Annotated in this window: 129 protein-coding genes and 1 other RNA gene (1 of these 130 cut by a window edge); 109 read left to right on the forward strand and 21 right to left on the reverse strand. The window is 40.2% G+C overall.

What is annotated here, in order from left to right:
- Window positions 1-303: 303 nt before the first annotated feature.
- Window positions 304-1,581 (forward strand): Glu/Leu/Phe/Val family dehydrogenase, encoded by a 1,278-nt coding sequence (locus FGG79_RS00865; protein WP_138775715.1) that lies wholly within the window; start codon window positions 304-306, stop codon window positions 1,579-1,581.
- Window positions 1,582-1,884: 303 nt separating this feature from the next.
- Window positions 1,885-2,850, forward strand: a complete 966-nt coding sequence (locus FGG79_RS00870) for a YpdA family putative bacillithiol disulfide reductase (RefSeq protein ID WP_138775717.1) — start codon at window positions 1,885-1,887, stop codon at window positions 2,848-2,850.
- 69 nt (window positions 2,851-2,919) lie between these two features.
- On the opposite strand, the gene FGG79_RS00875 is transcribed toward FGG79_RS00870, so the two are convergent.
- Entirely contained in the window at window positions 2,920-3,894 is a 975-nt protein-coding gene (locus FGG79_RS00875; RefSeq protein ID WP_138775719.1) for an asparaginase, read from the reverse strand.
- An 89-nt stretch (window positions 3,895-3,983) separates the two neighbouring features.
- Here FGG79_RS00875 and prsW point away from each other — a divergent pair, with 89 nt between their 5' ends.
- The gene (gene prsW, locus FGG79_RS00880) at window positions 3,984-4,667 is read left to right on the forward strand and encodes a glutamic-type intramembrane protease PrsW (protein WP_138775721.1); all 684 of its coding nucleotides are present in this window, start codon (window positions 3,984-3,986) and stop codon (window positions 4,665-4,667) included.
- A 70-nt stretch (window positions 4,668-4,737) separates the two neighbouring features.
- On the opposite strand, the gene FGG79_RS00885 is transcribed toward prsW, so the two are convergent.
- On the reverse strand, window positions 4,738-5,082 hold the full coding sequence (locus FGG79_RS00885; RefSeq protein WP_138775723.1) for a hypothetical protein: 345 nt from the start codon (window positions 5,080-5,082) through the stop codon (window positions 4,738-4,740).
- Window positions 5,083-5,423: 341 nt separating this feature from the next.
- Between FGG79_RS00885 and sleB the strand changes: the two genes are divergently transcribed.
- From sleB to fni, 8 genes are all read left to right on the forward strand, one after another.
- The gene (sleB, locus tag FGG79_RS00890) at window positions 5,424-6,224 is read left to right on the forward strand and encodes a spore cortex-lytic enzyme (RefSeq protein WP_240794229.1); all 801 of its coding nucleotides are present in this window, start codon (window positions 5,424-5,426) and stop codon (window positions 6,222-6,224) included.
- A 14-nt stretch (window positions 6,225-6,238) separates the two neighbouring features.
- Window positions 6,239-7,585: a germination protein YpeB gene (gene ypeB / locus FGG79_RS00895; RefSeq protein WP_138777497.1), complete on the forward strand. Its 1,347-nt coding sequence runs from the start codon at window positions 6,239-6,241 to the stop codon at window positions 7,583-7,585.
- A 165-nt stretch (window positions 7,586-7,750) separates the two neighbouring features.
- Entirely contained in the window at window positions 7,751-8,398 is a 648-nt protein-coding gene (locus FGG79_RS00900; protein ID WP_138775725.1) for a flagellar brake protein, read from the forward strand.
- A 52-nt stretch (window positions 8,399-8,450) separates the two neighbouring features.
- Window positions 8,451-8,639 carry a YpfB family protein gene (locus FGG79_RS00905; protein ID WP_138777499.1) on the forward strand — a complete coding sequence of 63 codons (189 nt, stop codon included), beginning with the start codon at window positions 8,451-8,453 and terminating at the stop codon, window positions 8,637-8,639.
- Between the two features lie 260 nt (window positions 8,640-8,899).
- Complete coding sequence (cmk, locus tag FGG79_RS00910; protein ID WP_481747246.1) at window positions 8,900-9,568, forward strand: (d)CMP kinase; 669 nt, start codon at window positions 8,900-8,902, stop codon at window positions 9,566-9,568.
- A gap of 1 nt (window position 9,569) precedes the next feature.
- Entirely contained in the window at window positions 9,570-10,151 is a 582-nt protein-coding gene (locus FGG79_RS00915) for a lysophospholipid acyltransferase family protein (RefSeq protein ID WP_138775729.1), read from the forward strand.
- Between the two features lie 119 nt (window positions 10,152-10,270).
- Entirely contained in the window at window positions 10,271-11,404 is a 1,134-nt protein-coding gene (gene rpsA / locus FGG79_RS00920) for a 30S ribosomal protein S1 (RefSeq protein ID WP_138775731.1), read from the forward strand.
- 12 nt (window positions 11,405-11,416) lie between these two features.
- Window positions 11,417-12,466, forward strand: a complete 1,050-nt coding sequence (gene fni / locus FGG79_RS00925) for a type 2 isopentenyl-diphosphate Delta-isomerase (protein ID WP_138775733.1) — start codon at window positions 11,417-11,419, stop codon at window positions 12,464-12,466.
- Window positions 12,467-12,514: 48 nt separating this feature from the next.
- Here the strand turns inward: fni and FGG79_RS00930 are convergent, their stop codons facing one another.
- Window positions 12,515-12,637 (reverse strand): YpzI family protein, encoded by a 123-nt coding sequence (locus tag FGG79_RS00930; RefSeq protein WP_138775735.1) that lies wholly within the window; start codon window positions 12,635-12,637, stop codon window positions 12,515-12,517.
- 52 nt (window positions 12,638-12,689) lie between these two features.
- Here FGG79_RS00930 and FGG79_RS22370 point away from each other — a divergent pair, with 52 nt between their 5' ends.
- From FGG79_RS22370 to FGG79_RS01090, 32 genes are all read left to right on the forward strand, one after another.
- The gene (locus FGG79_RS22370) at window positions 12,690-13,358 is read left to right on the forward strand and encodes a YphA family membrane protein (RefSeq protein WP_481747247.1); all 669 of its coding nucleotides are present in this window, start codon (window positions 12,690-12,692) and stop codon (window positions 13,356-13,358) included.
- Window positions 13,355-14,251, forward strand: a complete 897-nt coding sequence (locus FGG79_RS00940; protein ID WP_138775739.1) for a YIEGIA family protein — start codon at window positions 13,355-13,357, stop codon at window positions 14,249-14,251. Before FGG79_RS22370 ends, FGG79_RS00940 begins: the two co-directional genes overlap by 4 nt.
- Window positions 14,248-14,439 (forward strand): capping complex subunit for YIEGIA, encoded by a 192-nt coding sequence (locus FGG79_RS00945; protein WP_138775741.1) that lies wholly within the window; start codon window positions 14,248-14,250, stop codon window positions 14,437-14,439. Before FGG79_RS00940 ends, FGG79_RS00945 begins: the two co-directional genes overlap by 4 nt.
- Before the next feature lie 173 nt (window positions 14,440-14,612).
- Entirely contained in the window at window positions 14,613-15,923 is a 1,311-nt protein-coding gene (gene der / locus FGG79_RS00950) for a ribosome biogenesis GTPase Der (protein ID WP_138775743.1), read from the forward strand.
- A 17-nt stretch (window positions 15,924-15,940) separates the two neighbouring features.
- Window positions 15,941-16,987, forward strand: coding sequence for an NAD(P)H-dependent glycerol-3-phosphate dehydrogenase (locus FGG79_RS00955; protein ID WP_138775745.1), 1,047 nt, complete (start codon window positions 15,941-15,943; stop codon window positions 16,985-16,987).
- A 357-nt stretch (window positions 16,988-17,344) separates the two neighbouring features.
- Entirely contained in the window at window positions 17,345-17,533 is a 189-nt protein-coding gene (locus tag FGG79_RS00960; RefSeq protein WP_138777501.1) for a DUF2768 domain-containing protein, read from the forward strand.
- A gap of 29 nt (window positions 17,534-17,562) precedes the next feature.
- On the forward strand, window positions 17,563-18,273 hold the full coding sequence (locus FGG79_RS00965; RefSeq protein WP_171050736.1) for a hypothetical protein: 711 nt from the start codon (window positions 17,563-17,565) through the stop codon (window positions 18,271-18,273).
- A gap of 251 nt (window positions 18,274-18,524) precedes the next feature.
- On the forward strand, window positions 18,525-20,003 hold the full coding sequence (gene spoIVA, locus FGG79_RS00970; protein WP_138775747.1) for a stage IV sporulation protein A: 1,479 nt from the start codon (window positions 18,525-18,527) through the stop codon (window positions 20,001-20,003).
- Between the two features lie 711 nt (window positions 20,004-20,714).
- Complete coding sequence (locus tag FGG79_RS00975; protein WP_169213765.1) at window positions 20,715-20,987, forward strand: HU family DNA-binding protein; 273 nt, start codon at window positions 20,715-20,717, stop codon at window positions 20,985-20,987.
- A gap of 232 nt (window positions 20,988-21,219) precedes the next feature.
- Complete coding sequence (gene folE / locus FGG79_RS00980; RefSeq protein WP_138775749.1) at window positions 21,220-21,786, forward strand: GTP cyclohydrolase I FolE; 567 nt, start codon at window positions 21,220-21,222, stop codon at window positions 21,784-21,786.
- 12 nt (window positions 21,787-21,798) lie between these two features.
- The gene (gene mtrB / locus FGG79_RS00985; protein WP_034758340.1) at window positions 21,799-22,020 is read left to right on the forward strand and encodes a trp RNA-binding attenuation protein MtrB; all 222 of its coding nucleotides are present in this window, start codon (window positions 21,799-21,801) and stop codon (window positions 22,018-22,020) included.
- A gap of 196 nt (window positions 22,021-22,216) precedes the next feature.
- A complete protein-coding gene (locus FGG79_RS00990) occupies window positions 22,217-23,050 on the forward strand; it encodes a heptaprenyl diphosphate synthase component 1 (protein ID WP_138775751.1) in 834 nt (277 codons plus the stop codon).
- A 6-nt stretch (window positions 23,051-23,056) separates the two neighbouring features.
- Entirely contained in the window at window positions 23,057-23,758 is a 702-nt protein-coding gene (locus FGG79_RS00995) for a demethylmenaquinone methyltransferase (protein ID WP_138775753.1), read from the forward strand.
- A 27-nt stretch (window positions 23,759-23,785) separates the two neighbouring features.
- Window positions 23,786-24,748: a heptaprenyl diphosphate synthase component II gene (hepT, locus tag FGG79_RS01000; protein WP_138775755.1), complete on the forward strand. Its 963-nt coding sequence runs from the start codon at window positions 23,786-23,788 to the stop codon at window positions 24,746-24,748.
- A 103-nt stretch (window positions 24,749-24,851) separates the two neighbouring features.
- Complete coding sequence (ndk, locus tag FGG79_RS01005; protein WP_138775758.1) at window positions 24,852-25,298, forward strand: nucleoside-diphosphate kinase; 447 nt, start codon at window positions 24,852-24,854, stop codon at window positions 25,296-25,298.
- A 181-nt stretch (window positions 25,299-25,479) separates the two neighbouring features.
- A complete protein-coding gene (locus FGG79_RS01010) occupies window positions 25,480-26,253 on the forward strand; it encodes a CheR family methyltransferase (protein ID WP_138775760.1) in 774 nt (257 codons plus the stop codon).
- 217 nt (window positions 26,254-26,470) lie between these two features.
- The gene (gene aroC / locus FGG79_RS01015; protein WP_138775762.1) at window positions 26,471-27,643 is read left to right on the forward strand and encodes a chorismate synthase; all 1,173 of its coding nucleotides are present in this window, start codon (window positions 26,471-26,473) and stop codon (window positions 27,641-27,643) included.
- Between the two features lie 4 nt (window positions 27,644-27,647).
- On the forward strand, window positions 27,648-28,730 hold the full coding sequence (aroB, locus tag FGG79_RS01020; protein WP_138775764.1) for a 3-dehydroquinate synthase: 1,083 nt from the start codon (window positions 27,648-27,650) through the stop codon (window positions 28,728-28,730).
- Window positions 28,731-28,787: 57 nt separating this feature from the next.
- A complete protein-coding gene (aroH, locus tag FGG79_RS01025; protein WP_138775766.1) occupies window positions 28,788-29,153 on the forward strand; it encodes a chorismate mutase in 366 nt (121 codons plus the stop codon).
- Between the two features lie 53 nt (window positions 29,154-29,206).
- Window positions 29,207-30,298 (forward strand): histidinol-phosphate transaminase, encoded by a 1,092-nt coding sequence (gene hisC, locus FGG79_RS01030; protein WP_138775768.1) that lies wholly within the window; start codon window positions 29,207-29,209, stop codon window positions 30,296-30,298.
- A 61-nt stretch (window positions 30,299-30,359) separates the two neighbouring features.
- Complete coding sequence (locus FGG79_RS01035; RefSeq protein ID WP_138775770.1) at window positions 30,360-31,463, forward strand: prephenate dehydrogenase; 1,104 nt, start codon at window positions 30,360-30,362, stop codon at window positions 31,461-31,463.
- Window positions 31,464-31,474: 11 nt separating this feature from the next.
- On the forward strand, window positions 31,475-32,767 hold the full coding sequence (gene aroA / locus FGG79_RS01040) for a 3-phosphoshikimate 1-carboxyvinyltransferase (RefSeq protein WP_138775772.1): 1,293 nt from the start codon (window positions 31,475-31,477) through the stop codon (window positions 32,765-32,767).
- Between the two features lie 127 nt (window positions 32,768-32,894).
- Window positions 32,895-33,794, forward strand: coding sequence for a hypothetical protein (locus FGG79_RS01045; RefSeq protein ID WP_138775775.1), 900 nt, complete (start codon window positions 32,895-32,897; stop codon window positions 33,792-33,794).
- A gap of 34 nt (window positions 33,795-33,828) precedes the next feature.
- A complete protein-coding gene (locus FGG79_RS01050) occupies window positions 33,829-35,088 on the forward strand; it encodes a tetratricopeptide repeat protein (protein WP_138775777.1) in 1,260 nt (419 codons plus the stop codon).
- Between the two features lie 135 nt (window positions 35,089-35,223).
- The gene (locus FGG79_RS01055) at window positions 35,224-35,763 is read left to right on the forward strand and encodes a ReoY family proteolytic degradation factor (protein WP_138775779.1); all 540 of its coding nucleotides are present in this window, start codon (window positions 35,224-35,226) and stop codon (window positions 35,761-35,763) included.
- 269 nt (window positions 35,764-36,032) lie between these two features.
- Window positions 36,033-36,497, forward strand: a complete 465-nt coding sequence (locus FGG79_RS01060) for a YpiF family protein (RefSeq protein WP_138775781.1) — start codon at window positions 36,033-36,035, stop codon at window positions 36,495-36,497.
- A 140-nt stretch (window positions 36,498-36,637) separates the two neighbouring features.
- Window positions 36,638-37,147 (forward strand): QcrA and Rieske domain-containing protein, encoded by a 510-nt coding sequence (locus FGG79_RS01065; RefSeq protein ID WP_138775783.1) that lies wholly within the window; start codon window positions 36,638-36,640, stop codon window positions 37,145-37,147.
- A gap of 13 nt (window positions 37,148-37,160) precedes the next feature.
- Window positions 37,161-37,835: a menaquinol-cytochrome c reductase cytochrome b subunit gene (gene qcrB / locus FGG79_RS01070; protein WP_138775785.1), complete on the forward strand. Its 675-nt coding sequence runs from the start codon at window positions 37,161-37,163 to the stop codon at window positions 37,833-37,835.
- A gap of 43 nt (window positions 37,836-37,878) precedes the next feature.
- Window positions 37,879-38,649 (forward strand): menaquinol-cytochrome c reductase cytochrome b/c subunit, encoded by a 771-nt coding sequence (locus FGG79_RS01075; protein ID WP_138775787.1) that lies wholly within the window; start codon window positions 37,879-37,881, stop codon window positions 38,647-38,649.
- Between the two features lie 63 nt (window positions 38,650-38,712).
- Window positions 38,713-39,312, forward strand: a complete 600-nt coding sequence (gene lhaT / locus FGG79_RS01080) for a lipoprotein heptaprenylglyceryl N-acetyltransferase LhaT (RefSeq protein ID WP_138775789.1) — start codon at window positions 38,713-38,715, stop codon at window positions 39,310-39,312.
- Window positions 39,313-39,375: 63 nt separating this feature from the next.
- Window positions 39,376-40,167 (forward strand): sporulation protein YpjB, encoded by a 792-nt coding sequence (gene ypjB, locus FGG79_RS01085; RefSeq protein ID WP_138775791.1) that lies wholly within the window; start codon window positions 39,376-39,378, stop codon window positions 40,165-40,167.
- A gap of 59 nt (window positions 40,168-40,226) precedes the next feature.
- Window positions 40,227-40,907 carry a zinc metallopeptidase gene (locus FGG79_RS01090; protein ID WP_138775793.1) on the forward strand — a complete coding sequence of 227 codons (681 nt, stop codon included), beginning with the start codon at window positions 40,227-40,229 and terminating at the stop codon, window positions 40,905-40,907.
- Window positions 40,908-40,968: 61 nt separating this feature from the next.
- Here FGG79_RS01090 and FGG79_RS01095 read toward each other — a convergent pair whose 3' ends face one another.
- Window positions 40,969-41,838 (reverse strand): YitT family protein, encoded by an 870-nt coding sequence (locus FGG79_RS01095; RefSeq protein ID WP_481747248.1) that lies wholly within the window; start codon window positions 41,836-41,838, stop codon window positions 40,969-40,971.
- Between the two features lie 161 nt (window positions 41,839-41,999).
- Between FGG79_RS01095 and FGG79_RS01100 the strand changes: the two genes are divergently transcribed.
- From FGG79_RS01100 to FGG79_RS22375, 19 genes are all read left to right on the forward strand, one after another.
- Entirely contained in the window at window positions 42,000-42,353 is a 354-nt protein-coding gene (locus FGG79_RS01100) for a nucleotide pyrophosphohydrolase (protein WP_138775797.1), read from the forward strand.
- Window positions 42,340-43,110, forward strand: coding sequence for a 4-hydroxy-tetrahydrodipicolinate reductase (gene dapB / locus FGG79_RS01105; protein ID WP_138775799.1), 771 nt, complete (start codon window positions 42,340-42,342; stop codon window positions 43,108-43,110). The genes FGG79_RS01100 and dapB overlap by 14 nt, the downstream gene beginning before the upstream one ends.
- An 11-nt stretch (window positions 43,111-43,121) precedes the next feature.
- The gene (gene mgsA / locus FGG79_RS01110; protein WP_138775801.1) at window positions 43,122-43,529 is read left to right on the forward strand and encodes a methylglyoxal synthase; all 408 of its coding nucleotides are present in this window, start codon (window positions 43,122-43,124) and stop codon (window positions 43,527-43,529) included.
- Between the two features lies 1 nt (window position 43,530).
- Entirely contained in the window at window positions 43,531-44,232 is a 702-nt protein-coding gene (gene bshB1 / locus FGG79_RS01115; RefSeq protein ID WP_138775803.1) for a bacillithiol biosynthesis deacetylase BshB1, read from the forward strand.
- 4 nt (window positions 44,233-44,236) lie between these two features.
- A complete protein-coding gene (gene bshA / locus FGG79_RS01120; protein ID WP_138775805.1) occupies window positions 44,237-45,361 on the forward strand; it encodes an N-acetyl-alpha-D-glucosaminyl L-malate synthase BshA in 1,125 nt (374 codons plus the stop codon).
- Window positions 45,361-46,599, forward strand: a complete 1,239-nt coding sequence (locus FGG79_RS01125) for a CCA tRNA nucleotidyltransferase (protein WP_240794170.1) — start codon at window positions 45,361-45,363, stop codon at window positions 46,597-46,599. The genes bshA and FGG79_RS01125 overlap by 1 nt, the downstream gene beginning before the upstream one ends.
- Complete coding sequence (locus FGG79_RS01130; protein WP_138775807.1) at window positions 46,584-47,567, forward strand: biotin--[acetyl-CoA-carboxylase] ligase; 984 nt, start codon at window positions 46,584-46,586, stop codon at window positions 47,565-47,567. The genes FGG79_RS01125 and FGG79_RS01130 overlap by 16 nt, the downstream gene beginning before the upstream one ends.
- 275 nt (window positions 47,568-47,842) lie before the next feature.
- The gene (gene panB, locus FGG79_RS01135; protein ID WP_138775809.1) at window positions 47,843-48,682 is read left to right on the forward strand and encodes a 3-methyl-2-oxobutanoate hydroxymethyltransferase; all 840 of its coding nucleotides are present in this window, start codon (window positions 47,843-47,845) and stop codon (window positions 48,680-48,682) included.
- Window positions 48,679-49,548, forward strand: a complete 870-nt coding sequence (gene panC, locus FGG79_RS01140; RefSeq protein WP_138775811.1) for a pantoate--beta-alanine ligase — start codon at window positions 48,679-48,681, stop codon at window positions 49,546-49,548. Before panB ends, panC begins: the two co-directional genes overlap by 4 nt.
- Window positions 49,541-49,924 carry an aspartate 1-decarboxylase gene (gene panD, locus FGG79_RS01145; RefSeq protein WP_138775813.1) on the forward strand — a complete coding sequence of 128 codons (384 nt, stop codon included), beginning with the start codon at window positions 49,541-49,543 and terminating at the stop codon, window positions 49,922-49,924. Before panC ends, panD begins: the two co-directional genes overlap by 8 nt.
- Window positions 49,925-50,041: 117 nt before the next feature.
- The gene (gene dinG, locus FGG79_RS01150) at window positions 50,042-52,843 is read left to right on the forward strand and encodes an ATP-dependent DNA helicase DinG (protein WP_138777508.1); all 2,802 of its coding nucleotides are present in this window, start codon (window positions 50,042-50,044) and stop codon (window positions 52,841-52,843) included.
- Between the two features lie 77 nt (window positions 52,844-52,920).
- Window positions 52,921-53,757, forward strand: coding sequence for a hypothetical protein (locus FGG79_RS01155; protein ID WP_138775815.1), 837 nt, complete (start codon window positions 52,921-52,923; stop codon window positions 53,755-53,757).
- 171 nt (window positions 53,758-53,928) lie between these two features.
- A complete protein-coding gene (locus tag FGG79_RS01160) occupies window positions 53,929-54,099 on the forward strand; it encodes a YpmA family protein (protein ID WP_082051082.1) in 171 nt (56 codons plus the stop codon).
- Window positions 54,100-54,111: 12 nt separating this feature from the next.
- On the forward strand, window positions 54,112-54,588 hold the full coding sequence (locus tag FGG79_RS01165; protein ID WP_138775817.1) for a cell wall elongation regulator TseB-like domain-containing protein: 477 nt from the start codon (window positions 54,112-54,114) through the stop codon (window positions 54,586-54,588).
- A gap of 17 nt (window positions 54,589-54,605) precedes the next feature.
- The gene (locus FGG79_RS01170; RefSeq protein WP_138775819.1) at window positions 54,606-55,796 is read left to right on the forward strand and encodes a pyridoxal phosphate-dependent aminotransferase; all 1,191 of its coding nucleotides are present in this window, start codon (window positions 54,606-54,608) and stop codon (window positions 55,794-55,796) included.
- Between the two features lie 147 nt (window positions 55,797-55,943).
- Entirely contained in the window at window positions 55,944-57,236 is a 1,293-nt protein-coding gene (gene asnS / locus FGG79_RS01175; protein ID WP_171050737.1) for an asparagine--tRNA ligase, read from the forward strand.
- 147 nt (window positions 57,237-57,383) lie between these two features.
- Window positions 57,384-58,094 (forward strand): DnaD domain-containing protein, encoded by a 711-nt coding sequence (locus FGG79_RS01180; RefSeq protein ID WP_138775822.1) that lies wholly within the window; start codon window positions 57,384-57,386, stop codon window positions 58,092-58,094.
- Window positions 58,095-58,189: 95 nt separating this feature from the next.
- Window positions 58,190-58,846, forward strand: a complete 657-nt coding sequence (gene nth / locus FGG79_RS01185; RefSeq protein WP_138775824.1) for an endonuclease III — start codon at window positions 58,190-58,192, stop codon at window positions 58,844-58,846.
- Window positions 58,843-58,962: a YpoC family protein gene (locus FGG79_RS22375; protein WP_481747249.1), complete on the forward strand. Its 120-nt coding sequence runs from the start codon at window positions 58,843-58,845 to the stop codon at window positions 58,960-58,962. Before nth ends, FGG79_RS22375 begins: the two co-directional genes overlap by 4 nt.
- Before the next feature lie 33 nt (window positions 58,963-58,995).
- Here FGG79_RS22375 and FGG79_RS01190 read toward each other — a convergent pair whose 3' ends face one another.
- Window positions 58,996-61,752, reverse strand: coding sequence for a transglycosylase domain-containing protein (locus tag FGG79_RS01190; protein WP_138775825.1), 2,757 nt, complete (start codon window positions 61,750-61,752; stop codon window positions 58,996-58,998).
- 103 nt (window positions 61,753-61,855) lie between these two features.
- Window positions 61,856-62,464: a Holliday junction resolvase RecU gene (gene recU / locus FGG79_RS01195; RefSeq protein ID WP_138775827.1), complete on the reverse strand. Its 609-nt coding sequence runs from the start codon at window positions 62,462-62,464 to the stop codon at window positions 61,856-61,858.
- 113 nt (window positions 62,465-62,577) lie between these two features.
- Here recU and FGG79_RS01200 point away from each other — a divergent pair, with 113 nt between their 5' ends.
- From FGG79_RS01200 to FGG79_RS01210, 3 genes are all read left to right on the forward strand, one after another.
- Window positions 62,578-63,612 (forward strand): DUF2515 family protein, encoded by a 1,035-nt coding sequence (locus tag FGG79_RS01200; protein ID WP_138775828.1) that lies wholly within the window; start codon window positions 62,578-62,580, stop codon window positions 63,610-63,612.
- Window positions 63,613-63,977: 365 nt separating this feature from the next.
- Window positions 63,978-64,232 carry a hypothetical protein gene (locus FGG79_RS01205; RefSeq protein ID WP_138775830.1) on the forward strand — a complete coding sequence of 85 codons (255 nt, stop codon included), beginning with the start codon at window positions 63,978-63,980 and terminating at the stop codon, window positions 64,230-64,232.
- A gap of 69 nt (window positions 64,233-64,301) precedes the next feature.
- Window positions 64,302-64,658 (forward strand): YppE family protein, encoded by a 357-nt coding sequence (locus tag FGG79_RS01210; RefSeq protein ID WP_138775832.1) that lies wholly within the window; start codon window positions 64,302-64,304, stop codon window positions 64,656-64,658.
- A 26-nt stretch (window positions 64,659-64,684) separates the two neighbouring features.
- On the opposite strand, the gene yppF is transcribed toward FGG79_RS01210, so the two are convergent.
- Window positions 64,685-64,867 (reverse strand): YppF family protein, encoded by a 183-nt coding sequence (gene yppF, locus FGG79_RS01215; protein WP_171050738.1) that lies wholly within the window; start codon window positions 64,865-64,867, stop codon window positions 64,685-64,687.
- Between the two features lie 212 nt (window positions 64,868-65,079).
- Here yppF and FGG79_RS01220 point away from each other — a divergent pair, with 212 nt between their 5' ends.
- A complete protein-coding gene (locus FGG79_RS01220; protein ID WP_240794171.1) occupies window positions 65,080-65,580 on the forward strand; it encodes a YppG family protein in 501 nt (166 codons plus the stop codon).
- Between the two features lie 116 nt (window positions 65,581-65,696).
- Here the strand turns inward: FGG79_RS01220 and FGG79_RS01225 are convergent, their stop codons facing one another.
- Complete coding sequence (locus tag FGG79_RS01225; protein ID WP_138775836.1) at window positions 65,697-66,149, reverse strand: Hsp20/alpha crystallin family protein; 453 nt, start codon at window positions 66,147-66,149, stop codon at window positions 65,697-65,699.
- A gap of 171 nt (window positions 66,150-66,320) precedes the next feature.
- Between FGG79_RS01225 and FGG79_RS01230 the strand changes: the two genes are divergently transcribed.
- The 11 genes from FGG79_RS01230 to FGG79_RS01275 all read left to right on the forward strand — a co-directional run bounded on the left by FGG79_RS01230 (window position 66,321) and on the right by FGG79_RS01275 (window position 78,289).
- Window positions 66,321-68,585: a DEAD/DEAH box helicase gene (locus FGG79_RS01230; protein WP_138775838.1), complete on the forward strand. Its 2,265-nt coding sequence runs from the start codon at window positions 66,321-66,323 to the stop codon at window positions 68,583-68,585.
- 20 nt (window positions 68,586-68,605) lie between these two features.
- Complete coding sequence (locus FGG79_RS01235) at window positions 68,606-69,889, forward strand: ribonuclease H-like domain-containing protein (RefSeq protein WP_138775840.1); 1,284 nt, start codon at window positions 68,606-68,608, stop codon at window positions 69,887-69,889.
- A gap of 336 nt (window positions 69,890-70,225) precedes the next feature.
- Complete coding sequence (locus FGG79_RS01240; RefSeq protein ID WP_138775842.1) at window positions 70,226-70,555, forward strand: CotD family spore coat protein; 330 nt, start codon at window positions 70,226-70,228, stop codon at window positions 70,553-70,555.
- 263 nt (window positions 70,556-70,818) lie between these two features.
- Entirely contained in the window at window positions 70,819-71,376 is a 558-nt protein-coding gene (locus FGG79_RS01245) for an SLOG family protein (RefSeq protein ID WP_138775844.1), read from the forward strand.
- A gap of 116 nt (window positions 71,377-71,492) precedes the next feature.
- Window positions 71,493-71,801, forward strand: coding sequence for a cell division regulator GpsB (gene gpsB, locus FGG79_RS01250; RefSeq protein ID WP_138775846.1), 309 nt, complete (start codon window positions 71,493-71,495; stop codon window positions 71,799-71,801).
- Between the two features lie 60 nt (window positions 71,802-71,861).
- An RNA gene (gene rnpB, locus FGG79_RS01255) (RNase P RNA component class B) lies at window positions 71,862-72,247 on the forward strand.
- A 152-nt stretch (window positions 72,248-72,399) separates the two neighbouring features.
- Window positions 72,400-73,539 carry a THUMP domain-containing class I SAM-dependent RNA methyltransferase gene (locus FGG79_RS01260; protein ID WP_138775848.1) on the forward strand — a complete coding sequence of 380 codons (1,140 nt, stop codon included), beginning with the start codon at window positions 72,400-72,402 and terminating at the stop codon, window positions 73,537-73,539.
- A gap of 93 nt (window positions 73,540-73,632) precedes the next feature.
- The gene (locus FGG79_RS21570; RefSeq protein WP_171050739.1) at window positions 73,633-73,806 is read left to right on the forward strand and encodes a hypothetical protein; all 174 of its coding nucleotides are present in this window, start codon (window positions 73,633-73,635) and stop codon (window positions 73,804-73,806) included.
- 291 nt (window positions 73,807-74,097) lie between these two features.
- Window positions 74,098-76,023: an ATP-dependent DNA helicase gene (locus FGG79_RS01265; RefSeq protein WP_138775850.1), complete on the forward strand. Its 1,926-nt coding sequence runs from the start codon at window positions 74,098-74,100 to the stop codon at window positions 76,021-76,023.
- A 262-nt stretch (window positions 76,024-76,285) separates the two neighbouring features.
- Complete coding sequence (locus FGG79_RS01270; RefSeq protein ID WP_138775852.1) at window positions 76,286-77,800, forward strand: carboxypeptidase M32; 1,515 nt, start codon at window positions 76,286-76,288, stop codon at window positions 77,798-77,800.
- Window positions 77,801-77,821: 21 nt separating this feature from the next.
- Window positions 77,822-78,289, forward strand: coding sequence for a GyrI-like domain-containing protein (locus tag FGG79_RS01275; protein ID WP_138775853.1), 468 nt, complete (start codon window positions 77,822-77,824; stop codon window positions 78,287-78,289).
- 457 nt (window positions 78,290-78,746) lie between these two features.
- Here FGG79_RS01275 and FGG79_RS01280 read toward each other — a convergent pair whose 3' ends face one another.
- Genes FGG79_RS01280 through FGG79_RS01290 form a run of 3 tightly spaced genes read right to left on the reverse strand, consistent with a single transcriptional unit; the run spans window position 78,747 to window position 81,040 of the window.
- The gene (locus tag FGG79_RS01280; RefSeq protein WP_138775855.1) at window positions 78,747-80,393 is read right to left on the reverse strand and encodes a b(o/a)3-type cytochrome-c oxidase subunit 1; all 1,647 of its coding nucleotides are present in this window, start codon (window positions 80,391-80,393) and stop codon (window positions 78,747-78,749) included.
- Complete coding sequence (locus FGG79_RS01285) at window positions 80,394-80,870, reverse strand: cytochrome c oxidase subunit II (protein WP_138775857.1); 477 nt, start codon at window positions 80,868-80,870, stop codon at window positions 80,394-80,396.
- A 20-nt stretch (window positions 80,871-80,890) separates the two neighbouring features.
- Window positions 80,891-81,040 (reverse strand): cytochrome c oxidase subunit 2A, encoded by a 150-nt coding sequence (locus tag FGG79_RS01290; RefSeq protein ID WP_138775859.1) that lies wholly within the window; start codon window positions 81,038-81,040, stop codon window positions 80,891-80,893.
- 208 nt (window positions 81,041-81,248) lie between these two features.
- On the opposite strand from FGG79_RS01290, the gene FGG79_RS22235 reads away from it, so the two are divergent.
- Both FGG79_RS22235 and FGG79_RS01295 read left to right on the forward strand, forming a co-directional pair.
- A complete protein-coding gene (locus FGG79_RS22235; protein ID WP_276607943.1) occupies window positions 81,249-81,383 on the forward strand; it encodes a hypothetical protein in 135 nt (44 codons plus the stop codon).
- A gap of 75 nt (window positions 81,384-81,458) precedes the next feature.
- The gene (locus FGG79_RS01295) at window positions 81,459-82,229 is read left to right on the forward strand and encodes an SDR family NAD(P)-dependent oxidoreductase (protein ID WP_138775861.1); all 771 of its coding nucleotides are present in this window, start codon (window positions 81,459-81,461) and stop codon (window positions 82,227-82,229) included.
- Window positions 82,230-82,293: 64 nt separating this feature from the next.
- Here the strand turns inward: FGG79_RS01295 and FGG79_RS01300 are convergent, their stop codons facing one another.
- Window positions 82,294-82,743 carry a chemotaxis protein CheX gene (locus FGG79_RS01300; RefSeq protein WP_138775863.1) on the reverse strand — a complete coding sequence of 150 codons (450 nt, stop codon included), beginning with the start codon at window positions 82,741-82,743 and terminating at the stop codon, window positions 82,294-82,296.
- 190 nt (window positions 82,744-82,933) lie between these two features.
- Between FGG79_RS01300 and FGG79_RS01305 the strand changes: the two genes are divergently transcribed.
- From FGG79_RS01305 to FGG79_RS01345, 9 genes are all read left to right on the forward strand, one after another.
- The gene (locus FGG79_RS01305; RefSeq protein ID WP_138775865.1) at window positions 82,934-84,004 is read left to right on the forward strand and encodes a type III polyketide synthase; all 1,071 of its coding nucleotides are present in this window, start codon (window positions 82,934-82,936) and stop codon (window positions 84,002-84,004) included.
- Window positions 84,004-84,570 carry an isoprenylcysteine carboxyl methyltransferase family protein gene (locus tag FGG79_RS01310; RefSeq protein ID WP_138775867.1) on the forward strand — a complete coding sequence of 189 codons (567 nt, stop codon included), beginning with the start codon at window positions 84,004-84,006 and terminating at the stop codon, window positions 84,568-84,570. The genes FGG79_RS01305 and FGG79_RS01310 overlap by 1 nt, the downstream gene beginning before the upstream one ends.
- A 95-nt stretch (window positions 84,571-84,665) precedes the next feature.
- On the forward strand, window positions 84,666-84,836 hold the full coding sequence (locus FGG79_RS01315) for a hypothetical protein (RefSeq protein ID WP_171050740.1): 171 nt from the start codon (window positions 84,666-84,668) through the stop codon (window positions 84,834-84,836).
- 181 nt (window positions 84,837-85,017) lie between these two features.
- Entirely contained in the window at window positions 85,018-88,635 is a 3,618-nt protein-coding gene (locus FGG79_RS01320; protein WP_138775871.1) for a dynamin family protein, read from the forward strand.
- Between the two features lie 21 nt (window positions 88,636-88,656).
- Complete coding sequence (locus FGG79_RS01325; RefSeq protein WP_138775872.1) at window positions 88,657-88,839, forward strand: hypothetical protein; 183 nt, start codon at window positions 88,657-88,659, stop codon at window positions 88,837-88,839.
- Window positions 88,836-89,663, forward strand: coding sequence for a sulfurtransferase (locus tag FGG79_RS01330; protein WP_138775874.1), 828 nt, complete (start codon window positions 88,836-88,838; stop codon window positions 89,661-89,663). Before FGG79_RS01325 ends, FGG79_RS01330 begins: the two co-directional genes overlap by 4 nt.
- 104 nt (window positions 89,664-89,767) lie before the next feature.
- Window positions 89,768-90,667: a 5'-3' exonuclease gene (locus tag FGG79_RS01335; RefSeq protein WP_138775876.1), complete on the forward strand. Its 900-nt coding sequence runs from the start codon at window positions 89,768-89,770 to the stop codon at window positions 90,665-90,667.
- Window positions 90,668-90,787: 120 nt separating this feature from the next.
- Window positions 90,788-91,276, forward strand: coding sequence for a divergent PAP2 family protein (locus FGG79_RS01340; protein WP_138775878.1), 489 nt, complete (start codon window positions 90,788-90,790; stop codon window positions 91,274-91,276).
- Between the two features lie 38 nt (window positions 91,277-91,314).
- Window positions 91,315-91,581: a DUF6123 family protein gene (locus tag FGG79_RS01345; RefSeq protein WP_138775880.1), complete on the forward strand. Its 267-nt coding sequence runs from the start codon at window positions 91,315-91,317 to the stop codon at window positions 91,579-91,581.
- A gap of 103 nt (window positions 91,582-91,684) precedes the next feature.
- Here the strand turns inward: FGG79_RS01345 and FGG79_RS01350 are convergent, their stop codons facing one another.
- The 3 genes from FGG79_RS01350 to FGG79_RS01360 form a co-directional block, all read right to left on the reverse strand.
- Window positions 91,685-92,587, reverse strand: coding sequence for a DMT family transporter (locus FGG79_RS01350; RefSeq protein WP_138777512.1), 903 nt, complete (start codon window positions 92,585-92,587; stop codon window positions 91,685-91,687).
- Between the two features lie 23 nt (window positions 92,588-92,610).
- Window positions 92,611-92,997 (reverse strand): reverse transcriptase-like protein, encoded by a 387-nt coding sequence (locus FGG79_RS01355; protein WP_138775882.1) that lies wholly within the window; start codon window positions 92,995-92,997, stop codon window positions 92,611-92,613.
- Between the two features lie 169 nt (window positions 92,998-93,166).
- Entirely contained in the window at window positions 93,167-93,847 is a 681-nt protein-coding gene (locus tag FGG79_RS01360; RefSeq protein ID WP_138775884.1) for a queuosine precursor transporter, read from the reverse strand.
- Between the two features lie 98 nt (window positions 93,848-93,945).
- On the opposite strand from FGG79_RS01360, the gene FGG79_RS01365 reads away from it, so the two are divergent.
- Window positions 93,946-94,602 carry a reverse transcriptase-like protein gene (locus tag FGG79_RS01365; protein ID WP_138775886.1) on the forward strand — a complete coding sequence of 219 codons (657 nt, stop codon included), beginning with the start codon at window positions 93,946-93,948 and terminating at the stop codon, window positions 94,600-94,602.
- A gap of 66 nt (window positions 94,603-94,668) precedes the next feature.
- Complete coding sequence (locus tag FGG79_RS01370; protein WP_138775888.1) at window positions 94,669-94,845, forward strand: zinc-finger domain-containing protein; 177 nt, start codon at window positions 94,669-94,671, stop codon at window positions 94,843-94,845.
- A gap of 139 nt (window positions 94,846-94,984) precedes the next feature.
- On the opposite strand, the gene cspD is transcribed toward FGG79_RS01370, so the two are convergent.
- A complete protein-coding gene (cspD, locus tag FGG79_RS01375; RefSeq protein WP_138775890.1) occupies window positions 94,985-95,185 on the reverse strand; it encodes a cold-shock protein CspD in 201 nt (66 codons plus the stop codon).
- Between the two features lie 383 nt (window positions 95,186-95,568).
- Between cspD and mntR the strand changes: the two genes are divergently transcribed.
- The gene (mntR, locus tag FGG79_RS01380; protein WP_138775892.1) at window positions 95,569-95,985 is read left to right on the forward strand and encodes a transcriptional regulator MntR; all 417 of its coding nucleotides are present in this window, start codon (window positions 95,569-95,571) and stop codon (window positions 95,983-95,985) included.
- A gap of 128 nt (window positions 95,986-96,113) precedes the next feature.
- Here mntR and FGG79_RS01385 read toward each other — a convergent pair whose 3' ends face one another.
- A complete protein-coding gene (locus FGG79_RS01385) occupies window positions 96,114-96,332 on the reverse strand; it encodes a DUF3892 domain-containing protein (protein WP_138775894.1) in 219 nt (72 codons plus the stop codon).
- 204 nt (window positions 96,333-96,536) lie between these two features.
- On the opposite strand from FGG79_RS01385, the gene FGG79_RS01390 reads away from it, so the two are divergent.
- Entirely contained in the window at window positions 96,537-97,211 is a 675-nt protein-coding gene (locus FGG79_RS01390; protein WP_138775896.1) for a class I SAM-dependent methyltransferase, read from the forward strand.
- Between the two features lie 44 nt (window positions 97,212-97,255).
- Here FGG79_RS01390 and FGG79_RS01395 read toward each other — a convergent pair whose 3' ends face one another.
- Together FGG79_RS01395 and FGG79_RS01400 are read right to left on the reverse strand one after the other, a co-directional pair.
- Entirely contained in the window at window positions 97,256-97,438 is a 183-nt protein-coding gene (locus FGG79_RS01395; RefSeq protein ID WP_138775898.1) for a hypothetical protein, read from the reverse strand.
- Between the two features lies 1 nt (window position 97,439).
- A complete protein-coding gene (locus tag FGG79_RS01400) occupies window positions 97,440-98,570 on the reverse strand; it encodes an MGDG synthase family glycosyltransferase (protein WP_138775900.1) in 1,131 nt (376 codons plus the stop codon).
- A gap of 198 nt (window positions 98,571-98,768) precedes the next feature.
- Here FGG79_RS01400 and FGG79_RS01405 point away from each other — a divergent pair, with 198 nt between their 5' ends.
- The 12 genes from FGG79_RS01405 to FGG79_RS01460 all read left to right on the forward strand — a co-directional run bounded on the left by FGG79_RS01405 (window position 98,769) and on the right by FGG79_RS01460 (window position 110,235).
- The gene (locus FGG79_RS01405) at window positions 98,769-100,460 is read left to right on the forward strand and encodes a formate--tetrahydrofolate ligase (protein WP_276607944.1); all 1,692 of its coding nucleotides are present in this window, start codon (window positions 98,769-98,771) and stop codon (window positions 100,458-100,460) included.
- Between the two features lie 27 nt (window positions 100,461-100,487).
- Complete coding sequence (locus FGG79_RS01410) at window positions 100,488-100,985, forward strand: hypothetical protein (protein ID WP_138775902.1); 498 nt, start codon at window positions 100,488-100,490, stop codon at window positions 100,983-100,985.
- A gap of 43 nt (window positions 100,986-101,028) precedes the next feature.
- Complete coding sequence (locus tag FGG79_RS01415; RefSeq protein WP_138775904.1) at window positions 101,029-101,886, forward strand: DegV family protein; 858 nt, start codon at window positions 101,029-101,031, stop codon at window positions 101,884-101,886.
- Between the two features lie 99 nt (window positions 101,887-101,985).
- Window positions 101,986-102,627, forward strand: coding sequence for an HD domain-containing protein (locus tag FGG79_RS01420; protein ID WP_138775906.1), 642 nt, complete (start codon window positions 101,986-101,988; stop codon window positions 102,625-102,627).
- Window positions 102,627-104,513 carry an ABC-F family ATP-binding cassette domain-containing protein gene (locus FGG79_RS01425; RefSeq protein WP_138775908.1) on the forward strand — a complete coding sequence of 629 codons (1,887 nt, stop codon included), beginning with the start codon at window positions 102,627-102,629 and terminating at the stop codon, window positions 104,511-104,513. Before FGG79_RS01420 ends, FGG79_RS01425 begins: the two co-directional genes overlap by 1 nt.
- Window positions 104,514-104,593: 80 nt before the next feature.
- Window positions 104,594-105,721: a conserved virulence factor C family protein gene (locus FGG79_RS01430; protein WP_138775910.1), complete on the forward strand. Its 1,128-nt coding sequence runs from the start codon at window positions 104,594-104,596 to the stop codon at window positions 105,719-105,721.
- Between the two features lie 23 nt (window positions 105,722-105,744).
- Window positions 105,745-106,179, forward strand: a complete 435-nt coding sequence (locus FGG79_RS01435) for a BrxA/BrxB family bacilliredoxin (protein WP_138775912.1) — start codon at window positions 105,745-105,747, stop codon at window positions 106,177-106,179.
- Between the two features lie 162 nt (window positions 106,180-106,341).
- The gene (locus tag FGG79_RS01440; RefSeq protein WP_138775914.1) at window positions 106,342-107,118 is read left to right on the forward strand and encodes a class I SAM-dependent methyltransferase; all 777 of its coding nucleotides are present in this window, start codon (window positions 106,342-106,344) and stop codon (window positions 107,116-107,118) included.
- A 280-nt stretch (window positions 107,119-107,398) separates the two neighbouring features.
- Window positions 107,399-107,992: a YpjP family protein gene (locus FGG79_RS01445; protein WP_138775916.1), complete on the forward strand. Its 594-nt coding sequence runs from the start codon at window positions 107,399-107,401 to the stop codon at window positions 107,990-107,992.
- Window positions 107,993-108,246: 254 nt separating this feature from the next.
- Window positions 108,247-108,936, forward strand: a complete 690-nt coding sequence (locus tag FGG79_RS01450) for an anthrax toxin lethal factor-related metalloendopeptidase (protein ID WP_138775918.1) — start codon at window positions 108,247-108,249, stop codon at window positions 108,934-108,936.
- Between the two features lie 22 nt (window positions 108,937-108,958).
- The gene (locus tag FGG79_RS01455; RefSeq protein ID WP_138775920.1) at window positions 108,959-109,753 is read left to right on the forward strand and encodes a thymidylate synthase; all 795 of its coding nucleotides are present in this window, start codon (window positions 108,959-108,961) and stop codon (window positions 109,751-109,753) included.
- Entirely contained in the window at window positions 109,750-110,235 is a 486-nt protein-coding gene (locus tag FGG79_RS01460; protein ID WP_138775921.1) for a dihydrofolate reductase, read from the forward strand. The genes FGG79_RS01455 and FGG79_RS01460 overlap by 4 nt, the downstream gene beginning before the upstream one ends.
- A gap of 69 nt (window positions 110,236-110,304) precedes the next feature.
- Here the strand turns inward: FGG79_RS01460 and trhA are convergent, their stop codons facing one another.
- Complete coding sequence (gene trhA / locus FGG79_RS01465; protein ID WP_138775923.1) at window positions 110,305-110,943, reverse strand: PAQR family membrane homeostasis protein TrhA; 639 nt, start codon at window positions 110,941-110,943, stop codon at window positions 110,305-110,307.
- A 193-nt stretch (window positions 110,944-111,136) separates the two neighbouring features.
- Between trhA and FGG79_RS01470 the strand changes: the two genes are divergently transcribed.
- From FGG79_RS01470 to FGG79_RS01480, 3 genes are all read left to right on the forward strand, one after another.
- The gene (locus FGG79_RS01470; protein WP_138775925.1) at window positions 111,137-111,790 is read left to right on the forward strand and encodes an SOS response-associated peptidase; all 654 of its coding nucleotides are present in this window, start codon (window positions 111,137-111,139) and stop codon (window positions 111,788-111,790) included.
- Between the two features lie 84 nt (window positions 111,791-111,874).
- Complete coding sequence (locus FGG79_RS01475; protein WP_240794172.1) at window positions 111,875-112,147, forward strand: DUF2535 family protein; 273 nt, start codon at window positions 111,875-111,877, stop codon at window positions 112,145-112,147.
- Window positions 112,148-112,346: 199 nt separating this feature from the next.
- Complete coding sequence (locus FGG79_RS01480) at window positions 112,347-113,189, forward strand: DegV family protein (RefSeq protein WP_138775927.1); 843 nt, start codon at window positions 112,347-112,349, stop codon at window positions 113,187-113,189.
- Between the two features lie 64 nt (window positions 113,190-113,253).
- Here the strand turns inward: FGG79_RS01480 and FGG79_RS01485 are convergent, their stop codons facing one another.
- The gene (locus FGG79_RS01485; RefSeq protein WP_138775929.1) at window positions 113,254-113,736 is read right to left on the reverse strand and encodes a PCYCGC motif-containing (lipo)protein; all 483 of its coding nucleotides are present in this window, start codon (window positions 113,734-113,736) and stop codon (window positions 113,254-113,256) included.
- A gap of 225 nt (window positions 113,737-113,961) precedes the next feature.
- Here FGG79_RS01485 and FGG79_RS01490 point away from each other — a divergent pair, with 225 nt between their 5' ends.
- Together FGG79_RS01490 and FGG79_RS01495 are read left to right on the forward strand one after the other, a co-directional pair.
- Complete coding sequence (locus tag FGG79_RS01490) at window positions 113,962-114,939, forward strand: nucleoside hydrolase (RefSeq protein WP_138775931.1); 978 nt, start codon at window positions 113,962-113,964, stop codon at window positions 114,937-114,939.
- Window positions 114,940-115,049: 110 nt separating this feature from the next.
- Window positions 115,050-115,343, forward strand: the 5' portion of a protein-coding gene (locus tag FGG79_RS01495; RefSeq protein ID WP_240794173.1) for an SGNH/GDSL hydrolase family protein. Its footprint extends 537 nt past the window's final position; 294 of the gene's 831 nt are visible here — the first part of the coding sequence; its start codon is at window positions 115,050-115,052; its stop codon lies beyond the right edge, outside the window.

The following is a 115,343-nucleotide window of genomic DNA, read 5'->3' on the forward strand; positions in this document are numbered from 1 at the left end:
AGTTGGATACCATTTGATTTCCACTTTCTGAGACTCAATAATATTTGGAGAGCTCCGGCGGCTAGCCCCTCGAGGTCATAAGCTAAATGGTCCAAGAAGGCAAAGACCGCCTTCATGGTCCATTGATCTTATGCTTGTCGGGGCTGAACGAGCCACCTACGCTTTTCGGTTTTGATAGCGTTTTCAAATAAATGTTCAATTTTTTATTTTCCTTCTTTGCAAGAAGAAATCAAACGTGTATACTATGTCATGAATGGGACTAGGTTCCGTTAAACAGTGAAGTATACTGGGAGGTTTACATATATGGTAGCCGAAAAGGGGAAAGAAAATCATCAAGCATCAGATAAGCATGATGTGCTGAAATCTACACAAACGGTTATTCAACTTGCTCTTGATAAATTGGGGTATTCTGAAGAAGTATTTGAATTATTAAAAGAACCTATACGAATGTTAACAGTTAAAATACCGGTCCGTATGGACGATGGAAAAGTAAAGGTGTTCACGGGTTACCGTGCTCAGCATAATGATGCAGTAGGACCAACAAAGGGCGGGATACGTTTTCACCCGAATGTTTCTGAAAAAGAAGTGAAAGCTCTTTCGATTTGGATGAGTTTGAAATGTGGAATTGTGGATCTCCCATATGGTGGTGGAAAAGGGGGGATCATCTGTGATCCCCGTGACATGTCATTTAGGGAATTAGAGCGTTTAAGTCGAGGATATGTTCGTGCCATCAGTCAAATAGTCGGGCCATCTAAGGATATCCCTGCACCAGATGTTTTCACAAATTCTCAAATCATGGCGTGGATGATGGATGAATACAGTAGAATTGATGAATATAATTCTCCGGGGTTCATTACTGGAAAACCATTGGTACTGGGGGGGTCTCATGGGCGTGAGACGGCTACAGCCAAAGGAGTAACAATATGTATTCATGAAGCGGCTAAGAAAAAGGGGATTGAGCTGGTTGGAGCTCGTGTTGTCGTTCAGGGCTTCGGGAATGCAGGTAGTTTCCTTGCGAAGTTCATGCATGATGCAGGAGCAAAGGTCATCGGGATTTCAGATGCATATGGCGGACTTCATGACGAAAACGGTCTGGATATCGACTACTTACTGGATCGACGGGATAGTTTCGGGACGGTTACGAAATTGTTTACGAATACGATTACAAATGAAGAGTTATTAGAACTCGATTGTGACATACTTGTCCCCGCCGCTATAGAAAATCAGATTACAGAGAAGAATGCCCATAATATCAGGGCAAGCATCGTGGTTGAAGCTGCTAACGGTCCAACTACATTAGATGCGACGAGGATCTTAACAGAAAGAGGCATCCTGCTTGTCCCTGATGTTTTGGCTTCATCAGGTGGTGTAACGGTTTCTTACTTTGAGTGGGTACAAAATAATCAGGGATATTATTGGACAGAAGAAGAAGTAGAAGAGAAGCTTGAAAAGATACTTGTTAGCTCCTTTAATAATGTATATGAAACATCACAAACTAGAAGAGTGGATATGAGGCTAGCCGCCTATATGGTAGGAGTTAGAAAAATGGCTGAAGCATGTCGATTCAGAGGCTGGATTTAAATAATGCTGAAGAGGATGAGGTGAATACACCTCATCCTCTTTCTATTTATCTCTGTTCGTAAAGGATATACCAACACGCGCTCATGGAAAAAGCAACCAAGTTTACGAAAGATGCCTTTCTAATGAAGATTAATTCGGTACTGATAAGCAATAATATTGAAGGCAGGAATCGGAAATCCGAGTGCTTCCTTTTGACCTGGTCGCAATCTTATTCCATAATAATTGAGTAGAGAATATTGATAAATCTGAAGCGTATAAACGTAAACCACCATTCAGATAGAGAAATTGAAGGAGTGTCTGAATTTGAAGATTGAAGAATGCATCATTGTAGGCGGAGGACCTTGTGGGTTATCTGCAGCTATTAGTTTAAAAGAAAAAGGAATCGACCCTTTGATTATTGAAAAGGGGAATATTGTGAATGCGATCTATCATTACCCTACTCACCAAACCTTCTTTTCATCGAGTGAGAAGCTTGAGATAGGTGACGTCCCATTCGTTATTGAAGAACATAAGCCAAAAAGGAATCAAGCGCTTGTGTATTACCGAGAAGTGGCTAAAAGAAAGAACGTAAGGATCAATCGATTTGAGACCGTTCATACCGTCGTGAAAAAGGATGAAAGCTTTAAGGTGTCCACTTCAAAGGGCGTATACGAAAGTAAATCGATAGTCATTGCAACTGGCTATTATGATCATCCGAACTATATGGAAATACCAGGAGAGAAATTGCAGAAGGTGTTCCACTATTTTAAAGAGGCACATCCGTTTTTCGATACCGATGTGGTTGTGATCGGAGGAAAGAACTCAGCAGTCGATGCAGCACTTGAATTGAATAAAGCTGGAGCAAGAGTCACTGTTTTATACCGAGGAAGTGAATATTCTAAGAGTGTTAAACCTTGGATTCTCCCGAATTTTGATGCACTGGTGAGAAATGGGGAAGTAACAATGGAATTCCATGCATGTGTCGATGAAATTACGGAAGAATCTCTCATCTACAATGTAAACGGCGAGAAGAAAGAAATCAAAAATGATTTTGTGTTTGCCATGACCGGTTATCATCCGGATCATAGTTTTCTTACCAAGATGGGAATCGACATTGATGAAGAAACCGGTCGCCCTGCGCACCACCCAGAAACGATGGAAACGAATATAGCCGGTGTATATATTGCGGGTGTTATTGCAGCTGGAAACAATGCAAATGAAATCTTTATTGAAAATGGCCGTCTGCACGGTGGACTAATCGCCGAGTCCATTACGAAAAAAGATAATTAATGAATAAAGAGGCTCAGCTGAGAGCCTCTTTATTTTGGTTTGTTTGATATTGAAATTAAAGGGGGGAATCTAATTTTTGAAGATCGATTCCAATTCTTTAATGTCACCTGTTTGGGAAAGGGCAACCATTAATTTAATCCTGGCCTTTTGCCCATTCAGGCCATTGGAGAAAATAACCCCCTTTTCTTTCAACTGTTTTCCGCCACCGGAATATCCATAAATATCCTGTACGATACCATTGAAACATCTAGAAACCAACACAACAGGAATATTTGCTTCTAATAGCCCGTTAATACCTTGCACAGTGGCGGGAGGGAGATTTCCTTGTCCCAATGCTTCGATGACTACTCCGTCGTATTGCAGGTCTTTTATGACTTTCAATAGTCCTGAATCCATTCCTGCGTAAGCTTTAATCAACGTCACCCTCTTTGATATGTCACAAACCTGGTAGTATTCAGTAGATGTAGGCTGGTGATGAAAGAGCACGCCTCTTTTTGTCACGATCCCAATCGGTCCATATTGTGGACTTTGAAAGGTAGATACATTGCTCGTATGTGTTTTTGTCACATTCTTAGCGGAATGGATTTCATCATTCAAGACAACTAATACACCTTTGTTCCTTGATTTTTCATCAGCTGCCACCCGCACAGAAGAAATTAGATTATATAATCCGTCCGCCCCTATTTCATTGCTTGAGCGCATCGCACCTGTGACGACCACAGAGATAGGGAGGGAGAGGGTCAGATCCAAGAAATAAGCAGTTTCTTCAAGTGTATCCGTACCATGAGTGATGACTACACCGTCGAAAGCTTTTTCCTGATATTTGTTTTCAATTAGCTCTTTAAGTTGTTGCATATGTTTAGGAGTGATATGGGGCGATGGTAGATGAAAAGCTTCTTCGACCATCAGGTTTGCTATGTTTGAGACGATGGATGTTTGTACAGAGAGTGGATTCTCTTTCCCAGGTGTTACTGCTCCTGTATGTTCATCTTCCATCATTGAAATCGTGCCGCCTGTATGTATGACTAATATATCTTTCTTCATCGAACATTCCTCCAACCAGATAAATTCTTATTTCCAATCCTACACTAACATGATACGATTAAGAAAACCGAAAGAAAAGAGGACTTTTTATGCTGGTGATTTTATCAGCGGGTATAGCACCAGGATTAGCATTGTTAAGTTACTTTTATTTACGTGATCAATACGAGGCGGAACCCATTACTTTAGTGTTCAAGACATTTATGTATGGGGCTCTTATAACATTTCCGATTATGTTCTTACAATACGTTCTGGAAGTTGAAGGCATCATTGGCTCAAATTGGTCTACGGCCTTTATTTCTTCCGGTTTCCTCGAAGAATTCTTTAAATGGTTCATTTTAATGTTTGCGATTTTCCAACATGTTGATTTTAACGAACCTTATGATGGAATCATTTATGGTGCTAGTGTTTCACTTGGGTTCGCAACTGTTGAAAATATTTTATATTTGGTCGCTAATGGTGTGGAGCACGCATTTGGAAGAGCCATTCTCCCAGTTTCCAGTCATGCCCTGTTCGGTGTCATAATGGGATATTATTTAGGAAAGGCCAAGTTCTCTTCTAAGGAAGAAAGGCGGAAGTGGCTGTTTCTTGCAGTTTCAGTTCCTTTCATGTTACATGGAACCTACAATTATATTTTTTTAGCTGAGAAAAACTGGGTCTATTATATGGTTCCATTTATGCTTTTCCTATGGTGGTTAGGCCTAAAGAAAGTAAAAAGTGCGCACCAACTTACCGAAAAGAAGTACAATACTGAATTGGAAAATGAAATCATTTAAAAACGCTCCTGATGGGAGCGTCTTTTTTTTATTGGATAAACCTCCCACGATCAGGCGGTTCCTTTGAATTTCACTTGTAGGTGGCTGCGAGGTCGGTTTTGGGCGCTTCTTTAAGCTTCACTTCATCAATCTTATTCACGAACATTTGAAATACTTTTCTTTTTTCATCCAAATCACGTATGTATTCTTTCAGTTCACTATACTTTTCTTCAAATGGTTTGTGATACATTTGTCTGATATTTTCAATAATCTCTTCATTGACAGTGGACTGAATGACTTGTTTTGTAATTCCGTATTTATAGGAATATACTTTAAGTTCTTTCTTCACCTCTTCATAATCATTATTGATTTGATCCAACACCTCTGAAATGTCCACTTTCCATTCATCTAAAGATTTTGCTAAATAATCTTCCATTTTGAACCTCCCATTTTAGTGTGAATTTAGATGTAGCTCTCCTTCCCATTATAACCCTGCTTGTTTACATCCCTTTTGCTTGCACATTACAGTGTCTTATCAAAAGGATTCCACGTCCTTTAAATTAGGATAAATGTGTGAAAAACTCCAACAATAAATCAGAGTATGAGTTAAACAGGTGATCTTCACTTAAGGAGAGTTCTTTTTACGTTTTCATATTTTTATGACTCCACTTGTATAAAATGGGAGCCACTACAAAAACTAGGCTTAATGTTAATTGAAGATATGGAGGTTGAAGTATGATGAATAGTCGTTTCAAATTGGTTTCTTCTTCAGTCGTCATGGTGCTTATGTGTTCTCTCTTTATGATTTCGTCTGAAGGGGAGAAAGTAGGCGCATTTACTAATCAAGTGATCCAACATGGCGCAACTGGCGAAGATGTCATAGAACTTCAATCCAGACTTCAATACATCGGTTATTACAACGGTGATATTGATGGGGTGTTTGGATGGGGGACTTACTGGGCTCTGAGAAACTTTCAATATGAGTTCGGTCTTCCTATTGATGGACTGGCTGGAACCGAAACAAAAGATAAGCTCGTGAAGGCATCAAAGTATAATAAACAATTTGTGAAGGAACAAATTAAAAAAGGCAACAAATTCAGTCATTATGGCGGAACAGAAATTAGTAAGCAAAAAGGTACTGAAGGTGATGGGAAAGGGAATGCTGCTACAGAGAACAAATCGACACCTTCTAAACCAACAGCAGTGAATACACCAAATGGGTTTTCTCAAAACGATATACAATTGATGGCAAATGCAGTATATGGCGAATCTCGTGGTGAGCCGTATGAAGGTCAAGTGGCAGTGGCGGCCGTTATTTTAAATCGAATTGACAGCTCTTCCTTCCCCAATACAGCGGCAGGGGTCATTTTTGAACCAGGTGCCTTTACAGCCGTCGCTGACGGGCAAATATGGTTAACACCAAATGACCAGGCGAAAGAAGCAGTACTTGATGCAATAAACGGTTGGGATCCATCATCAAGCGCACTATATTACTTTAACCCTGCAACGGCAACAAGTAAGTGGATATGGTCACGCCCACAAATTAAGAAAATTGGAAAGCACATATTCTGTAATTAAAGAGGTGAATGGAATTGCTACGTGTCATACTAATTACTGTACTCGTTCTTGGTGTTGCGGGAACTGCATTTTGGGGGTACCAGGAGCATCAAGAGAAAAATGCGATATTAATAAATGCTGAGAACAACTATCAGAGGGCATTTCATGAATTAACTTATCAAGTGGATCTGCTACATGATAAGATCGGTGCCACCCTTGCGATGAATTCAAGAAAATCATTATCTCCTGCTCTTGCCGATGTTTGGAGATTGACTTCACAAGCACACAGTGATGTAGGGCAGCTACCTTTAACTCTGCTGCCGTTTAATAAAACAGAAGAATTTCTGAGTAATATTGGAGATTTCAGCTACCGGGTAGCGGTAAGGGATCTAGATAAAAATCCATTATCAGAAAAAGAGTATAAGTCACTAGAAAACTTGTATAAACAAAGTGCCGATATTCAAAATCAATTAAGGAAGGTTCAACATCTAGTCATGGAGAATAATTTAAGATGGATGGATGTGGAACTTGCCTTGGCATCAGGGGACGAACAGACTGATAACACGATTATCGATGGCTTTAAAACCGTTGAAAAGAATGTGACAGGATACGATGAAGCAAGTTTTGGTACAACGACTTCTGTAAATAGCGAGAGGAAAAATCAAAACTTTAAAAAGTTAAAAGGGAAAGAAATCTCTAAAGAGGAAGCCGTACGGATTTTGCGTAAATATTCCGGTATCCCGAAATCGAAGGATGCTAAAGTATCAAAAAGTGGAAAAGGATCAGATTATAAATTTTTTAGTGTCTCGATTGGTAATGGGAATACAGAAGCAAGTATGGATGTAACACAAAAAGGCGGATATCCCATCTGGTATATCAATAATCGTAAGATCAAAGAAATAAAAATTAGTCTAAATAAAGCAGCAGGAAAAGCTACTGACTTCTTAGAGGAAAATGAATTTAAAAATCTAGAGCTGTTTGAAAGTGCACAATATGACAATATCGGCATTTTCACATACGTTACAGTACTGGATGGAGTGCGGATTTATCCCGATTCAGTCAAAATTAAAGTAGCATTGGACAATGGACAAATTGTAGGTTTCGCTGCTGAAGAGTACTTAAAGAATAATCACGAAAGAGAAATACCGAAAGCTACGATTACAAAGGCACAGGCTCAAGAAACAACAAATCCCAACTTAAAAATAATGGAAGAGCGTCAATCTGTTATCGTGAATGACTTGAACGAAGAAGTACTGTGCTACGAATTCTTAGGAATGTTAGGTAAAGATACCTATCGAATATTCATCAATGCAAACACCGGAGAAGAAGAAAAAGTGGAAAGACTTAAAAAAGCAGAGCCTATTTATGAAGAAGTTGTATAATGATTTTGAGGGACGGACCTCCACAAGTTGGAGGTCCGTCCCTCTTCTCTTTTACAACGGGGGTGTAAGCTAATTCAGATCAGAGTTTATAAAAAAGGTGTGGAAAGGTGAAGTTTGTCATGCCATAATATAGATACATAATATTGGAAGTGGGAGTTTTGGACTATGATAAAAGCAGGCACCGTATTGCAATTGGAACCTATACATAATGATACATTTGATAAATATAGATGCCGGGTTGTTGAATTGGGGGATGAAGGGATTTACATTGACTACCCCATCCACACAAAAACAGAGAAAACCATTTTTCTTATCGATGGAACCCAGCTTAAAGCAAGCTTTATCATAAACGAACAGACTGTCATGATGTTTGAAACAGAGGTAATGGGACGCAAATTATCCAAAATACCTATGATTTACCTTCACTATCCCGGGGAAGAAGGACTAGTCAAAATTCAAAGAAGACAATTTGTTCGAGTAGAAGCTAATACAAATATTTCATTAAAAATAAACGGTGAGTTTCATCCAACTATCACAGAGGACCTCAGTGCAGGTGGCTGTGCAGTCAAGGTGAAAAAGAGAATGGGCCTCCACGGAGGGATGAAAATATCCACAATCATTGTCCTTCCCATGCAAACAGGCGAGTGTCAGTATGTAGAAATCGAGGGTAAGGTGATACGGGTATTTGAGAAAGATCAGAATGAAGTAGCAAGCATCGAGTTCGTTCACTTAACAGAAAGTCAGCGACAGCTTATATTACGATACTGCTTTGAAAGGCAGCTGGACTTAAGAAAAAAAGGCTTACTTGAATAAAATCCCATAATTGACCCATACTTTTTCTAAGGATAGAAAAAGGGTGAGATCATTGAAGTCTATTGAACGTATCTTAATTAAACTGGCCATTATTCACTTTATATTATTAATTGCCGTCCAATTTGTGTTTCATGAACTAAATGTTCTTCCAGAGCTTCATAAGATCGTATTTTATGAAGGTGTGGAGAAAATGGAATATAGTGAAATCGTAGAAACCATTTCAGGTAGAGCAGGAGATTGATGCCTGCTCTCTTTTTCGTTTGTGGAATTTTTGAAGAATAATGATTAATTAATGGTAGATGTTATTTTGAGAAAACAATTGCTACCCACTTCTTATAAACGCAAAAGTGTCACGGGACAGGAATCTTCCATGTAGTCCTTGAACTTACATGAATAGAAAAGCTGAAGAGAACAACCTCAAGGAAAGAATCTTTAAACGAGAAGTGAGATTTATGTTAAAATAGGTAAGAAAATTATTAGGAATTTAAGTAGGTGGATGAATTGAAAAAATTAAGAATTGCAATCGATGGTCCTGCAGCTGCAGGGAAAAGCACAGTAGCGAAAATAGTAGCAGGGAAATTATCTTATCTTTATATTGATACTGGGGCGATGTACCGCTCTTTAACGTATAAAGCTTTGAACCACAACGTAGACTTGCATAACGAGGGTGAGTTGACGAATTTATTATCACACACAACGATTGAACTAGAGCCTTCTGAAGAAGGACAGTTGGTTTTCCTGGATGGGGATAATGTCACGGATGAAATCCGCCAATCCTCTGTGACCAACTCGGTATCGCATGTAGCGGTCCATTCCCGGGTCAGGGAAGAAATGGTGCACAGACAGCAACAGTTGGCGAAAGAAGGCGCTGTTGTGATGGATGGAAGAGATATCGGTACCCATGTAATCCCTGATGCTGAGATCAAGGTATTCTTACTTGCCAGTGTTGAAGAGAGAGCGCAAAGAAGACATGAAGAAAATATTTCAAAGGGATTTCCGACTGATCTGGATCAATTAAAGGAAGAAATTGCCCTCCGAGACAAGATTGATTCCGAGAGAGAAGTTGCACCTCTGAAAAAAGCTGAAGATGCAACAGAAATAGATACAACTTCTTTATCTATTTCAGAAGTGGTGGATGTAATCATGTTGTTAGTAGAAAGGAAAGGTTAAAGTGAACACATATACCTTTGTAAGAGGTCTCGTTAAGTCGATCCTATCACCTTTGTATCGGATTGAGGTGAAAGGGCTGGAACATTTCCCAGAAGATGGAGGAGTCTTGCTGTGTACCAACCATATTGATAACCTGGATCCCCCTGTTGTAGGGATCTCAGCACCAAGACCAGTATCTTTCATGGCGAAAGAAGAGCTCTTCAACTTACCTGTGTTAGGGAAATTACTGCCTGATTTACGAGCATTCCCCGTTAAAAGAGGAATGAGTGACAGGGAAGCCCTCCGTAAAGGATTACAAGTTCTTAAACAGGGAGATGTTTTAGGATTGTTTCCAGAGGGTACTAGAAGTAAAACGGGAAAAATAGGTAAGGGGTTAGCGGGTGCCGGCTTCTTTGCCCTACGCTCCGACGCTTATGTTGTACCTTGCGCCATAATCGGACCATACAAGCCATTTAAGAAATTGAAGGTTGTATTTGGCCCGCCGATTCAAATGGATGGAATCCGTGAACAAAAATTAAATGCGGAGAAAACAACTGAAATTATTATGCAGCATATTGAAAATCTGATTCATGAGCATGAATAATATAAGGTTTCCCGCTTGACAAAAAGTAGTATTTATTAGAAGTTAGTAGAAAGAATATTTTAAATTGCGAAGTCTCACAATTATCAAAATCTTTGTAGTCATGGATTAAGGAGGAGTACATAATGGAAGACATGAATGGAATTGAAGTGAAAAACCTTGAAATTGGTGAAAAAGTAAAAGGGACAGTCACTAAGGTCGAAGAGAAACAAGTCTTAGTTGACGTTCAAGATAGCAAAGTGGATGGCATCATTCCAATTAGTGAACTCTCAAGCCTTCATATTGAAAAAGCTTCTGATGTAGTCAATGAAGGGGATGTACTTGAGTTAATCGTGACAAAAGTTGAAGAAGAACTTCTGGTTCTTTCAAAGCGTAAAGTGGATGCTGAAAAAGCGTGGGAAGAAATGAAAATCCGCTTTGAAAATGGTGACATATTTGAAGCGGAAGTAAAAGACGTTGTTAAAGGTGGTCTTGTAGTAGATCTTGGTGTGAGAGGGTTTGTTCCTGCATCATTGGTTGAAGATTACTATGTCGAGGATTTCTCGGACTATAAGGATAAAACCTTAACCTTTAAAATTGTCGAGCTCGATCAAGAGAAAAATCGACTAATTCTGTCCCACCGGGCTGTAGTAGAGGCAGAAAAGCAGGAACAAAAGAAACAGCTTCTCACTGATATTGAATCAGGTGCTGTCCTTGAAGGAACTGTGCAGCGTATTACAGATTTCGGTGCATTTGTAGATATTGGTGGAGTAGATGGGCTTGTTCACATCTCGCAACTATCCCATGAACATGTTGAAAAGCCTTCTGATGTCGTAACAGAGGGACAAAAAGTTCAAGTGAAAGTGTTAAGCGTCGACCGTGACAATGAACGTATTTCTTTATCTATTAAAGAAACACTTCCTGGACCTTGGAGTGATATCTCTGAGAAAGCTCCTAAAGGCACTATATTGGACGGGGTTGTAAAACGACTTGTATCATATGGAGCGTTTGTAGAGGTATTACCTGGTGTTGAAGGGCTTGTTCATATTTCCCAAATATCACACCAACATATCGGTACTCCACACGAAGTCCTTCAAGAGAATCAGAATGTTAAGGTAAAGGTGCTCGATGTTAACGAAAATGAGCAGCGTTTATCTTTAAGCATCAAGGCCCTTGAAGAAAAAGAGGCAGAAGTAACGGATTATGAAATGCCTGAAGAAAGCACTGGATTCCAATTAGGTGATTTGATTGGAGACAAATTAAAAGATCTTAAGTAATGGTGATGAATTGTGACGAGAGCTCAAAGAAAGCAAGACCATATTAATTACGCTATATCAACCGGTCAACAACGAAAAACGGGTTTTGATGAAGTGGCTTTTGTCCACCAAAGCTTACCGAATATAGCGGTAGATGAGATACATCTATCAACTGAAATTGGCGAACTTACTTGGAGTTCGCCAATTTTCATCAATGCTATGACAGGTGGCGGTGGGGAGTCTACTTCGAAAATCAATGAAGAGTTATCGATTCTTGCCAGAGAAACTGGACTGGCAATTGCAGTGGGCTCTCAGATGTCTGCTCTTAAAGACCCTTCCGAGCGAAAAACATATGAAATTGTTCGTGACCTTAATCCGAATGGTATGATTTTTGGGAATTTAGGGAGTGAGGCATCGGTCCAACAAGCAAGAGATGCAGTAGAAATGATTGAAGCCAATGCATTGCAAATCCATTTGAATGTGATACAGGAATTGACAATGCCTGAAGGGGATCGTGACTTTAGGGGGGCAATAGAAAGAATCGAGCTTATTGCAGAGAATCTTTCTGTCCCTGTCATTGTGAAAGAAACGGGCTTTGGTATTAGTAAAGAGGCTGTCTCATCTATGGCAAACTCAACGATCTCGGCTATTGATGTAGGAGGATTTGGCGGTACGAATTTCTCAAAAATTGAAAATCAACGTAGGAAACGAATGTTGGATTTCTTCGATGATTGGGGAATTCCTACTGCCGTTTCCATTGCTGAATGCCATACCACTTCATCTAAACCGATTCTTGCTTCAGGAGGCATCCAGAATAGCTTGGATATCGTTAAATCCCTTGGTCTTGGGGCATCTGCCGTCGGAATGGCGGGAGTGATCCTTAAGCAACTAGTTGAAACGGGGCTTCAAGATACTATTCAAGAAGTGAATCAAATTCATACGGATATTCAGTTCTTAATGTGTGCTCTTGGCTGTAAAAGGATAGAAGAACTCCACCGTGTACCACTTGTTTTATCAGGAGATGTGTATCATTGGCTTGACGCAAGAGGGTTGAAACCTGACCGATACAGTAAAAGAACATGAGTTAATAAAAAAGACGCAATCTCAAATGAGAATGCGTCTTTTTTGGTTCTATTTATTCGTTTCTTCTGTTCCCTTCAGGCTTGTAGCTCCGTTGTAATGTAAGCCTTGATCTCTATCAGACTCCACTCGTTTACTTTGTTTAAGCTTCTTTTCTTGACGGTCCTTTCCCATTTGAAACACCTCCCTTTCTTATTTTTTCTTTGAAAAGTTGTTTCATACATGAATGAGATACATAAAGATTTTCCATAATGTAGATAATAGGAGGGAGAGGTTATCTGTGGATGGGATTTTGTTTTTATGGTTGATTTGGGGGTGTTGGATTTATGCGACATTTTTATTGAGTAAGACACACCCCTATCGCTTCCTTTCGTCTTTTGTGTGTTTACTGCTCATTTGTGTGTTTCCATATGGCATAAAGATAGGCTCGTTAGAAGTTAGCGCCACTGTTTTCGTTTTTGCACTTATTTGTATCCTTTACATACGAAACTTGAGATTAAGGGAAAAATTGTACATGCTTGTTGTCGTTCTAACGATGGGAATGTTTTATGCAGGCATTGGGCTAGTGGCTATTTATGATCCTGTACTCGTGTTTATTGATCAAAATCTGATTATTTCTTTATCCTTTGTGATGATGAGCATTCTTTTTTATGGGCACTCTTCCCATTTCATTCTCCGTTTATTGTCCATTGCAGGAAGCAGTATAATTGGAGAGTTTTTACTCGGCATTCCATTGAATAAGATTGGATTTGTCTATATCTTAGGGGGTCCTGTATATCTGGATACCCTGGCAATTTCCTTCGGGGGCCTCATCGTCTTAAAGACGCTTGGAGAAATGAATCAGGTCTTTAACATCAAGGCACTGACAAATAAAGGGGAAATGAAAAATCTATGAATGTGTATGTATATCCGGTAATCTTCGGAGTCGTAGTTGGGACATTAACTAGAATCTTTATGTTACGTACAGACTATCGCCAATATCCTACTTATTTGCATGGGAAGATTATTCATATAGCTCTAGGATTCATTGCAGCGGGCTTGGGGACGATCGCGATACCTGCACTGCTAGAAGAGAACTTTACGGCCATTACCTTTTTGACCGTAGCCGCTTCTCAATTTCGGGATGTTCGGAATATGGAGAGAAATACTTTGACCGAATTAGATGCATATGAACTAGTACCAAGAGGGGCTACCTACATTGAGGGGATAGCTGTCGCCTTTGAAAGCCGAAATTATTTGGTTATTTTCACATCACTGCTCGCAACAATCGCGTATATTGTGTTTAATATTTATGTCGCACTGCTAATTAGCGGGATATGTATGCTGATTGCTCATAAATTGATGGCTGGGGGCAGGCTGAAGGATATCGTTGACATTGAATATGTGAAGCCCCACTTTGATGGAGCTGGGCTTTATGTAGATAATATTTATATTATGAATATCGGTTTGAAAGTTAGACAGGAAGAGATTCTAAGATATGGGATGGGCTTCATTCTTTCGCCGAAATCTTTTGACTCTAGATCTACTCTAGCCAATCTTGGCCAGCGCCAAGCCATTCTTCACGATATGTCGACTTCACTGGGGATTTTCAAGGATTCAGGTACACCTGCATTGACACCGCTTGCTAAGAGGGATTTGGACGATGGAAGGATCGGTGTATTTGTCCTTCCGCAGAGAAAGGATGTAGAGAAAGCGATTGCCATCCTGGGGCAAGTTCCGACTTTGGAAAATGCGATAAGGATGCCGTCTGAATCGAAAGCGAATCAGGAAGGGAGTAAATTAGAATGAGCACCACAATCGAGAAGTTTATACTAGCCACCGTGACAACCACTCCTGAGAAGGTACCCAGTGGTACCAGCGTATTCTATTGCAAAACAGATGAAGAATTACAAAAGATTTGTGCAAACCTTGAAGCTATTCTGGATGGCATTGCCCACGAAATAGATGACGGTCTATTCATCATTGTAAAACATTGATTGCTAGTTTATTCTTTTATTGATAAAATAGTAAAGTTAGGGGACTGTCCCATAAGGAAACAATACCTTAAGGGTCAGTCCTTATTATGCATAGTTCCAAATAAATATGACTGTAAAGGTTAAAAAGAGGAAATGTAAGAATAGGACAACTTCTTACAGAAAGGGTGAATAACGTGACAAAACCAGTAGTAGCAATCGTAGGACGTCCAAACGTTGGGAAGTCCACGATCTTTAATAGAATAGTTGGTGAAAGAATATCCATAGTTGAAGATGTTCCTGGTGTAACAAGAGACCGTATATATAGTTCTGCTGAGTGGCTGACGCATGAATTTAATATCATTGATACAGGTGGAATTGAACTTGGGAATGAACCATTCCTCGATCAAATCAGGCAGCAGGCGGAAATTGCCATAGACGAAGCCGACGTTATTGTTTTCTTGACGAACGGTCGTGAAGGAGTAACCGCAGCGGATGAAATTGTAGCCAAAATTCTATATCGTTCAAAAAAGCCGGTTGTACTCGGTATCAATAAAATCGATAATCCTGAAATGAGAGAAATGATTTATGACTTTTACTCATTAGGATTTGGGGAACCATATCCGATTTCAGGTTCACATGGACTTGGGCTTGGAGACCTTCTTGATGACGTAGTCAAGAACTTCAAACAAGAAGAAGAAGAGGATTATGCTGAAGATGTGATTAAATTCTCATTAATTGGGCGTCCAAATGTAGGGAAATCTTCTTTAGTCAATGCATTGTTGGGTGAGGACCGTGTGATCGTAAGCGACGTGGCAGGAACGACAAGAGATGCCGTTGATTCGTCCTATTCGTTTGATGGTCAGGAATATGTCATCATTGACACTGCAGGTATGAGAAAAAGAGGTAAAGTATACGAAACCACTGAAAAATACAGTGTGCTACGAGCTCTTAGAGCCATTGAGCGTTCGGATGTTGTCCTTTCCGTCATTGATGGTGAAGAAGGGATTATAGAGCAAGATAAGAAAATCGCAGGGTATGCCCATGAAGCTGGTAGAGCAGTTGTACTTGTCGTCAATAAATGGGACGTTGTAGATAAAGATGAGAAAACGATGATCAAATGGGAAAAGAACATCCGTGATCATTTCCAATTCCTTGACTACGCACCTATCGTCTTTCTTTCTGCGAAAACAAAGAAACGCATTCATACTTTACTGCCTATGATTAATACAGCAAGCGAAAATCACTCGATGCGCGTACAATCAAGCGTATTGAATGAAGTCGTCATGGATGCTGTTGCAATGAATCCTACACCGACGGATAATGGTAAGAGACTAAGAATTTACTACGCAACTCAAGTGGCTGTAAAGCCGCCAACATTCGTTGTATTTGTTAATGATCCTGAATTAATGCACTTCTCTTATGAACGATTCCTGGAAAATAGGATTCGTGATGCATTTGGATTTGAAGGAACTCCTATTCGTATTATTGCCCGTGCAAGAAAATAATAAGGTGGGTGTAAAACATGAAACATTCGAAAAAAGTAACGGTGGTTGGCGCAGGTAGCTGGGGTACGGCGCTTGCGATGGTCCTGGCTGATAATGGATTGGAAGTAAGGTTGTGGGGTCATAAGAAAGAACAAATCGATGAAATCAATACGCAGCATACGAATGAGAAGTATTTGAAAGAAATCCAGCTCCCAGAATCGATTAAAGGATATCATGATCTTGGACAATCATTAGAAGGTGTTGATACCATTATCTTGGCCGTTCCGACGAAAGCGATTCGCGGGGTGCTGGGACAAATTCAAGAGGCTCAACATTCCTCGTTGACTGTGGTTCATGTTAGTAAGGGAATTGAACCTGATTCCTTACTAAGGATTTCGGAACTGATTGAGGATGAAATGGCTCCTGAAAATCTACATACAGTAGTAGTATTGTCTGGACCGAGTCATGCAGAAGAAGTGAGTTTAAGACATCCAACGACTGTGACTGTATCCTCTAAGGATATGAAGGCTGCTGAAGAGATTCAGGATCTATTCATGAACATGAATTTCCGCGTGTATACGAACCCTGATATGCTCGGGGTGGAGATTGGTGGGGCTTTAAAGAATATCATTGCCCTTGCTGCCGGTATAACAGATGGTTTGGGATACGGTGATAACGCCAAAGCCGCTCTTATCACAAGAGGACTTGCAGAAATGGCACGTTTAGGAACAAAGATGGGAGCTAACCCCTTGACGTTTTCAGGTTTAACTGGGATTGGTGATTTAATCGTTACTTGTACAAGTGTTCACTCGAGAAACTGGAGAGCCGGAAACATGCTTGGGAAGGGCCATAACCTTGATGAGGTCCTCGACAACATGGGGATGGTAGTAGAAGGTGTGAGAACCACCAAAGCGGGTCACCAGCTTGCTGAAAAATATGAAGTGAATATGCCTATTACGAATGCCCTTTACGATGTTCTATTTAATAAAGTAGAAGCGAAAGAAGCGGTAGATCATTTGATGGGTCGTGTGAAAACAAACGAAATGGAAGACCTTGTGAATATTCTCGGAGAACGTTTAACATAGTCACAAAGGGGATAGGGGAGTCTTGCCTCATAAATTCTAGGGGAAATGATGAATAAATCTTGGAATAATAGGCATTCGAGGATGCGAACCAAGATCCTCGTGCATACACTGTCATGAATATATACAGCTTTGCCTATGGATGGGTAGGTCTCCCTTATTTAGAGCGCCTCTTAGTGTTTTGACATCATCTCCATGATGCCAAAACACATGAGGGGCTCTTTTTTTCGGGAGAGAGAACTAGGATGTCTCTTCGTAAAGCTTTGTAACAGAATCGTGAACAACCATTCTTTTCTATTCCTATTTAAAGCTCTTATGATATAATACATTCGATAACAGGAGGGATGTAGTTTGGATTCGATGATGAAGATGTGGATTTCGTTTGCGTCGATGGGATTCATGTTTTTTGCCATATTAGCAATCTATTTTAGCAGATATAAGATCAAGCAAAAATTCTTGCGATTTATTACAGCTTTCATGGCTTACATACTGATGATCGCAGGCGGACTTATGATGATTTATATAGTATTCAGCGGACCAGCCAACTAGGAACCGCCCGATTGAAAGGACGTTTTAGATTGAAGCGCTTATATATAATAGCATTTTCTCTCATATTCACAATGAGTATTCTTTCTGGTTGTATGTATCCTGAGGAAAAGCTGAGTCAAAATCAAATTCCTTATGAAACCCAGGTAAAAGCGGTACAAGAGGCTGTGGAAACGTATCAGAAGGATAATAGTGGACTTCTTCCGATTAAGACCAGAGACCAGGATACCCCTATCTATCAGAAGTATCCAATCGACTTTCGGAAACTTGCGCCAAGGTATTTGCCTGAAATACCAGGAAATGCTTTTGAAAACGGTGGAGTTTTTCAATATGTTCTCGTGGATGTTGAAGAAGAACCGACCGTCAAAATATTTGATTTACGGATAGCAGAACAAATAAGGGAACTAAAAATCAGGATACAAGCTCATGACTACCCTCCGTTTAATGAGGAAGTAGCTAACAATGTGTATTCATTGAATTATAAAGAGCTTGGCTATGATGATGAAGTATATGTGAATAGTCCTTATTCAACTAAAAACCTTCCCCTCGTTATTAATGGGGACGGAGACATTTTTGTGGATTACTCTATGGACCTATTTGAGAAGCTTAAATCTGGGGATAATGAATTTAAAAAAGGGGACGATATCCGGAATCTACTCGTGGAAGCCTCATTCTTCGTTCCCGCATATTCTCTCCCTTATACTGTTGATGAAAATAACGAACCCGTCTTTATGACAAAATAGGCATAACCCTTTTCTTACAAAATATATTGTAAGGGAAGGGTTATTATTTTTATATCATCCTTTATAGGGGAAATTCATCAAAACAAATGCTCATAAGTGCTCAGACATAATAAATTTTTCACTTTTAATCATAAGGAGGGAAAAAAAGCATATTAATAGTCATAAGTCATTGGGACAACATCATAAATATAGAATGTGAGACAGAATACACGGATGAAACATCCCTGGAATATAAGATGGGAGGGAATCTCTTGGAAAGAGTCGATCTATTTAAGGACATTGCCGAAAGAACAGGCGGAGATATCTATTTAGGTGTGGTAGGAGCAGTAAGAACAGGAAAATCAACATTTATCAAGAAGTTCATGGAACTGGTTGTCCTTCCTAACATCGCAAGTGAATCAGAACGGGCTAGAGCGCAAGATGAGTTACCCCAAAGTGCGGCAGGTAGGACCATCATGACGACTGAACCGAAGTTTGTACCGAACCAAGCGATCTCCGTTCATGTGGATGAAGGACTTGAAGTGAATGTGAGATTGGTAGATTGTGTAGGGTATACAGTCCCGGGTGCTAAGGGATACGAAGATGAAAATGGACCTAGGATGATCAATACACCTTGGTATGAAGAGCCCATACCATTTCATGAAGCTGCTGAAATTGGGACTCGTAAAGTAATCCAGGAGCACTCCACTATAGGAGTGGTCGTGACGACAGATGGCTCTATCGGGGAAATCGGCCGAGGAGATTACATTGAAGCTGAAGAAAGAGTCATTGAGGAGCTGAAAGAGGTAGGTAAACCATTTATCATGGTTATCAACTCTGCAAGGCCTCATGCTCCTGAGACAGAAGACCTAAGAGTGAAGCTGCAAGATAAGTATGACATTCCTGTTCTTGCTATGAGCGTAGAGAGTATGAGAGACTCGGATGTTCTCAGTGTGCTTAGAGAAGCGTTATTTGAATTCCCGGTACTCGAAGTGAATGTCAATCTTCCGAGCTGGGTAATGGTTCTCAAGGAAGAGCACTGGTTGAGACAGAACTACCAGGAAGCAGTGAAGGAAACGGTGAAGGATATTAAACGATTGCGTGATGTCGATCGTGTTGTTCATCACTTCAGTGAATTCGATCATATCGAGCGTGCGGGACTTGCTGGAATTGACATGGGTCAAGGAATTGCCGAAATTGACTTGTACGCACCGGATGAACTTTATGATGAAGTTTTGAAGGAAATTGTTGGGGTGGAAATTCGTGGGAAAGATCATCTCCTCGAATTAATGCAGGATTTTGCACATGCGAAAGCAGAATATGATCAAATTTCCGACGCGTTACGAATGGTGAAGCAGACTGGATATGGGATTGCTGCTCCTTCCTTAAATGATATGAGTCTAGATGAACCGGAAATCATCAGACAAGGATCCAGATTCGGGGTCAGCTTGAAAGCTGTTGCACCATCCATACACATGATAAAAGTGGATGTGCAGTCCAAATTCGAACCAATCATCGGTACAGAAAAACAAAGCGAAGAACTAGTGCGCTACTTAATGCAGGATTTCGAAGATGACCCGCTATCCATCTGGAACTCGGATATCTTCGGCAGAAGCTTAAGTTCCATTGTACGAGAGGGAATCCAGGCGAAGCTATCGTTAATGCCGGAAAATGCCCGATATAAATTGAAAGATACGTTGGAAAGAATCATCAATGAAGGATCAGGTGGATTAATCGCCATTATTCTATAAGCAACTTTGACCTTCCTTGGAGGGTCTTTTTTTTATTGCATGCCGCTAAACTGCAGCGGAAATAAACAGCGGTGTATTAATAGGTACAAATCATATAATTTATCCAGATATTGTTCACTTTTCGATTGATGAGATTTAGTTATGCCCCAACCTTAATTATTTTTTCAATGAAAAATCTTAATATCGTGAAACAATGTTATCACATTGTATATTTATTAATTGAGACGTAGAATTAAGAGGGCATAATAAAATAAATAACGGATAAACCCTTTGTATGAAAGGGTTTATCCGTTATTTATATCTCTCCGTACCATCAAACAGGATATACATTTCAGATGAAACAGAGGGTGACGATGTTTAAGGAGATACAAGGTTGGGAAGTAAAAGAGAGAACAATTGTTGAGGGTATAAGTTGCAGTCATCGATGAGAAGTGATAGGTTGGATAGACGGCAAGGATAAAGGGATTGATGGTGTTTCTATTACATTTGTGTTTCAAATAAGAAAAGATTCCCATTATTTCTTGATTTGTTCTTGCTAAGGTGAATCTATTGTGATAATCTTTTAACAGAATTGTTGTTGAATATTGATTCAGCAACGTTTTCAAGCGTTTTTTCTACACTTTATGTATAGAATTCGCTAAAGTTGTTTACTAATGATATTAAAGTAAATGAATCATGACTGAGACATTTCCTTGGGAGGAGGTGAATGGCATGAACAAGACAGAACTAATCAATGCTGTTGCAGAAGCTGCTGAGCTATCTAAGAAGGACGCTACAAAAGCGGTTGACGCTGTTTTCGATACAATTCAAGATTCACTTGCAAACGGTGATAAAGTACAATTAATCGGATTCGGTAACTTCGAAGTACGTGAGCGCGCAGCCCGTAAAGGTCGCAACCCACAAACAGGTGAAGAGATCGAAATCTCAGCTAGCAAAGTACCTGCTTTCAAACCAGGTAAAGCGCTTAAAGAAGCTGTAAAATAATTACATACTTTGAGCGTAATAATGAAAGGTCGCATATTTATGCGGCCTTTTTTTTATTCTCTTTTTAGTATGGATGGATCATCATAAAAAATATGTGTGGAAAATCATTCTCTTCAAGACGTTTTTATATTATTATAAAACTTCTAAAGCACTAGTCTTTGATGACATTATAGGCTTGTGCTAATATTAACAATGTTACTATTTCTTTAAGTTACTATAGGGGGACAACATAATGGCACAAGTCAATCATGGCCAAATAGAAGAAGCGATTCGATTAATATTAGAAGCAATTGGAGAGAATCCTAATAGAGAAGGTTTATTAGATACGCCAAAGCGAGTGGCGAAAATGTATGCAGAAGTATTTTCGGGAATCGATCATGACCCGAAAGAATACTTTGAAACGATATTTACTGAGGATCATGAAGAATTGGTACTTGTAAAGGATATTCCTTTCTATTCCATGTGCGAGCATCATCTTGTCCCTTTTTACGGAAGAGCACATGTTGCGTACATCCCGAAAGACGGTAGAGTGGCTGGTTTAAGTAAACTGGCAAGAGCGGTTGAATCCGTTGCGAAGCGGCCTCAGCTTCAAGAAAGAATCACCTCTACCGTGGCGGATACAATGATGGAGACACTTGAACCACATGGTGTGATGGTTGTAGTTGAAGCAGAGCATATGTGCATGACCATGAGAGGTGTAAAGAAGCCTGGTTCAAGTACAGTGACAACAGCTGTGAGAGGTTCGTTTAAAGAAGACCCTCAAGCACGTAGCGAAGTTCTTACTTTTATTAAGAATTAGGAGGGATCAAGGATGAATTCAAATGATTATATCGTCATTAAAGCAATTGAAGATGGTGTGAATGTGATTGGGCTTACCAGGGGGACAGACACCCGTTTTCATCATTCAGAGAAGCTTGATAAAGGTGAAGTCATGATTGCGCAGTTCACTGATCATACCTCTGCGATTAAAGTAAGAGGAAAGGCAACCATCGTCACCAGCTACGGTGAAGTGGAAAGTGATAACAAGAAATAATACTCTATCCGGCTTTCACTGTGTAGAGAAGATAAAGGTGGGACGGACTAAGAAGTAACGCTTCGTGGTCGTCCCCTTTGTTATAGTCAGCTTTCTGTAGGGTAAGAGTGGTTCCCTATTGCTGTGGATTTTATGGTATAATATCTAATGCTGAAATTTTTAGACTGATACATAGTAGAAATGGGGATTAAAGGGTATGAAATTCATTGATTGTAACCATCAAGCGAATATCATTCATCAATACATAGAAGAGCAGTTACATCACTCTTACCTTAAGGAGTATATCGATCAACCGTATATTGATCGTGACCGAATTTATTTCCTGCTCCTGCCTTTTGCAAGTGAAGGCCGGACCATGAATGAAGAAGTGGTACAGTGGATTTCGACTGCCATGTTATTGCAGATAGCCCTTGATACCCATGAAAAGGTTACAATCTCTGAGCGTGACTCCTTGAAAGAAAGGCAGCTGACGGTTCTGGCTGGAGTGTACTTTAGTAGCCTTTATTACAAAATTCTCGCAAACACAGATGATGTAGACCTGATTGCACATTTAGCAAAAGCCATCAAAGAAGTGAATGAAAGTAAAATTTCCATTTACAAGGATGAGCATAAAAACCTTGATGACCTCATTAAAAGGGTGAAAAAAAGAGAGTCAGCGATCGTGTCCGAATTTTATCATTTTTTTGAAGATGACATATGGATCGAAATCGTTGGGGAGTCGCTGCTTTACAAGAAACTTCTTCAAGAAAAGGTATGCCTGGAACATTCAAGGGATACAAGTTTTATTAAGGCGCTTTCCGCTTTAATGAATAACAGAGAAAACGGTGGGGCAGATATGCAGTTACCGAAAGAACACTCCAATCGCCTTATATCCCAACTGGACGAATTAATTGGGGAGACGAAGAGATCGATCCAAGCTCATTTAGACAACATAGAACCTGTCACACCCTATTTTAAAAAGATGATTGTACAATTGTTTCCCTATGCTGAGCCTGAACCAATGACCAAACTATATGCGGAAGAAGGGTAAAACGAAATGCAGCAGTCCAAAGAACAAAGAGTCCATGGAGTATTTGAAAAGATTTATTCGAACTATGACAAGATGAATTCGGTAATTAGTTTCCAACAGCATAAAAAGTGGAGAAAAGAAACGATGAAACATATGGACGTAAAGAGAGGGACAGAGGCTCTCGACGTATGCTGTGGAACCGCGGATTGGACATTGGCAATAGGTGAAGAAGTTGGTGAAACAGGGAAGGTAGTAGGCCTTGATTTCAGCCAGAATATGCTCTCAATCGGCGAAGATAAAGTAAATAGTTCCCATTTGAATAACATTGAACTTATTCATGGGAATGCAATGGAGCTGCCTTTTGACGATGATTCATTTGATTATGTAACGATTGGGTTCGGCTTGCGAAATGTCCCGGACTATCTCCATGTTCTTAAAGAAATGTATAGGGTCGTTAAGCCTGGAGGTATGGTTGTTTGTCTTGAAACCTCCCAACCTACTATGTTTGGATTCAAACAGCTTTATTTCATGTATTTTCGCTTCGTTATGCCTGTGTTCGGAAAGGTATTTGCAAAGAGCTTTACCGAATATTCATGGCTACAGGAATCTGCAAGAGATTTCCCGGGGATGAAGGAGCTTGCAACGATGTTTAAAGATGCAGGCTTTAAAGATATACATGTAAAGCCCTATAGTGGCGGGGTTGCCGCTATGCATTCGGGGAGAAAGTAAGAAATTCGTAAATTAGGTGGAAAAACTATGAAGCTAAACAGGATGTATTCGTTTCTTAAAACGGATATAGATGAAATTGAAAAGGAATTGGAAGTGGCGATAGAGTCCGAGTCCCAGCTTTTACAAGAAGCGTCCCTTCATCTTCTGCAGGCTGGTGGCAAGAGAATCCGTCCTGTTTTTGTCTTATTGTCAGCTAAGTTTGGACAATATGACATCAATATTGTGAAGAATGTGGCTGTAGCGCTTGAGTTAATGCACATGGCTTCCCTAGTACATGATGATGTCATTGATGATGCGGAATTAAGAAGGGGAAAGCCGACGATTAAAGCTCAATGGGATAACCGGATCGCCATGTATACCGGGGACTATATCTTTGCAAGGGCTCTGGAGTACATGACTCAAATCAAGGTACCAGAAGCACACCAAATTCTATCTCACACGCTTGTTGAACTTTGCAAGGGAGAAATCGCACAGATCGAAGATAAATATCAATTTGACCAGAATTTGCGAAATTATCTTTTACGAATTAAAAGGAAAACAGCCCTGCTTATCGCGGTAAGTTGCCAGTTGGGGGCCATTTCATCAGGTGCTCCGGAAGAAATCCATAGACGATTATACCGTTTTGGTTATAATGTGGGAATGAGCTTTCAGATTACAGACGATATATTGGACCTTACAGCGAGTGAAGAAGAATTAGGGAAGCCTGCTGGAAGTGATTTATGGCAAGGGAATATCACCCTTCCAATTTTATATGCAATGGAGAATCCGACTCTAAAATCGAAAATTGAAAAAGTATCCGAGTATACTTCCCGTGATGAGATGAAAGAAATCATTGCGTCCATCCGTGGAACAGATGCCATAGAGCGCTCTCATCAGCTGAGTGGAATGTATTTAGACAGAGCACTGAAAGATTTAGAGCACCTGCCATACAATCGGGTGAAGAAAACCTTGAAAAATATTGCAAACTATATCGGCAAGAGAAAATATTAAGAAAATTTAAAATGGAAACGTTGCCAAAACCCCCAATCAGTGTTACTATTTTCGTGGGATGTCCTTAGGACTTCTATACATACATAATTTAGGAGTGGGGAATATGGAAAAGACGTTTTTAATGGTAAAGCCTGACGGCGTACAAAGAGGGTTAATCGGTGACATCGTATCACGTTTTGAAAAAAAGGGCTTCCAATTAGTTGGAGCAAAGCTTATGAGCATTTCAGATGACCTGGCTAAAGAGCATTATGGCGAGCATAAAGAAAGACCATTCTTTGGAGAGCTTGTTGATTTCATTACTTCTGGACCTGTCTTTGCAATGGTTTGGCAAGGTGAAAATGTTATCACAACAGCTCGTGGAATGATGGGCGCAACAAATCCTAAGGATGCTGCTCTTGGCACGATCCGCGGTGATTTCGGACTTACTGTCGGAAAGAATATTATTCACGGTTCTGACTCTGCTGAAAGCGCTGTTAGAGAAATTGGGTTATTCTTTAAAGAGGAAGAGCTAGTGGAATATTCTAAGTTAATGAATGAGTGGGTTTACTAATATACTACTAACTATAATAGGGATAGCAAATATCCTTTTAACAGATTTTATTGTACAGAAGCAAGTCGTTTTAGGACGACTTGCTTTTTTTCTATGGATTTTGCTTTAAGTTTTTGTTGGAATGTTCGATATAGTAAATATAGCCTTATACATTAAGGTAGCAAAGAGAGTGTGGATCCTAATGTCAAATGATTATAGTGAATTTATTCTAGGGATAAAACGGAAGACGGGCATCGATTTAGCACTATACAAAGAAGCCCAAATGAAGCGCAGGCTGACCGCATTATACGAAAAGAAGAGATACGGAAGTTTTCAAGAGTTCTTTAGTGCGTTAAATCGGGATGAAAAAGAAATGGAAGAATTTCTTGATAGAATGACGATTAATGTTTCAGAATTTTTTCGTAATTATAAACGATGGGAAATTCTTGAGACTAAAATCTTACCGAGAATATTAAATGAGAATAAATCTCTCAAACTCTGGAGTGCAGCATGTTCTACTGGGGAGGAACCTTATACCCTTTCCATGATGATGTCCAAGTATACCCCTCAAATAAAAGCATCGATAACGGCCACGGACATTGATAAAAATGCCCTTCAACGAGCAATGAATGGTGTCTATCCAGAACGTTCATTGAATGAAGTCCCACCTGGGATGAAAGAGGTATTTTTCACCCAAGAAGGTGCCCTGTATAAATTGAAAGACGAAGTGAAGAAAGCAGTAACATTTAAACAGCAAAACTTATTGTCTGATCCCTTCGAAGGGATGTATGACCTGATTGTTTGCAGAAACGTTTTAATTTATTTTACAGAAGATGCAAAAAATCTTTTATACAAAAAATTTCATGCTTCATTAAAGCCAGGTGGCGTTCTTTTTGTAGGCAGTACAGAACAAATCTTCAATCCTTCACAATACGGTTTTGAAACAGAAGACACATTTTTCTACAAAAAAATGTAAAAACTACGATGTCAATCTTCATATTTTTGGACGCATGCTTCATTCCCTAAGGGTGATGAACACTCTGCGAATTCCAAATATGGCAGATTTACATCGTTTTTTCTTTATGAAGGAACTGATTATTAGAAAATTAATTAAACTTTAAGACTAGGAAAGAATATAAATTATATGTTATATTGGTACATAATTCTTTAACGAGTTGAAGGGGGAAAGCAAAATGAGATACTTAACATCTGGAGAATCACATGGACCACAATTAACGACCATCATTGAAGGGCTTCCGGCAGGCATGCCATTAGAAGCGGAAGATATCAATGATAACTTGGCGAGAAGACAAAAAGGATATGGTCGTGGTAGAAGAATGCAAATTGAGAAAGACCGTGCCTCTATTGTAGGTGGAGTGAGACATGGAGAGACCCTTGGATCACCCCTCGGGCTGGTAGTGGAGAATAAGGACTGGACCCACTGGACGAAAGTGATGGGGATCGAACCCCTTGAAGAGGGACAGGAAGAGGAAGTAAAGAGAAAGATTTCAAGACCGAGGCCTGGTCACGCTGATCTTGTTGGTGGAATGAAATATGGACATAGAGATTTAAGAAATGTATTGGAAAGGTCTTCAGCTAGAGAGACGACTGTCAGAGTGGCAGCAGGAGCCGTTGCGAAGAAACTATTGAAGTTATTAGGGATCGACGTAGTCGGTCATGTTCTTGAAATTGGCGGAATCAAATCAGAGAAAGTTGATTATGATTCCATCGATGATTTGAGGGATATTACAGAGGCATCTCCTGTCCGTTGTCTGGATGAAGAAGCGGCACAGAAAATGATGAACTTAATCGATGAAGCGAAGCAAAATGGGGATTCAATCGGTGGGGTTGTCGAGGTCATCGTCGAGGGCATGCCGTCTGGAATCGGAAGTTATGTTCATTACGACCGTAAGCTGGATGCGAAAATTGCCATGGCAGTTATGAGTATAAATGCATTCAAAGGTGTCGAATTTGGATTGGGCTTTGAGATGGCTAGAAAACCGGGAAGTGAAGTCCATGATGAAATTGGGTGGAGTGAAGAACGAGGGTACTACCGTGAAACGAATCGTTTAGGTGGCTTTGAAGGTGGCATGACCACAGGGATGCCAATCCGAGTCAAAGGGGTCATGAAGCCGATTCCTACTCTATATAAACCCCTACAGAGTGTGGATATCGAAACCAAGGAACCGTTTAAGGCGAGTATCGAAAGATCAGATAGCTGTGCGGTGCCTGCTGCAAGCGTGGTCGCAGAAGCAGTAGTCGCCTGGGAGCTTGCTTCAGCCATCGTGGAACAATTCAATAGTGACCAATTTGATAAACTTTCTGAAGAGATCAATAGACAACGTCAAGAATCTAAGGAGTATTAATGAAATGAAACAGGTAACCATTCAAACTGCTTCCAAAACGTATGAGGTGAAAATTGGAGTAGAGATGACGAATGAGATAGTTTCTTTTATTAAGGAGTCTTTTCCAGGTGTTTCTAAGCTTTGGCTGATTGCGGATGAAGAGGTATACAAGATGCATGGTAAGGTATTAACAGATCTGTTACAGGATTCATATGACGTAACCACCTTTAAGGCTCCTCAAGGTGAAAAGGCGAAAAGCTTTGCTGCGTATGAAGATGCTATCACCCATGGAATGAAAAACCATGTTGACCGCGGGTCTCTAGTGATTGCTTTCGGGGGAGGAGCCATAGGAGACCTTGCCGGATTCGTCGCATCTACGTACATGAGAGGAATCCCTTTCATCAGTGTACCGACAACGATACTCGCTCATGACAGTGCCGTTGGTGGGAAAGTAGCAATCAATCACCCGCTTGGGAAAAATATGGTAGGCCAGTTTTATCAGCCGGAAGCTGTATTTTTTGATCTGGATTACTTTACGACTTTACCAAAAACGGAAGTGCTATCCGGTTTCTCAGAAGTGATAAAACATGCCCTTTTATCTGATACCCACTTCTTAGATGAACTGATGCATTCCTTCCGTACGGCGAATCATCTTGATACGAATTTCTTAATGGATTGCATTCTAAAAGGAATTCGAGTTAAAGGAGAAATCGTTTCCAAGGATGAAAGGGAGTCCAATATTCGGGCATTCTTAAACTTTGGTCATACGTATGGTCACGCTGTTGAGAGTGCAAGCGGCTATGGAAATCGGACTCATGGTGAATCGGTCATGATCGGAATGGTTTATGCATTGTTTCTTAGTGAACAATACTGCAATCTTTCGTTTAACCTGAAATCATTCATTGAATGGATTACCTCTCTTGGTTATAATCTGAACGTTCCGCCAAGCATCAGCTTTGAAACATTATACGAAGGTATGAAACATGATAAGAAATCACAAAATGGGCATCCTGTCTTTGTATTATTAAAGGAGATTGGTGAACCAGCCATGGTGAACGTAAACCATGAAGACTTAAAACGAGCGGACGAATTTATTCGTCAGTTATAAATCCGCCCTGTGATTCAAGGAAGAATGATGAAAAATAGAAAAAGGGAGAGTGGAAGAATGATCAGGGGAATTCGAGGTGCCACTACAGCAGATCGTGATAATGAAAAGGAAATTCTCCTTTCAACTGAAAGTCTCTTAAGGGAAATGATTATACATAATACAATAAAGGCAGAAAATGTCGCATCTGTATTTATTTCTGCTACAAGCGACATATCAGGCGTATTTCCTGCTAAAGCATTGAGAAGCTTTGAAGAATGGAAATATGTCCCGGTGATGTGTATGCAAGAATTGGACGTCCCACACGGATTGCCCCTCTGCATCAGAGTAATGATCCACTATAATACATCTACACCTCAGAAGGATATTCAACATATCTATATGAAAAATGCAGTAAGCTTGCGTCCTGACTTGAAAAAGGATTAGCTTCTATTTGAGGAAGAGACTGAAATATGAAATTGACTGAAAGGAAGTTAAACATGAAGTGGAAATCTCAAATTCAAAATCTTAAAGCATATCAGCCTGGTAAAACGATGGATGATGTGAAAGAGCAATTCAACCTAGAGAAAGTTGTGAAACTTGCATCAAATGAAAACCCATTTGGCTGTTCTAAAAACGTAGAAGCATTTCTTAAAACGAACGCACTTTCTCACGCGATTTATCCTGACGGCTATGCGAAGGAATTACGCATGAAGGTGGCTGAACATCTATCTGTAGACACCCGGCAATTACTGTTTGGAAATGGGTCAGACGAAGTGATTGAGATTATCGCAAGGGCTTTATTAGATGGAGACAAAAGCACCGTAATGGCAACGCCGACCTTCCCTCAATATAAACACAATGCGATAGTTGAAGGCGCAGAAATAAGAGAAGTGCCTCTTGATCCTGCTGGTAGACATCAATTGTCCAAAATGCTCGAAGAAATTGATGATACCACTTCCATCGTTTGGCTTTGCTCACCTAATAATCCCACTGGGGAATATATCAGGAAGAAGGAGCTTATATCCTTTTTAGATTGTGTTCCTTCACATGTCCTTGTTGTACTCGATGAGGCGTATTATGAATATGTAGTGGCAGAGGATTATTACGATTCCTTGGAATTATTGAAATCATATCCTCAATTATTAATCACTCGTACATTTTCCAAGGCATACGGTCTAGCCGGTTTTCGAGTGGGGTTTGGGATTGGGAATCAAGACGTGATCGGAAAGTTAGAGCCCATCCGTGAACCGTTTAATAATAATACGTTAGCTCAAGGGGCTGCTGCTGCTGCGATAGATGACCAGGTCTTTATAGAGCAATGCAGGGACCATAATCGGAACGGTCTTGAACAATATTACCGTTTCTGTAAAAACAATAGCCTGGACTATATTCCTTCACAAGCAAACTTTATATTAATCGATTTCGGAGTGAGCGGAGATGATGTATTTCAATACCTCATGAGTAAGGGTTTCATTGTAAGGTCCGGAGAAGCTTTAGGGTATCCTCATTCCGTCAGAGTAACGGTAGGGTCTCATGAACAAAATGAAGAGGTCATTGAGAATATGAAGGAATTTTTAGCCCTAAAGTAGGAATGTCGGAGAGGGCTTGGTCCTTTCCGACTTTTTTTCAAATCAAATGAGGTGGACAACTATGAACGGAACGGTGCTTGTCATTGGGATGGGGTTAATTGGAGGATCCCTGGCCATGGTAATTAAAAATGAACATCCAAATGCTAAAATCATCGGACATGATGTCAATCAAAAAGAGCTAAGGCTTGCAAAATCTCTAGGCATTATCGATGAAATGTCAATATCCTTACAGGAGGCTGCTGAACAAGCGGATCTGATTATCATCTCCACTCCTGTTTTTCAAACAGAAACGATCATCGAACAATTTCAAGGATTTGTTCTTAAAGAGACGGTAATAATCACTGATACTGGAAGCACAAAGGAACAAATCATGAAATCCTCCGAAATGTTAACGGAAAGAGGGTTTCAATTTATTGGTGGACACCCTATGGCAGGGTCACATAAAAGTGGAGTAGCAGCTGCTAAAGAAATTTTATTCGAAAATGCCTTTTACATGCTCACTCCAGGTCCTAACTCCTCTGAGGAAAACGTGAGAAAGCTTAAGGACTGGCTGAGAGGTTCTCATGCGAAATTCTTGATTGTAGAACCAAAAGAGCATGATGAATTGACTGGGATGATTAGTCATTTCCCTCATATTGTTGCGGCTTCCCTCGTTCATCAGGCGCGAATATCCTCTGAGGAACATCCGTATTTGCGTAGGCTGGCAGCAGGAGGATTTCGGGATATCACACGGATTGCTTCATCCAATCCAACTATGTGGAAGGACATCACTCTTCAAAACAGAAGGGTGCTGCTTTCTCTTCTGGAAGATTGGAAGATAGAGATGGAAGAGGTAATGACGATCATTGAAACAAGTGATACACAGAAAATTTTCGACTATTTTCATGAAGCTAAAACATTTCGAGATGATTTACCGATTCTAGAAAAAGGAGCAATCCCTTCATTCTATGATCTTTTTGTTGATGTCCCTGATTACCCTGGTGTGATTTCTGAAGTGACCGGTTATCTTGCACAGGAGGAAATCAGTTTGACGAATATCAGGATTATGGAGACGAGAGAAGATATTTATGGAGTCTTAGTGATTAGTTTTCAAACATCTGAAGACCGTGCGAGAGCTGTTAATTGTTTAAACGAACATACTAGTTATGAATTATTCTTAGGATGAGGGTGGTAAGGATGGAAGGAAAAAAAAGACTGATAAACCCAAAGAAAAGCTTAACGGGTGAACTTCACGTACCTGGAGATAAATCGATTTCACATCGATCTATTATGTTTGGATCCATTGCTGATGGCAAAACGGTCATACATAATTTCCTTATGGGAGAGGATTGTTTAAGCACCATTTCCTGTTTTCGTAAATTAGGTGTTGAAATTGACGTGTCGGACGAGGAAGTAATCGTGCATGGAAAAGGATGGGATCACCTCAAAGAGCCAAAGGATATTCTGGATGTGGGGAACTCGGGAACCACAACTCGACTAATCATGGGGATTTTAGCAGGTAGACCTTTCCATTCGGTTCTAATAGGTGATGACTCGATTGGGAAACGTCCGATGAAAAGGGTGACAGAACCATTGAAACATTTCGGAACGTTAATAGATGGGCGTACTGAAGGTAATTTCACTCCATTATCCATCAGGGGAGGTAACCTAAAGGGGATTCGCTATTCATTACCTGTAGCGAGTGCACAGGTGAAATCAGCTCTTATATTGGCAGGGCTTCAAGCGGAAGGAACGACAGAAATTGTAGAACCTGAACGAACAAGAAATCATACAGAAAAGATGATTGTCGAGTTTGGCGGTACGGTTGAAAGAGACGGAGAAACGATAAAGGTGAAAGGTGGTCAATCCCTGAGAGGAACAGAAATATATGTTCCAGGAGATATTTCCTCTGCAGCATTCTTTATGGTGGCCGCTGCAATCGTTCCTGGTAGCCGTGTTGTATTAAAGAATGTTGGGCTGAATGAAACACGGATAGGCATCGTGGAAGTCATGAAGAAAATGGGCGCGTCTGTAGAAGTGGTCGAACACTCCAAAGAAGGGGAACCGATTGGTGACATTCTGGTGGAATCGTCTGACCTAACAGGTATTGAAATCGGTGGAGATCTCATTCCGTCACTAATTGATGAAATCCCTGTTATCGCCTTATTAGCAACCCAAGCAAGTGGAAAGACGGTCATCAAGGATGCAGAGGAGTTAAAAGTGAAGGAAACCAATCGTATAGATGCGGTCGTAAATGAGCTTTGCAAGCTTGGAGCCGCTATAAAAGGAACAGAAGACGGGATGATCATCGATGGTAAAACGCCTTTGCATGGTGGCGAAGTCCATTCCTGGGGCGACCATCGGATTGGCATGATGCTAGCCGTAGCATCTTTACTGACAGATTCTGATGTATACCTTAATGGATCGGAAGCTGTGAATATTTCGTATCCAAATTTCTTTGATCATGTTAATCAACTGTTATTAAATTGATTCAGTTCTCTCAATTTGGCGGTGATGGGGCTCTTGAGTGCTCTTTCATCGCTCCTTTTTATTTGAACAACCTGCATGGATTCTTCTTTTCTTTCATAGCTTGTCTATAAAGGGAGGGGATGACAGATTGAGCACATATATCATTGATAACGCGAATTGGGTAAAAGATACAAAAATCATTCAAACTTCATTAATGGTGAAAGACAATAAGGTGTCAGCGATCAGGGACAGTTTCACTTATTACCGCTACATGAAAATGGATGTTTCACCTTTTATGATGACGCCTGGCCATGTGATGTGTGACCTGGAAGTGCCCAAGGGGAGCGATTTCAACTCAATTAAGAGCTATTATCTGAATGAATTTATTCATAAAGGATGTACGACGATTTTAACGGCCTTTTCGATAAAGTATGAATATGAGTTTCTGAAAGAACTCAGTGAACGGAAAACCTCATTGTTAAACTGTCCACTTGACTACACAATAGGATTGAAAACACATGCAAAGCTTCTGACTCCATCGATCATACGATTATGTAAGCGGCACAAAGTTCCTGTCATATGGGTTCCTATTGACGAGATGGAATCGTTTAGGGATGTTCGCTGGGGGTGGATCAAAGGATTATTATATGATTACCCTATTACTTTTGTCCCCTTTTTTTCGACAAGTATAGACAATAAAACCAAATTGAAGCATCTTAAAATATGGCAAAATTCGATGGAAATCGAGAAAATACCTCATCTTTCATATGAGATTCCTCAAAAAGCACCCCTACCTTTAGATATACTGAAGAAAATTGGAATATATCCTTTTAGAGGGAATTTTTTGGTGGGTGGAGAATTAAGTTATAACCTCTATTTGAAATCAGATATCGAAAAGGATACAGAGCCCTTATCATTTCTTTATGAACATCATGTGCTAAAATGTACTATGAACAGAGGTAAATATCATTACGTAAATAATGAAGGATATTTTTATCCTGGAGCGGGTGAAGAACTAATCATCCAGACACCGGGTTATTTTATTTAAATGAATACAAGTTTTTTGTAGAAAGGATTTGACCATGTCATACGCGGAACAAATGTTATCTTCTTTAGAAGAAGGGAAATTAGAAGAAGCGAAGAAACAGTATAATCAAGTATTAAAATTTGGAAGTCATGAAGAGAAATATAGCCTTGCTGAAGAATTGCATCATTTGGGATTCTTGGAAGAAGCAAAAGAACTGTATGAGAATCTCCTTCAGTATTATCCCGGTGAGGGAGAGCTTCTTATAGAGCTTGGAGAAGTATTGGTGGAGATGGACAATGAAGAAGAAGCCATCGACAAACTTGCCGAAATAGATGAGGAAGACCCGTCTTATCCACGAGCTTTGCTTCTATTAGCAGACCTTTACCAAATGCAGGGCTTATTTGAAGTAAGTGAACAAAAGCTGTTACAGGCTAAGAAACTCCTGCCGGATGAGCCAGTCATTGATTTCGGACTGGGGGAATTATATTCTGAAACAGGAAGATTCCTTGAAGCGATCAGGCATTATCAGACACTCATTAGGAAAGGGACAACTGAGCTTGGCGGTACAAATGTTCATCAGAGGTTGGCAGAAGCTTTCAGTGTGGGAGGTGCCTTTGAAGAAGCCTTGACACACTACGAGAAAGCGCTGGAAGAACACCTTGAAATCAACACTTTGTTCGGATATGCATTTACTGCGTACCAAGCCGGTTTCTACGAAAAGGCCATTGAAAAGTTTGAATCGGTCAAGGAACTCGACCCTGAATATCACTCCGTTTATCTACTATTGGCTCAATCGTACGAACGTGAAGAAAGGCTAAAGGAAAGCCTGGAAACCGTACAAGAGGGAGTAAAGCAGGATGAATTCAACAAGGAGCTGAATTTATTCGGAGGGAAAATATCCTTGAAACTTGGAATGGAATTAGACGCCGAAGCCTTTCTAAGAGAAGCATTGGCGCTTGATCCGGGTTATTTAGAGGCAGCTCTTGTTATCAATAAATATTTCTTCACACAAGACCGGTTTGATGATGTGTTGGAAATTGCCCAGATGGTTACAGTAGAAGGGGAAGAAGAGCCTCAGATTAATTGGGATCTTGCGAAGGCTTATGAAGGGCTTGAACAATATAATCATGCATTAAAACAATACCGCATTGCATATACTTATTTTAAGAATCATCAAGAGTTTTTACTAGAGTACGGACAATTTTTAGTAGAGGAAGGACTCAGGGGTGAAGCAGTAGAAGTATATAAACACCTGATTGAAATGGATCCTTCAAATGACGAATGGCAGGATTTGATTGAAAGATTGCAAGACTGATCGAGATCAGTGGGGCAAGGGATGCGGATGTTATTGGAAAGCACATGAAGTGCACCTTAAGTGACGAATGCTTCTGAACTTTAGGCTAAGAAAACGGACCTTATAAAAAAAGGATTCTGCAGAGGAGGGAAAACCATGACCACCCCTGTTTCTGTCAACGAGAAGAAAGAATTTATTCGCTGGTTTTTGAACCGATATCAATTAAAAAGAAGAGAATGTGTGTGGATTTTAAATTATCTGATGAGTCATGATCAATTAATGAAAAAGGTTCATTTTGTTGAAGAATCTCAATACTGTCCCAGAGGTTTGGTGATGTCCGCACACTGTGTTGAAGATGTTCCGTTCCGCTTTTACAAAGAAAACATCATGACAACTGATGCAGAAAAGTCATTCCATGATATTCGTTTGAATAAAGATGAAGACATCTATATTCAGCTTAACTTCAGCAAGGCGAATTCAAGTTATCAATTTGCAGCTGTATTGGAAGAAAACCCCTTCATGCCTAAGTATTTATTAATCAATGAGAAAGACAGAGTTGTAGCGGAACAATTCCTGAAAGAGAGCCTTCAATCATTCCAACGGGACCGTTTGTTAAAGGAAATCGATGAAGCGCTGGATACAGGGGACAAAACGACCTTCAAAAAATTGACTAAAGAATTGAATAGCTTAACCTGAAAAATCGAATGAAGAGAACATCTCTTCATTCGATTTTTTTATGGCTTTTTGAGATAGGAAGAATAGAAATGGAGCATACTAATAGCGAGTCTCCTCCAGAAGCTCAACTTACGTACCATGAAAGCGAGTTCCAATCAAGAACCACTTGCTTATGTAAACGTAACAAAAATTACGAAAACAGCCATTTAAAAAGTGAAATCCCTTTTTAAAAAAGGATGTAAAGTGATATGATGGGAAGTGAAAAATGAAATAAAAAGTGAGGGTATTAAATGATTTGGAATGTTAAAGATATTGAAGTATTTGAAGCGGAAAAAGCATACATAGATACGGCTGTCATACCGGTTGTTCCTGTGGATTTCGGGAAAGATATAAGGGTCTCTGCGGCTCAATCAGAATTTATCAATCTACTCACCTTGCATCTTGAAAGGCAGTTCAAGGGCAGGATGATGATGACGCCGACATTTACATATAGACTGTCTGAGTCGAGAGAGGATGGGGCAAGCATGCTGTCTCGGTGGGCGGAAGAATTAAGTGAAAGCGGAGTCAAACATATCTTCTACTTAACATCAGACAGCGGATGGAAACAGGTAGAGGAAATGCTGGGTGATCGCTTGATCTGGGTTCCGTCCATTCCGCTTGAAAATTTGGATGATCAGTACAAGCATTCGATTATGGAAGATCAGGTGAAACAACTGTTAAATGTGATTGTACAAAAATGGCAAAAAAATTCATAAAAACTTCACATTGTTTCCATCTTTTAGATTAGACAGTTATTGACCTTGTATAGAGTTTAATATATCATAGTTATGTCCTAGTTTTATATTTGTGCGAAATATGTCCGACGGACTTACCTTACGATAGAGGGGGGAAAAGGATGAGCAAACATCGTGTATCTAGACGTCAATTCCTTAACTATACACTTACGGGTGTAGGCGGTTTCATGGCGGCAGGAATGTTAATGCCGATGGTTCGCTTTGCAGTTGATCCGGTGTTGAAAACCGAAGCTGCTGGAGATTTTAGAGCGACGAAGCAAAAGGTATCAGAACTAACGAATGAACCAGTACGTGTCGATTTCTCTTATGAGCAAAAAGATGCGTGGTACACATCAGAAGTGACACAAACTGCATGGGTTTATAAAAACAAAGAGGGCAAGGTCATTGCACTTTCACCAGTTTGTAAACACCTTGGTTGTACTGTTAACTGGAATGGGAATCCAGATCATAAAGAAATGTTCTATTGCCCATGTCATGGTGGAATGTATCACAAAAACGGTAAAAATGTACCGGGTACACCACCGACAGCACCGTTGGATTCATATCCAACTAAAGAAAAAGACGGGATTTTATATCTTGGAAAACCAGAACCAAATAAATTTGTTAAGTAAGGGGGCGTAATCTGTGCTGAACAAAATCTATGATTGGGTTGACGAGCGTTTAGACATTACGCCTATGTGGCGCGATATCGCGGATCACGAAGTACCTGAACATGTAAACCCTGCGCATCACTTTTCCGCGTTTGTTTACTGTTTCGGCGGGCTGACATTCTTCGTAACCGTAATTCAAATTTTATCTGGAATGTTCTTAACAATGTACTATGTTCCAGATATTAAGAACGCTTGGGAATCTGTGTATTATCTGCAAAATGAAGTTGCTTTTGGACAAATTGTCCGCGGGATGCATCACTGGGGAGCTAGCTTGGTTATCGTAATGATGTTTTTACATACTCTGCGCGTATTCTTCCAAGGTGCATACAAAAAACCTCGTGAATTGAACTGGGTTGTTGGAGTTCTTATTTTCTTCGTTATGTTAGGGCTTGGATTCACTGGTTACTTACTACCGTGGGATATGAAAGCGCTATTCGCAACGAAAGTTGGCCTTGAAATTGCTGGAGCGACTCCATTTATTGGAGATCAAGTGAAAATGCTATTAGCAGGAGATGCTCATATTGTCGGAGCTCAAACTCTTACTCGTTTCTTCGCTATTCACGTCTTCTTCTTGCCAGCTGCTCTACTTGGATTAATGGGAGCTCACTTCTTGATGATCCGTAAGCAAGGTATTTCTGGACCACTATAAGAAACAATGTAATTTATTAACCTAATAAAAGGAGGGGGACACTATGCATCGAGGAAAAGGGATGAAGTTTGTAGGGGACTCCCGTGTTCCTGCAGACAGAAAGCCGAATATACCGAAAGACTATTCGGAGTTCCCTGGTAAAACAGAAGCTTTCTGGCCAAACTTCTTATTAAAAGAGTGGCTGGTTGGAGCTGTTTTCCTAATCGGTTATCTATGCTTGACGATTGCTCATCCATCGCCGCTTGAGCGGATTGCCGATCCGACGGATACCGGATATATTCCATTACCTGACTGGTATTTCTTATTCTTATACCAATTACTTAAGTACACTTATGCATCGGGACCTTACAATGTCATTGGAGCGTTTGTTATTCCTGGAATCGCATTTGGGGCACTTTTACTTGCACCATTCATTGATGTGGGACCTGAACGTCGTCCAACAAAACGTCCTTTTGCAGTAGGATTCATGTTATTGGCATTAGCAGCTACTTACTTCTTAACTTGGGAGTCAGTTGCCACTCACGATTGGGCAGCCGCTGAAGAACAAGGTAAGATCCGTGCTGAAGTTGATATCGATAAAGAATCTGAAGGGTATAAAATCTTTTCTGATCAGAAAAATGGTTGTATTAACTGTCATGGTGAAAATCTGCAAGGTGGAGCAGGTCCATCCTTAGTCGGAACTGGACTGGCACCTGAAGAAATTGCTAAAATTGCAAAAAATGGTAAACCACCAGGTATGCCTGCAGGTTTATTTAAAGGGACAGATGAAGAGTTGAAAAAACTATCTGAATTTATCTCTGGTTTAGAAGAGTAATTAGAAAAAAGGGCCGGCTTATGTTGGCTCTTTTTTTCTACTTGAAAGCGAGAGGATGAACAAATGCTCTGGATCATGACCACCTTGAGAAATAGAACATTTTTATGGCTGCTTCTTATCATTAACGCACTTGGTACACTGTATGGATACATATGGTATATTCCTCAACTACGAAATACTCCCATGCAATTTTTATTATTTGTTCCTGATAGCCCCACTGCGAGTCTGTTTTTTTGTTTTGTACTCGTTGCATTTTTACTCAATCGAAATTGGCCTTTATTTGAAGTGCTGGCTATTATCACTTTATTTAAATATGGTGTTTGGGCAGTGATTATGAATCTTTTGACATTATGGGTGTCCGGTGATTTGCCATGGGAAGGGTATATGCTGATGGCGTCACATGGGGCAATGGCCATTCAAGGTATCCTATACTCATCTTTTTACAGGGTTAAAATGTGGCATATCGTTGTAGGTGCCATTTGGACCATACATAATGATATCATCGACTATGTATATATGCAGTTTCCGGTTTACTCCAAATTGTATATGTATATCCAACATATTGGCTATTTCACTTTCTGGCTCAGTATTGTGTCCATCGCCATCGCCTATTACTTTACTCAAAAAACGAACCGTTCTCGTATCCACTACAACTTCGAATGATTTCTTGGTCTACTCTTGTCCACCCTTTCATAAACTTTACTAGTAGTTTTAGGGGGGACAAGTATGAAATTTATCCAATTCATTGTCACGCTTTTCTTTTTTCTCATTTTATTACCTCACCCATTAAATGCAGTAGAGTCTACGTCTCCGGTGAACGATCTAGATGAAATTGCCGATCAGGCCTTGCAAATGACCAAAGCTGGAAAATATGAAGAAGCGAAACATCTATTGGCATATTTTTCAGATGAGTTTGTATCTTTAAATGTCCAACGATCATTTTCAATGGATGAGCTTAGGATTCTCACCATCTCACATAATCACGCATTGGAAAGCATCAATCAAACCTCTTCTGACTTAGAGCAGAAAGTGAATGCCGTTACAAAGTTCCGCCTTGTGATGGATGCTCTGAACAGTCAATATCAGCCTTTGTGGGTTGAAATGGAGGATCCGATAATGGATGCCCTTAATGGAGTGAAGACGGCAGCGGAAAATGGGAACGTTGAAGACTATCACGCAACGTTGAATGTGTTCTTATCAAAATATAACATCATTCAACCTAGTATTAAATTAGATATCCCGGTTGAACGGGCTCAATCATTAGACGCAAGGATTTCTTACTTGGATCATTATCGACAGGATGTGCTGGAAAATACGGAAACGATGAGTGAACTTGCGTCATTGGAAACCGATCTTCAAAAATTATTCGAAAACATGACAGAAGATGAAGCGGATCCTTCTCTATGGTGGGTGATTATTTCAACAGGCAGTATCATCGTTTCTACATTATCTTATGTAGGCTGGAGAAAATATAAGGGATACGGCGAAACGAAAAAATCAGAACGCCAAAAAAATTGACAGCGAGCTTTTGTCACTATAAAATTTAGGTATCTAAACATCTGGAGGTTATTGCGATAATGGCAGGATTTTTGATTTACTTTTTACTCATTGCTTTGATTCCAATTGGAGCTCAAATGCGCGTAAAGAGTACCTTTAAGAAATATTCCAAGGTAGCCACCACATCTGGGATGACTGGAAGGGAAATGGCAAGAAGAATATTGGATGAAAACGGTTTGTCCAACGTGAAAGTAGTGGAAGGCAGAGGATTTCTGAGTGACCATTACAACCCGGTTACTAAAACAGTCGCGCTGTCTCCTGATAACTATCACGGACATTCTGTAGCTGGTGCTGCTGTAGCGGCCCACGAGGTTGGACATGCGATTCAAGATGCTGAAAGCTATGCATTTTTGAGATTCCGTCATGCCCTGGTTCCTGTAGCCAACATCGGTTCTAATATGTCTTGGGTTTTCTTGATGATCGGTATGTTTGCACACTTAACAGGAATGTTCTTGATTGGAATCATCTTGTTGGCAGCGGGAGTTGTGTTCCAATTAATCACACTGCCAGTTGAGTTTAATGCTTCTTCACGTGCTATGAATCAAATCGTATCTCTTGGATTGATTCGCAATGAAGAAGAACGGCATGCCCGGAAAGTATTGAATGCCGCAGCAATGACATATGTTGCAGCAGCGGCTGTAGCGGTCATCGAATTAATAAGACTTATATTGATTTTCACCGGAATGAATGGTGACGATTAACTCTATATAAAGAAGCAGCTGGACTCATTCTTTGAGTCCAGCTGCTTTTTTGACTATCTATTTAGTCTTGTAAAGGATTTTTATCCGCATCCAATGTAAATCCTTCTCCCAGTACATCGTGTACGACAGTGACGGAAACGAATGCATGAGGATCGACACTTGTGATGATATTTTTGAGTCTGACGATTTCATTTTTACCTACTACACAGTATAGGACTTCACGTTCTTGTTTCGTAAATGAACCGTGTCCTCTCAAAACGGTTACGCCACGGTCCATTTTCTCATTAATGACACTGGCAATTTCTTCATGACTTTCCGAGATGATCATCGCACCTCTGGCTGAATAAGCACCCTCCTGCATGAAGTCGATGACCCTTGCCGCCACAAATACCGCTACCAGTGTGTACATCGCTTCCCGGTACTCTAGGTAAGCGATGAGAGATGCCCCGATGACCACGGCATCAAACATGAACATCGTCTTTCCCATGCTCCATCCTATGTACTTATGGGCGAGTCTTGCGATGATATCTACGCCGCCTGTCGTTCCTCCATATCTGAAAATAATACCAAGTCCAATTCCAATGAAGACCCCGGCAAATAAAGCTGCAAGAAATAAATCGCCTTCGAGGTTGATGGTCATTTGGAATCTTTGGAAAATCCAAAGAAAGACGGAAAGAGCAACAGTTCCTATGATCGTATAGTAAAAGGCTTTCTTTCCTAGAAGCTTCCATCCTAAGAAGAATAAAGGTATATTTAAGGCAAGGTTGGAGTAGGACGGGTCGATATCAAATAAGAAATAAAGAATAAGTGTGATTCCAGTAAACCCGCCTTCAGCCAGTTTATTTTGCATATTAAAATGGACAAGACCAAATGCGAATATTGCCGAACCTAATAAAATAAATAATATATTTTTAAATCGTAATCCAAGCATCAGCGATTCCCTCCTTTATCGTATTATCTCGTTGACAGAGACATTATATAAGAAGAAAATCAAACTGGCAATGAAGAGTTTACAAAACAAACGTAATATTTGTAAATCGGTCAGGATTTAGCTAACATGATAGGAGATAATGAAGGAGTGAGGCTTCTTAAATGGATCATAATAAAACAATGGATCAATTACAAAAGGAAGTAGACCAATACATAAGTCAATTTAAAGAAGGATATTTCAGTCCATTAGCTATGGTGGCCAGACTTTCTGAAGAACTCGGTGAACTGGCGCGGGAAGTGAATCATTACTATGGAGAAAAGCCTAAAAAGACTACAGAAAAGGAAAAAACGATTGAAGAGGAGCTGGGAGATTTACTTTTTGTCGTCATCTGTTTGGCAAACTCCCTGGATATCAGCCTGGAAGAAGCTCACAATCGTGTCATGCATAAATTTAACACAAGAGATAAAGATCGCTGGACAAGAATAGAAGGTAGGGATGAAGATGAAGGAAATTAACGTTACCATAGCAGGACCAAGGGGAAGAATGGGGAAAGAAGCCGTTCAGTTAGTAAAGGATACGGAGTATTTTAAGCTTATTAGTGTAATCGACCACAAGAAGGAGATAGACATAGATGTTCCTGTTTATGCTAATATCGAAGAGTGCTTTCAGGAACAAACACCACATGTGTTGATTGACTTAACGACTCCGGAAATAGGGTATCACCATACGAAAACCGCGCTCGAATACGGTGTTAGACCCGTTGTGGGAACAACAGGTTTTTCTTCTGAAGAATTATCAGAACTGAAAGAATTAGCCGAATCAAAATCGTTAGGTTGTATTATTGCACCGAACTTTGCAATTGGTGCTGTATTGATGATGAAATTCTCTCAAATGGCGGCAAAATATTTTGATGATGTAGAAATCATTGAATTACATCATGATCAGAAATTGGATGCACCTTCAGGAACTGCTGTTAAAACGGCTGAAATGATAAGAGAAGTAAGGGAAGCCAAGCAGCAGGGACACCCTGATGAGAAAGAAACGTATCCGGGTGCCAGGGGAGCGAATGTGGATGGGATGCATATCCATAGCGTTCGACTACCGGGATTAATTGCACATCAACAGGTGATGTTAGGGGCGGAAGGACAGACATTGACGATTCGCCATGATTCCTTTAACCGGGGAAGTTTCATGTCAGGAGTAAAGGTTTCCGTTGATACGGTCATGAAGCTCGACACATTGGTGTATGGATTGGAAAATATTTTAGACTAAGGGTGAGTGTTATGAATATTGCACTGATAGCTCATGATAAGAAAAAAGATGATCTGATTCGCTTTGTATTAGCATACAAGTCAATAATAGAGAAACACTCCCTCTTTGCCACCGGTACAACGGGAAAAAGAATCGGGGAAGAAACGGGTTTATCCGTCCATCGATTCCGCTCCGGCCCATTAGGTGGGGACCAGGAAATAGGTTCATATATTGCAAATAACAAGATGGATCTAATTTTGTTTTTCAGAGATCCTCTAACCGCACAACCTCATGAACCTGATGTATCTGCTTTGATCAGGCTGTGTGATGTGTATGCTGTTCCGTTAGCAACGAATATGGGCACTGCTGAAGTCCTTGTGAGAGGACTGGAAAGAGGGGATATCGAATGGAGAAGTGTCATAAAGGATAAGGAGGAGTAGCGTGGAGCAACAAGTAGATATTCTTGCATTCGGGGCTCATTCAGACGATGTCGAAATCGGTATGGGAGGAACCCTCGCGAAATATGCGTCTGAAGGAAAGAAGATTGTGATCTGCGATATTACAGAGGCAGAGCTATCTTCAAATGGGACCGTTCCCCTACGAAAAGAAGAAGCTTTGAAGGCAGCTTACCTTCTAGGGGCGTATAAGCGTGAAACCCTTGATGTTCCTGATCGTGGCATATACATATCGGAAGAAAACATTGAGAAAGTGGTAAACGTAATCAGAAAATATAAACCGAAAGCGATATTCGCTCCCTTTGAACAGGATCGTCACCCAGATCATGGAAATGCCTCCCGGTTGATAAAAGAAGCCTTTTTTTCAGCAGGAATTCGAAAATACAAATCAAGCATTCCTGCTCATAAAGCGGGCCATCTCTACTTCTATATGATCAATGGATTTCACAAACCTCAATTTGTAGTTGATATTGAACCATATATGAAAACGAAGCTTAGAAGTTTAGAGGCATATAGTAGCCAATTTATCCAAGGCCCGGACGGAGTGTCGACTCCGTTAACAGAAGGATATGTAGAATCAGTAGAGGCAAGGGAGCGAATGGTGGGGAAAGAAGCCGGATTGCGATATGCGGAAGGTTTCTTCTCGTATAATTCCCTTATATTGCATCACGATTTGTTAGGAGAGTAACGGTATGAAATTAAAAATAGGAATAACCTGTTACCCGACTGTCGGTGGCTCCGGTGTCGTAGCAACAGAGCTTGGAAAGTTATTAGCAGAAAAAGGACATGAAATACACTTTATTACGTCCAGCATCCCATTTAGATTGAACAAAATGTATCATAATATTTATTTTCATCAAGTGGAAGTAAGTCAATATTCAGTATTTCAATATCCCCCTTACGACCTTGCGTTAGCGAATAAAATGGCTGAAGTAACGGAACGTGAGAACCTGGATATCCTCCATGTTCATTATGCAATTCCTCATGCAGTATGTGCTATTCTGGGTAAACAAATGTCTGGGAAAGATGTAAAGATTGTCACTACTTTACATGGAACAGACATTACCGTCCTTGGTTATGACCCATCCTTAACCGGTGCGATCCGTTTCGGAATAGAAAAATCAGACATGGTGACAGCGGTATCATCCGCTCTGGTGAAGCAAACATATGATTTGATTCAGCCGGATAAAGAAATAAAGACGGTTTATAACTTTATTGACGAGAGAGTGTATAAGGCAGTCGATTCCCGTCACTTAAGAACAGAATATGGAATCAAAGAAAATGAAAAGGTCATCATTCATGTATCAAACTTCCGTGGAGTGAAAAGAGTTACAGACGTTGTCGCTGCCTTTCATCTAATTCAAAGTGAAATTCCGGCGAAACTGCTCCTTGTAGGGGACGGTCCAGAAATGACGGTGATTTGCAAACAGGTAAGAGAACTGGGATTAGAAGATCGCGTCTTATTCCTAGGCAAACAGGATAATCTGGAGGAACTCTATTCTATCAGTGATATCAAGCTGCTTCTTTCAGAGAAAGAGAGCTTTGGTCTAGTGGCCCTTGAAGCGATGGCCTGCGGAGTTCCAAGCATTGGAACGAATGTAGGGGGAATTCCTGAAGTAATCGAGGATGGATATAACGGCTTTATTTGTGAGGTTGGAAATATTAATGGAGTCGCTCGCAGGTCCCTTCAATTACTAAAGGATGAGGAACTTCACAAGAAGTTATCGGAAAATGCCCTTCATACAGCTCGTACTAAATTCCACTCCAGTAAAATCGTCGAAGAATATGAGCGAATTTATAAAGAGGTATTAAAATAATGAAATCAGAGGATAAAGCTCTGAATAAAGCAGGTGGTAAAATGTTGCCTGAAAATTTTCAACAAGCTGTTCCCATCTTAAAAAAGATCGAGAGTGCAGGCTTCCTTGCCTATTTCGTTGGTGGGTCTGTGAGGGATTTCATTCTCAAGAGACCGATCAATGACGTAGACATTGCGACATCTGCCTTTCCTCAAGAAATCAAAGAGATTTTCCCGAAAACTGTTGATGTGGGAATTGAACATGGGACGATTCTTGTACTACATGAAGGAAGGGGTTATGAAATTACTACCTTCCGCACTGAATCGGCCTATGCTGATTTCAGACGTCCTGATAAAGTGGAATTTATCCGTTCACTGGATGGAGACCTGACTCGACGGGATTTCACCATGAATAGCATGGCCATGAACCTGGAGGGGGAAGTATATGATCCCTTCAATGGTCAAGGGGATATACATAATAGATTGATACGAACGGTCGGTTCACCGAATTTAAGATTTACTGAAGATGCCCTACGCATGATGAGGGGAGTCCGATTTGTCAGTCAATTAGGATTCAAGCTGGATTCGACTACATGTGCTGCCTTAACAGAGCACTCGAGCCTCCTTGGCCATATTGCAGTTGAAAGAAAGACGATGGAGTTCGAGAAAATAGTGTCAGGTGATTGGAAACATGAAGCGTTGAAGCTTCTTGTTACGACGAACCTCTATAAGGAACTCCCTTATTTAGATCAGCAAAAAGAAGCGCTGTTGGAAGTGGCAAAACTTCCTCAATTAGGCAAGTTAAATAAGGAACAAACATGGTTACTTTTATTGGTATATATGGAGACTGTGAATCCAAAGCGATTTTTAAAAGGGTGGAGACTTCCTAGCAAAATGATCAAGGAACGTTGTAAAGAGCTTGAAATCTTCAAAGAAAGAAGGAAATTTGGATGGTCAAAGCCTTTACTCTATCAAGCTGGTTTAGAATCGGCTATGAATGTCGAAAAAGTAAATGAGTGTGTTGAATCTATTGCAGATTCTTCCGAAGAACATGTGAAGGAAGAGTTTCGTATGTTGGCCATCTCATCAAGGAAAGAGCTTGATGTAACCGGAAACGACTTAATGGACTGGACAACCCAAAAGGGAGGTCCGTGGATGAAGGAATTGTTGTCGGAGATTGAATTGGCAGTTATCAACGAAAAAATCACGAACGAAAAAGATGAGATAAGGAGGTGGCTGGAAAGATGCAATCGACTATAAGAAAGAAAGTTCTTCAAGCTCTATCCGAATCAGATCAAGAATTTCTTTCGGGACAGGCCCTGGCTGACATTGCCGGGTGTTCGAGAACGGCCATTTGGAAGCATATCGAAGAGCTTCGCAAAGAAGGATTTGTGCTTGAAGCCGTAAGAAAAAAAGGGTATCGGATAATTGAAACTCCTGATGGCGTTTCTGAAAGTAATATTCGTTTAGGACTACAGACGAAAACCCTGGGTACTGTGATACATTACGAAGAGTCTGTTCAGACCACCCAAAAGATTGCTCATATGCTGGCAAGTGATGGGGCTGTTGAAGGTACGTTGGTCATTGCAGATGAACAGACAGCCGGTAGAGGCAGAATGATGAGAGAGTGGCACTCATCGAAAGGGACAGGAGTTTGGATGAGCTTGATTTTAAAACCGCTTCTTCCTCCTCAAAAGGCTCCGCAGTTTACACTGATTACAGCCGTAGCAGTCGTGCAAGCGATTGAGGAAGCATCAGACTTGCATCCACAGATCAAATGGCCGAATGATATACTCATCGATGGTAAGAAAGTGACGGGGATCCTGACGGAACTTCAAGCTGAATCGGATAAAATCAATTCGATTATTATCGGAATCGGTATGAACGTCAATCAAACCAAGGAACATTTCCCTGATGAAATTCAAGAGATTGCTACATCACTTTCCATTGAGCAAGGTGAACCCTTATCAAGGTCCTTCGTTGTTCAGAAGGTATTAGAGCGAATTGAAGCACTTTACTCGCTCTATATGAAAGAAGGATTTACTCCGATCAAGCTTTTATGGGAAAGTTACGCCATTAGCATCGGGAAGAAGATCCGGGCAAGAACCATCAATGGAACAATTGAAGGAAGGGCTTTAGGCATCACAGAAGAAGGAGTACTGAAGATAGAAGATGCTACAGGAGTTGTTCATCAGATATACTCGGCGGATATAGAAGTGAATGTATAAGTAAGGACGGGATGGATACGAAACTAGTACTTCCATCTCGTTTTTTTATGGTATAATTTCATTGGGCAGTATCTTAGGAACTGCACCTTATTTACATTCTAATCACCATTAATACAATTTCTGCCTTGATCCATTTTGGACGGGGACAGAGGGTCGAAACAATGATATTAAACACTTATGATCCTTCTGTCATTTTTTCAGGAGGTTTTTTTTCGTTAATATGAAAGTGCTTTCATTCCGTTTCGTCACCTCTGACTGAAAAGAAGGAGGATATTATGAAACAAACAACAGATTTTCTCAAGATGAAAAGTGAAAGAAACAAGATTTCCATGCTGACAGCATACGATTTCCCTAGTGCTAAAATAGCCCAGGAAGCGGGAATCGACGTCATTCTGGTCGGTGATAGCCTGGGGATGGTTGTATTAGGTTATGACTCGACGGTACCGGTCACTGTAGAAGATATGATTCATCATACGAAAGCAGTAAGAAGAGGGGCCAATGACACGTTTATAGTAACAGATATGCCGTTTATGTCCTACCATCTATCGAGAGAAGACACCCTTAAAACAGCTGCTGAGATTCTTCAACAGGGAGGAGCTCACGCTGTGAAGGTTGAAGGAGGGGCACACGTCATCGACCGCATACAGTCCCTGACAAGTGCAGGAATACCAGTCATGGCTCATTTGGGGTTAACTCCTCAGTCTGTTGGTGTTCTTGGAGGATATAAAGTTCAGGGGAAAACTGCTGAAACAGCCAAAAAATTGATTGATGATGCACGAAAATGTGAAAAGGCAGGCGCTTTTGCATTGGTGCTCGAATGTGTACCTAAGCAAATTGCCAAAGAAATTTCTGAAGCTCTGACGATTCCGACGATCGGCATCGGAGCAGGTAGAGATACCGATGGTCAAGTACTTGTCTTCCATGATCTTGTAACATATGGTGTTGATCGTGTACCAAAGTTTGTAAAACAGTACTGTAATGTATCAGAAGCCATGCATAACAGCATAAAGAATTATATAGAAGAAGTAAAAGGTGAGAGCTTTCCAAACGATGATCACTCCTTTACCATGCGGGACGAAGAACTTGATGCCCTTTATGGCGGGCTGAACAAATGAAAGTGATAACAAGAATAGGCGAATTGCAAAAAAATATAGATCATGTAAAAAAAACGGGGGCATCAATTGGATTTGTTCCTACGATGGGTTACCTGCATGAAGGGCACCTTACCCTTGTGAAAGAAGCTCGAAACGACAGTGATATTGTCGTGATGAGTATCTTTGTGAATCCCCTTCAATTCGGACCGGATGAAGACTTTGACCGCTACCCACGTGATGTGGAACGAGATACTGCCTTAGCAAATGGTGCCGGAGTGGATATTCTCTTTATTCCTGAAGTTGAAGAAATGTATAGTGGACAGCAGTCAATTACACTGACTGTCAAAGAGCGAGTTGAGGTAATGTGCGGACGGAAGCGGGAAGGTCACTTTGACGGCGTCGTCACTGTTTTGACCAAATTGTTTCACCTCGTCCAACCAAACAGAGCTTATTTCGGACAGAAGGATGCCCAGCAAGTGGCAGTAGTGGAGGGACTTGTAAGTGATTATTTCTTTCCAGTAGACATCGTACGGGTTTCCACCGTTCGTGAAGGGGATGGATTAGCGAAAAGTTCAAGAAATGTCTATCTATCTGATAAGGAAAGAAAAGAGGCTCCAGCCCTCTACCGGAGTCTGGAAGAAGTGAAGAAAAAGATTGAAGAAGGAGAACGAAAACCTTCAACTATTATTTCTCTGATCACTACGTATATTCAAGAGAATACTTCAGGGAATATTGATTATGTGGAAGTGTATTCCTACCCGAAGCTTATGGAATTAGATCTTCTGGAAGGCGAAATCATCATAGCGCTGGCAGTTCAATTTCAACAAGCCAGATTAATAGATAATAGTATCATCAGTGTAGAAACAGAGGAGGATTCAAATGTTTAGAACGATGATGAGTGGTAAGATTCATAGAGCGACTGTAACAGAAGCGAATCTCGATTATGTGGGAAGCATTACAATCGATCAGGATATTTTAGATTCAGTCGGGATGATGGCGAATGAAAAGGTTCAGATTGTAAACAACAACAATGGAGCCCGACTGGAGACCTATATCATACCAGGTGAAAGGGGAAGCGGAGTCATCTGTTTGAACGGAGCGGCAGCAAGACTCGTGCAAAAAGGCGATATTGTTATCATCATATCGTATAAACTGATCCCAGAGGAAATGGTCCATGCCCATATCCCGAAAGTGGCAATTATGGGAGGAAACAACCGCATCATCGACATGATTGGAACAGAACCGGAAGCGACGATCTTATAAATAATAATGGGCAAGTCTTCTAATTTGGGAATAGAAGACTTGCTTTTTTGTTTATGGTACACTTATTTAGAAATAATAAGAGTAAGATGTAGGATTCATATAAAGGCAGTGAATAAAATGTACCCATTTAAACTGGTTGTCGTCGATTTAGAGACAACAGGAAACTCTCCTAAAAAAGGAGAGAAAATCATTCAATTATCCGCGGTTATTATAGAAGGTGGAAAGATTATTGAGCAATTCACCTCATTTGTATCACCTGGAAAACCCATTCCTGCATTTATTGAGGAGTTAACTGGAATCAATGATGAAATGGTCAAGGATGCTCCATCCTTTCATGAAATTGCACCGAAAATACTTGAATTATTGAATCATGGTGTTTTTGTTGCCCATAACGTTCAATTTGATCTATCATTTCTTCAAGCAGAATTAGAAGAAGCAGGCTATAACCATTTTACAGGACCGGCCTTTGATACAGTAGAATTAGCTAAAGTGGTATTGCCATCGGCGGATAGCTTTAAGTTAACTGAACTATCCAATTCATTGGATTTAAGCCATGTCAGGCCTCATCAAGCAGATAGTGATGCTTATGTTACCGCTGAAATTCTTCTCTATTTTATCGAAGAATTATCAAAGCTTCCTTTGGTCACTCTAGAGAAGCTTTGCAATCTTTCAAACCATCTGAAGAGTGATCTCACTTTGCTGTTTGACAATATTGTGAGTGAGAAACAAAAACATGTTGAGGACCTTTCACACGAGTTAGAGGTGTATCGTGGGATTGCCCTCAGAAAGAAGACTCACTCATTGAATGACGTTGAACCCGTTGATGAATTCATGATGGTTGAATCCAAAATAGAAGAACATCTATCACAACATGTGCCTTTCTATGAAAAGAGAGAACAGCAAATGGAGATGATGGAGGAAATTGGGCAAGCCTTTCAGGAATCCAAGCATGTTGTCATTGAAGCTGGAACAGGAGTCGGGAAGTCACTTGGCTATCTGTGGCCGTCAGTCATGTTTGCCAAGAGTGCCCGTGAAAAAGTGGTCATCAGTACTTACACAATTCAATTACAAGAGCAATTGCTTCATAAAGAAATAAAGGTATTGGAAAAAATTAGCCCTGTCCCGTTCAAAACGGTGCTGTTAAAAGGGAAAAATCATTACATAAATTTGTTTAAGTTTGAACAATCCCTCAGGGAAAAAGAGTCTCAATACGATGTGGTCCTCACAAAGATGCAAATTCTTGTATGGCTGACACGAACAGAGTCCGGTGATATGGATGAGCTTAACCTCACTTCAGGAGGACAATTGTTCTGGAATCGCCTAAAGCATGATGGATGGCATTTGACCCATACGAAAGATCCCTGGATCGGGAAAGATTTCTACCTTTCTGCAAGGAAAAAGGCTCAAGAAGCAGACATCATTATCACAAATCATTCTATGTTGTTAATGGATATTGTGAAAGAAAGCAGCATGCTCCCTAATTATGACTATTTAGTGATCGATGAGGCTCATCACCTTGAAAAATCAGCAAGGCAGCATCTTGGCGTCGTGATGGATTATTTGTCTATTAAATTTAGTACATCACAGTTAGGAATATTGGATCAAAAACAATTGTTTTATCGACTCCAACAGCTATTGTCCAGTCATTCAGTGGAAATGAAAGCTCATTCATTTGAAATGGATGCTCGAATTGGTCAGTTCTATATGGATTTGGAAGAAGCCATGAACGTATTGACCAGTGTCTTCTATAAAAAGGCTAAAAAGAGAACCGGGATACAAAAAATCCAGCTTAGGATTACCGATGAAATGAAAAAAAGTAGCTATTGGCAGCCGGTCATCATGTCTATGGAACGGGTTATTTCGGGCATGAAGTACGTCGAAAATGAGTTTCAAAAAGTACTTGATACCATCAAGGAAAAGAATATCAAGCTCCTTGATAAAGAAAAGGCATTAGTTGAAGAATTCTACAGCTTTTTAGTAGATTGGTCAGAATTGAGAATGAATTTTCAGACGGTCTTTATTCGAGATAAGAAGAATCATGTTCTCTGGCTTGACGGAGATACACGATCATTACCCAACAGTCTTTCTATACAGGCACAGCCCATTACCGTCGACGGCAATCTCAAGGACGAAATCTTCGCAAAGAAAAAAAGTGTGGTACTGACATCTGCAACTCTGACAGTCAGTGGTTCCTTTAATTATTTCATGAATGAAGTAGGACTTGGTGGAATGGGGGTCAAGCAGCTCCAACTTACCTCACCCTTTGACTACAAAGAGGTTTCTAGGTTGTTTGTACCAACGGATGTACCTGAAATCCAACAGGTTCATAACGATGAATATATTGAAGCAATCAGCTCCCATTTAATTGGTGTAGCTCAAGCGACGAAAGGGAGAATGCTCATATTGTTCACTTCTTACGATATGTTAAGAAAAACGTATGAGCTCATGAAGGAAAGTGGCTTATTAGAGGAATATGTTTTAATGGCCCAAGGGATCACCTCAGGAAGTCGCACCCGCTTAACGAAAAACTTTCAGCGATTCGATAAGGCGATTCTTTTTGGTACGAGTAGTTTTTGGGAAGGCGTGGATATTCCGGGAGAAGATTTATCCTGTCTTGCTATGGTCAGGCTCCCATTTTCCCCACCTGACGAGCCTGTCAATCAAGCCAAATCGGATATCCTAAAGGCTGAAGGGAAGAACCCGTTTTCCGCGCACTCCTTACCTGAAGCGATCATTCGTTTTAAACAAGGAGTGGGCAGGCTGATCAGAAGGAGCAGTGATCGTGGAATCGTCATTGTGTATGATCGTAGAATCATGACAACAAGATACGGGAACGCTTTCTTAAAGTCGATTCCTTCAATGGAAGTAAAAGAAGGCGATTTGTTTGATTTGGTTTCTTGGATTGAAGACTGGCTCTAAATCGCTTTTACCTTCAGTGATAAAATCTACTCTTTGACACAACCTAAAGAGTAGATGAAATTACTGGAGGATTAAAAATGAGAGTCATTCTAACGGTCATGCTGCTTTTTCTCCTGGCCCATTCAGCTGCATATGGGATGAAGGTGCCCCAAGTGGATTTACATGTGTCCACAGAGGAATATGCGATTAGTTTTCTTCCTGTACTAAAAGGAGAAGTGGCGGTGCTTCATTTGGCATCTGGTGAAAATTATTTAATTAATACAGGACCTTTAGAGGAGCGAAAGCAGCTCTACTACTATTTGAATCAACTTCATATTAACAGCATAAAGGGTATGGTCATCACTGAAAAAAGTGAAGTACATGAGAAAATGATCTCTGAACTGATGAAAAAATTCAGTGTGAATGAAATAATTGTAGGGGAATCTCTCGCTCCATTTATTTCTAAACAACTTGTCCAACACGTCCATACTGTTCAACAGGACCAGACTTATGCATTTTCGAAAGAATTGATCATGAACGTTCTGCATGAAGGCAGTGACAAAGGAGAGGGGATGGACTTCTCCATCACCTTCTTTCATCATCGTTTCCTCTGGCTCAGTTCACAATCAATACATGCAGAAGATGCATTATTGACCAAGCCGTTACAAACCGTCAATATCGTTAAAATTCCACTTCATTCGAAAGCAGAAAGTATGTCTCATCAACTGCTGGAGCATATTGATCCACAGACGGCTATCTTGTACCGTTCTAAGGAAAGGCTCCTTAATGGTGAAATGCTTGAAGCCATCAACGAAGCATGGGTCGATTTGTATTTAACTGGTCAACATGGTTTGATTGCAGTAAAATTTAATAAGAGAAACTATGAAGTCCTAACATTTGATCATAAGGATGGAGTGTTTAATGAAAGAGGATAAATGACATTCAGGCTGATCTTTCTTCAGCCTGTGTGATGGTAGATTCCGTTTAGTTTTTATGATAACCTCTACCATATTGGTTCTTAATGTTGTTATAATGTGTGTATAGTTTTTTACTCTTTCTGTGGTGAAATTGATTGCCCCTATGAGTATCATAAAAGGAGGAACAACATGGAAAGCCGAATTGAGATACTTTCCACCGTTCGTATTGAATATACGGATAACTTATATAAAGTGGTTGATACACTGAATAGAACTTTGAAAAAAGATGATTATATGTTTGGTTTAGCATTAGATCCGGAAGATCAAAATCAAGCAGTATTAACAATTTATCGTACATAAAGAGTGATTGAAATGAAAAAATGGCTATTGATTATCGCGTTAGGGTTCCTCGTCATTGGCACTGGAGTCTCAATACTACTGTACCAGGTGTCTCGAAATCCCCTGGATCGTCAGGCAGAGAAGGCTCTTAGTCGAGTTGAAAATGAAACGACTATCGTGGAAGTTCAAAACACTAGCTTCTACAATGGCTCAAAGTCCTATGTCGTTGTGACAGGCAAGAATGAGCAAAATGAAAAGATGGTTGCGTGGGTACCGAATAAAAATGGGAAAATAATTGAGAAAAAATGGGCAGATGGCCTTTCAAAAGATCAAGCACTTAATAAACTAAGAGATGAAAAACAACCGAAAGAAGTGTTATCTTTGCGTTTGGGGTATGAATCTGTAGGTCCTGTCTGGGAAATTACTTACTTAGATAACCAAGATAATTTAAATTATTTCTATCTGTTGTTTTCAACTGGAGAATGGTGGAGGAAAATTGAAAATTTATGATCAGGAGGAATATGTCAATGGAATTTACATTAGCTGACAGGGTAAGTGCATTAACACCATCAACGACTTTAGCTATTACGGCCAAAGCAAAGGAAATGAAATCACAAGGCATTGATGTCATTGGTTTAGGTGCTGGTGAACCGGATTTTAATACACCTGAACACATCATCAAAGCGGCTTACGACTCGATGAAGGAAGGTCACACGAAATACACTCCTTCTGGGGGTATGGCCACATTAAAAGAAGCCATCATTCAGAAATTCAAACATGACCAAAACCTTACCTATGCAGCCTCTGAGGTCATTGTCACAAGTGGAGCAAAGCATGCCCTTTATACATTATTCCAGGTCATCTTAAACGAGGGAGATGAGGTCATCATCCCCACACCTTATTGGGTTAGCTATCCAGAACAGGTGAAACTTGCAGGTGGTACGCCTGTGATTGTGGAAGGTAAAGAAGAAAACGAGTACAAAATTACTCCAAAGCAGTTAGAAGAGACGATTACATCGAAAACGAAAGCAGTCATTCTTAACACACCGAGCAATCCGACCGGCATGCTATACTCTCCCCAAGAGTTACAAGCGATCGGAGAAGTTTGCTTAAAGAATGAAATATTGATTGTATCAGATGAAATCTATGAAAAGCTTGTATACGATGGAAACACTCATTCATCCATTGCAGAATTGTCTCCTCTTCTGAAGGAACAAACTATTGTAATCAACGGAGTGTCTAAATCCCATTCCATGACAGGGTGGAGAATTGGATATGCGGCAGGTAATGAGAAAATTATTAAAGCGATGACCAATCTTGCCAGTCATTCTACTTCGAATCCAACGACTACTTCCCAATATGGGGCCGTTGCAGCCTACTTTGGGGATCAGCAACCTGTTGAGGATATGAGACAGGCATTTGAAGAACGCCTAACGATTGTTTTTGATAAACTAAACAATATTCCAGGTTTCCATTGCTTGAAGCCGCAAGGTGCTTTCTATTTATTCCCGAATGTTTCGGAAGCTGCAAAGAACACTGGCTACAATAATGTTGACGAATTTACCAAAGCACTATTGGAAGAAGCGAAGGTAGCCGTAATTCCGGGTTCAGGTTTTGGATCGAATGACAATATCCGTCTTTCATATGCGACAAGTCTGGATGCACTTGAAGAGGCAATTGAACGCATGAATGAATTCGTTGTGAATAAAAGTAAATAATCATATGAGGTTTGCAGATCGAGATAAAACGGTCTGCTTTTTCCTTAAACTCATCTCGTTTTGCTCTATCTATTGCGGCGGGATAATGGTAAATGTATAATAAATAACGATACATAAGCGTCTTAGTTTTTTTGGAGGGAAAAAATCGTGAAAACTACTATATCTCAAGTAAGTAAGTTCGTTGGCGAAGAAGTAACCATCGGTGCATGGCTTGCCAACAAACGTTCAAGTGGAAAAATTGCTTTTCTTCAGCTTCGTGACGGGACAGGATTCATTCAAGGTGTTGTCGTAAAAAGTGAAGTAGAAGAAGAAATGTTTCAAAAAGCAAAATCATTAACACAAGAAACATCTCTATATGTAACAGGAACAGTCTCAGAAGATTCACGTTCGCCATTTGGATTTGAACTGCAAGTGAAGAGCGTTGACGTGATTCATGAAGCTGTCGATTATCCTATCACGCCAAAAGAACATGGAACAGAATTCTTGATGGATCATCGTCATCTTTGGCTACGATCCCGTAAACAACACGCTGTGATGAAAGTGCGTAACGAAATCATTCGTGCAACATATGAATTCTTTAATCAAGAAGGGTTCGTTAAGGTGGATCCACCAATTCTTACTGGAAGTGCACCTGAAGGAACGACAGAGTTATTTGCCACTAAATATTTTGAAGAAGATGCCTATCTTTCACAAAGTGGTCAGCTGTACATGGAAGCAGCGGCTATGGCATTAGGAAAAGTATTCTCATTTGGTCCAACATTCAGAGCAGAAAAATCAAAAACACGTCGACATTTAATCGAATTCTGGATGATCGAGCCTGAAATGGCATTCTATGATTTTAAAGATAATCTGGAAGTCCAGGAGCAATATGTTTCGTATATTGTTCAGTCAGTATTGGACAATTGTAAGCTTGAATTAGACAGACTTGGAAGAGATACTTCTAAATTAGAGCAGATCAAAGCGCCATTCCCTCGTATCACCTATGATGATGCACTAAAATTATTACACGAAAAAGGCTTTGATGACATAGAGTGGGGAGATGACTTTGGGGCTCCGCATGAGACAGCCATTGCAGAAAGCTATGACAAGCCGGTATTCATCACTCATTACCCGACGTCTCTTAAGCCATTCTACATGCAGCCAGACCCTGACCGTGATGATGTTGTATTATGTGCAGACCTCATAGCTCCAGAAGGATATGGAGAAATCATTGGTGGTTCAGAGCGTATCCATGATTCAGAGCTTATGAAACGACGAATTGAAGAGCATGAGCTGGCAACGGATGCCTACAAGTGGTATCTGGAATTAAGAGAATATGGTTCTGTTCCACATTCAGGATTCGGTCTTGGACTGGAACGAACAGTCGCATGGATCAGTGGAGTTGAACACGTAAGGGAAACAATTCCGTTCCCTCGTTTGTTGAATCGATTGTACCCATAAACAACCACATATCAACGGAAGAGCTGGCTGGATTGCTTACGGGCAATCCAAGCCGGTTCTTTTCTTTTTTTTCCAACTTTCTTCTATTTCATAACCATGTCCACATATAGTTAATCATGATATACTAAGGAGTGAGGTGTACCGAATATGGATTATAAACGTTTAATGGTGTCCTGGATTGAAGAGGGAACACTGAACATTCCGCAACTATTACTATCCAATTATCATGCAATGGGTTTAAATGAGTCAGAATTTGTTTTACTTCTGCATATTTATGGTCACTTGGAAAAGGGTAACTTTTTCCCGACACCTGAAGAACTTTCAGAACCTATGAGCATTTCTACAGAATTTTGTTCTTCCCTATTACGAAAGTTCATTCAACAGCAATATTTAACTATTGAAGAAGGGTCTTCAGCTGAAGGAATCCTTTTTGAGAAATATTCACTCAATCCCCTATGGGAAAAGATGGCTGAATTCGTGATACAAGATTCAAAGATGAAACAAATGCAGCAATCAATGGAAGAAGAAACGGATATTTATACGACATTCGAACAAGAATTTGGTCGTCCTCTTTCTCCGTTGGAATGTGAGAGCCTGGCCATGTGGCTGGATCAAGATGATCACAATGCCACAATTATTAAAGCAGCCTTGAGAGAAGCTGTTATTTCTGGAAAATTGAATTTCAGATATATAGATCGGATACTATTCGAATGGAAGAAAAATGGAGTGAAGACCATCGAGGATGCTCGCAGCCAAAGTCAACGGTTCCGAACACACCAAAAAACGGCAGCCCCCAATGAATCTGCTGCTTCTCCCAAACGAAAATCAGTACCATTTTATAATTGGCTTGAGCAATAGAACAATAAAAGGGACTGACACTCAAATAGTGGGCGTCAGTCTCTTTCATTTGATGAAAATATTTCCTTTAAGAGTAGATGGAGGTAATGAAAATCATGTTAAATAATAAACAAATACATATTTGCCTGGACGAAATGAGGGAAATGTTCCCGGACGCACACTGTGAACTCCGTCATGAGAATCCTTTTGAGCTTGTCATAGCAGTCCTGCTATCTGCACAATGCACGGACGTCCTCGTCAATAAAGTAACAAAAGGCTTATTTAAAAAATATAAGCGCCCCGAGGATTACCTGGCTATTACATTAGAAGAACTTCAACAAGATATACGTTCCATCGGCCTATATAGAAACAAAGCAAAAAATATACGTAATCTATGTGAAATCATTCTGACTGAATATGGGGGAGAAGTGCCAGAAAACCATGAAGACTTAGTAAAGCTCCCCGGGGTGGGTAGGAAGACCGCTAATGTGGTAGTGTCCGTAGCTTTTGGAGTCCCAGCGCTAGCTGTCGATACTCATGTGGAGCGGGTAAGTAAAAGGTTGGGGATCTGCAGGTGGAAAGATAGTGTATTAGAAGTAGAGAAGACGTTGATGAGAAAAATCCCACGGGAAGAATGGTCCGAAACCCATCATCGGTTAATCTTTTTTGGCCGATACCATTGCAAAGCCCAATCACCTCAATGTGATGTTTGCCCATTGGTGGACTTGTGCAGGGAAGGGCAAAAGAGGTTGAAGAAAAGAGAAAATATATGAACGAATCCACTTTACCAATTCCGTATCATTCCTTTATACAGCTATCTCACCTATTTGAGGAACAGCATAAACAATATGCAAAGAATCTCGCTTTAAACCTGTGTCGAAAAAAATAAGGCAACGAGAGAATTCTCTCGTTGCCTTTTGTCTTATTCCAGAGTTCTTCTGGTTTCTGATTGTGTGGCAGGTGTACCATTGGTGGAACTATTCCCGTTACCGGTACCACCAGTGCCGCCTCCGGTACCAGCACCGTCACCAGTACCGGAATCGCCAGTACCGCTACCACCAGTACCACCGGTTCCGCCATCAGCGCCACCGTCTCCGGTGCCGGATCCTTCTCCCTCAGGCGGCGGTGTAGTGCCCTCATCGCCACCTGTATTGTCTCCGTCATTACCTGAGTTATCCTCATTACCATTTCCTTCGCCATTATTATTCCCTTGACCATTATCATTCCCTTGGTCATTACCGTTACCATTTCCATTATTACCTTCGTTGTCTTGGTTGTCTTCGTCAGTATTTCCTTCATCTTTGTCCTTAGTTTTAACCTCGACAGTTACAGATGCAGGGTTACTCCGTTGATCATCTGAAATGGCAACAACTTCAAAGGTGAATGCACCTTCGGATTGAATATTTTCAACATTTAAGCCTTTTTTATCTGTGGTTGTTAAGACTTGTTTTGCTTCGCCATTAATGGAAACGGAAACTTCAAATTTCACGTCTTTTTCCTTACCATAATCCCAGGCAAGAGTAATGCTTTTATCTTTCTTATTGAATTTACCTTTCAGTTTAGAAGGCGCATCAATTTTATCGAATTCTTTCGACACCTTGGAAGGTTCCGTTCCACGAACGAATAATTCCGTAATGATTCGATCATCTGGAGTATACTCACTCGGCAACCTTGGAGGGTTACTTCCCATTTCTACTTTCGACTCTACGACACTGTCCGGCTTATTGAAGTCGGGAGTATCTACACCATCGTGGACGTAGCTCATCAAGTCACTTACGATGTATTGAGCGACATGACGATCAGTAGGTGATAGTGGGATGGATTGGGTTTTGTACCCGGTCCAAACGGCTGCTGTGTAATTTGTTGTATAGCCTACAAACCACGAGTCAGGAGCGCCTGTTTTAGCAATCCCGTATTTATCCCTTTCCTTTTGAGAGTAGTTCGTCGTACCTGATTTACCTGCCATAGAAAGGCCGGGTACTTTTGCATATTTCCCAGTCCCTTGCGGGTGATCGATAACGCTTTGCAGCATATCAGAAATCATATAGGCAGTATATTCCTTCATTGCAGGTTCAGGTTTGTTGTCGTTCTTGATTTCTGTTTCGCCATCTCGCAAGACGACTTTCGATACAGTATGGGGTTTGTTATAAATCCCTTCATTACCGAATGCAGCATATGCACCAGCCATTTGTTCAGAGTTTACCCCCGGTGATACTCCGCCAATAGAGGCAGATTCATAGTAATGATCGAATTTCAGTCCAAGTCCGTTGACGAAATCCTCCGCTTTCTCCGGTCCAACTTCCTGGAAGGCTTTTAAAGCGGTGATATTTCGGGAATCCCACAGACCCTCACGAATCGTGATTGGCCCTTTAAATTGACCGTCGTAGTTGTTGATTTCTGTTCCGTTTGAGTATTCATAAGGCTCATCTTTTAAAATATGATACGTTGACCATTTTAAATGTTCAATGGCAGGAGCGTAATCAAGTAGAGGCTTGATGGTAGATCCTGGCTGACGTTTGGAGTCGATGGCGTAGTTGAATCCACGCTTAACGTCCGGGTCTTGTTCCCGTCCGCCTCCAATCGCCCGAACTTCACCTGTTTTCGTATCAAGAAGTGTAACACCAGCCTGCATCGGTTCTTCTGCAGCGTCAGGATAGCTGAAGCTGGTATTTTCACCTGCTAATATTTCTTCCAATCGCTTTTGAGCATTGGGGTCGACTGTCGTGTACACTTTTAGACCATCAGAAAATAGATTATAGTCACCCATTTTTTGCACTTCATCAATCACTGCATCAACAAATGCAGGGAATTTGTCACTGTTTTTCTTTTCAACATCTTCAGCTGAAACTAATCCTTTTGTAATAGGGATAGCTTGAGCTTCTTCTTTTTCTTTTTCTGAAATCTTTCCGTGCTGGGCCATTAATGAAAGAACGATATTTCGTCTCTTCTCAGCTTTTTCAGGGAATTCGAAAGGGTTGTAATTGTTAGGACTTTGAGGAAGTCCTGCAATTAAAGCAGCTTCATTCAACTTGATGTCTTTAATATCTTTACCGTAGTAATAATCTGCTGCTGTCGCCATACCGTTTATTCCTGCAGACATGTACACCTTATTGAAGTACATTTCAAAGATTTCTTCTTTCGTATATTCCTGCTCAAGCTTTAATGCTAACCAAGCTTCTTGAGCTTTTCTTTTTAACGTTTTCTCAGGGCTTAAGAAGGAACCTTTGATGACTTGCTGCGTGATCGTGGAAGCCCCTTCTGAACCGAAACCACCGGTTACATTGGCGATGACCGCACCGCCTAAACGAATCAAATCAATCCCGTTATGTTTGTAAAATCGATTATCCTCTGTTGCAATGACTGCATCCTGCATCACCTGAGGGATATCATCAAAGTTAGCGTACTCCCGTTGTTCTTTCCCAACAGATGTAATCAAATCCCCGTTCATATCATAAATTTCAGATGCAATTGGATCCTTTAGTAATTTTTCATCCAGCTTTGGTGCACTTGATGCATAATAGGCAAATAAACCTGCACCCGCAAGCATCCCGATAATACCAATGATAAATAATGATATAATGACGCGCTTAACCACAGAGCCTTTCTTCTTGCTCTTAGTGGATTTAGACTTCTGTTGGGCCAGGCGTTTTTCTTCCCTTGACTTGTATTGACCAGCCATATTGTTTCCTCACTTTCAATCTTCTGTGTTTTTAGTATTGTCTAAGAATAAAAATATACTACTCATAATGAAATAAAATATAGATTACCTCATTTTTCTTAAACTAAAAATATAACTGATGGACTATTTTTAAATAATCAACTCGTGGATGGAGCCCGAGTGGGATCCGTATTCCTCTCTCTTCCATCTCGTTGCGCTTGATCGATTTTCTTCCCCCGCCTACCATGCGGTCCCAGAAATACCTCAATGCCTCATAAGGGAGCAGGAACACTTCTTCAGTAACGGAAAACCTGACTAACACAAAGGTTATGCCTTGTTGTTCATACACACTTTCCATATGTAGGATTTGGTGTTCGTGAAAGTTTTGAAGGGGAAAAGACGTTTTATTTTTCGTTTCCTTCGCTTCGAAATCAATATACCTTCCTTTATACACTCCGTTGTAGTCAGTCGTTGAAGGTTGCTTAAAGTAGGCTTCCTTAATGACAGCGGCACTTCTTGAAGGATAATGCACATCCACAATTTGAACTGGAGTAGGCTTTTTGTGAATAACCGCTTTATGAAACGTCAAATAATATTGATTCGTTTCATTAATATCTTCTTCAAGTGTCATCCCTCTGTTGCTATACGATATTTGCTTCGGTTTTGCCTTTGCTTTTTTTGAGGGTAGTGTTGCTTCCACATATTTCTTTCCATTCGGATAATGGAATTTCATGGTAATTCACCTCGCAGACTAATCTATATCATAACAGAAACCACTCCAATTTGTGTGAATAATTGTTTACAAATCTCGTCACTCTAAGAGTAATGGAGAAAGGGGAATAAAAGATGAATAAATACAACAATACTTATCGCTTTTTACCCTATATCCCTGAACCTAAACGTGTAAATAAGTGGATTGAAGAACTCGCTGCCTTAGTGAATTCATATAATCAAGATAATATATCACGAACACATGCGTATCAAAACTATTTTCTTCTCCACCCAGATATAATGTGGTCCTTTCTTGCTTCAATGGTTTCGCGCAATGCAGGCTGGAATATGACTGATTTAAAAGGGGATACTTTCCCTCGTCTCTTACGTTCTGAAACATGTGATCTTCTGTTTATGACCTTCGAAAGAGCGAATTGGAGCATTTTTCAGGATGCCTTTCCTCAGCTGCTTCTCTATCATTATTCGACGATCTATGGGAAGAAAATGTTTCACTTATGTAGAGAATTTCAAATCTCACGCTTTATGGAGAAGGAGTGGGATCGGTATTGGGAAGAGAAGGATGAGATTAGGTTAGTGCATTCACTCATTATCAACGAACAACACCTCATACAACAGCCGGTCATTGATCATAACGTGTATAAAAGAAGGGTATTTCGCACGTCCCTATTCTTCATTGAAGATCATTTGCATTTCAGCTCTGTTTTATTTCCGACGTTGCAAGGTGAACTACTAGGTGCAAGCGTGCACGGTTTCCGGGGAATTGACAATAGGATCCAATTAGGAAACAGGCTATTTACGCTTTTATTTCACCCTGATTACCATGACCTCTTTGTGAGGTTTGCCATGGAAGTGGAACATACCGGTTCCAGAAAGGATTATGAAAAATTTTGCATAGGGATGAAGGAAACGAATACACCTGAACTTCGTCAGGTTTATGAGAATGTCTCTCATAATTGGAAGGACCACAGGGACTGGTCGAAGGAGGTTATCGTCCGCCGATCCTGGTATGAACAACCGGACCTATTACAAGATATCGATTTGACTAAATGGTTTTTTACCAAACAGAGGCAGCTTGAGAAAGTGGCGAATATCAAAGAGGCAGTTAAAAGGATATGGTTTAAAGATAAAAAGAATAGACCAACGCTATAAGGAAAGCGTTGGTCTATTCGGTTCTCATTATCTTCATATGAGTAAGCTTCTTTATTCATTGTTAAGTCGAAGGACGGTTTTCGCCTTCTAATTTAGGGTTGCCTTTTGAGGCTTTGGTTTCGACTGAATTCGTTGCTGTCGTTTGTTTGGTTTGTTTGTTTTTTTGATTCTTCATAAAGAACACCTCCATTCATAGTATTTTTCGTTTTTACACCATTTATTCAGGAACTGTCGAAACATAATCTGGGGAATGTCCTATTTACACTTTCTTTGGCGAAACGCTTCTAGTTTTGTCATGAGGGAAGGGAAAGGATCACAAAGAGAGAATTACTGTATTAATCCAAAAAAAAGGTGGGAGGATTCACATGCTTCCAAAACAAGATATCATGTTAAAGTTAGCCGAAATCGAAGAAAGTCTTAATCAATTAGAGCAGAGTTTACATGACCGAATCTCAGTTGAAGAGAAAGAAGGATTAAGAACACTAACGAATCAGATAAAGAAAATGGATAATCAATTAAGCTCTTTGGAAGGTAAATCAGATTCAGGTAAGGTTCTGATAAATAATAGAGAAAAGTCATTTGTCCTACAAAAACTTGAATTATCCTATAAGACGTCTTAAACTAAATTTATAAGAAAGTAGCACCTGCGCTACTTTTTATTTTGTCTACATTTTTATGGAGGGCTTTTTTTGAGAGAGTTAAAGCAAGTAACAGGAGAACTCGTCGTACTCGTTGAGAAAATGATGAGCGAATATAAAAGTAGGAGAAAGTCGGGAGAAAAAGGAGATTTTCACACAGAAGTGAAGCCTTTTGCCGATGAAGTGAAAGAGAAAAATGATGCTTGGAAAGAATTGTCCATGAGATGGATTAAAGAATATAAGCCAAAACACATTCACTTACCTCAGGTTCTAAATACATTTGACAATATCGAAATGCTTTCTGTTCATTGTTTTTTTCCCGAGTCCAGTTACAATCGGTTTATTAGTCATTACCAATCTGTATCGTACGTCCTTCTAACCCAGATCGATTTTTTAAATGAAAAATAAGAGGCTGCCACTTGGCAGCCTCTTTCTTATGGGGTTGAAGTGGAGGGTTCCTCCACCGTATTGATTTCTCTCGCTAAGTCTCTATAGTGGTGGTACGAAATCTCATTCGAAATATAAAGTTTTTTGGCCATGGTAAGAAGTTCTTGTTGATCTGTTGCTTGATAGTTCTTGCTACTTTCATATCGTTTCAGCAGTTCATTCAGGTTCATCTTCATTCCTCCCAATACTCATATTTCATTTAAAACAAGGTAGCTTGGATATACATTTATCCTAACATAGAAAACGTTTTCTTTAAGTTGTAAGAATAGTGTAACTTCCGACAATCTTCTTCTATTTGTCGAAAAATGTTTATGGGTTTATTCACCAATAATTGGTCTGAAACATAAAATAGTGTAACCATTAAGAAGTAGGGGGGCTAAGTATGAATTCTTCACCTTATTCGAGCCAAATGCGTAACCACTATCATCCAAATTATTATTCACAGCATGCCTTTATGGGTCCGATGATGAACTTTCCTGTACAGGGGATGAGACCTCCTAATTATGGAGCTTATCCACCTAATTATTTACCATCATTCGATGGTCATTATTCTGGTGGTGGGAATCAGGTGAACCCATATCCGCAGATGAATCAATCACAGCAAATGAATCCATATTTTGAAAATCCGCTTCAGCAGAAAGAGTACAATCCGTATCAAATGAAGGCAAAGGAACAACAAGCCTATGCTAATCCTTACCCGAAAGCATCGTTTCTGTCAAAACCCTCTTCTGGAGGGGTAAGCAATTTTATGAATTCCTTTAAGTCTCAAGATGGATCATTGGATTACAGCAAAATGATGAACACTACCGGACAAATGATGGGAGCAATTAATCAGGTTTCCTCATTAGTGAAAGGGTTAGGCGGAGTATTTAAGTTCTTCTAAGCGATTGCCGTTTTTCTACACTGTATACTTTTCAAGGAAAGCCTACAAATAGATATTAATCTTCAAAGAGGAGCTGCCATTTGGCAGCTCCTCATTTCATAGCGATATTCAGGCAATTATTCTATCGGTATTCGTTTACCGGAATCTTTATTTATTTCTACGGTCAATAATCCGTCATGATAGGCAGCCTTCACATTCTTCTCATTTACAGCTCTTGGGAAAGGAACTGTTCTGCTGCTTTTTTTCATGGATTGTTTTCTCCTTATCATTTGATGTTGCTCATTTTCCTCAGAGTAAATTTCCTGGTGTGACACTGAAATGGTGATATATTGTGGGAATACATCAAGCTGAATCTGATCTTTCTTTACACCTGGAAGTTCAGCAGTAACGATATAATGATCATCAGTTTCGGTCAATTCAACAGGAAATGATCCAAATGGATTAGCGGATGACGTAAAGAACTCATCGATGCTTTGTAACATGCCCTTCATTGGTCTTTCATGAAAGAACTCATTCATGGAATGTATCAGATCACCAAAACCTTTATTATTTGAAGAATCGTTGGACATGAATATTCTCCTTTCAGGCATTCGTATTCATACTATTGTATGGTTGAATGACTAAAATGTGCATTTGTCCTAGGCTTAACCGATATGGATAATTATGAAATAAGGAATCTTGCTCTTTTTTCTTTAGTTTCGAACATAGATTCGGTAAAATGAATAGAAGAGGTGATAGATATGTTTAAGAAAAATAACCTTCAACAATTGATCGAACATTTTAAACGAGATGAAGATTTCAATAAACAAATTATTCACTGGCACACGATAGAAGAAAAACCTGCTCAATTGGTGGAACTGCCAGGTGAAATAGATGGGAAAATAAAGAAAGCCCTGTATAAAAGAGGAATTGAGAAGCTTTATTCTCATCAACGATCAGCATTCCAGATGGCGATGGAGGGGAAGAGCTTCACTGCCGTTACCCCAACCGCATCTGGGAAGACGCTATGCTATAATCTCCCGGTACTTCAAACAATCATGGATAATCCGGATGCACGAGCACTCTATATATTTCCTACTAAAGCTTTGGCGCAGGATCAGAAGAGTGAACTTAACGAAATCATTGCAGAAGCAGATGCTGCTATTAATAGTTATACATATGATGGAGACACATCAGCGAACATCCGACAAAAGGTAAGGAAAGCCGGGCATATAGTCATTACTAATCCCGATATGCTCCATTCAGCGATCCTTCCCCATCATACAAAGTGGGTCTCTTTATTTGAGAATCTTAAATATGTCATTATTGATGAACTTCATATTTATCGAGGTGTGTTTGGGTCCCATGTAAGCAATGTCATTAGAAGGTTAAAACGCATTTGCGAATTTTACGGGGCTTCCCCTATATTCATCTGTACATCTGCAACGATTGCCAATCCAAAAGAGCTTGCTCAGCATTTAACAGGTTCAAAGATGGATTTGATCGATAACAACGGTGCACCTAGTGCCAAAAAACACTTCGTATTCTATAATCCACCGATTGTAAATAAGCCGTTGAATATTCGTAGGAGCGCAACCCTTGAAGTAAGGAGGATTGCTGGCGAGCTATTGAAAAATAAGATTCAAACCATTGTATTTGCAAGAAGTAGAGTAAGAGTAGAAATCATTCTTACTTATTTGCAGGAGTTGGTGAAGAATCAATTAGGAGCGAAATCGATAAGGGGATATAGAGGTGGATATCTTCCAACGCAACGGAGGGAGATTGAAAAAGGTTTGCGAACAGGTGAAATTTACGGTGTTGTAAGCACGAACGCTCTTGAACTGGGTGTCGATATTGGACAATTACAAGTCTGTATCATGACTGGATATCCAGGGACGATCGCCAGTGCCTGGCAGCAGGCAGGGAGAGCAGGTCGGCGACACGGGGAATCTCTCGTCATTATGGTAGCGAGTTCCAGCCCTCTCGATCAATTTATTATCGAAAATCCAGACTATTTCTTCAAGCAATCTCCTGAGACGGCAAGGATTAATCCCGATAACTTAATCATTTTAATTGATCATATTAAATGTGCTGCTTATGAGCTACCCTTCCGAGAAGGGGAACAATTTGGGGATCACGGCATTGAAGATATATTAGAATTCCTTGGCGAAGAGCGGATTGTTCATAAGAATGGAGATAAATGGTATTGGATGAATGATGTATTTCCCGCACATAACATCAGTCTCCGCTCTGCTTCTCAAGAAAATATCATCATTATTGATCAAACTGATATTTCAGCTGTGAAAGTGATTGGGGAGATGGATCGATTTTCAGCTATGACCTTATTACATGATGAAGCGATTTATCTTCATCAAGGCGTTCAATTTCAAGTGGAAAAACTTGATTGGGAAGAAAAGAAGGCATTTGTTCGAGAGGTAGATGTGGATTACTTTACGGATGCCAATCTTGCCGTGCAGTTAAGAGTATTGGAAACAGACAAATCGAGAGAATCAGAAATGTTCGATGTTTCTTATGGAGACGTAACCGTTCAGGCAATGGCAACCATTTTCAAGAAAATAAAATTCGATACCCATGAAAATATCGGTTCAGGACCAATTCATCTACCGGAAGAAGAACTCCACACGAGTTCCAGCTGGATTTCATTGAATGATGCCGACTCATTCAGTCAGGAACGTCTGGAAGAAGGTCTGATTGGTGTTGCCCAGAGCCTGAAATCGATTATTCCATTGTTCGTTATGTGTGATCCCAGTGACATTTTTGTGGTTCCGCAAATTAAGGCGGCACATAATGAAAAGCCAACAATCTTCATTTATGATCGCTACCCTGGTGGAATCGGATTAAGTGAAAAGGTGTATGACCAAATCGAAAGGATTCTACAAGAGACGTCCTCTATGATTGACCGGTGCCCTTGTCAACGTGGATGTCCGTCCTGCATTGGAGCGGAAAATTCTCTAGAAACCGCCAAAGTGGATTCATTAAAGCTGCTTCACCTTTTCCTTCACTAAATAATGGAAGGAGACTCGTCATGTCTATTAAAACGAAATTAACTAGAATGAAAAAGCATATTATTCGCGATGAGGAAACGGATCGCACTAAAAACCAAGCTACTGAAGGCAACCAATCTTCGACAGACTTTCCCTACCTTGATGAATGGAAAGAAAAGGGTACTGTCACGTATTTTATTGATGGTGATTTTTGCCTGGTTAGGGAAAAACGTTATCCGATCGATCACCAGCATGGTAATTACACATTTAGGGATTTCATTAGAGCGGTTGGCGCATGGCAGGAGTTTATGGGGGAGCATCCCTTATCTTCCAAAGGCCTGAGTCCTGATGAAATGTTTTTTTTCGATACGGAAACGACTGGATTAGGAGGGGGGGTTGGAAATACCATCTTCCTATTAGGTCATGGACGGGTAACTGACAAGGAAGTAATCGTGACCCAACACTTTTTGCCACAACCGGGAAGTGAGATTCCTTTATATCATAGCTTTTTAAGCAATGTGGATTACAATACACTTGTCACATACAATGGAAAGGCCTTTGATTGGCCTCAGGTGAAGACAAGGCATACCCTCATTAAAGATCATGTTCCGAAATTACCTTCATTTGGTCATTTCGATCTTTACCACGGCTCTAGAAGGCTCTTCAAGCACAAATTAGAGTCCGTAAAACTGGTCAATGTAGAACGGGAGATTCTTGGATTTCATAGAGTTGATGATGTACCGGGGTATCTTGCCCCGATGATTTATTTCGATTATATTGAACGGAAAGACCCTGAGGGTATACTTAAGGTAATGACTCATAATGAGTTGGATATCTTATCACTCATCACCCTCTATACTCATCTGACACATCAATTACTTAACATTCATAAACATGCAACGGGGCACGAAAGGTTCGAAGTCGGTCGTTGGCTTGAATATACAGGAAACAGAAACATTGCCAAAGAGCGTTATCAAGAACTCATTAAAGAAGGTGACCACCCTAATTATGAGGCCACGCATCAGCTTGCCCTTCAATATAAAAAAGGTAAAGAGGTAAAGAAGGCGATGGACCTGTGGGAAGGCATCTGTGAAGAAGCTCCAGTCTCGATAAGAAAGCGGTCATTATTGGAGCTGGCGAAACTATATGAACACAAGTCAAAGAATTTCCAGCTTGCTTTAGACATGTGCGATCGAATCTTGTCCCTGGTTACTGAAACAGAGGATAAACAAAATAAGAAACATCTTACTTATTTAGAAGACCTCCATCACCGAATGGAGAGATTAGAGGGAAAAATGAACAAAAAAACAGATCATTCATCCTAGCTGGAATAAAGAACGGACATTTTAGTATAAAAGTGGTTCAAAGTCCTTGTTTTTATATTGAGAATTTTCAAAAGTAGTTGTAAAATATTTAATTGTGTTGAAAATATTTAATATCAAGATGGGATGATGTAAATGAACCGCGCAATCTTAATTTTGTTCTTTGTTGTCATTGGTTTAACAGCCTTTGTTTTTACCAATTATTCACAAAGTTTATATAGCTTTATGTAATCTTTACGAAGTGAATTTCTAAAAATAGGTATTTTCATTAGTACATGTACCCTCTCCGTTTCATAGGCTATAAATGTAACAACTAAGAGATGGAAGGAGAGCGTTACCATGTTTTGTAGACCAAGACCCAATCAAGTACTCCCTGCAGTCATGCACCCTACGAAATGTTGTGTGAATCACAATATGACCACCTTAGAGGTGCCTCATATCCACCCGACTCATACGACAAATGTAAATAATGTTATGTATCAACACAAACATTATTTCCCACAAACACAATCACAAGTAGACAGCGTCTCACATCAACAATTTAATTGTGGAGGTGGACCAGGTGGACCATCAGGACCTGCAGGCCCAGGAGGCCCAGGAGGACCAGGAGGACCAGGATTCGGACCTCGTCCACGACCACCATTCGGACCATATGGTATGGGACGATAAAGATTTCCCTTAGAAGTTCGAGAGATGCCACTTAAAAGAATCGTTTGATTTTCGAGTGATACAGTGTTTAAACACTGTATCACTTTGCTAATTCGAAGAAAGCCTTTTTTTCGGTATCTCTTTTATGATAAAACAGTCATTATACATGATCTCCAGGTCTTGAAAATTACAAAATATGTTACAATAGAGTGTAAAGGATTAGGGTACACTATTCTAGTAAGGAGAATAGTATGTGCCCAGAGTTTACTAAAGGAGTTTTGCATTTGGGTAATGTTGCGTGCATAACTGGATATAAATCCTTTGAGTTAGGGATTTTCAAGCAAGACGACAAAGCGGTTTATTACATAAAGCGTGCTATCGAGAAAGAATTAGTATCATTAGTCGATGAAGGGTTAGAGTGGGTTCTCATAAGCGGGCAGCTTGGAGTGGAGTTGTGGGGAGCAGAAGTTGTATTAGAGCTTCAGGAAGACTACCCAGATCTTAAACTGGCTGTTTTGACTCCTTTTATTTCTCAGGAAGAAAACTGGAACGATCAGAATAAAGAATACTACGAGTTGATCTTGTCTCAAGCTGATTTTGTCAAGACGATTTCGAAAGATCCCTATAAGAATCCACAACAGTTCCGAAACAAAAACCAATTATTTTTACAAAAAAGTCAATCGCTTGTTATACTATTTGATGAAGAAAAAGAGGGTTCGCCTAAATATTTTTATGATGAAGCGAAAAAGAAGAAAGAAACCAATCCATCCTTTGATATCAGGACAATTAGTTTTCATGATCTTCAATGGATTGTCGAAGAAGAGCAGTGGAAAAAGGACTGACAATACACCGATTTTTACATGGATCATGGAGTTTTTAATCACTTGGCTTCGAATTTCGATTGACAAAATGATGGTTATTTGAAAAAATGATAGTGATAAATATAGAGGTGAATATAATGATTTCAGATAAAGTGAAATTAACGGCTAAGGATATTCTCGAAAAAGAGTTCAAAGGTGGAATGCGAGGATACAAGCAGGAAGACGTAGACAAATTTTTAGACTTGATCATTAAAGATTATGAAACCTTTCATCAGGAAATAGAAGATCTCCAACAGGAGAACCTGCGATTGAAAAAGCAGGCAGAGGGTGCTGCCAAGCAACGTTCAACGGCTCCACCTCAACAAACAGGAACAACGAATTTCGATATTTTAAAGCGCCTGTCTAATTTAGAGAAACATGTTTTTGGAAATAAATTATACGACTGATTTTTCTAGTTGATTTTCTGACTGGTTTACAGTATAATTAGGTATTGCTGATCCTTGATGGTGTTTGGGTAATCGCTGCAACTTGTTGTAGAGGAAAGTCCATGCTCGCACGGTGCTGAGATGCACGTAGTGTTCGTGCCTAGCCAATTAATAAGCTAGGGCAGCTCATCCCGAGCTGACGGCAGGGAAAACACCTACGTCTCTTTCGGGAGATATGGTGTGACTACTTTGAAAGTGCCACAGTGACGAAGTCCTGTTAGAAATGGCAGGAGTGGAACGAGGTAAACCCCACGAGCGAGAAACCCAAAATTAGGTAGGGGAATCCTCTCAGAGGAATTGAACGAAGAGAGGGACAAAGGGATCTCCTTTGTAGATAGATGATTACCGCCCGAGTACGAGACGAACAGTCGTTTGTAGTACAACGGAACAAAACATGGCTTACAGAACACTATTACGGGATAAGAGCAATATAGACTTTATAATGCAAGTGACTGATACATGCAGGTAATACACTGCTCTTTTGTATCAGTCCTTTTTATTTTTTGGAAAACAAGACTATACTATTGAAATAGAGATTCTTATTAACGGGGTGACAAATTTGGGTACATATACATTAATTGCAACTGCGGCGATGGGGTTAGAAGCTATCGTTGCGAAAGAAGTGAAAGACCTGGGATACGATTGTCAGGTTGAAAACGGTAAGGTTATATTCAAAGGAGACGAAACGGCCATCGCGAGAGCGAATATGTGGTTGAGAACAGCTGATCGAATCAAGATCCTCGTCGGTGACTTCAAAGCATATTCCTTTGATGACCTGTTTGAGAATACAAAGAAACTGCCATGGGAGAATTTCCTGCCCGTCGACGCAGAGTTCCCGGTGCAAGGGAAATCCGTTAAATCAAAATTATACAGTGTACCTGATTGTCAGGCTATTGTAAAAAAAGCGATCGTAGAACGATTGCGTACAGCGTATAAACGTACATCGTGGTTGGAAGAGACTGGTCCACTGTTTAAAATTGAAGTAGCCATCCTAAAAGACGTGGCAAGCATCACTTTGGACACGAGTGGACAAGGTCTCCATAAAAGAGGATACAGAATCGGGCAAGGGGAAGCCCCTTTAAAGGAAACGCTAGCTGCTGCCCTTATTCAATTAACAACATGGAACCCTGATCGACCGTTTGTAGATCCATTCTGCGGGTCAGGAACGATTCCTATTGAAGCTGCTCTCATCGGGCAAAATATCGCACCTGGATTTAATCGAGAGTTCTTATCAGAGAGCTGGCCAATGATGCAAGGTGAAGTCTGGCATAAAACCCGAATGGAAGCTGAGGATCTGGCTAATTACGATCAGCCCCTTGAGATATTGGGTACTGACATCGATCACAGAATGATTGAAATATCCAAGGAGAATTCAATAGAGGCAGGACTTGGCGACTTAGTGAAATTCAAGCAAATGCAAGTAAGGGATTTCACATCAGAATTAGAATATGGGATTATTGTCGGAAATCCTCCTTATGGAGAACGTATAGGTGAACGTAAAGAGGTAGAGAAGATGTATCAAGAAATGGGCAATGCCTTTGAGAAATTGGATACTTGGTCTAAGTATGTGATGACTTCCCATGAAAACTTTGAACAATGCTATGGGAAACAGGCGACAAAGAAGCGTAAATTGTTCAACGGATTCATCCGAACGGATTACTATCAGTACTTTGGACCCCGTCCTCCGAGAAAAGGATAGCCTTCAGCAATTCGAAGAAATTAACGTAGTTCAGAATATCCCTTTCACTTCCTGCGTATAATAGTTTTATCATTTTTAGAGGAGTGAAAGAGGATGGACCAATCTTTCATTGATTACCACAAAATCTATCAAGCATTGCAAAGCTCCATTTCATCCATTTCGGGTGAAGAGGGGGATGCCGTACAACTAGACCTGCATGAAGCAACGAAAAACCTGGATCAGGCTTTTCAATACGAATTGCTAAGAAAAAAGAGAATATACGACTGAGTGTATACTCAGGAGACTAGGGACATCCATACAAGTGGTAGATTCACCCTTTGTATGGAAAGTCCCTTTTCTTTATTATTAAGCTATTTTCACAAGGATTGTTAGTAGCAAAAGGTTTATTGTGTTCACTATAGTCTTTAATCAACTACGACTATCTCCTATAAAACAGCAACAAACATTTGAAAAGAGCCTATTATAATGAGCTCTTCCATATAAATTATCCGTTATCCCTTTTCAATTGGAAAGAATTCTAGTAAATTAGAAATATTGTGTTACAAGTAGGAGGTCCACATGAGAAGAAAATTACCTTTTGAATTAACCAAGGAGCAATCCTTTTATGAAGCGTTATCCGATTGGGTCGGAGATGTTTTTTATGATGTATTACCTGAGAAAGGGTTTGATTTACGGGATGAACAGGTTTTCATGGCCTTTCAACTGAATCAGGCCTATAAAAATAAACAAGTTATGTTTGCTGAAGCAGGAGTTGGGACTGGGAAAACCTTGGTTTACCTCTTATATGCCTTATCATATGCGAGATATACTGGTAAACCTGCTATCATCGCCTGTGCAGATGAAACGCTCATTGAACAGATTGTCAAAAAGGAAGGCGACATACAAAAGCTTGAAAGTGCCCTTGATTTAAACATAGATGTTCGCTTGGCAAAATCCAGGGAGCAATATTTATGCATCAAAAAATTAGAAGAAAACCTGTCCGAAAATGATGTCTTCCATGACATGTGGGAAGAACTGCCTGGCTTTGTCCATGACAACTCTTCCATGAGTAGCTTCAGTCATTACGGAGATCGAAAGGAATATTCTCAATTGTCGGATGATGAATGGGGACATGTAGGATGGGATTCTCTTCAGGATTGCATGTCTTGCGCTTATCGTCATCGCTGTGGCCTTACACTTCATCGTGAACATTACAGAAATGCAGCCGACTTGATCATTTGTTCCCATGATTTCTACATGGAGCACATCTGGACTAAGGACTCAAGAAAGCGGGAAGGACAGCTTCCACTTCTGCCGGAAGCAAGCTCTGTTGTGTTTGACGAAGGCCATCTTTTGGAATTTGCTTCACAAAAAGCTATGACCTACCGAATGAGAATGGAAACACTTGAAGGACTGCTTGAAAAGCTCTCTTCCTCAGATATGAGGGAGGAAACCCTTTATATCATAGAAGATATCATGTTAGAAAATGAGAAATGGTTCGAACTGCTTGAGAAAGAATCCGTTGCGGAGAAAGGCTCTGAGAGACAATATATTACCCGATCAGAAGCAATCTTGCAGCAGGGCAGAGCGCTGACAGAGAAAATCGAACATCTTTTGAATGAACTCGTATTCGAATCGGAAATGTATGTCATGGATGATTATCTATTAAAAGTAGTGGAAGAATATCTTGAGCAGATTCAATATTCATTGAAGCTATTTTTGGATGATGAGAAAGGAATCTACTGGTTGGAGACGACTGAGGAAGAACATACCTTTGTCGTTATGCCAAGATTAGTGGAAGAAATTCTTAGAGATCAAGTATTTTCTCAGAAGATACCATTCATCTTTTCTTCTGCAACACTCTCATATGATCAAGATTTCTCGTACGTGTCTCAATCATTGGGAATCGAAGCATATGAAAAATTTTCTGTAGAGTCTCCTTATGAGTATGAGGAAATGATGAAGGCTTATCTTCCTTTATTAGAGTCAGGTATAGTTGCGAAAAATGATTATGCATCTGAACAAATGAAAAATAATCAAGGGAAATCTTTGATCCTTTTCTCATCTAAGGAGGAAATGAACGACTTCAGGTCCTACCAAATGAAGCAGGGGACCCAAGACTGGAATGTAATATATGAAGGCGACAGAGAAATCAGTGATACGGTAGAACAGTTCCAACAAGAAACATCTACGGTCCTGTGTTCTTACCATTTATGGGAAGGGCTTGACGTACCTGGAGAATCCCTTTCGCAGGTCATCATTTACTCCCTTCCATTCCCGCCGAAGGACCCGGTGTTTGATGCTAAGCGAAATCACGCCGATGACGCTGCAAAAGAGGTGGATATCCCTTATATGATTCTTCGCCTGAGACAAGGAATCGGTCGACTGATTCGTACGAGTGAAGACAAAGGGAGCATCCATGTCCTTATAAATGGTGCAGAAACATCATATAGGGACTTGGTAGAATCGGTTCTACCTGTTGGGATTGAAGTGTTTAACGCATAAGAGAAAGAAATGAAAACCGCCTAATTTGGGCGGTTTTTTTTTGATGGACGTAAAGGGGGGTATCTTTAGATAAGTCCCATGGGTAATATGCGGCCGATAATATATTGGAAAAGGCGTTAATAAAAATAGAAAAGTCGATAATAAAAGGCTAAGGATTCCCTGACTGTAACGATAATCCCTAAGCTATCAATCTTTCTGAGTCCAAGTTGACAGAAAACTATGATAAAATAGATGAGATGTTAAAAAAAGGGGGCTTTTTAGAATGAAAGAATTAGTAATAGAAACAAAAGAGCGTTTTCTTGATTATGTTAAAAAAATGTCGGCCTACAACGAAGCACTTGGGTTGATGTTCTGGGATTTACGTACAGGTGCTCCGAAAAACGGTGTGGAGCAACGTTCCGAAGTTATTGGAATGCTCTCATCCGAGCTTTTTGAAATGTCGACCTCGAGCGAAATGGCAGCATATTTAGCAAAACTTTCTCCAGAAATGGATAAATTGGACGACATGACACTAAAATTATTAGAAGAGTGTCAAAAAGAGTATGACCGAAATAAAAAAATACCGACTTCTGAATATAGAGAATACGTGGTTTTGCAATCGAAAGCGGAAGGAATATGGGAAGACGCGAAAGAAAAGGAAGATTTCACCATGTTTCAGCCTTATCTAGAGAAGCTTGTGGCATACACGAAACGTTTCATTGATTATTGGGGGTATGAAGATAATAAATATAATACGTTACTGGATATGTATGAGCCAGGTGTTACAGTAGAGGTGTTGGACAAAGTATTCGGTGACCTTCGAGATCAAATTGTTCCACTGGTCCAGAAAATTTCGGAATCGGAAAAAAAGCCTGGAACCGACTTCCTTTTTGAACACTTTCCAAAGGCGAAGCAAAAGGAATTCAGCTTAAAAGTCCTTGAGCAAATGGGGTATGATTTTAACTCAGGGAGATTGGATGAAACAGTCCATCCTTTTGCGATTGGTTTAAACCCTGGTGATGTAAGGGTAACAACTAAATATGATGAGAAGGATTGGAGAACCGCTGTCTTTGGAACAATCCATGAAGGCGGTCATGCGTTATATGAGCAGAATATTTCAAAGGACCTGATAGGGACTCCGCTTTGTACGGGAACGTCCATGGGAATCCATGAATCTCAATCTCTTTTCTATGAAAATTTTGTTGGAAGGGATTATGCTTTCTGGAAACAAAATTATTCGTTGCTGAAGGATTTCTCGACAGGGCAATTTGATTCGGTGGAACTGGATGATTTCTACAGAGCCATCAATGAATCCAAACCTTCGTTAATCCGCATTGAAGCAGATGAATTAACTTATGCTCTCCACATTATCATCCGGTATGAGATTGAAAAAGGATTATTCAATGATGAAATCGAAGTGAAGGATCTTCCAGAAATATGGAATCATAAATATGAAGAGTACTTAGGTATCCAGCCTGCTCACAATGGTGAAGGTGTGCTACAAGATGTTCATTGGGCTGGAGGAAGCTTTGGATACTTCCCATCATACGCGTTAGGATACATGTACGCTGCCCAGTTCAAGCGTGCTATGTTAAAGGATCTTCCACACTATGAGGACCTCTTGGAACAAGGAGACCTTGCTCCAATCAGGGAATGGTTAACGACGAATGTTCACCAATGGGGTAAAATGAAAAAGCCATTGGAAATTATCAGGGAAGTGACAGGGGAAGGACTTAATGCCCAGTATTTGGCCGATTATTTAACGGATAAGTACTCAAAGGTATATTTCCTGAATTAAAACGAAATTGGAGGCAAAATCATGGAAGTTAATGTAGCATCACTAGAGGATAAACTACTTGTTGGAATCGGCTGGACCGGCCCTTATGGAAGAGGGTCAGATATTCCTATGCTATTTACTAAGTTTCAACAGATGATCCCATCCATTCATTATATCAATGGGGAAGAATGCATATATGCACCCTTTCATGACAGAGCTACAGACTTTACGTATTATTGCACTGTAGAAGTTGATCGTGTGGAAAAACTCCCGCCAGGGGTAGTCGAACTGTCCCTTCCTGCTGGTGAATATGCCCACGCTCTTTATGAAGGTCCTTCAACAGAAGTGGAGCATGCCTATTTCTCAATCTTTAATTGGATTAAGGAAAATGGTTATGAAAAAGATTATTCGAGACTGAGTGTAGAGAAGTATTTATTTAAGGATAGGGAAATCAATGAAACGGAAGATAAGCGGAAGTTAGAGCTGTTTGTCCCAATTAAAGAGAAATAGAAAGGAAGCTGCCTGATCTTAGGCAGCTTCTTTTCTTTAAATATGTTGTTGTCTGGCCTAACCAACCGCCTCCGCTTTTCTATTTGTCCAGCTCCGGCGGCTAGTCCCTCGAGGTCATAAGTCAAGAACACCAAAAAGGCAAAGGGCGCCATTCGGGTGTGCTTGACTTATGCTTGTCGGGCCTGATCAAGCCGCCTACGCTTTTCTATTTGTCCAGCTCCGGCGGCTAGTCCCTCGAGGTCATAAGTCAAGCACCAAAAAGGCAAAGGGCGCCTTTCCGGTGTTCTTGACTTATGCTTGTCGGGCCTGACCAAGCCGCCTACGCTTTTCTATTTGTCCAGCTCCGGCGGCTAGTCCCTCGAGGTCATAAGTCAAGCACCAAAAAGGCAAAGGGCGCCTTTCCGGTGTTCTTGACTTATGCTTGTCGGGCCTGACCAAGCCGCCTACGCTTTTCTTGTTACCACATACGATATCCCTTAGACGCTGGTGGGGCGTTTTGGATCATATCGATGAATGGGACGGAGTAGGCAACGAGAATGAGAGCGGCTAGGATGGTTAACCAAATTCTCCAGTTTTCAAGGACCATAGGGGTTCTTTCAGCTGCTGCTGTATTTTCTCCGATTGGGAATTCTTCGACTCCTTTCGGTGCGAAAAAGGCCAGATTAATAAAGATGTAAAGAATCAGGATGATACCAATAAAGAGTATGGTTCCCCCGACAGCCTGTGCAATTTGATAAGGTATCCAATCCATGGCCTGAGGTGCTTCACCATAAGTTGAAAATGAAGATCGTCGAGGGGCACCGAGTAATCCAACAGCATGCATGGATCCTGACATGATACTCATTCCCACTGACCATACAATTGCTTGCACAATTGCCAGTTTGTTCATCGCTTTTGTTAAGACACGACCTGTTAAATGGGGCACTAGCCAATAAGAGATACCGAAGAACGTTAATACGACGGACGTTGCCAAGGTTAAGTGAAAATGCCCGGTCACCCAAATGGTATTATGAACGACCTGATTCATCTGATTTGAAGCATTGATCAATCCACCAGCTCCAGCAGGAATGAAAGCAACCATCCCGATAAACGGAACCGTAAAGCGTGCATCTCCCCAAGGTAATTCCTTAAACCACCCGAATAATCCTGTTGCTCCTTTGGAACGACCGTGCATTTCAAATGTAGCAAACAATGAGAATGCTGTCATTAGAGAGGGAATAACAACCATAAAGGTCAGAACCACCTGAAGGAACTTCCAATTAGCATCAATTCCTGGCTCTACTAACTGGTGATGAAAGCCCACAGGAATAGAGAATAAAAGGAACAGAATAAACGAAAGGCGCGCGAGTGAATCAGAAAAGATCTTCCCGCCAATGATTTTTGGAATGATCACGTACCATGCCATATAAGCAGGCAGGAGCCAAAAATACACGAGTGGATGGCCGAAATACCAAAATAATGTACGACTGACAAGAACATCGACTCGATCCACCAACCCAAGAGACCAAGGTAGGAGTTGAAATAACACAGTTCCCGCTACTCCGATTGTCGCTACGATCCATAAAACCGTATTAATGATAGCCATGAATGTTAGTAGTGGACTCGGTTGACCGGGGTTTTCTTTTCGCCAATCCATATACTTCATTATCATTCCGGCGCCGCCAAACCAGCTTCCAATCACTACGAATGTTAAGCCAAGGTAGAAGATCCAGTGCGCTTTCAGAGGAGCATAGAATGTATATAATACCGTTGCTTCATTTAATAGAATCATAATCGCAGCCATGATTGTACCGAGAAGCATAACCCAGAACCCTAACCATCCCATTAAGCGAGATTTCCCGGAATAGGTACCAGAAGTCCGGGAAATGGCAGCATGCTGGAATCCAAGGATAAAGAATGTGGTAAGGACTAATCCAAGTAACACCCCGTGGACCGTCAAGACCTGATAGTATCCAATCCCGGCAGGTAAATTGAATCTTCCTGATCGCACCAAAACTTGCAATAAACCTGCCAACCCTCCAAGAGCTAAGGCGATGAATCCAACGTAAATATGTGCCATGGCCAATCTAGCATCTTTTTTATCGACTTTCACAAATGGTACCATTTAATCCACCACCTTTATCATAGATTTCATCGTATGATGCCCAACCCCGCAATATTCGTTACAGAGAATGAGGAATTCTCCGGTTTTATCAAGAGTGGTCGTGTATTCACTGATAAAACCGGGTTCTAGCATCATATTGATATTCGTGCCTGCGACTTCAAATCCGTGTACAACGTCTTTAGTTGTAGCGATAATTTTCAGAGTAGACCCTTTCGGTATTTCAATTTCCCCTGGAGTGTAAAGAAAAGCAGAAGCGACCACCACGAGTTCATAATCCCATTCCTTTCCCTCCACTTCTTTCAAGCCAGGTTCGTTAAAGGGGGCGATATTGTCCACTCGTTCGGGATTGATGTAAGCCTTCGCACTTGGAGGTTGGTGACCTTGGTGAAAAGCACTGATACCAAGGATAATTAAAAATAAAATAAGAGACCCTGTTCCTAACGTTAACCACCATTTTTCATAACGATGCATGTGCATGTAAACCACTCCCTCAAAATTTAAAAACGATTCATAAATAATAAAAATACTCCGAGCCAAGTAAGGACTAAAAAACCGCCTAAAAATAATACGGAAGTAAAGGTACCCTTTAATGAATTGGAATTCTCTACTTTGACGATTGTCTTCTTACGTACTTCTGGTTTTCCCATTCTTCTCAGTCCTCCCACCAATTGAATGATTGAATTGCTTTCTTTATCGTAACCGCCTGAATGACTTTGAATCTGTGATAAATATCACACCTAAGGAGGGAATTTGTGAAATAAATGTGAAGTCATGAATAAATAGGACTTTCAGATGGTTCATTCGCAGGAACAACCTGCATACAGTGTAAGAATGGCCAAAGGAGGAGACTGTCGAATGGAGAAATATTACTGTAAGAATTGCTGCCAAATCTTTTCAGATAGAATGATTTGTCCTCAATGCGAGCTTCCTGTTGAAACGAAAATTCATATTCAGGTACAGCATCAGGAAGGGAAAAAAGGTCACCGTTGAAGCGTTTATCTTTGGAGAGGCCTGGTGTTGTGTTAATATATAGAAGATTCGAATAACAAGTGAGGTGGTGTGGATATGTATGTACCTTCATTTTCATTAAACGAGAAGTTGGCTGTAGTCACTGGAGCAGGTCGTGGAATCGGACGGGCACTTAGTATAGGATTGGCTGAATCTGGAGCCGATGTTGTTCTACTATCAAGGACTAAAAGTGATCTAGAGGAGACGGCCAGCGAAATTGAAATGCTTGGAAGGAAGGCCTATATCCTTCCGACTGATGTGACATCTCGGGAAGATATTATCCAGGCAATAGCCTACATAGAAGAACAAGAACGCTCTATTGATATTTTAATAAACAATGCAGGAATGAATATTCGATCCACTGCTCTGGAAGTAACGGATGAAGAATGGCAAACGATCATGGATACGAATTTAAAGTCTGCTTTTATGATGAGCCAGGAAGTCGGTAAGCACATGAAAGAAAGAAGCCAGGGGAAGATCATTAACATTGCGTCTGTCGCTGGTCATGTTGCCTTGCGCACGGGGGTTGTATATGCATCGACGAAAGCAGCCATGATTCAAATGACGAAGGTGTTAGCGATGGAATGGGGCAAATACAATATTCATGTTAACAGTATTGGACCATGGTACTTCAAAACACCTTTAACCAAAGAACTGCTGAAAAATGAAAAATACGTAAACGATATATTGGCGGTCACACCTCTAAAACGGATTGGGGAACTTGAAGAATTAGTCGGACCTGCGGTGTTCCTTTCATCCGATGCCTCTAACTATGTTACTGGCCAAACTCTTTTTGTTGACGGTGGAATGACGATTCATGGTTTTTAATCCATTCTTCACAAGAAAAGGCTAACCCCTTGAAAGGTTAGCCTTGTTTGTAATCCGTGCATATCTACTCAATCATTAATATCACTAAGAAATTCCCTACATTTTCAATAGAAATGGGTAGTTTTAAAGCTTTGTCAAATCCGTACATTTTGGATTGACCTACAATGACAGTCGGTGGGGTGATGTCTAGTGAATGTCCAGCTTGTGCCAATAGGGTAGCAAGGTTACCTGCGATCATATTTCCCAGTTCGCCTGCAAATGATTCCAGCATTTCCCCTTCTAACGGCATTCCAAACATAGAGGCTCCGAGGCCTTGAAAGCTTTCTTCTTCGCCATCAATAATCATCCTGCCACGCACATCTCCCGTAAACCCGATGAGAACTCCGATTTTATGCTGACTAAAGGGCTCTGTTAACAACGAAGGTTGCAAACACTCAATATTCAAGGGAATGACCCCTTTAATGGCTTCTACTGAACTATTTAGTATATCAGTGACACTTTTAGTTAAAATCATGTCGTATCCTCCAGTATTTTGTCACCTCAATCATACCATATTACCCATTAGGAAAGGATGATTATTTGGAATTGTTTTCATACTAAAGAACTATTTATTGAAAAGAAACCATAATGATGAATCTTTCATACATGCTTTAAATCCTTATGGAAATACTATCCTTACTTGGAAGCGTAAGGAGTGAGCGGATTTGCCAAGAATACTTTCAGTAGAAACAGAAATACCCCCTGTGAAAATTACCCAAAATGAAGCGGCAGAATTTGCGAGACAGCTGTTTTCATCAAGTTTTAAAGATATTGGGCGACTGATTAACGTGTTTCAAAATGGAGAAATTGAAAGCCGTTACTTTGTTAACGATCTGGAATGGTTTTCGAAGGATCATTCCTTTGCAGAAAAGAATGACGAATTCATTCATCATGCAGTTGAATTGGGCAGCAGAGTAGTTAAGAAAAGCCTTTCCAATCATCAGCTTACAATGGATGAAATCGATGCCATTTTTACCATATCAACATCGGGGCTATCCACTCCAAGTCTTGAAGCGAGAATCATGAATCGATTACCATTCTCTCCTCACGTAAAACGGATACCGATCTGGGGATTGGGATGTGCAGGGGGAGCGAGTGGGCTGTCACGTGCATATGAGTACTGTTTAGCCTTCCCTAAAGCAAATGTTCTCGTTCTATCAATCGAGCTATGCTCTCTCACATTTCAGCACGGAGATCGTTCGAAGAGCAATTTAATCGGTACTTCGCTCTTTGCAGATGGTGTAGCTTGTGCTGTCGTCTGCGGGAATGAAAGCCCGGTCTTGAATGAGATTTCACACCCTTTACCATCCATTTTTGCCACACAGTCCACTTTGCTTGAAGATTCTTTGGATGTCATGGGGTGGGAAGTGAAAGAGAACGGATTGTACGTGGTGTTCTCCAAGGACATCCCGACGCTTGTGAAAAATTGGCTGCGGCCAAATGTGGAAGAATTTCTTCATGGAAATCAGATCAAGCTTGAAGACATTAAGCATTTTGTAGCCCATCCTGGTGGAAAGAAAGTGATCGAAGCTTACAGGGAAGCTTTGGGTATGGAAGAAAGCATGACCTCTGATGCCTTGAAGGTTTTGAAAGAATACGGGAACATGTCTTCTGTAACGATTTTATATGTTCTTAAAGAGTTCCTGAGTAAAGGCTGTGAACGGGGAGATATCGGCTTAGCTACCGCTTTGGGACCAGGTTTCAGTTCAGAACTTCTATTGATGAGGTGGGAATGATGCTATATTTCGCACTCTTTTTCACCGTTCTTTTAATCCAACGACTTGTAGAATTATATATTGCCAAATCGAATGAAATGTGGATGAAAAAGCAGGGAGCAAAGGAATATGGACAAGGTCATTATAAGATGATGGTGGCCATTCATATTGCATTTTTTATTTCGTTATTAATTGAAGGAGGGGTCCTCCACCCAGGTGTTAACCGCTATTGGCCATTGCTTCTCTGTGGATTTATCTTTACGCAACTCGGGAGGATATGGGTGATTGCTTCATTAGGGAAGTATTGGAACACCAAAATCATCGTGCTTCCTAAAGCTGAAATCGTTGCCAAAGGCCCATATAAATATTTGAAGCATCCAAACTATTTGATTGTGACGTTAGAATTTATTTTTGTGCCTTTACTTTTTAACGCATATTGGACTCTTTTTATCTTTGCACTTCTTAATCAGCTCATTCTCTCGATCCGTATACCCTTAGAAGAGCAGGCATTACGGAATGAAACAGATTATAAACGGATTCATCCTCATACAAAAGGGTGGATGACATCAATAAAAAAAGAAAAATAATATTCTTATTGAAAATGATTATCGTTTTTGATAAGATTCTAATTGAAGATGAAAATTATTCTCAGTTATACTTTAATAAAAGGGTGGGGACACAAATGGTATGGTTTTTGATATTGTTCACTGTAGTAGCGTATGGCTTCATGATGAAGTATGTTTTATCGAATGTAATGAAGGAGCAGGCTCAAGGAAGGAAAATATCTTCATACCAGACGAACTCGAAATCTTTTATTCATTCAAACTTGATTGCAACCGAAACGACAAGATAGATACATGGCCCTCTTCTTCGGAAGAGGGCTTTTTATTTTATCATTTTCCCTTTAAAAATAGAGGCATATACTAATAACGTCCTCAAATATTCACTCAAAATATGAATTCATAGAGAATTTGGGCTAAATACGATAAAATAATAACGTTATCATTTTCTGAATCCAGAAAGGAAAGAATGTTATGAGTCAGATAGATCAAAAAAGCATCCATTTACATAAAAGATTGGAACAACTTTCAGCATACTACGATCTCTTTCTTCATAGTGGAGACCAAGAGAGGGCCGGTAAGGTAGAAAGGTTGGCTGAGAAATTACACAATCATGAATTAATTTTAGCTTTCTGTGGTCATTTTTCAGCAGGTAAGTCTACGATGATCAATCGCTTAATGGGGGAAGAAATCCTACCATCCAGCCCAATCCCAACAAGTGCGAATTTAGTGAAAGTTCACCATTCACAAGAGGATTTTGCGAAAATACATTATCATGATTCCCCACCTTTGTACTTTCAAGCACCATACGATTTTTCCACCATTAAAGAGTTTTGTAAAAATGGGGAGGACGTCTACTCTGTAGAGATCGGACGAAGCAAAAGTGAAGTTCCAGAAGGGGTATCGGTATTGGATACACCTGGTGTCGATAGTACGGACGATGCCCACAGACTGTCGACGGAATCTGCTATCCATCTTGCTGACGCTGTGTTTTATGTAATGGATTATAATCATGTGCAATCTCAGGTAAACTTTGAGTTCACTAAAGAAATGGTTCGTCATGGAGTGAAACTCTATTTGATTGTGAATCAGATTGATAAGCACCAAGAGGAGGAATTATCTTTCACTGATTTCAGGGAAAGTGTCAGGGATTCATTTGCATCATGGGGTGTTATTCCCGATGCAACGTTTTTTACAAGCTTAAAAGATTCTCATCATCCACACAATGACCTTGTGAGATTACAGAATCTGATTGAAGAGCAAGTTCAAAAGAAGAGTGAGCTGATTGAGGACTCTGCAGAATCGGCTATTTCTCAATTGCGATCTGAACATGAGAAGTGGTATGAGGAAGAACTCGATAGAATTGAGGATAAAGGATCGGATGTCCTTACCGAGGAAGAATGGAAGAATAAAGAGTCCCTTCTCCAGTCGGAAAAGAAATTGATTGATGCATTGTCGAAAAAGAATGTCAAAGCAGTTAAAGATCAATTCGAGGAAAAAAGAAAGGAAATCCTCAAGAATGCATACCTTATGCCTTTTGAAACGAGAGAATTGGCTAAAGAATTTCTGGAAAGCAGACAATCAGAATTTAAAGTAGGGTTTTTATTCTCTAAACAAAAAACAGAGGAAGAAAAAGCAGTAAGGCTTGAAAAGTTTAAAGAGGATATCAACACCCGTGTAGAATCTCAGTTGGAATGGCATCTGAAAACATTAGGTAAGGACCTAGTGAAAGAATACAGCGGCATATTAAATCAACGTCTGAATTGGGATCAGTTGTTACTTGAAATAGATGATCAATTTCTCATTAGTTTGATAAAACAAGGTGCAGGGATAACAAGTGATTATGTTCTACAATATTGTGATGATCTTTCAGAGGAATTAAAGAAGAGAGCCAGAAATCATACAACTAAATTGATAGAACCCCTTCTTTCTGACATTGAAGGCTCTTCGGCAGAAGAAATTATAAAGTTAGAAAAAGAACTAAATGAGTTGCAAGAGAAAACGGGAATCATTTATCAGTGGAACGCGTTGTCTGATGAGATGACCGCTCAAATTCAAATGCTGAGGAATGTAAATATTGATTCAAAGAAAGCAACCACTATCATTCAACAATGGAAGAATCAATGGAAGGAAAGAGACGAAAAATACATTCTTGCCTCTGAAATTGATTTGGATCAGATAGAAGACACGACACTAAGCATTGAAAAAAACCCACTACCTCATCGAGAGGAAAATGAATTTTCAATCGGAGAAGTGACGGAAAGGCTAGAAACAATGGCCGGTGTTTTCAGAGAATATAAAGGATTTACTAAGATGGCGGATCTGTTGGAAGGAAAAAAAGATAGATTGTCCAATCAATCATTCACAATTGCATTATTCGGTGCTTTTAGTGCAGGTAAATCCTCATTTGCCAATGCTCTATTAGGAAAGAAAGTACTTCCCGTAAGTCCGAATCCGACAACGGCCACCATCAATCGAATCAATCCGGTTTCAGAAGAAGGGGAGCATGAAACGGCCCATGTGCAAATTAAGACGTATGCCCAGCTATTTCAGGATATCCTTCATTCCCTTTCGTTCTTTAATCAGGTCGCTGCTACCCTTGATGAAGCAATGAACGTTATTCCTCAATTAACGAGTGAAGGAAGTGGGAAAGAAAATGTACACCTTTCATTTCTTCAGGCCTTCCAGAGTGGTTACTCTATCTTTAAAGAAAGTCTTGGAAAGACAAGGAAGGTCAATCTCGATGAGTACCGAGGATTTGTAGCTGATGAAGCAAAGGCTTGTTTTGTTGAATCCATCGATCTCTATTTCGATTGTGCGATCACAAGACAGGGGATTACGCTGGTGGATACACCAGGAGCAGATTCGATTAATGCCCGGCATACGGGTGTAGCCTTCGAATATATTAAGAATGCAGATGCAATTCTCTTTGTAACTTATTATAATCATGCATTTGCCAAGGCAGACCGGGAATTCCTTATTCAGTTGGGGCGTGTGAAGGATACGTTCGAACTAGATAAAATGTTCTTTATCGTCAATGCCATCGACCTTGCACATGATGAAGAAGAAAAGAATGAAGTCATTGACTATGTAGAAACTCAATTGATTCAATATGGTATCCGTTTTCCAAGAATTTTCGGTGTTTCCTCCCTCGAGGCTCTACGGGAATCTGAGTCACAAAAGTCTGGAATGGACGTCTTCAAGGAGGAATTCCAAGCGTTTATACAGAATGAGTTAGTGAGCATGAGTATTGAATCCGCTCTTCGGGAGTTGGAGAGGGGAATACAGAGATTTCAACAATACATCCATACAGCTTCCAGTGATAAAGAGTATAAACAAGAACGCAAGAAACAGCTCAAGAATGCTAAAAACGAAATCTCCAAACTGATCGATACACAATCTGTCCACCCTCTAGAAGTGGAAATGCAGCAGGAATCCAAGGAACTCGTCTACTATGTGAAGCAAAGGGTATTCTTCAGGGTATCAGATTTCTATAAAGAAGCTTTCCATTCAGGGTTGTTCTTACAATATGCAACCCAATCACAAGCAATTAAAGAGGGATTGAAAGAATTTCTGGCTAGTATCGGATTTGATCTGGCACAGGAAATGAGAGCCACCTCTCTTCGGATACAGCAGTATATTCAAAAGCAACTCAGTGATCATTGGACGGTACTGGAAGATAAAATACAACAGGTGGAAAAGGACATTGTACTCTCTCCACAGGATCATAAAAATGAAGACACGATTGAATTTGAGAATGCATTGAAACAAGCGGATCTAGTACCTTTTGAAGAAGCTTTTTCATCATTCAGGAATCCAAAGCAGTTCTTTGAAAAAGGTGGAAAAAAAATCGTTCAGGAGAAATTGGAAGCCTTGCTATCTGAACCGGCTGATAGCTATTTAGACCAAGAGCAAGTACGCCTCGAGAATTGGGTACGAACGTATTTGGATCGGGAGTTTGACGTGCTTAATCAGGAAATACTTAGTCAAGTGATGGAGCAAATCAATTCCCATTTAGAAGTGGTCGAAACCGTTCAGGATCTGAACAAACTTAAGCAAGATTTAGAGATTCTAGAACATAATCAAGTGTAAAAATGAGAAGGAGGTCAAAGAATGGAGAATCCTTATCATTGTTGTGCTACCTGCATTCATATTCGCGGAACCAAATCTGAAAAGAAGACCACCTATTTCTGTTCCAGATTGGGTTATGAAACCAATACGACATATCAATTCTCGTGCTGGGAACCGAAAGAAGAAGTGCTGGAATTGATGAGGAAGAGAGGGATCAAATCATGAGTGCTATTATTGAGGAAGATTGGCTTATAAAGCATATCCAAGACGAGAAAGTGAGAATCATTGATTGCCGTTTTTCTTTAGGAAACCCGGAAGAGGGACGGGAACATTATAAACAAGAACATATTCCAGGAGCTGTCTTTTTTGATCTTGAAAAAGATTTATCCGGATACGCAAAGAAACATGGGGGGCGCCATCCCCTTCCGAATATGAAAAATTTTTTGCGGAAAGTGGAGGACGCAGGAATTGACAACGAGTCGACCATTGTAATCTACGATGAAAAGGAAGGGGCCTTTGCCGGCAGATGCTGGTGGCTTTTCCATTACATCGGTCATGAAAACGTATTTATCTTAAATGGGGGATATACCGCATGGAAGAAAGCGGGCAGAGAGGTGGAATCAACAGTCCAGGCTTATCCTCCAAAAAGCTATCGCCCAAGCTTCAATGAAAGCATTATGGCATCCTTAGAAGAGATAAGAAGGATCGCAAGGGGGGAAGATGATACCCCTTTGATCGATTCTAGGAGTAGCGAAAGATTCCTAGGCAAGGAAGAACCGATCGACCGTATCCCAGGGCATATACCCGGAGCCGTCAACCTTCCCTGGACGGATGGTGTGAAGAATGGCTATTTTGCCGGAGAACAACAGCATGATCAATTAGCTGGTTTTCATAAAGATGAACCTATAATCGTTTATTGTGGGTCCGGAGTGACGGCTACTCCTAACTTCATCCGCCTTAAGGAAGCGGGTTATACCAATGTGAAACTATATGTGGGAAGCTACAGCGACTGGGTCTCCTATGATGAACACAGGGTCGAAAAGGAGTAAGCGGAAATAGCTAATTGGAAAAGGTTCATCACATTTCCAATTAGCTATTTATTCGTTTATGTTATACTTTATGAAGTGAAATGAAGCTATAAGGAGTGTATAATTTGAATAATAAAAATGAGCATTTACTACTAATAGATGGAATGGCACTATTATTTCGATCGTTTTTTGCTACAGCTGTGACTGGTCAATTCATGATGAACTCGAAAGGACTCCCAACAAATGGTGTCCAGGGATTCATGAAGCATCTACTGATGGCAGCAGAGCATGTAAAGCCTACGCATATCATCGTTTGTTGGGATATGGGAAGCCAGACATTCCGTAATGAAGTATTCAATGACTATAAATCGAATCGAAACGCACCTCCAGTCGAACTGATACCGCAATTCGACCTGGCTAAAGAGGTGGCAGAAGGATTTAATCTTTCCAATGTGGGTGTGGTAGGCTACGAAGCTGATGATTGTATCGGAACCCTGGCGAAACTTCACCAATCTGAGCGTAAAGTATCGGTACTTAGCGGAGACCAGGATCTTCTCCAGCTTCTCGACGATAACATTGAAATCATGCTCTTGAAAAAAGGCTATGGGAACTACCAAACGTATACGAAAGATATTTTTGTGGAAGAAAGAGGAATTACTCCTCAACAATTCATTGATGTAAAAGCGTTAATGGGAGATACAAGTGATGGATATCCAGGTGTGAAAGGGATCGGTGAGAAGACAGCTCTAAAGTTGATTCAGCAATATAACGATATATCCGGTATCCTTCTGAACCTGCACGAGCTGACTCCATCTCAACGTAAAAAGATTGAAGAGGACTTGGATATGCTCCATATTTCAAGGAAGCTGGCTGAAATTCATTGTGAGGTGCCATTATCGGTTTCGATTGAGGAAACGAGTTGGAGTAATGTATCACATGACACTCTTTCTTTTGTAGATGATTTAGAATTAAAAGTTCTGAGAAGGTTTTTAATGGATTCAAATGTTATGGTTGCTTCTAGTTAAGCATTAAATCGAGTGTCAGGGATTTGAACCCTGACACTTTTTTTATTTTGCCTTTGTTCAATACAAATATCCCATGTGTAGTGATTTTTAGGACAAACTACTGATAAGGGAGGTGTAAGGGTGAATAAAGGGATCGTAACAGCATTGATCAGTATTGCGTTCGCACAAGGATTAAAAATCCCACTGCATTTCTTGAAAAAGAAAGAATGGAAGCCTGATTTGTTCTTTCAAACAGGGGGAATGCCAAGCTCCCATAGTGCGGGAGTGGCTTCTTTAACGACATTCATTGCTTTGAAAAGAGGAGTGAGGACCATTGATTTTGCTCTTTCCTTCATCTTTGGGTTGATTGTTATGTATGATGCGCAAGGGATTCGAAGACAAACGGGTGAATTGACCCTGAAAGTAAATAGTTTGGATGAACTTGTTCGTAAAGCTCATGAAAATGAAACGGTTGAGTTTGAGGAGAAAAAACCGAAGAGATTGAAGGAAATGCTTGGTCATCAGCCTCAGGAAGTCGTGGGAGGTGCCCTGCTTGGCTCTATCCTAGGCTTCATAGCTTTTTTATTTTCTAAAAAGGATGGACTAGGCAAAAGAAAAAAATTTCTGTAAGATAAGAAGTGACAAAGTGCGATAAGGTGAGGAGAAACGTGAAAAAGACAACAGAAGAATTTCTCATAGATCTAGAAAACAAGGGCTTTAAATTTCAAGAAGATGCGATTGGCTTCATTTACTTTGGGAAAAAATATACAGACGCAACGGATGAATTGGTCAACAGTGCCATCGAGATCACGCTTAAAGCACAAAAGCAATTTGACAGTAGTTTCTACATGTCCATATTAGAAAGGCTGCATTCCCAACAAATTTCTTCCAGAAAAGACGCATTGAAATGGATGGAAAAACAAGGGTTGGCGTAGAGGCAAACAGTTGGATACAAAGCAAAGACCATCTGAAACGAAAGTCGTTTCAGATGGTCTTTGCTTTGTATAAGGGTTATCTGATTCTTTAAACTGTCAAACTTTATCGCCCATCTACTGAGTGCTTAGTGTTCTTGTTTCTCCCTATCCAGGCAAACAGAGGCAGTTCAGAGAAAAGCATTCCGATTACGATGAAACAGCAGCCTGCAATCGCCAGAAATCCCAATCGTTCGTCTATCCACAAATAAGAGCAGAAGGCAGCGAAAACAGGTTCCATGGTGAAAATAATGGCCACCCTGGATGGAGTCGTATACCTCTGAGCATAGGTTTGAGTGATGAACGCTAATAAGGTAGCCAATAAAGAGGTAATTAGTAATGCGGTAATCACTTCCTTATTGAAAAATCCACCTTTGATGAGCACTTGCTTTGGTTCTTCAAAAATCAATGCACATCCTAACGACAGTATTCCAACTGTAGATAACTGAATCGTCGTTAATAGCAGAAGGGAAGCTCTTCTAGTGAAAAGGTCTGTAAAAATAATATGTAAGGTAAATCCGAATGCACATATGAATACGAGGATATCCCCTTTATTAATTGCTTGGGAATGACCTGACATAAGCAGGTATAGCCCTATTGTTGCAAACATCGAGCCTATGATGGCACCTTTAGAAGGAATCCGCTTAAAGAACACATTTGAAAATAGGGGGACCATCACTACACTCAAACCTGTAACAAAACCTGCCTTAGAGGGGGTTGTGAACAACAGACCAAGGGTTTGAAAGGCATATCCAATAAATAGAAAGAATCCTAAAAGACTGCCGTATAAGACGGAGTGCTTATTAACAGGAGTCTTCTTAATAAATAGAAGCACGCCTAAAGGAAGCGCAGCCAGCAGAAACCGAATTCCATTAAACATGAATGGTGGAAGGAATTCAATGGCTGATTGAACGATCACAAAGGTAGATCCCCATATAAACGCAACAATGATTAAGGAGATATCAGCCATGCGTGACAATAAAAATTCCCCCTCTAATTAAGATGGATGGCTTTACGGGCCAATTCATCCGCTGCTTTATTTTCTTTACTGGGTATCCACTTTACAAAGAAGAGATTTAGTTGCTTCGTCATTTTCAAAATTTCCTCAAGCAGATGTTTATATTGAGTGTTACGTACAAACCCCTTCTCAATCGCATGGACGACTGCTTGAGAATCACTTCGAAGCCACACGGTGTCGTCTTTTTTTTCTAAACACAGTTCTAGCGCTTTTTTACATGCAGTAAATTCAGCTTCGTGATTATCCATCATCCCCAAAGGAATGGAGTGCTTCTCCACTTCGCCGTTCCACTTAATGAAAATTCCGGCCCCGCTTGGTCCTGGGTTGCCTGCGCTTGCTCCATCAATATTCACTTCTATCATTTGAGATCACTCCAAATTACATCGTAAGAATATTAATATAGTAGCATATATAAGAGTGAGATGGAGACATATTGGGTTAATCTGATTATATGCTAATTCGCTAAAGGGTATTTAACCACAATGAAAACGACCAGAGCAAATTCAACCCTGGACGTTCTGATTCCTATTCCTATCCTATATTCTTGGGGAAACGTTTTGCGATATAGCCAAATGGGGTATCGATGATGGAAATGAGCCATTTGAGTAAATAGGTCGTAATGAAAATCTCAAACCATACATCCTTCGGATATTCTCCAAGAAAAGCAATACTTGTGAAAACAAGTGTGTCCAAAAGCTGACTTATCATTGTACTCCCGTTATTTCGGATCCAAAACTGTGAATCTTTTGGAAATCTCTTCTTTAAGTAAGTGAAGATGTAAACGTCTGTTAATTGACTAATAAGATAGGCCATTAAGCTACCTAAAGCAATCCGAGGTATGATTCCAAAGATCGTAGCCAAAGATTCTTGTGCGAAATCATCAGGATGAGGTTGAAATTGCAGCACAAGTTGCATAATAATAGTCATAACGATCAAGGTGAAAAAGCCTAGCCAAACGGCTTTCTGAGCATCCTTTTTTCCGTACTTTTCATTCAGGATATCCGTAACCAAAAAGGCGGTGCCATACATGGCATTTCCTAGCGTAGCGGTTAACCCAAAGATTTCAATCGTTTTGACAACTTGCAGATTAGCGAGTATCGTGGAAATGCCAATCCAAACAAAAAGTCCAGTTCGCCCAAACAATCTATACATGATCAGTAGACATGAGAATGTAATGAGTACGAACAGGAGACCGAACCATATATTAAACATATTAGAGTCCTCCTACTATACTTGCCTAAACAATAGTCACCATTATACAAATAAAAGTAAATGTAAACAACAAAATGGAGTTAAAGGAGTCTGTGGCCATGGAAATGAAGATCAAATTTAAATATAAGAGTAAAACACCTTCCTGCATTTGGTTTGAATCTGATTACTTTCCAAGAAAAGAAACGATGATTCATGTGGATGATCTTATGAAAACAGGGAGAGTCCTTGATCTTGAAATTATCGATGAAATGGGGAATTCGTGGTCCAGAAAGGAATTCATTAAACTGAATCAGGAATTAGATAAGGAACCGGAAAATATTGTTGTATATTTTGATGGTGGATTTGATAAGGAATCCCACATTGCCGGTGCAGGAATCGCCATCTATTATGATAAAGGTGGAGAATCCTTTAGGATTAGAAAGAATGAACTCCTCGAGGAAATAGACAATAATAATGAAGCAGAATATGCAGCATTACATATTGCCCTCGGATTGCTGGAAGAAATAGGCGTCAAAAATGCGCCCTGTTCGATCATGGGAGATTCACAGGTTGTACTTAAACAGCTGGAAGGGGAATGGCCTTGCTATGAAGAGGGCTTAAGCCGCTGGCTCGATCGAATTGAAGCCCAAATCCAAAAGCTCAGATTGAAAACCGATGTAACCGTGCTGAATCGAAAAGATAATAAAGAAGCAGATAAGCTTGCCAATCAAGCGTTGCAAGGCACCAAAGTACACAGTAATAAACGAATAGAATAATGTCATCCCGAACAATATACTCTATAAATAATAACAACGTACGCGAACAAGCTTAGGAGTGATCATATGAATCGAAAAGAAGTGGTGGACAAAGTGGATGAGCTTATAGACACCTACTGCAACGACTGCTTACTTAAAGCACACTTTCGTAAAGAGCATGGTAAAACGTACGCTCACCGCTTTTGCATAGAAAAATGCACCATTGGAGAACAAATACGAAATCACGGAGAAAAATTGAACTAGAAAAAGGAGGTTCATACTCGAATCCCACCATGAACTTGGGGGGACTAGCCGGCGAAGCGGGATCTAACAAAAAGGACATCCGTTCCAAGTATTAACTCGAAACGGATGTCCTTTTTGTATTTCATATATTGTTGACCAATTATAATTTAACTACGTTTTCTGCTTGTGGTCCGCGATTTCCATCAACTACGTCGAAAGAAACTTCTTGACCTTCTTCCAATGATTTGAACCCTTCTCCTTGAATTGCTGAGAAATGAACAAATACATCTTCTCCGCCTTCTACTTCGATAAATCCAAATCCTTTTTCATTGTTGAACCATTTCACTTTACCATTTTGCATTTTCTAATCCTCCTAAATCGTTCAAGCACTTTTGCGCTTCTGGAAAATATTTATCATGAAATGCTTGATTCTCATGGCTTAAAGATAAGCATGGAGCTCATGCACTACGATGATGTCTTAACTATACAATATGAAGATTTTCGAGTCAACATTCACCCTAAGAATTTGATGGGGTTTTTACAGATTTTGTTTGCGTAAGGCACCCATTCAGCTTTGAAGGATCCCAATTTTTTAAAAGGTGGAGGATATTTGATTTCATTTAAACGCACGATTGAAGTGGCAGAAATGGGAATCAAAGAAATGACCTGGTATGACTGGGTTGTATTCGCTCTTTACTTATAGTAAACTTTTAATGATATTTATGGGAATTTGGAGGGTACAGAATGCCTACACCAAGTATGGAAGATTATATAGAACAGATTTATATGTTAATTGAGAATAAAGGTTATGCAAGAGTATCAGATATAGCAGAAGCTTTATCCGTTCACCCCTCCTCCGTTACCAAAATGGTGCAGAAGCTAGATAAGGATGATTATCTCATTTATGAGAAATATCGTGGGCTTGTTCTGACTCCAAAAGGGAGTAAAGTAGGAAAACGTTTAGTATATAGGCATGAGCTGTTAGAACAATTCCTTCGTGTTATTGGAGTGAAAGAAGAGCAAATATATGAGGACGTTGAAGGAATCGAACATCACTTAAGCTGGGACTCAATTGATCGAATTGGTGATCTTGTTCAATTCTTTGAGGAAGAAAAGAAACGGGTAGAAGAGCTACGAACTATTCAAAATCGTAGCGAATAGCAGGATTATACGTTTTCATTCACCAATATGTCGTGAAATTCAACTGCATACTAACTAAAAGGACTTTCAATTTAGGTTGAAAGTCCTTTTAAACACTATGGATGAACCTGTAGACTATTGAAATGGATTCAGAAGATATTTGGATAATCATGGAAATCGTTATCACTCAGTGACAGACTTGTTAATTCCGATTCTCCCCATTCATTTTCATTGAGTGTAACACCTTGAATTAAGCCTTCAGAAGCTTCTAGAACAGCTTTGCGATAGGAAATAATTCGTCCGGAAGAAGTTTGAAAACTAATGATGTCTCCATGATAATTTCGTTGAACCTTAGAAATCTCTTCCATACTTCATCACCTTTCTTGATCAGACTATGAGAATAGTATGGACAAATGAGCAGCAAAAAATAAGATGATATGCATACTTAAATATGGAAATGACCTAATGAAATGGCTGTTTTTGTAATAGAATGGGTATCTGCAGCTGGTATAAGAATTTTTAGAGCCTGAGTGAAAATCTAGAGTATGATCAATAAATAGTGAGGTGTGTGTATGAAACGTTCAGAATGGCATCAGAGTGCGAGAAATCGCTGGGAAGACAATGCAGATCATTGGCATTCAAAAAGCGTAGAAATGTGGACTAGTGGAAGTAGAAAGAAGATTATCCCGTTCTTTAACAAGCATATTGAAAAAGGGCAACCTGTTGCAGACTTAGGTTGCGGTGACGGGTATGGATCTTATCTGCTTTATGAAAAAGGATATGTAGTTACAGGAATGGACTTCTCTCGGAAAATGGTTGATATTGCGAATAAACAAGAAAAGGATACTTTATCGTTTGTTCAAGGTGATTTGAGGTCTCTACCATTTCAAGATGAGCAATTTCATGCTGTGATGGCGATTAATTCCATTGAATGGACGGAGGATCCATTCCATACTTTGAATGAAATCGAACGAGTTGTCGCTACTGATGGCTATATTTGTATTGGTCTCTTAGGCCCTACTGCCCACCCGAGGGAGAATGCATTCATGCGCCTTCACGGTGAAAAAGTGATTTGCAATACGATGATGCCTTGGGAACTGGAGAGGCTGGCCAATGAAAAAGGGTGGAAGAAAATCGAGGAAAATTGGGTATACAAAAACGGCGTGGACGTTTCCTTAACAGAAACTCTTTCCAATGAATTAAAGCAGTCTTTAACGTTTATGACATTGTTCATGTTTCAAAAATAAAGAATATGATCGATCCGAACTTTTCGGATCGATCATATTTTTTCTTATTTATTCAGCTCGTTCACCAATTCTCTTTTTATGCGTTTGAAATGAATCGGATGATGAAACCATCCTGCATAGCTTTTCTCGATTGATTTTTGATGAGAGTATATCCAGGTTGCTTTAAAGGGAAAAGTGGTTAATGATGCAATGCCTATTCCGAAAAAGATGTGAGTCGATGTTTCCATGTCACATCCTCCTTTCAGAGGGGTAACTCTGCTTATGTTCATGACGAAGAATATCCTCCACGATGGATATGCATGCATTTTCTTTGTAGACAGAATATACTTTTCCGGATAGTGAATCTTTGGTATTTTTATCATATAAACAACGATATATGTTTTTTAAGAAATCATAATGGGTTACATATTTGAGAGCTGCCCCCTCTTGGAAAAAATAATTGGCATTTTCATTTTCCTGTCCGGGAGCAGGCTTAAATATGATGATAGGCAGTTTGAAAGAAGCTGCTTCCGTTAACGTGATGGCACCGGACTTTGTGACTAGGCAATCGGTTAAGGAAAACAGTTTTTCCATCCCAGTCATATATCCATAGATATGAATATTCGGACATTTAACCACATTTTTTAAATGTAAATAAAGTTCCTTATTCCTTCCGCACACAACGACTGCCTGAAGATTGGGATCCTTTGAAAGGGATGACAAGACTGGTTCGATATTCGGGACCAAGCCGAGACCTCCCCCCATAAAGGTGACCGTTTTTCGATCGGGGGATAGTCCAAGCTCTTTATAAGGTTTTTCTGCATGTGGCTGGAAACATGATCTTATGGGTAAACCGCTAACTATGATTCTTTGTTTTTCAACTCCGTACGTAGTGAGGGTCCTCCTTACCTGTTCACTCGCCACATAGTATTTCTCTATCATTGGATGAATCCACAGCGGGTGAGCACAGTAATCTGTTATTACGGTATAAGTTGGTATATTAAAGGAGGAACGGAGTCGTAAGTATGGTGCTGCAGGAAGCGGGAATGTCGTGACGATGCAGGACGGCGAATAGGTTTCGATAAGTTTTAACAACCTCTTCTTTCCTAAATGCTGATAGAAATAACTTAACCCCTTTGAGGAAAGTTTGTCTGTTCCATAATAAAAAGCTTTATAAAAAGGAGTGCCGAATTTAGAAAAACCCTTTTTTAATAAATTTTGAGCTATTGAGTGAATAGCGGGGTAGGCTTCCCCGTATAAATCTCGGATATGTACATGATGTCCAAGATTTCTAAATGTATCAGCAATGGTCTCAGCGGTTTGGGTATGTCCTTCTCCAAAATGAGCTGTTAAAATGAGAACCGACTTTTCTTTCCGCATTCTATTTCCCCCGATCAAAGAAAATGGTAGAGAGAGAAGAGCAAAACAATTGATTTATCGTGTAAAATAAAGAAACACTATATTATAAGAGTACCTACAGATTGTAAATGCTGTTTATTGATAAACACGCTTTTTTGTAAAAAATGAATTGATACACGGTGTATAACGTTAACTATGAAGCTAAGAAGGTGAATTTCTGTGACAACCACGAAGAGAAAAGTGAAATCAGATATTGAAATTGCTCAACAATCCACGCTAATGCCGATCATAGATATTGCGAAGAAAATTGGACTTACAGAAGATGATATGGAGTCCTTTGGGAAATACAAAGGGAAAATTTCCTTTGAAGCGATACATAGACTGAAAGACCATACCCAGGGGAAATTAATCCTGGTCACATCAATCAACCCAACGCCAGCGGGCGAAGGGAAATCAACGGTTACTGTGGGGCTAGGGGATGCGTTAAACCAATTAAATAAAAAAGCCATTATCGCTATGAGAGAGCCTTCCCTTGGGCCGACAATGGGAATCAAGGGGGGAGCAACTGGAGGAGGATATTCTCAGGTTCTCCCTATGGAGGACATCAACCTTCATTTCACAGGGGATATCCACGCCATATCCGCTGCAAACAACGCTTTATCTGCGCTAATCGATAATCATATGCATCAAGGAAATGAATTGGATATCGATCAACGAAGAGTTGTCTGGAAACGTGCCATTGATATGAATGATCGTGCTCTTAGGCAAATAATTGTGGGTTTGGGTGGCCCTGTACAAGGTGTTCCACGAGAAGATGGATTTGATATCACTGTAGCGTCTGAGATTATGGCTGTTCTATGTTTATCACAGAGTATAGAGGAATTAAGAAGTAGACTTGGGAAGATGGTTGTGGCCTATAACGTATCAAAACAACCGGTAACCGTAGAAGACTTGGGAGTGGAGGGTGCACTGACCTTATTGTTGAAGGATGCCCTGAAGCCTAATCTTGTGCAGACGATTGAGCATTCACCAGCTCTTATTCACGGAGGACCATTTGCGAATATTGCCCACGGCTGCAATAGTATCATGGCTACGAAAACGGCATTGAAACTTGCAGATTATGTGGTGACAGAATCCGGATTCGGGGCGGATCTAGGAGCGGAAAAATTCCTCAATATCAAGACAAGGGCTGCCGATATAGCCCCTGATGCCATCGTTCTTGTAGCCACCATTCGTGCCCTGAAGATGCATGGGGGTCAAGGGAAAGACAAACTGCAGACAGAAAATCTTGAGGCTCTCCATAGGGGATTAGCGAATTTAAAGAAGCATATGGAAACATTGGATCAATTTAATGTCCCATACGTGGTAGCCGTCAATCGATTCGTGACAGACAGTGACCATGAAATTGACACCTTAATGAAATGGTGTGAAAACCAGAGTGTGAAGGTTTCCTTAACAGATGTCTGGGCAAAAGGTGGACAAGGCGGAGTGGATTTAGCTGAAAAGGTATTGAGTGAAATAGAAGCGAACAAAAAGGAATTCACTCCACTTTATGAGCTTTCTGATTCACTTCAATTAAAAATCGATACCATCGCGAAAAAAGTGTATGGAGCGAAAGAGGTGGACTACACGGTCAAAGCACGAAAGCAATTGGAGCAGTTTGAAGAACAGGGGTGGGGTGTTCTGCCTATATGTATGGCCAAGACCCAATATTCCCTATCAGATGACCCTTCTAAACTTGGCCGCCCTGAGGGTTTCACGATCACGATAAGGGAATTGAAGCCGAAAATTGGAGCCGGTTTTATCGTTGCATTAACCGGGGAAGTAATGACGATGCCAGGACTACCAAAAAAACCTGCCGCGTTCGGTATGAATGTGGATGAAGCCGGCCGGGCTATCGGGTTGTTTTAGCGATATATATAGGAAGGAGAGGAGAATATGTTTGATCCAACAGCCTTTGATAACTTAAAGGTCGTATTTGAAGGGGCAGTATATGATCTTGATCTAACAGGAGAAATTCAAATACTAGATCGCAAGGACCTGTTTGATTTTGCTCACTATGAACGCTGTTATCAGATTCACTATTCATTACCTTATAAGAAGTCAATGTCCATAGAGTTCCACCTGAAGGCGGATATGGGACATTTTCTGGCTGAAAGAAAAATGCTTACAGAAAAAAATACAGCCGGAGCTGACATTCTCATCGTTTATAAAGGCGATGAAAAATTGAATCAAAATCGAAAGACACTGGAAGAGACGTGGGGTAAGGATAAACACTGGGAATGGAAAGAAGTAACATCATCTATTAACCCGACTGCTTACGAAGGGATAGTATCTTTCAATCGGGTGATTACAGAAGAAATGGTCGACGATGTCTTACAAATGATTTCATTCTCGGTTGAAACATTACAGCAGCTTGACCGAATCGACTTCTAGTACCAAATAGGGTTCATATACATATAAAAAAAGGAGAATTCACATGAGAATAGCATGGGTGACAGATAGTACTGCGTTTGTTCCAAACAATTCGGATAGCAAAGATAATCACATCTATATTGTTCCGATGATCATCTTTTTTGGGGAAAACGAGTATCAAGACGGGGTAGACCTAACGCCTGAGGACTTGTTTGCGAAATTGAGAGAGGACAAGGTAGAGGTGAAAACCTCCCAGCCCTCTATCGGTACATTTAAAGAATTATATGAACAATTATCAAATGACTATGATTATATCTTTTCCATCCATGTTTCTTCTCATTTTAGTGGAACATATTCCTCTGCCACACAGGCTGCGGCGATTTTGAGTGATACAATACCTAACATCATTTGTATCGATTCGAAGGTTATTTCAAATCCATTAACTGAGCTGATCCTATTCGGGCAAAGGTTAGCGAATGAAGGGAAAGATCCCGAATACATTAAACATGCGCTTGAAAACAGAATCACTTCAAGTGAAACTTATGTGATGGTAGGAAGCTTGGAACAGCTTCATAAAAGTGGAAGAATGGGTGGGCTCTCATTCTTCCTCGGAAGTGTCCTGAATATAAAGCCGATGCTTGCAATCGAGGACGGAAAACTTGAAGTAAAAGACAAAGTAAGAAGCATTAAAAAAGGATTGAACAGCATGGAAGAACGCTTTAACCAGGCGCTTGCTGCCAAACAGATAACTAAAGTGTCCGTATTGCATGGATTAAACCAGGAGGATGCTTTAGAATGGATCGAGCAACTCCGTCAAAAGTTTCCGGAAATTGAATTTGGTGCATACCCACTAGGGGCTGTGATTGGTGTCCATGCAGGAGCTAATACGATCGGGATAAGTTGGTTTGAAGAAGTGAATTGAATGAACTGAAAAAAGGAGTGGTGTGATGAATCCTGTACCCACTCCTTTTTATTCTGATAAAAGAAAGTTATTTGGTACAATGGAGGAAAAGGTGAAAATATGGAACAAAAAAAGTTAGATGGAATAATTGATTTTCTGAAAATAGAATACCTGGGAGAGTCAACAGGGCATGATTGGTTTCATTTAGATCGGGTACGTAATCATGCAGTCCGGATTGCCAAGGGAGAAAATCTGCCTCATACATATATCATTGAACTGGCTGCATTGTTACACGATGTACCGGATGAGAAGTTTGTAAAAGAAGAAGAGGGGAAAAAGAAGCTGGACCACATTCTTTCCACCCTGGCTCTTACTGATAAGGAAATGGAATTAGTAAAATCGATTATCTATTCCATCTCCTATAAGGGCGGCCATGAAGCCCAACTCACTTCACCAGAAGCGAAAGTTGTACGGGATGCAGATCGTCTGGACGCTATAGGTGCCATCGGTATCGCCAGAACGTTTGCTTATGGGGGGAAGAAAAGGCGGTCGCTGTATAATCCTGAGTTTCAAGTGAGGAATGAGATGACCTTGGAGGAGTATCGAAATGGTGACAGTTCGAGTATTCATCATTTTCATGAAAAGCTATTAAAGCTGAAAGACTTAATGTGTACGGAAACAGGCAGAGCATTAGCGGAAGAGCGTCATGCTTTCATGCTTCAGTTTCTAGAGCAATTTACTAAAGAATGGAATGGTCATTAATGAGAATGTTAACAGCAGAGAATCTTTCCAAAACATATGGAGAGAAAACTCTATTTAAAGATATATCTTTTTCGATTACCGAAAAGGAAAGAGTTGGACTTATCGGAGTGAATGGGACAGGTAAATCAAGTTTGTTGAAGCTGATTGCCGGAATGGAAGAATATGATAGTGGAGATCTATCAAAGCCCAACGACTATCATATTGCGTATCTCCAACAGGAACCTGCATTTGAGGGAGATTTAACCGTTCTGCAACAAGTGTTCCGTGGAGAAGCCAAGATCATCCAGGCTATGAGGAATTATGAACTGGCTCTATTGAATATGGAGGAAAAACCCGACGACCCGAGTGTGCAGGATCACTTATTTGAGGCTCAGAAGCAAATGGATATCCACCATGCATGGGATGCCAGTGCAAATGCTAAATCAATTTTAACCAAGCTGGGTATTCAGGACTTTACGAAAAAAATGAATGAATTATCAGGAGGTCAAAAAAAGAGGGTAGCTCTGGCTGGTGTCTTGATTGAAACACCTGATTTATTAATTTTGGACGAACCTACCAACCATTTGGATTTCCAGTCTATCAAGTGGCTGGAAGATCATTTAGGCAAGTATAACGGTTCAGTGCTACTCGTGACGCATGATCGTTATTTCCTTGATAAAGTAACGAATCGAATCTTTGAATTAGATGGAGGAAACCTTTATTCCTATAAAGGAAATTATGCATCATTCATCGAGGCGAAAGCTTCCAGGGAAGAAGTCGAGCGCCAATTATCTGAAAAACAGCAAAACCTGTATCGTCGAGAGCTTGCATGGATGAGAAGAGGGGCAAAAGCCCGTACAACGAAGCAAAAAGCACGGATACAGAGATTTGATAACCTGGAGGATAACATGTCTGCAGGACCAACTAATGGTCAAGTTGAAATAGCGATTGGTGGAAATCGTTTAGGGAAGCAAGTATTCGAGTTTAAGAACGCATGTAAAATGTTTGAGGACATATGTATTCTTGATGATTTTTCGTTTCTAATCAAGCCAAAAGACCGCATCGGAATTGTCGGGAAGAACGGTAGTGGTAAATCCACCTTTCTTAACCTCTTGGCAGGAAACGATGAACTCACTAGTGGTGAATTACTAAAAGGACAAACAGTAAAGGTCGCCTATTATACGCAAGGACACGAAGAGCTTGATGAATCAATGCGTATGATTGAATACTTGCGGGAAGCAGGAGAATTTATCACCACCGACAAGGGAGAACAAATATCCGTTACGTCCATGCTTGAGAGGTTCCTATTTCCAATGAGTACCCATGGGACTCTAATCCGCAAGTTGTCCGGTGGAGAAAAAAGAAGGCTTTTCTTACTGAAGCTCCTTATGTCCAAACCCAATGTACTGCTGCTTGATGAACCTACCAACGATTTAGACACAGAAACACTCACAGTTCTTGAAGATTATATTCATGAATTTTCAGGTGTAGTGATCACCGTTTCCCATGATCGATATTTCTTAGACAAAACGGCAGAGCAACTGCTGGTTTTCAATGGCGACAGTCAAATCGATTTTTATTTCGGTGAATATACTGAATATCTCGAAAAGAGTGAGTCGAAAACCAAAAAACAGGGTGCAGAAAAAAAACCTGAGCCCTCACCGGTGAAGGAAGGGAAAGAAAAGGAAAAGAAAAGATTGTCTTATATGGAGAAAAGGGAATGGGAAGAAATCGAAGATAAAATGGCCGATATTGAAGAACGAATAACAGAAGCCGATGCAGAGCTGCAGAAGGTCGGCAGCAATTTCGAAAGGGCTCAGGAACTAATGAATGAGAGCGAAAATCTCAATAACCAATTGGAAAAGCTCATTGAAAGATGGACGTACCTCTCAGAATTTGCCGAATAAGTCACTTCATTTTAAGGCATGAAAGATACTGTGTTAGAATTGAATATATACGAACGTTTTATAGAAAGGGGTAACACGTTTTGAAGATATTATCAATTGAACCTACTCCTAGTCCAAATACTATGAAAGTTCTTCTTGATCAGGAACTGAAAGCTGGGAAAAGCAATAATTATAAAAAGGATGAAACGGAAGGTGCGCCTTCTGTCATCAAAGAAATCCTTTCCATTGACGGCATCAAAGGGGTATACCATGTTGCCGATTTCTTGGCCGTGGAACGGAATGCTAAGTTTGATTGGCAGGAGCTCTTGCCACAGGTAAGAAAGGCATTTGGTGAAGATTCAGCTGAATCGGAAGGAAAGTCCCAAATGGAAGAACATTTTGGAGAAGTGAATGTTTCTGTTCAAATGTTCAAAGGGATTCCAATGCAAGTGAAGGTAGCAGATGGGGAACAAGAGAAACGCTTTTCTCTGCCTGCGTCATTTCTTGAAGCGTTAGGGAAGGCACAAGCGGATGGAGATAATGTTGTCCTTCTAAGAAAGTGGAAAGATTATGGCATTCGTTACGGTGATTTAGATGAGATTGGGAATAATGTGACGGAAGAATTGTTGGCGGCATATCCTGCCCCAAGGCTTACCGCACTTGTCGAAGAATCACAGAAATCTCCGGATTCCAAAGCACCACTCCTTCATAAGAAAAAACAGAAGGTGAACATTGAAGACTTTGATGCGCCAGATTGGCAAACAAGATATCAGAAATTGGACTCTATGGATGATCCTACTCTATCCGACTTGCCTCTTCTAGAAAAAGCACTGGAGGATGAGAAAGTATCTATCCGCCGATTGGCTGTTGTCTATTTGGGGATGATCGAAGATGAGAGTGTACTGCCACTTCTGTATAAAGGATTACATGATAAATCAGTGACAGTAAGAAGAACGGCTGGAGACTGTCTTTCGGACTTAGGTTTTGAAAAAGCCGCTACAGAAATGATGTTCGCCTTAAAGGATAAAAGTAAGCTTGTCAGATGGCGTGCAGCAATGTTCCTATATGAAGCAGGAGATGAATCGGCGCTACCTGCCCTTAAAGAAGCGGAAAATGATCCTGAATTCGAAGTGAAACTTCAGGTGAAAATGGCTATTGAACGGATAGAAGACGGGGAAGAAGCTAAAGGTTCTGTTTGGAAACAAATGACCGAAGCTCGCCAGCAATAAATTAAGGAAAGGGTTGAAGCAATATGTCAATGGCATACGAAGAGTATATGAGACAGTTGGTTACACCAATGAGACAAGAACTGACTCAAGCAGGGTTCAAAGAGCTTGGATCGGAAGAAGAAGTAGTGGACTACATGGAAAACGTTGAAGGAACAACTCTTGTTGTTGTGAACTCTGTATGTGGCTGTGCAGCAGGACTGGCAAGACCTTCTGCTACTCAATCAGTCATGAATAACGAAAAGTCGCCTGACCACCTCGTAACGGTATTTGCAGGACAAGACAAAGAAGCAACTGCTAAAATGAGGGAATATTTCGAGGGGTATGAGCCTTCTTCACCATCTATGGCTCTTCTAAAAGGAAACAAAGTCGTTCATTTCATCCCGAGAGAAGAAATCGAAGATCACGATATTTCGTCGATCATATCGAATTTAGTGGCAGCATATAACGAGCACTGCTAAAACTCAAACATCAAAACTATTAACAAGAAAAAATGTATACAATAACAGCTATGAAAAAGAAACGGATGACAGATTCATCCGTTTCTTTTTCTATGGTAGGATAAATGAAATGATAGAACGTCCATATAGAGTACATGGATGTACAAAAGGAGAATGAATCAGGTGTTTGTCACAACATGCGGGAAAGCAAATCTGGAAGTCATCGACAAAGCACATCAAGCTGCAGAGACACTCGCGATATCTTATATCCCTAGAAAAAAAAGATCGATCCGTCATCATATGACGACACATAATCAAGATTGCTTAGTCATCGGGAAAGAGCGAATAGAACTTCATAGGCGAGAAGAAAATAGTGAGCCGTTCTTCTTTCATCCCAACTCTGCCTCATTTCGAATTAAACGGATCATGAGGGGGGAGAAAGATCCCTTAATAGAAGCGGCAGACCTTATAGAAGGGATGAGCTTTCTCGATTGTACTCTCGGTCTAGCTTCTGATAGTATTATTGCAAGCCATGCCGTTGGGGAAAAAGGGAAGGTAGTCGGATTTGAAGCGAATAAGTATATCTCGTACATCCTTCAAAATGGACTTCGAGATTGGATTTCTCCACTAGGTGAATTAAATAGTGCCATGAATCGAATAAACGTTATCAATGGAGAACTTAAGGAAGAGTTAAAGAAGATACCTGATGACGCATTTGATGTGGTTTACATAGATCCTATGTTCGAAGAGGCTATAACTGAATCACATGGAATCAATCCAATCCGACAATGGGCAAGCTATACAGGCATCACAAGAGAAGGAATAGAAGAAGCGAAGAGAGTGGCAAAAAAAAGGGTAGTATTAAAAGAACACTATCAATCCCCACTATTCAAAGAGATGGGCTTCGACGTGTTGAAAAGGCCTTCAGCCAAATTTCATTTCGGGGTCATTCAATTATAAATATCCTAATAAAAAAGACAGGCATCCTAAGCCTGTCTAATCATTTCAATTAAGTATTAATCAGTAAATCCTAGCACAATAAAATAACCCAATAGAAGTATGTATCCGATATTGATCATTATTCCAGTATCCATCTAGTTATCCTCCTTACAAAGTATCGTCATTAATATACTACCACATAAAGATTTTTATATCCTACAAAAAAATGAAACCTTTTTCACTTTTTATTCGTAGGAAGTAGTATAATAATAGACGTAATACATAGGAAAGGACGTTATCTATGTCAATCTGGCTAAGAAAATCGTTTTTTGTACTACTCTCCATCCTGACTTTTGGACTTGTTTCTCCATCACAAGCCTTTCTAAATGAAGAGAATCATGCCCTTGCCAAGAATAATGGCAAGCCTTCTTCGTCTGTGGAATCGACTTCAGAAGAAGTAAGGGAAGAAGAGTCTACCTTATCACGTGATGTTTTTATAGAAACCATGCTGGCACAAGCAGAGAAAAATGCATATGAAAAGTTTGGGACAAAGATTAAGCCCATCATCGAAGACGAATTCAAATCTTTAATCCTACCAAAAATTGAAAAAGCCATTGAGGATACAGCAGTTCAGTTTCCGGAAGAAAACCTATCGTCACTGACCATTTCAGAAGTCCCTCAATACGCCAAAACCGAAAAGATATTTCATATCTATGACGAACGTTCAGGGGAAGATGTCATTCGATTTCATGTGAGAAAAGATCATCCGCCCAAGGATGGCTACTATTTTAACTTTCATTACCACACAGTGCACGATCAATTTCAAACCCACCATGATTTAGGGAGCATTTACTGGGATAAAAATACCCCACCTCAATGGAGGAGCGTTTCCTGATTTAACACATAAAAAATAGTAAGCGAAGCAAGTACATGAACGAGCGTACTTGTTTTTTTGTGTATAACTTTGAACCCTAAAGTACAAGTGGCAGAGACCTCGTATGAAAATAAAAATAGTCGCGAAAGATTGAATTAAAGTTACCAACGACTGTTGATATTGGAAACAATCACTCCTAAAATCACGTCTATTATTATGATAAAATAGTAATTAAGGTCACACATCTTTCTCGGAGAAGAAAGGAGGGACACAATTTGAAACGAATATTCATCCTTCTTTCCATTTCGATTACGCTTCTCATAGTATGGACTCAAACGAAAGCTGACTACAGTGGTATCCTCTTAAAGCACTCACCTCTTAAAACAAACTTAACCCTTCAATCCAGAAATCAATTAGAAAATATGATCCTCTTGCCTGATTCAGCTTATGATAAGGAAGCGGCTATGGAAATGGTTAGTCGATTGGATCATATCCCGACGCAGCTCTTGGAGTCGGCAGAAAATCAGGATATAAAAATACGACTGTTTAAGAATAAATTAACCGATTTTTCTACCACAAGTCACTTGAAAGGAGTCACCCCAAGAGGGTACACTAATAAAAGCATTACTTGGGATGATGTTCCCGGAATTGGCGGCTCGAAGCTTGTATTGGTGAAAATCGGTCATAGTGAGAAAGGGATGGGGCACAATTCTTGTAACTTAGAACTACATGAACTTGCCCACAGCATTGATCGTTATGTGTTGACAGACTTTTCTTATGAACTTGAATTCTTGCCGGCATGGAAGCAAGAAGCCCCTAGAATATTCCCTGCTGAATCTTATTTCCTTCATTACAAAGAAGAATATTTTGCTGAAACATTCGCTATGTATTATTTGAATCATGAAACTAGAAATCTACTAAAGAAGAAGGCACCTGCAACATATCGATTTTTCAACGAACTATAAACTAATAAAAGGTGTGGTCAATGTGAAGCAATATTTAGACTTGTGCAAACATGTTCTGGAAAATGGGACAAAAAAGGAGGATCGAACGGGGACAGGTACAATCAGTACGTTCGGTTATCAAATGCGTTTTGATTTACAGGAGGGATTTCCACTCCTTACGACGAAAAAACTCCATTTAAAATCAATTGTCCACGAACTGCTGTGGTTTTTAAAAGGAGATACGAACATAGAATACCTGCAAGAAAACGGTGTCCGGATCTGGAATGAATGGGCTGATGAAAATGGTGAATTGGGTCCCGTATATGGTCACCAATGGAGATCATGGACTGGAGCGAATGGTGAAACCATTGACCAGATTACAAACCTTATCAACACAATCAAAAATAATCCCGATTCCAGAAGAATGATTGTTAGTGCTTGGAATGTGACAGATGTTGACCATATGGCGTTGCCTCCTTGTCATTGCTTATTTCAATTCTATGTAGCCGATGGGAAATTATCATGTCAGTTGTACCAGCGTTCTGCCGATGTATTTCTTGGCGTTCCTTTTAATATCGCATCATATGCTTTATTAACCATGATGGTGGCACAAGTGTGTGACTTAGAAGCAGGCGAGTTCGTCCATACATTTGGTGACGTGCATATTTATCAGAATCACCTTGATCAAGTGAATTTACAGCTTTCCAGAGATACTAAAGCTTTACCCAAGGTAACCATAAACCCTGAAGTAAAAGATATTTTCGGATTCAGCTTTGAAGATTTCGCTCTTGAAGATTATGAACCCCACCCTCATATTAAAGGTGTGGTGAGTGTATGATTTCATTTATATGGGCAATGGATCAGAATCAGTTAATCGGTAAAGAAAACGGGCTTCCTTGGAGGCTTCCTGAAGACCTGAAGTATTTTAAGAAAACAACGGATGGTCATGGCATGGTGATGGGAAGAAAGACATTCGATTCGATAGGAAAGCCGCTTCCAAATCGGGAAAATGTCATTCTTACCAAAAATACAAGTTTCCAACCAGAAGGGTGTCTTGTCCTCCATTCGGTAGATGACGTTCTGAATTGGGCGGAAGAAAGAGAGTCAGAAATCTTTATTATGGGTGGAAGAGAGATATACAAGCAATTTATCCCTCATGTCGATAAGCTTTACGTGACTGAAATCCATCATGAATTTGAAGGGGATACGACAATGCCTTCTATCCCATGGGAGAATTTCACTTGTATCTCTTCAATGAATGGAAAAAAAGATGAAAAAAATCCGTTCAACTATGAATTTAAGGTATATGTCCGTAAATAAACGCAAAAAAGGGTAAGGCCGGCAAATGAACGCAGGCCTTACCCTTTTCATCAATGAATCGACTATGTTCTAGACATAAAACAAAATACAAAAATACATAAAACTGCTTCCAGCCAATACAAATAGATGCCAGATCGCATGGTTGTAGGGCAGTTTATTCCAAACATAAAATATAGCACCGATGGAATACATGATCCCTCCTGTTAACAACAGAGCAAAGCCTTCACCTGTGAGACTAGCATACAGCGGCTTAATAGCAATAATCACGAGCCAGCCCATCACGAGGTAAAAAAGAGTGGATACCACCTGGTAGCGCTGAACAAAATAACACTTAAATACGATCCCAACGATGGCAAGTCCCCAGACGATCCCAAACAATGTCCATCCCAAGGCCCCCCTCACACTGACAAGCATGAACGGTGTATAGGTTCCTGCGATCAATACATAAATAGCCGAATGATCCAATATCGCAAAAAGATTTTTCACCTTCGAAGGCTTAAAGCTATGCAGCAGAGTAGAAAATAAGTAGAGTAGAATCATTGATGCACCGAAGATGGAGAAGCTTACCACATGCCAAGCTGATCCTTCATGAACGGCGAAAATGATTAACATCACCAAAGCGGGGATACTCAATATCAATCCGATTCCATGGGTAATAGCGTTCGCAACTTCTTCCTTCCAATTGGAAAAATCGAAATCATATGTCAAAGAAGTCTCATCCTTTCTCCGACCAACTCAAGTGGTCGCTTAAAGAGTTTTTAGAGTATATATTCATGATAATCCTCTTCCCGTGATTGTGCAATCATTAACATAGTAAAGGATTAAAGTGTGATTGAGATTAGCAAATGACTCTCTAATACTGTATATTGCTAAATAAAGAATCCATTATGAGGTGAAAGGTATGTGCGGTAGATTTTCCTTAACCACTCCTTTAGAGGAATTGGTTAAGCAATACTTAATTGATGAGTTCATCGAAGAATGGCAGCCTCGATACAATATTGCTCCCTCTCAGAAAGTACTCTCCCTTATTTCTCATAAAGGGAAGCGGAGGGCGGGAAGCATCAAATGGGGCCTTGTTCCTCATTGGGCTGATCGTAAGAAATGGAAACCGTTAATAAATGCCCGAAGTGAGACGCTGAAGGATAAAGCCAGCTTCAAATCTTTGATCCATTCAAAAAGGATGGTGATCTTTGCCGACGGCTTTTATGAGTGGAAGAAGGAGAATGCCGAAAAGATTCCTGTTCGTTTTCAATTAAGAGAAGAGCAGTCATTTGTATTTGCCGGTTTATGGGATCGAAACGGTGATACCCCTACGTCGACTATCCTCACAACAGAAGCCAATTCACTGGTGGGGCACGTTCATGAAAGAATGCCTGTCATGCTTACGAATCATGAGGATATTGAGAAGTGGCTCAACACGGAAGAGTATACATTTGATGAGGCCTCATCCGTATTAAAGCCGCTTCAGCAGGAACGTATGAAAGGATATCAAGTGTCTACTATTGTGAATGCTCTAAAGAATGATTCACCGGAGTGCTTTGTTCCTGTATCATAAAAAAATATTGAAAAAATATTCTCACATTTGTACGTTTTGACATTTTATGCAGCACTAAATGGGGTATAATAAGAGTATAAACGGGTGAAAAAGAGGATTGATACTTTGCTGACAAAAACCATCGAGTTCAAATCGAAGTATGGACAGAAGGTCAAAATCTTAGAAGTTCCTGTCATGAAGGAAGATAGCCCGCTCTATCTGAGGGTTAATCTTAGGCTGCACCAATTTATTAAAAGGATCGTCAATCAAAATGGGCCTAAGACCGCCTTCAGCTTTAGAGAGCATTTGAAGAGAACGACGAAATGGTCAGAGTATGAAGAAATTTATCAATCAAAAGAGTTAAAGAATAATGCATAAGTTACATGGGGAGCTGGTCCTTTGCGTAGAGGTTGCGTGGGACCGGTCCTTTTTATATGATTTCGTTTCAAGATTTGAGTTACTATATCCATTTCACTTAATGGACATAGGGACAATTGGTTAAATCCTGACTATCTATTTAAATCCTCGGCATTTAACGATATAATACTTATGATATGGGAGATAGGATGTGGCAAAATTGACCAAAATTTATATTGTAACAGACTCGACAGTGGATTTACCTGATGATGTTGTAAAAGAACTTGATATTCATGTAGTACCTTTATCGATCTCAATCGATGGAGAGACATACTTAGATAGAGTAGATCTTTCACCCTTAAGCTTTATTGAAAAAATGAAAGCTTCTAAGGAGTTACCAAAAAGTTCTCAACCACCAGCAGGGTCTTTTGTTGAACTTTATGATGAATTAGGAAAAGATGGTTCAAAAGTTTTATCCATACATATGACCGGTAATATGAGTGGCACGGTTCGTTCAGCTGAATCGGCCGCTGAAATGTCATCGGCTGATGTAACGGTTGTCGATTCACGGTTTATTTCCAAAGGTTTGGCTTTTCAAGTGATTGAAGCTGCAAAGCTTGCCAAAGAAGGAAAATCGTTAGAAGACATCCTTTCTGCAATTGAAACGATCCGTTCAAATACTAAATTATTTGTAGTGGTTGATACCCTTGAAAACCTTGTGAAAGGTGGAAGAATCGGAAAGGGCCGCGCAATGATAGGATCGTTATTGAACATTAAACCGATTGCGTCTTTAGAAGGTGCTGAATATACGCCTGTTGCAAAGGTGCGCAGCCATTCACAAGTGGTAAAGTACTTAACTTCTCAGTTTGTAGAAGATGTGAAGGGAAAAACGATTCGCGGGGTAGGTCTTGTTCATGCAGATGGACTGGGTCTGGCACAAAACCTTAAAGCAAAGATTATAGAGAAAACAGGATTCGACCAAATTGACATTGTTCCGACAACACCGATCATCAGTACACATACAGGCATCGGTGCCATCGGATTTATGTACTACACGGATTAAGCAAATGCAGAAAAGACGAAGAGGATGAAACTTTCCCCTTCGTCTTTTTTATGCTTTCATGAATTTAGGATGGCATTGGTGTTGGTGTCGGTTTTGCATATCCTTCTTTATATTGTTCATCAATATAATTTCTAATTTGTTTAATGGATTCACCATTTTTGTATTTCACGATGGATTCAGCTGCTATTTTCAAACATAGTTGACACCTTGTTCCGTGATCATCCCAAACAACTTTTTCACCTTTTAATTCGTAAACAAAACAGTTAAGATTACTCTCGTGATCAGCAGAATCTCCACAACCACAATAACAAGGAATATATTGCAGTAGCTCAGGATTTTTGGCGGCTGAAGTATAAATGAGCTTCATGTTGTCATCCTTGTCATTTAGAAATGACGGCAGCGAATCAACCGAATCCGTTTCTTCACGGAGATCCCCATTTGCTGCAGTATGATTATGTTTAGACTCTTCAGCTTGATCACTCGAACATCCGGATATAACTCCCAACAAACCTATTAAAAGCGTAAAATACAATAAGATATTTTTCATCAATACATTCACCTTTCCTGACAGTCATACATGTAGTTTACCATCTGGTTAGTACATTTTTCGTATAGATTTTTGTTGATTTTATGAATATTCTTGCGACCTCATAACAGGTTCAATCATATCATAGGTATATAATAGGTAAGTGAGGCTTGGTCCCATACAAGATGAAAAAAGGCTTCAGTCTTTCCAATTATATAGAATTCAGATGGAAGGAAGTGTCCTGACTTGTCTGAGAAAAAGAAAGTGTTGGTGTTTTCAGATTTTGGAATCGATGATATCGTAGCCGTTTTGTATGCTTACTATAGTGAAGAGATTGAAATTGTAGGCATTGTATCAGATTATGGAAATGTCTCAAGAAAAAGTGCGTTGAAAAACGTTCTATACCTTCAAAAATTAACCGGAATTACAGATATCCCCATCATAGGGGGAGCGGTATCTGCCTTGACCGGTTCCGAGCCTCAATTCTATCCTGAGGTTCATGGTCAAGCTGGTCTTGGACCAATTATTCCAGATGATATTGAATTTGACAGCTCTAAAATTAGTGAGAATTTCTATGAAATCAATCCACTTATTGAAAAATATGCCGGGGAATTATATATATACTCTGCGGGTCGATTGACATCTTTGGCCACAGCCTTTGTATTGTATCCTGAAACAATGAAAAAGGTGAAGGAATTTTATGTAATGGGTGGAGCTTTCCAAGTTCCGGGAAATGTCACCCCTACTGCAGAAGCGAATTTCTATGGGGATCCATATGCTGCCAATATCCTGATCCAGCTTGCACCAAAGCAAATCCACCTTATTCCATTAGATGTTACAATGTATGCTCTCATAACCCCAGTCATGCTTGATCACTTACATGAATTTTATGTAAACTCAAACGATAAGGTCGGGCAGATAATCAAGCCGATGGTGGACTACTATTATGAGTTTTACAAGAAAACATATCCGGATATAACAGGCAGCCCCCTTCATGATTTACTGGCTATCTGGGCACTTGCTGACGGTGAGAATATGGTGTTTGAGGAGGTCCCAATAAAGGTCGCGGTCAACACAGATTTTACCTTTGGCCAAAGCATCGGTGATTTCAGGCATTCAGTCGATAAAGCACCTTGGCCCATTCATAAGATAGCCCAACAATTCAATTATGGACAATTCATCTCTGAGGTATTTGCAACTTTGCAATCAGGTCCTAGTCGTTAGCAAAGAAGAGAACATATCCGGTTATATAAGTCGACCTGTAAGGTTTATTTATGTTTTACCACGAAGTAACCGTGATATAATAATAGGAAAGAGTAAGCGAGGTGACATACTTGAAGAAACTATCGATTCTCATGCTCGCTTTTGTTTTTTTACTGTCAGGATGTTCATTAGAAGATGCTGCTGATCATATCAAAAGGGAAGTATCCAATTGGGAGAAAGAGAACCCGAACGAAACGTTTATACCAAAGAATCTAAAGGTGGTATCCGTAGGAGATTCATTGACGCAGGGAGTTGGGGACAGTACGAAAAAGGGAGGTTATGTCCCTTATCTTGAAAACCAGCTTGAAACGTTGGATGGAGTGAAGGATGCTCAATTTCATAACTATGGCGTAAGGGGAAACCGT

It is taken from the genome of Bacillus sp. BHET2, assembly GCF_005938125.1.
Taxonomy (GTDB): Bacteria; Bacillota; Bacilli; order Bacillales; family Bacillaceae_B; genus Rossellomorea.

Excerpts from the sequence above, each read along its gene's own strand:
- aroA (WP_138775772.1), top strand. The coding sequence starts at position 31,475 with ATGGAAGGAAAAAAAAGACTGATAAACCCAAAGAAAAGCTTAACGGGT.
- aroC (WP_138775762.1), top strand. The coding sequence starts at position 26,471 with ATGAGATACTTAACATCTGGAGAATCACATGGACCACAATTAACGACC.
- FGG79_RS01160 (WP_082051082.1), top strand. The coding sequence starts at position 53,929 with ATGGAAAGCCGAATTGAGATACTTTCCACCGTTCGTATTGAATATACG.
- FGG79_RS00940 (WP_138775739.1), top strand. The coding sequence starts at position 13,355 with ATGAATGTGTATGTATATCCGGTAATCTTCGGAGTCGTAGTTGGGACA.
- FGG79_RS01220 (WP_240794171.1), top strand. The coding sequence starts at position 65,080 with ATGAATTCTTCACCTTATTCGAGCCAAATGCGTAACCACTATCATCCA.
- FGG79_RS01230 (WP_138775838.1), top strand. The coding sequence starts at position 66,321 with ATGTTTAAGAAAAATAACCTTCAACAATTGATCGAACATTTTAAACGA.
- FGG79_RS00945 (WP_138775741.1), top strand. The coding sequence starts at position 14,248 with ATGAGCACCACAATCGAGAAGTTTATACTAGCCACCGTGACAACCACT.
- FGG79_RS01420 (WP_138775906.1), top strand. The coding sequence starts at position 101,986 with ATGGAACAAAAAAAGTTAGATGGAATAATTGATTTTCTGAAAATAGAA.
- FGG79_RS01425 (WP_138775908.1), top strand. The coding sequence starts at position 102,627 with ATGAGAATGTTAACAGCAGAGAATCTTTCCAAAACATATGGAGAGAAA.
- FGG79_RS01240 (WP_138775842.1), top strand. The coding sequence starts at position 70,226 with ATGTTTTGTAGACCAAGACCCAATCAAGTACTCCCTGCAGTCATGCAC.
- ypjB (WP_138775791.1), top strand. The coding sequence starts at position 39,376 with ATGAAATTTATCCAATTCATTGTCACGCTTTTCTTTTTTCTCATTTTA.
- panD (WP_138775813.1), top strand. The coding sequence starts at position 49,541 with ATGTTTAGAACGATGATGAGTGGTAAGATTCATAGAGCGACTGTAACA.
- FGG79_RS01300 (WP_138775863.1), bottom strand. The coding sequence starts at position 82,743 with ATGATTTTAACTAAAAGTGTCACTGATATACTAAATAGTTCAGTAGAA.
- FGG79_RS01010 (WP_138775760.1), top strand. The coding sequence starts at position 25,480 with ATGTCAAATGATTATAGTGAATTTATTCTAGGGATAAAACGGAAGACG.
- FGG79_RS01310 (WP_138775867.1), top strand. The coding sequence starts at position 84,004 with ATGCTATATTTCGCACTCTTTTTCACCGTTCTTTTAATCCAACGACTT.
- folE (WP_138775749.1), top strand. The coding sequence starts at position 21,220 with ATGGCACAAGTCAATCATGGCCAAATAGAAGAAGCGATTCGATTAATA.
- FGG79_RS01370 (WP_138775888.1), top strand. The coding sequence starts at position 94,669 with ATGAATCGAAAAGAAGTGGTGGACAAAGTGGATGAGCTTATAGACACC.
- yppF (WP_171050738.1), bottom strand. The coding sequence starts at position 64,867 with ATGAACCTGAATGAACTGCTGAAACGATATGAAAGTAGCAAGAACTAT.
- bshA (WP_138775805.1), top strand. The coding sequence starts at position 44,237 with ATGAAATTAAAAATAGGAATAACCTGTTACCCGACTGTCGGTGGCTCC.
- FGG79_RS01470 (WP_138775925.1), top strand. The coding sequence starts at position 111,137 with ATGTGCGGTAGATTTTCCTTAACCACTCCTTTAGAGGAATTGGTTAAG.
- FGG79_RS01225 (WP_138775836.1), bottom strand. The coding sequence starts at position 66,149 with ATGTCCAACGATTCTTCAAATAATAAAGGTTTTGGTGATCTGATACAT.
- gpsB (WP_138775846.1), top strand. The coding sequence starts at position 71,493 with ATGATTTCAGATAAAGTGAAATTAACGGCTAAGGATATTCTCGAAAAA.
- FGG79_RS01320 (WP_138775871.1), top strand. The coding sequence starts at position 85,018 with ATGAGTCAGATAGATCAAAAAAGCATCCATTTACATAAAAGATTGGAA.
- FGG79_RS01460 (WP_138775921.1), top strand. The coding sequence starts at position 109,750 with ATGATTTCATTTATATGGGCAATGGATCAGAATCAGTTAATCGGTAAA.
- FGG79_RS00885 (WP_138775723.1), bottom strand. The coding sequence starts at position 5,082 with ATGGAAGATTATTTAGCAAAATCTTTAGATGAATGGAAAGTGGACATT.
- FGG79_RS00960 (WP_138777501.1), top strand. The coding sequence starts at position 17,345 with ATGATGAAGATGTGGATTTCGTTTGCGTCGATGGGATTCATGTTTTTT.
- FGG79_RS00995 (WP_138775753.1), top strand. The coding sequence starts at position 23,057 with ATGCAGCAGTCCAAAGAACAAAGAGTCCATGGAGTATTTGAAAAGATT.
- FGG79_RS01290 (WP_138775859.1), bottom strand. The coding sequence starts at position 81,040 with ATGGGAAAACCAGAAGTACGTAAGAAGACAATCGTCAAAGTAGAGAAT.
- lhaT (WP_138775789.1), top strand. The coding sequence starts at position 38,713 with ATGCTCTGGATCATGACCACCTTGAGAAATAGAACATTTTTATGGCTG.
- FGG79_RS01385 (WP_138775894.1), bottom strand. The coding sequence starts at position 96,332 with ATGGAAGAGATTTCTAAGGTTCAACGAAATTATCATGGAGACATCATT.
- FGG79_RS01360 (WP_138775884.1), bottom strand. The coding sequence starts at position 93,847 with ATGTTTAATATATGGTTCGGTCTCCTGTTCGTACTCATTACATTCTCA.
- ndk (WP_138775758.1), top strand. The coding sequence starts at position 24,852 with ATGGAAAAGACGTTTTTAATGGTAAAGCCTGACGGCGTACAAAGAGGG.
- FGG79_RS22235 (WP_276607943.1), top strand. The coding sequence starts at position 81,249 with ATGGAGAAATATTACTGTAAGAATTGCTGCCAAATCTTTTCAGATAGA.
- FGG79_RS01350 (WP_138777512.1), bottom strand. The coding sequence starts at position 92,587 with ATGGCTGATATCTCCTTAATCATTGTTGCGTTTATATGGGGATCTACC.
- FGG79_RS00930 (WP_138775735.1), bottom strand. The coding sequence starts at position 12,637 with ATGGGAAAGGACCGTCAAGAAAAGAAGCTTAAACAAAGTAAACGAGTG.
- FGG79_RS22370 (WP_481747247.1), top strand. The coding sequence starts at position 12,690 with ATGAGATACATAAAGATTTTCCATAATGTAGATAATAGGAGGGAGAGG.
- FGG79_RS00875 (WP_138775719.1), bottom strand. The coding sequence starts at position 3,894 with ATGAAGAAAGATATATTAGTCATACATACAGGCGGCACGATTTCAATG.
- panC (WP_138775811.1), top strand. The coding sequence starts at position 48,679 with ATGAAAGTGATAACAAGAATAGGCGAATTGCAAAAAAATATAGATCAT.
- FGG79_RS01205 (WP_138775830.1), top strand. The coding sequence starts at position 63,978 with ATGCTTCCAAAACAAGATATCATGTTAAAGTTAGCCGAAATCGAAGAA.
- aroB (WP_138775764.1), top strand. The coding sequence starts at position 27,648 with ATGAAACAGGTAACCATTCAAACTGCTTCCAAAACGTATGAGGTGAAA.
- FGG79_RS01410 (WP_138775902.1), top strand. The coding sequence starts at position 100,488 with ATGTTTGATCCAACAGCCTTTGATAACTTAAAGGTCGTATTTGAAGGG.
- sleB (WP_240794229.1), top strand. The coding sequence starts at position 5,424 with ATGGTGCTTATGTGTTCTCTCTTTATGATTTCGTCTGAAGGGGAGAAA.
- FGG79_RS01090 (WP_138775793.1), top strand. The coding sequence starts at position 40,227 with ATGGCAGGATTTTTGATTTACTTTTTACTCATTGCTTTGATTCCAATT.
- dinG (WP_138777508.1), top strand. The coding sequence starts at position 50,042 with ATGTACCCATTTAAACTGGTTGTCGTCGATTTAGAGACAACAGGAAAC.
- FGG79_RS01330 (WP_138775874.1), top strand. The coding sequence starts at position 88,836 with ATGAGTGCTATTATTGAGGAAGATTGGCTTATAAAGCATATCCAAGAC.
- prsW (WP_138775721.1), top strand. The coding sequence starts at position 3,984 with ATGCTGGTGATTTTATCAGCGGGTATAGCACCAGGATTAGCATTGTTA.
- FGG79_RS01295 (WP_138775861.1), top strand. The coding sequence starts at position 81,459 with ATGTATGTACCTTCATTTTCATTAAACGAGAAGTTGGCTGTAGTCACT.
- FGG79_RS01125 (WP_240794170.1), top strand. The coding sequence starts at position 45,361 with ATGAAATCAGAGGATAAAGCTCTGAATAAAGCAGGTGGTAAAATGTTG.
- FGG79_RS00900 (WP_138775725.1), top strand. The coding sequence starts at position 7,751 with ATGATAAAAGCAGGCACCGTATTGCAATTGGAACCTATACATAATGAT.
- mtrB (WP_034758340.1), top strand. The coding sequence starts at position 21,799 with ATGAATTCAAATGATTATATCGTCATTAAAGCAATTGAAGATGGTGTG.
- FGG79_RS01280 (WP_138775855.1), bottom strand. The coding sequence starts at position 80,393 with ATGGTACCATTTGTGAAAGTCGATAAAAAAGATGCTAGATTGGCCATG.
- panB (WP_138775809.1), top strand. The coding sequence starts at position 47,843 with ATGAAACAAACAACAGATTTTCTCAAGATGAAAAGTGAAAGAAACAAG.
- FGG79_RS01055 (WP_138775779.1), top strand. The coding sequence starts at position 35,224 with ATGACCACCCCTGTTTCTGTCAACGAGAAGAAAGAATTTATTCGCTGG.
- FGG79_RS01235 (WP_138775840.1), top strand. The coding sequence starts at position 68,606 with ATGTCTATTAAAACGAAATTAACTAGAATGAAAAAGCATATTATTCGC.
- FGG79_RS00975 (WP_169213765.1), top strand. The coding sequence starts at position 20,715 with ATGAACAAGACAGAACTAATCAATGCTGTTGCAGAAGCTGCTGAGCTA.
- hisC (WP_138775768.1), top strand. The coding sequence starts at position 29,207 with ATGAAGTGGAAATCTCAAATTCAAAATCTTAAAGCATATCAGCCTGGT.
- FGG79_RS01400 (WP_138775900.1), bottom strand. The coding sequence starts at position 98,570 with ATGCGGAAAGAAAAGTCGGTTCTCATTTTAACAGCTCATTTTGGAGAA.
- FGG79_RS00990 (WP_138775751.1), top strand. The coding sequence starts at position 22,217 with ATGAAATTCATTGATTGTAACCATCAAGCGAATATCATTCATCAATAC.
- FGG79_RS01275 (WP_138775853.1), top strand. The coding sequence starts at position 77,822 with ATGGAAGTTAATGTAGCATCACTAGAGGATAAACTACTTGTTGGAATC.
- dapB (WP_138775799.1), top strand. The coding sequence starts at position 42,340 with ATGAAGGAAATTAACGTTACCATAGCAGGACCAAGGGGAAGAATGGGG.
- FGG79_RS01265 (WP_138775850.1), top strand. The coding sequence starts at position 74,098 with ATGAGAAGAAAATTACCTTTTGAATTAACCAAGGAGCAATCCTTTTAT.
- FGG79_RS01285 (WP_138775857.1), bottom strand. The coding sequence starts at position 80,870 with ATGCACATGCATCGTTATGAAAAATGGTGGTTAACGTTAGGAACAGGG.
- FGG79_RS01155 (WP_138775815.1), top strand. The coding sequence starts at position 52,921 with ATGAGAGTCATTCTAACGGTCATGCTGCTTTTTCTCCTGGCCCATTCA.
- mntR (WP_138775892.1), top strand. The coding sequence starts at position 95,569 with ATGCCTACACCAAGTATGGAAGATTATATAGAACAGATTTATATGTTA.
- FGG79_RS01165 (WP_138775817.1), top strand. The coding sequence starts at position 54,112 with ATGAAAAAATGGCTATTGATTATCGCGTTAGGGTTCCTCGTCATTGGC.
- FGG79_RS00955 (WP_138775745.1), top strand. The coding sequence starts at position 15,941 with ATGAAACATTCGAAAAAAGTAACGGTGGTTGGCGCAGGTAGCTGGGGT.
- cspD (WP_138775890.1), bottom strand. The coding sequence starts at position 95,185 with ATGCAAAATGGTAAAGTGAAATGGTTCAACAATGAAAAAGGATTTGGA.
- FGG79_RS01095 (WP_481747248.1), bottom strand. The coding sequence starts at position 41,838 with ATGCTTGGATTACGATTTAAAAATATATTATTTATTTTATTAGGTTCG.
- FGG79_RS22375 (WP_481747249.1), top strand. The coding sequence starts at position 58,843 with ATGAACGAATCCACTTTACCAATTCCGTATCATTCCTTTATACAGCTA.
- FGG79_RS01200 (WP_138775828.1), top strand. The coding sequence starts at position 62,578 with ATGAATAAATACAACAATACTTATCGCTTTTTACCCTATATCCCTGAA.
- nth (WP_138775824.1), top strand. The coding sequence starts at position 58,190 with ATGTTAAATAATAAACAAATACATATTTGCCTGGACGAAATGAGGGAA.
- FGG79_RS01390 (WP_138775896.1), top strand. The coding sequence starts at position 96,537 with ATGAAACGTTCAGAATGGCATCAGAGTGCGAGAAATCGCTGGGAAGAC.
- FGG79_RS01180 (WP_138775822.1), top strand. The coding sequence starts at position 57,384 with ATGGATTATAAACGTTTAATGGTGTCCTGGATTGAAGAGGGAACACTG.
- FGG79_RS01445 (WP_138775916.1), top strand. The coding sequence starts at position 107,399 with ATGTCAATCTGGCTAAGAAAATCGTTTTTTGTACTACTCTCCATCCTG.
- FGG79_RS01190 (WP_138775825.1), bottom strand. The coding sequence starts at position 61,752 with ATGGCTGGTCAATACAAGTCAAGGGAAGAAAAACGCCTGGCCCAACAG.
- FGG79_RS01485 (WP_138775929.1), bottom strand. The coding sequence starts at position 113,736 with ATGAAAAATATCTTATTGTATTTTACGCTTTTAATAGGTTTGTTGGGA.
- FGG79_RS01315 (WP_171050740.1), top strand. The coding sequence starts at position 84,666 with ATGGTATGGTTTTTGATATTGTTCACTGTAGTAGCGTATGGCTTCATG.
- FGG79_RS00865 (WP_138775715.1), top strand. The coding sequence starts at position 304 with ATGGTAGCCGAAAAGGGGAAAGAAAATCATCAAGCATCAGATAAGCAT.
- FGG79_RS21570 (WP_171050739.1), top strand. The coding sequence starts at position 73,633 with ATGGACCAATCTTTCATTGATTACCACAAAATCTATCAAGCATTGCAA.
- aroH (WP_138775766.1), top strand. The coding sequence starts at position 28,788 with ATGATCAGGGGAATTCGAGGTGCCACTACAGCAGATCGTGATAATGAA.
- FGG79_RS01100 (WP_138775797.1), top strand. The coding sequence starts at position 42,000 with ATGGATCATAATAAAACAATGGATCAATTACAAAAGGAAGTAGACCAA.
- FGG79_RS01075 (WP_138775787.1), top strand. The coding sequence starts at position 37,879 with ATGCATCGAGGAAAAGGGATGAAGTTTGTAGGGGACTCCCGTGTTCCT.
- FGG79_RS01130 (WP_138775807.1), top strand. The coding sequence starts at position 46,584 with ATGCAATCGACTATAAGAAAGAAAGTTCTTCAAGCTCTATCCGAATCA.
- FGG79_RS01060 (WP_138775781.1), top strand. The coding sequence starts at position 36,033 with ATGATTTGGAATGTTAAAGATATTGAAGTATTTGAAGCGGAAAAAGCA.
- FGG79_RS01435 (WP_138775912.1), top strand. The coding sequence starts at position 105,745 with ATGTCAATGGCATACGAAGAGTATATGAGACAGTTGGTTACACCAATG.
- FGG79_RS01365 (WP_138775886.1), top strand. The coding sequence starts at position 93,946 with ATGGAAATGAAGATCAAATTTAAATATAAGAGTAAAACACCTTCCTGC.
- FGG79_RS01395 (WP_138775898.1), bottom strand. The coding sequence starts at position 97,438 with ATGGAAACATCGACTCACATCTTTTTCGGAATAGGCATTGCATCATTA.
- FGG79_RS01050 (WP_138775777.1), top strand. The coding sequence starts at position 33,829 with ATGTCATACGCGGAACAAATGTTATCTTCTTTAGAAGAAGGGAAATTA.
- FGG79_RS01355 (WP_138775882.1), bottom strand. The coding sequence starts at position 92,997 with ATGATAGAAGTGAATATTGATGGAGCAAGCGCAGGCAACCCAGGACCA.
- recU (WP_138775827.1), bottom strand. The coding sequence starts at position 62,464 with ATGAAATTCCATTATCCGAATGGAAAGAAATATGTGGAAGCAACACTA.
- hepT (WP_138775755.1), top strand. The coding sequence starts at position 23,786 with ATGAAGCTAAACAGGATGTATTCGTTTCTTAAAACGGATATAGATGAA.
- FGG79_RS01325 (WP_138775872.1), top strand. The coding sequence starts at position 88,657 with ATGGAGAATCCTTATCATTGTTGTGCTACCTGCATTCATATTCGCGGA.
- FGG79_RS01170 (WP_138775819.1), top strand. The coding sequence starts at position 54,606 with ATGGAATTTACATTAGCTGACAGGGTAAGTGCATTAACACCATCAACG.
- FGG79_RS01035 (WP_138775770.1), top strand. The coding sequence starts at position 30,360 with ATGAACGGAACGGTGCTTGTCATTGGGATGGGGTTAATTGGAGGATCC.
- FGG79_RS01270 (WP_138775852.1), top strand. The coding sequence starts at position 76,286 with ATGAAAGAATTAGTAATAGAAACAAAAGAGCGTTTTCTTGATTATGTT.
- mgsA (WP_138775801.1), top strand. The coding sequence starts at position 43,122 with ATGAATATTGCACTGATAGCTCATGATAAGAAAAAAGATGATCTGATT.
- FGG79_RS01415 (WP_138775904.1), top strand. The coding sequence starts at position 101,029 with ATGAGAATAGCATGGGTGACAGATAGTACTGCGTTTGTTCCAAACAAT.
- FGG79_RS01065 (WP_138775783.1), top strand. The coding sequence starts at position 36,638 with ATGAGCAAACATCGTGTATCTAGACGTCAATTCCTTAACTATACACTT.